The organism is Vibrio tubiashii ATCC 19109, from assembly GCF_000772105.1.
GTDB lineage: Bacteria > Pseudomonadota > Gammaproteobacteria > Enterobacterales > Vibrionaceae > Vibrio > Vibrio tubiashii.
In genome coordinates this window covers 1-115,343 of sequence record NZ_CP009356.1, presented here as the reverse complement: position 1 = coordinate 115,343, position 115,343 = coordinate 1, and the positions used below count along the sequence as shown (strand labels likewise).

Here is a 115,343-nt window from a genome sequence, read left to right as displayed (position 1 = left end):
CGGCGAGCTTTTAGCATACGAAGCCAATCAGTATGGTCCAGGAGATGTGTTTGTCCTCAATATGCAAACCCATACCTCTCAGCGTCTCACTTTTCACGGTAGCAAAGAAACACCTTATTCTTTCAGCGCCGATGGAAGCCAAGTGCTGTTTCAATCACAACGGATTGGTAACGGAGACAGCGAAGTAAACAATGGGTATTTCGGCCGCTCAAACCGACTCTATGCCATTCCCGCGAGCGGGGGCAGAGAACAGGTCTTGTTAGCCAATTCAGTCAGCAGTTACTCAGTGTCTCATGATGGTCGACAAGCGTTGTACACTGATTTGCCGTCCTATACAGAACAACCGTGGCGCAAAGGATCGCTATCGGATGCCGCAAGAAACATTTGGAAGTATGACGTCGACACCCAAACCCACACTCAAGTCACCACGTTTCGCGGTGAAGACAGAAATGCGGTGTGGGCCGATGATGACCAATCCATGTACTTCCTATCTGAGCGTTCGGGAAGCTTTAATGTCTGGAAGCAATCGCTCAATGGGCATGAAGATGATGCCGTAGCGGTGACTCACCATACCAAACTGCCCGTGAGGTTCTTGTCGATAAGTCAACGCGGTGATCTAGCCTACGGGTTTGATGGCGGCATTTGGCTCAAAAAGAACAATGAAGCCACACCACATCAAGTCGACATCCGAATTCCCACTGCGCGGAGCCAAACCAGCACCACGAACGTCAACCTAGGTTATGAAATCACTGAAATGGCGGCCTCGCCAACCGCACCTGAGATCGCGGTTGTCGCAAGAGGCGAGATCTTTGTGATATCGACCCTCACCGGTGAGACGCGCCGAATAACGAACACCCCACAAGCAGAAAGAAACGTTTCGTTTTCAAGTGATGGTAGAACCCTCATTTACGGCTCTGAACGTAAGGGAAGTTGGGACCTATTTTCCTGTCACATCAGCGAACAAGACAAGAGTTTTTTTACCGCCGCTCAGATCACAGAGCAACAACTCACCGATACGCCAATCGATGAAACGCAGCCAGTCTTGTCGCCCGACGACCAACGCGTCGCATATCGAACATCCAGAAACACGCTCAAAGTCATGACGCTTGAAGACGGCTCGACCACAACCCTTATTCGCAGCCAGTCAATGTATTCTTATGAAGATGCTGATTGGCATTACCAGTGGTCACCAGATGGCGAGTACATTGTGTCTCGTGATGGCAGTACGTTGAGTGCCAACAACATTTTATTGCTTGATAGCTTTGGTCAACGCGCACCCATTACGCTCAGTTATAGCGGATTTAGCCAAACTCAGCCAAAATTTTCTGATGATGGACAAATGGTGTACTGGACTTCAGAAAAGGGTGGCCTCACCGAATTAGATGGCAGTGCGGTTAATGGTAACGTGTATGCCGTCACCCTTAACAAACGCATCGAGGCGCGCTTAGGTTTATCTCAAGATCAAGCGTGGTTGGCGGAACAGCAAGATCAAAGCGCTGAGCAAGATAACGGGACAAGTGTGGACGTCCACGATCTGCAAGACAGAATTCATCGAATAACGCCTTATTCGATGTCCGTTATTGCAAGCTATCTCTCCCCAGATAATACTGAAATGGTGGTGGCAAATCATCGTGATGACCACATCGAGTTTGTTCACATAAATCTAGTCACGGGCGATCATGAAGTGATGTTGACTCGTTCAGTGGATGACATCAAATCCATGACGGTGACCCAGGACCGATCGACGTTGTTGCTGATTGGCAATGGTCAGTTAGAAAAAATCGATCTCGCCAGTGGCCAGAGTGAGGGCGTGCATTTTAGCTTGGACGCTGAATACGATTTTACCAAAGAGAAGCAGTATATCTTTGACCACGTGTGGCGCCTGACTAAAACCAAATTCTACGACAAGGATTTGCATGGTGTAAACTGGGAGTGGTATCGAGGGGCCTATGAAAAACACTTGCCAAGTATTCACAACTACATCGACTTTGCTGAGTTACTTAGTGAGCTGGCAGGAGAGCTGAATGCCTCTCATACGGGAGCAACCTACTTTGGCCACCCAAATCAATGGGAGTCTGCTGCTTCGCTCGGACTAATTTATGATGACAAGTACCAAGGTAAAGGGATCAGGGTTCGCAGTATTTTACGTGGTGGCCCGGCAGATCTGCCTGGCAAGCCAATAAAAGCGGGCAGCATTATTTATTCAGTTAATGGTATCGATGTCCTACCTGGACACGACATCTATCCGCTGCTCAATAACCTGGAAGGTAAGCTGACGCGCTTATCGGTGCTCACTCCAGGCAATCAGGACACCATATCGGTGGTGACCAAACCGATCTCTTTGTCTGATGAAGCCCATCTTGCTTATAAACGCTGGGTTACGAAGCGCGAAGAGCTCACTGAGCGGTTGTCGAAGGGCCGAATTGGCTATATTCATTTACCTGAAATGGATAATGCCGCTTATCGCCAATTGGTCAATAAGTTGTTTGGCCGCTACCGCGATAAAGAGGCCGTCGTAATTGACGTTCGTTACAACACAGGGGGCAACTTACACGACCAAATCATGCAGGTTTTGTCAGGCGTAAGACACAGTTCCGCCCTGTCGAGAGACGGCTACTCTGTGGGCACCTTTCCTCTACGCCGCTGGGCAACACCCAGTATTATGCTGGCGAATGCTTCGAGTTACTCCGACGGCTCAATCGTCCCTTACTTCTATCAAAAAGAGGGAATAGGGAAAGTGGTGGGTGAACCCGTCCCTGGCACCGGCACTTTCGTGTTGTGGGAAATCCAACAAGAACCCTTCCTAGACTACGGTGTCCCTCAACTTGGATTTAAAAATGATGAGGGGAAGTGGTTGGAGAACAACGAAGTGAAGCCTGATATTGTTGCCTACAATTCCCCCGCGGATGTGGCGGCGAATAGAGATCACCAATTGAACGTCGCGATCAACGCCTTATTGGCGACGCTAGAATGACACAATAATCTTCACTCGATGGCCCTTGGACGTCCCAACCAGGGGCCATTTCACCCTGGTTAAATAGCCGTTAAAGCCTTTATTTCGGGGATTTTCTTTGTCTTCGTTGCGCCATCGCAGATTCAGAAGCCAGTACACTACCTCCATAGCGCAAAACCATTCTCTCCGAACTCCAGCCCCCGGCTTGCTGCACTTGCAGAGATGAAAACCCTTCGGCCAGCAGATCTTGCGTCGCGCCGACCCGAGCACTGTGGCCTGTAAAAGGGCGATCAGTGCTTAAACCAAGCGTTTTAGCCGCTTTGGCACAAACTCGCCCAATCAACTTAGCCGAGACTGGTGATATCGCCGCTTGAGTACGCGCCGATCCTTTGAGTTGTTGACTCGACAGTTTCACTCTCTGGATGAGAAAAGCCTCCGGGTTATCGACAATATCGGCATGGCCGAGATAGCGAGCCAGCAGATCCATAGTCGAGGGCGACACATAGCTGTACTTCACATCCCCACTTTTGTCAGTCTTAGTGACAAACACCTTGATCAACCCACTGCCATCGGCCTGCCAGTCGACGTCCCCCACACGTAAGGTCTCTAGGTTGCTTTTGCGCAGCAAGGTTTCGTACAGCATGCTCACGATCAGCAAATCACGGCACTCGGTCAAGCTCGCTTCCGGTCGGTCCCACAGATCCGCTAACGCATTCAGGTGGCTTTCGCGTAGCGCCACCGCTTGCCTGATCACTTCACGTTGGCGCACTTTACGATGATGGATCTGCTGCAGCTGCGCTTTGACATAATCGTTGTGGCAGGGATCGGGACATCCGGAAATTTGATGGGTCTTACCGATCGCCCAAAGCTGCACTTTTAAAGTGTTACGGTGTAACCTATCTTGTTCCGCAATCAAGTACGCCTCTACCGTTTGCGGTGAAGCGGGTAGGGCACATCGATCTTGCTCACAACACCAGGCGACAAAGGTCGCCCACGCACTTTTTAAGCGCACCAGACTGGCCGGCTGCAAGCGCTCTGCTCGGCGAAAGAACTCACCCTGATAATGAGTGATCGCGGCCTCCACCAGCGGATGGCCTTCGAGCGCTTCACCCGCGCGCTGCGCCGCCGCGAGCCCCTCTGCAAATTCATGCGGCAGTAAGCGCTCAAACGGCACCTCACTCAACACCGATAACGTCGTCAAACGATCTTTCTCCCTTAAAAACGATCATACGTCCTAGAATGGCAGTTCTAGGACGTATTTTAGCATGAGTACTGACTATTTATACAGTTTTCTCTGCACTGATGTATTCGTTCACCCGAGTATATTTTTTTAAGAGTTTATGTCTATGCAGTAATCTGGCTTAATACCATTTGGTTTTGAACCTTCTTTGCCTGCATCTGTCTAGCTTTGTTCATACAGATTCCTGAACTGAGGTAGTTATTAAGTTAGTTTAATGCTGGACAGGCGGGTAAGTTTCTTATTCTGCGTGAATCCACTCACACACTGATGATGCGTGGCGACGTGCTAAGACCGACCGAGATTCAGCGCGGCGATACGATTGATGTGACCAAGTTTGACGAGCTGACACTGGAAAACCATCACGAAGATGCGGCGACGTTTGAATACCAAATCAGTGACGTGCCAATTTTAACTCAAGCGCAGAAAGTCGATGTGTCGAACGCCGTCGTCGTACACGAAGTACAAAGGCCGGTGAGTGTGGTGGAGATACAAAGGGCGGTGAAAGCCCAAATCCAGAACGAATTACTCAAGGTTCACGTCGATAACGAGACGCTGAGCGTGACGCCTAGCGTGACGTTGTACACCTACGCGGCGGTTGATGAGGGCGTGTTCGAGCTCGATGGCACGACCCAAACCATTGACGGCAGCTCCGAGCGTAAAGCGTTGTTTCTGCAGGTACCGGTTGAGAATACCGAGTCGGTCCTGGTACAGGGTTTTATGGTGGTGAACCCCGGTGGCCATCTGCCACTCAACACCAATCAGGCCATCACGGTGAAAGGCAAGGATGGGGAAACCGTCAGAGTCGGGGAGATGCGCTGATGTTGATGCTGTATAACCCACCACCGAAAGCCAAACCTGATATTGAAATCGCTACTGAATCGCAAGGCACGGCGGCAATTTTCCACTTTACCGAACACGTCGAACTGGTCGATTTGTCGTTTAAGCGCACGTCACTGAGCAATCGCCAAACGATTCCCGCGCAGTTGTGCAGTCTGACGCTGTCGTTTCTGAAAGGTGACCAGATTGTTGAGCGTCGCTATTTGTATCTGTCTTTCGCAGCCGGCGTCGATCATCACTATCCGATGACCCTGATTAAGCCCAAAGGGGCCGATGAGCTACAAGTGGTGAGCAGCTTGGCGCTGGTTTCACGGATTGAAACGCGTTTGATCTTCAAACAGGAGGTGCCCGATGCGCTGGGCATTCCCCCTCTTATTAATGGTTAGCCTGGGAGTGTATCTGATGAACAAGAAACAGGTCGATAAAGCCGTCAGTGGCTTTGCCTTGTCGGTGCGCAGCGAAACCAAATTGATTGGTGTGCACCACGACTTAAAAAACGTCGTGCGACGCGCACTTGAGCTCAGCCCGTTTGATTTTGGGATTACCTCAGGAAAACGCACGGCCGTAGAGCAATTCCAGCTCTTTCAGGACAAGGCGAGTCAGCTTGATGGCTATTCGCGCATCAGCCGTCATCAAACTGGTCATGCGATTGACTATGTCGTATATGACGAGGACGGAGAAGTCACTTGGGGCTTCAGTATTGCAGCGCTCAAAACCGATATCAACTGGATAAAGAAAGTGCAGCAAGACCAGGAACAACGAATACGCAAACTGGAGGACTCTCATGGCTAAACGATGTTGCAAGTGCAAAGGCCGCAAACAAAACGGCCAGCTCAAGAAAGGGTACACGCTCAAAGGTGGACGGGTTGTTAAAGCCACCGCGACGAGAAAGCGACGAAAGACCCGACGCAGACGCTAAAGAAAACCGCTCAATAGGGCGGTTTTTTACTTCTCTTACGCTCAAATTTTGATTGAAAGCAAATTATATAGAATTAATATGCATTTCAATGCACCAACTGATTGCTCTAATTTTAAGCCACTGATAAGTTGACGAAAATATGGCTAGCCCTAGTACGAGCCAGTAAGAAAATAGAAAGATTCTATAACTAAGTACAGACCTATTATGTCTAATAACTGTTATATGCAAGTGAAGTAGTATGAAATTGAAGAATTTTGAAGAAAAAGAAAACTATATTTATAAATACGGAAAACTTGAGGATCTTGAGAGAACTTTAAACAATAAAACGCTTGGCTTCTCAAAGCTTGATAGCTTAAATGACCCTTTCGAAGCGTCCTATAATCATGTTCATATATTCGCGACAGAGGAACGCGCAACAGCGTTTTCAGAGTCGGAAATCTTTGATGGTGCTGAGTGGGGTGACCGTAATAGAGTTAAAGACTTCATTGAAAGTAAGCTGCAAGAGGTGGTCGTAACTTGCTTTACTGAAAGACCGACAGAACCATTGATGTGGGCACATTATGCTGATGATCATAAAGGTGTGTGTTACTGCTTCGACAGAGATAACCTTGAGTTCAAAGGAAACTTCAAACGTCAGAGTGTTCAATACAGTAATAAAGTTCCTGACTTACTAGTTTTTGAAAATTCTACAACCGAAGCACAGCTAGAAATGTATATCCCAAACTTAATTTGTACAAAGTCTGAAGCATGGGCATATGAAAAAGAAATCCGTTATTTTGGGCAATCTTCTAAAACAGCGCATAATTTCGATGTCGAAACACTGCAAGCTGTCATTTTAGGTTGCAGGGTAACAACTGAGCAATGTATTAAAGCTCAGAAATTAATCGATAAAGTAAATAAGCAATATGGAACTGAAATAGGCTTATTCCATGCTGTTAAAGATGGAGGTTTCTATCAGATGCAGATTCATCCTATGAAACTACAGCGTTTACAAATAAGTTCTGGTTATTGTTCACCACAAGAACCAATGATCGTTACGTAATTGCATATAACAAACAATTTAAGAGTGATTCAGCACGCTTGGCATTTTTGATTTTAGTTAAGTTCAGTGATTACGGCGGTCAAATTAAGTGTGGTGGTCGCGTGCTTCACACCTTAATTGGGCGTTATATTTAAAGGAAAGTTTTAGATGTTTAAAAATATTAAAATTAATTATTGGCGACAGTTTGAAAATGTCGATATAGATTTTGGGAGTAACGTTACTATATTGACGGGTAGTAATGGCGCAGGAAAAACGACGATTCTTAGTATATTAAGTGAACACTTTGGGTGGTCAGCAAGACTACTGTCAACTCCTGAAAAAGAAGGAGAAACAGGTTTAACACGCTTTGTCACTGGAGCTTGGAGTTATTTATTTGATAATAAAAAAGCTGATGATTACTGGGTTGATATAGGATCAATTGAGTACTCCGAAATGGATGGAGGGAAGGTTCAAGTACCTAAAGAAGCAGGTTCTAGTTATAGCTTCAATATACTAAATAGGGTAGAGATAAAAGGGATGCATATCCCTTCTCATCGACCAGTTTATTCATATAAAGAAGTAGACTCAATACCAACGAGACCAAAGAGCAAAGAAGATTACTTTAACGAATATAATTCAAATATATTGGATAAATTTAACAATACTTCAAACTATCTTGAAAATATAAGTCCAAGCTATCTTTTAAAGCAATCACTTATTGGTTTAGCTACTTTTGGCTACGGGAACTCACATGTTGTACCGAATAGTGAATACGCTGCTCTTTTTGAGGGTTTTCAAGATGTACTAAAGATTTTATTACCAGAAACTATAGGTTTTGAGCGTCTTGAAATTAGAATTCCAGAAGTTGTTCTGGTAACTAAGTCGGGTGACTTTTCCATTGATGCTGCATCTGGGGGAGTTGCTTCTATAATAGGTATAGCTTGGCAAATTTACATGTTTGCTCAGAATAAAGCAAGTTACGTAATTACAATAGATGAACCTGAAAATCATTTACATCCATCAATGCAAAGAGAGCTAATTCCAAATCTAATTAAAGCATTCCCTGAAGCTCAGTTCATTATTGCAACACATAGCCCTTTTGTCATTGGTTCATCGAAAGAGTCTTCAGTTTATGCATTAACCTATAATGATGATAATCGAGTATGTTCAAGAAAACTTGATCTAATAGATAAAAGTGGTAGCGCTACCAAAGTTCTGAGAGAAGTTTTGGGTGTGCCTGTTACTATACCGGTTTGGGTTGAACAAAATCTAAATGAAATTATCCATAAATATTCTAATAAAGGTATTACCGAAGATTTATTTAAGGATATGAGGGTCGAAATGGAGAGTAAAGGCCTAGCAGAGTTTATGCCTAAAGCTGTATCTGTTGTAGTGGAGCAGATTAATGATAAAAATATCTAAAACCCAGAAACCCCAGATACTCCAAGATAATGCAGATACTTGGAAAAAGGAGCTAATGGAGTATGTTTCAAAAGGAGAGAAAGTTCCTAAGTCTCTGTCAAATAAGTATAATGACTGCACAGTTAAAGATGCTTTAAAGACTGAATCATCCGCAAAGTGTATGTATTGTGAAAGTGTAGTAAAGCATGTAGCCCATGAGCATATTGAACATATTAAGCCTAAATCGGTAAAAAAATATCCTTCTCTTACATTTGAATGGAGTAATTTAGGCCTTGCTTGTCCAATCTGCAATATGAATAAAAGTGATATCTATGATGATCAGATACCATTTATTAACCCCTATATAGATAATCCATCGGACTTTTTTGTGGCGGCTGGTCCTTGTGTGTTCTCTAAACCTGGTGAGAGAAGAGCTGAGTTAACAGAAAAAATTATAAAGTTGAATAGAGCTGAGCTTATTGAGCAGCGTTTAGAGAGGATTGATTATCTTAGGGAACTTGTGGATAAATATAACAAAGAAGCCAATAGTACACTTAAATCAATGTTATTAAATGAAATTAATATTGAGTTGGGATCAAATAAGCCATATACATTTGTCTCAAATGCATTGGTGAAAATTGTCGATAGTGCACTTGTAGTTTAAATATAACAAAGCAATCAAGGTGATGCGTTTTACTCGGCGGTTTTGGTAAAGAGTTTGGTGTGCTTTGCTAGTTAAGTGTGGCACACCTTATTGCAGGCGTTAGGTTTATATTTAAGTAAGGAGGCACTTTGTTTAATCTTTTGATTTCATCCAATCCTGAAGCTTGGGAACATGGTATTTATGAGTACGATCGAAGTAGGGTTGCTATAGAGTATACTGCTACTGAAATCAGTGAACGCTATAAATTTCTTGAACAAGGTGTTGTTGAAGAGCTAAAGAGTTTTCCTACTCTTTTTGTAACAGAGAATGAGCAAACTGAATCTAAAATTGGTTACATTAAATCAATTCGCCTACGTTCAAAAACAGTCGTAATTGAGTTTGAAATCGATCCTATTCTTCCATCGTTGCCAATTGGTGCAATAAACCAAATGGCAGTAGATATTGATCTGGGTAGTTGGGAGCTTTCTCGTACACACTGGGCAATAAAAGATGAGCCTTTATTTGATATTTTAGTTCGTCATGGTTACCTAAACCCCCAACAAGTCGATGCTGCCACTAATTTAAAGTTGGCTAGTACTCCAGAACCTCAGATTATTGAAACTAAGCATGGCGAATTTAATAATGAACAGGTGTTTATAGTTCATGGACATGATGAAATCGCAAAAATGGAAGTAGCTGATTTTATAACAAGTCTAGGTTTGCAGCCGATAATACTTCACATGCAGGCGAGTTCGGGGCGCACAATTATTGAAAAAATTGAGCACTATTCAAATGTAGGTTTTGGTATTGTTTTATATACCCCATGTGATTTTGGCTCAAAAGTAGGTGCTCTGAATGGGACATATAGGGCTCGTCAAAATGTTGTTTTTGAGCATGGTTATTTAATCGGGAAATTATCACGTTCAAGAGTTGCAGCTGTTGTCAAAGGTCAAGTTGAAACGCCAAATGATATAAGTGGCGTAGTATATGTGTCGATGAACCAAGATGGATCCTGGAAAACTGAGCTGACACAAGAAATGAGGTCTGTTGGTTACGAAGTATAAACCTAACAAAAACATCAAGTTGACGCCTTTTACGCGGCATTTTTGGTTTTGGGTTCAGTGTGCTTTGCAAGTTCAAAGTGGCGCAACTTATGTTAGGCGTTATGTCCTTTTCGGGTTTTTGAGGTTCTATGAAAATAAGAAAAATGAGTTCAGCTGACTTGCCAGCTTTGTATGATATTTACACCGACAAAGAGGTTGTGAACAACAATCGTTACTTGCCTGACATCAAAAGGGAAGAGTTTGACTCAATGTTCAATGACAGCCAGCTTAATTTTGTCGCGGTTGAAAGTGATGGAGAACTCTTGGGGCATTTGGCTATTAACTCAACGCCTAAGCCGAGGTTAAAGCACTCTGCATCTTTTGGTATTGCGGTCGCCAAAACTTCCCGAGGAAAGGGAGTGGGTCGTTTCTTAATGGAATACTTGCTGTCGTATTGTGATGAGCAGCTAAACTTGACGCGTTTGGAGTTAGAGGTGCATGCAAACAACGTTGCTGCGTTGGCACTTTATAAATCCTTTGGTTTTGAAGTTGAGGGTACAAAACGCAAGGCTGTGCTTGTTGAAGATGATCTAATAGACATCGTCATCATGTCGAGAGTACAGACATAACAAACAATTTAAGAGTGATTCACCACGCTTGGCACTTTTGGTTTGGGTTTAGTTCTGTGTTTACGGCGTTCTAGTTAAGTTGTGTGGTAGCGTGGTTCACACCTTAATTGGGCGTTATATTCTTCGAGGTTTTAATGAAAAATATCGATAAAAAAGACTGGAAACTTTTTGAGGAAACGGTTTCTCAGTTAGAAACTGCACTTCACCCAAAAGGGGCAGAAGTAACAAGCCCCGACTATATTGAAGATTTGATTACGGGTCAAAAGCGCGAAGTTGATGCCGCAATTAGATACCTAGAAAACTCTGTGCCGATTTTGATAACTGTTGAGTGTCGTCATCGTAATAAAGTGCAGGATGATATGTGGCTTGAGCAATTAGTCACGAAGCAAAAAAAGATAGGTGCAACGAAGACTATTGCAGTGTCTTCGAAAGGTTTCACAAAGCCTGCTCAAAAAACAGCTGAAGTGTTTGGAATTGAATTGAGAACCTGTGAACGTATCAATGACGAACGAATTGAAGAAATGTTGAACGGTTTTGCGTTACAAGCTATTCGGATAAATAGCCAAGTTAAAGAGTTTGTTCTTACCGTTGAAAACGACGGGAAGCCTAGTGGTGTGGTTAAACCACATATTGAAAGGCAACTCGCAAAAAAGAAAAATAACGCAGTTATTGCATATTTTTCAGACTCACACGAACCGGTCACTCTATCAGATTTGATTGAAAGTATGCATACTTCAACTGATTCCGTCTTTGATCAAGAAAGAAAGATCAATGGCGATACTTTAGTTCTAAATATTGTTACCGATCATTCGCATTGGTATTACCCCGTAAAAGGGGTTAAATATGGTATTAAACGAATAACGATAAAGTTACAGTTTGGTAGTAAGAAAGAAGACATCCCGATCGTAGAAGTGAATCACTACAGCAAGAGTAAGACACCTTTGGCTCAGCTGATTAATGCGTCATTAAAGCTAGATGAAAATACCGGCTGTGATATATCATTGATACGTAAGTAAAAATACGAATATAACAAAGCATTCAAGAGGGATTCACAACGCTTGGCAGTTTTGGTCCAAAGTTCAGCTAAAGTGTTTATGGCACAATGTTTTAGGTTGGGTGGTCGCGTTGTTCACCCCTTAATGCGGCGTTAGCTTCTCAAGTTAGTTTCCTGAGTATATAATTATCTGATTTTTAAAATTTCACGTTGCGTTCAAGGGGTAGTAGATGGCTAATGAGAAAATTATCGGTAGTGGAACTTACGGCATTGTTAAGGAAGTTCGTACTCCGAATGGACTTGTAGCTAAAAAAGAATTGATCGTTACGCAAGACCCAGATGAAAATGAGAGACGAAGACGACGATTTAAACGCGAAGTAGATTACCAAGCAAAACTGCATCATATGAATGTGGTTTCAATTTTGTCTATGGATCTAGCGTGTGAAGAACCTTGGTTTACTATGCCTTTGGCTGAGTGTAACTTAGGGGAAGAAGCGAAAAACGGTATTACAGTGACTGACAACATGAAAATTTCTGCTTTTCGCATGATTTTAAATGGTGTCGAGCATATCCATGCATCTGGGCAAATCCATAGAGATTTGAAACCAGAAAATATCTTGCGGTTCAAGACTAACTACAATCACTATAGCTATGCAATTTCTGATTTTGGTTTAGTCGCAGGCTTTACCGATGAAGGCTCAACAGCACTTACGGCTACAAATGCTGTCATGGGTACTATCAAATATATGCCTCCTGAGTGTTATGAGGATGCTAAACGTGCTACTGAGCAGTCTGATATCTATTCATTGGGAGTAATTTTGAAGTTTATCATTGACGGTGAAGTTGGGCTCCCTTTTCAAGAGCGGACCTCAAAATCTATTTTCGGTGCTGTGATTTCTCGCTGTACTAAACTTAAAGCAGTGGCAAGGTTTTCGGATATATCTGAACTTAGACAAGAGTTTGAAAAGTGTTGGAAAAACTCGGGATATAAGTTGTAAGGAAAAATTATGATCAATTTAGTCTCATCCTCCGGATTTTCAGTTTCTAAATCTGTTGATTTAGAAAACTCGGATGCGGTACTTATGCCTAAAAAAGTCAGTGATGGATACCTTTTCGCTGTTGCAGATGGAGTTGGACAAACTCTTGGAGCACAAAAAGCATCTCAGATAGCAATTTCACAATTAAACGAAATTAAAAAAATTGAAGATAAACCTGACTTTAAAAAGTATTTCTCGCAAATAAGAAAAGAGTTTATTCGTATATCTAAAAGTAGTAATGAGCTTTATAACATGGCTACGACTTTGACGGTGTGCTTTGTTAGAAACAATCAAGTGTGGTACGCACATACTGGCGATAGTAGGCTATATGCGTTATACAATGACGATTTAATACAGAAAACTATCGACCAAACGGAACATGAATATTTGGTTTCAAATGGGATTTTCTCTAAGCGTCAAGTCAGTAAAATGAGAAGGAGTAATGTCTTAATGTCTTCTCTTTCTCCAAGAGTCGAGCTAGATATAAATGAAGGTAACTTCAAGTTGAGTTCGACTAGTAATTCATTAATATTGATGACAGATGGTGCATATAAGTTTTGGGAGAAAAATCCTAAGTTTAGTAATTCAACAATGAGTGATATAAACTTATTCGCTTCTAGCTTAAAGAAAAGAATATTAAATACAGGACCAGTAGATGACTTTTCTGTTGTAGCGGCTGAGTTCCAAGAAGCTAACAAAGCATTTAAGAGTGATTCCCAACGCTTGGCATTTTGAGCTTTTAGTTGAGTTCTGTGTTTAGGGCGCCGTAATTTGGTGTAGTGGCAGCGTTGCTCACACCTTAACAGGGCGTTATGCTCTAGGAGCGAAATTTGCTCGATTTATTCAAGAAAGTGGTTCTAATTAACCTCTCAGCGGCTCTTGTTGTTATAGCTCTAGCCCAGTTTGTTCCATTCTTTGCTACTACTCAGCTGGTCGACTTTCTTTTCTTTGTTGTCATCATCATATGGGTTTTGGCGAAGCTAATGTGGGAAGGTGGTGTCCATAGTAAGACGACTCGGTTAGATGATCCTCGAACAGATAAAGTCTACAAAATGGTAGAAGGCCATGATTTCGAAAAAGACGAACGAGAACATTATCGAATGAACTACCAGACAGGCTTAGTTTTCTTCATAGCCGGTCTTCCAGCGTTTATTGCTTGCTTAGTTCTTCAATTCCTTTGAGTACGAGCATAACAATAAATTTAGGAGTGATTCACAACGTTCGGCGCTTTCACTTCAAGCCAGTTTAGTGTATACGGCACAATGCTATAGGTAGGGGGCTAGCGTTGTTCACACCTTAATTTGGCGTTATGTAGCTAGTTAAGAAATGGAGTATAAATGCTTGGTTTAGTTCAATTTGTATTGATTGCGAATGTAATAGCAGCCGCAATAGTTGTTGCTCTTGAGATGTCTACAGGCTTCTTTGGACTTAAGTATGTGTCGGACTACGCATTTTTCATTGTAATGCTTTTATGGGGAACGACCGCCTTATTTTTCATGTACCCGCCTCTAGGTGGAATTGGGCAGTCTGACGACAAAGTGGATACGGTTACAGATTCCATGGTTGACCGTACTGTAACGGATGAGTTGGATGAAGAACGGTTCTCAGAAAACACTGTTTTTTGTATCAAACTACTCATCGCTGGGGTGCCTGCATTCTTGGTTTGCGTCCTAGCGAGCATCGCTACATAACAATAAATTCAAGCAGATTCGCAACGCTTGGCACTTTTATGCCATCGTTGGGTTCTGTATTTACGGTGCTATGGCGGTGTTTCGTGGTAGCGTTGATCACGGATGAGTGCTGCGTAGTGTAAGGCCTCATTAGCGGCCTTTGTTATTTTTTAGGGAAATAGGGATAATGAACAAGATAATAAAGAGGGCGTACAGGATCGGCAGCAATGAAACTGCGACACCTGCAAAGATGGCTTGACTGTCGAACACATTGGAAAAGGTCGCGATAATGCCAGCCACAGTGCCTAAAAGCCCGCAAACACCACCGAAACAACGACTAAATAATCACATTGCTTGATTACGTTTCGTATCTGGTTGTTATCGCATCATTTGTCCCTTAGCCGTGCATTATTTCAGTTAATTAATCCTGGTTTACGCTCGCGCCAGCCTCGAAAACGCCCTTAACTTATTCGCGACCTTGTTCGTCACCACCCACTTATAAAAGGCGCGACCCCAATGAACAACACTACGCCCATCCAACGTCAGTCGATTGATGTGCAGTTTCTGCAAGATGTCATCAATCAAACGAACCTCGAGTTGAAAGTCTCGTCACTCAGTGAGCAGAGTTACCGCGCGCTGGCTTGCGAAGAGAGTCCGGTCTTGGACTGGCTCAATCACTACCATTTATCGTGCTTCTCCGGCCGGGCCTTTCATATCGGCGTGCAGCGCTTCAAGCAACCTCGACCCGGGCTGTTAGTCGGTGTGTACGACAGTCGGGTAGGGAGACAGCATACGCTGCTCCTTGAACCCTTGGATGGGCGTGCTGCTCAGGCCATGACCGAGCGCTTGATGTCGGTGATCACCTATATTGCGCTGTATTTTCTGTCGACGTATCCCAACAGTGTCGGCGTGTACCTTGTCGATCCACCGAAAGCGTTTCTGTCGCATTATGGCTTGTACGGATACAAAGTCTTAGACAGCTGGCATGAGGTGCCGGTGATGTTTGCCACCTTTGACAGTTTGTTTGAACGTCAGCAAGACGTGCTGTTTGAAATGTTGCTCGATGAAGAGTTGGATTTGTTAGCGGATTAACCGAGGAGAACGTTATGTTAAATCGAAGACGCGTACGGCTGCGACCATCGCAAGGCCAAGTCAAACAAGTGCTGCTCAAGACCGCCGCGGTGTTGCTGCAGGACGAACGCTACAAAATTCCCATCGATGACGAACTGCCACCACCCAGCACAATCGAACCCACGCAACCACGCCGGACCTAATGTCCGGCGTGTGCGTCTAGAGTGTCAGGTGCCGAGGTCATTTGAATTTACTCGGTACCCAGGGGATCGGTTCGACACGGCGGCCACCACGAAAAGGCGGCAGATTGGGCACCGCTGGCGTCGGACAAGGATCGTGCAGTCGGCCATACAATTTGACCAACTGACGATGTTCATCGCGCCAGTAGGCAAAGTTTTCGAGCTCTTTGGGGTTAAACTCGCGCCGATCGGGCGTAATCAGCGTGGCACGCTCTTCATGGACGCGAAAGCCGTCCCAGCGGATATCGAGCGGCAGATAACCACGGGCTTTAATGTTCAGCAATTTCTCAGCGAGTGGATTAACCGGCGTATGGCCTAAAATCCAACATTTGACAGCGACGGGTTGCACGTGAAAAAACGCGGCGGCTTGGTGAAGATCCATAAATTGTTGGTGAACCAGCTGACGGAAGTTGGTTGTGAGCATAGAGGACATTTTAAACTGGGATTACACTATTAGTGCGTATTACGTGCATTATGTTAAATAATATATGTGTAGAATGAACCTGAATTGTTTATGTCTGACTCATTGAACATAATGAATTTACCATAAAATATTTAATCATCAGTATTGATAATCTATCGATTAAAATACTGATGATTAACCAAACAAGGCTCAAGCTAATGACGCAGATACTTTCTTCTTGAGTTATACGGACAGCCAGTTCACATTTCTATCGCCTTCTTGAAAACGCGCAAGCATACAGTCTTTGTTAACAGACAAAATCCCATCCTTGATTTCGTTTCCGATGAAAAAGTCCTTCTCTATATCCACCGCCCCATCGAGGTCACAATAATCAACAGTTCCCGCAAGTTGAGCCGCAGCGGCTATGCCGAGATAACTCTCTGTTTTACAGCCCATCATTGTTTCCATTCCCAACTCACGTGCTTGCGTGACAATCTCCAAAGCAGAATCCAATCCGCCACACTTCATGAGCTTAATATTTACCCCATCAACGTGTCCATTTAGTTTGTGTAAATCCCCCAACGAACTGCAATCTTCGTCTGCAAAAATTTTGATACTAGTTGCATGACGAAGCTCACCTAAAAACTCGATGTTACCCGCTTGCAGTGGCTGCTCTAGTATTTCTACATCGAACGCTTCCAATTCAGGTAGCGCAAGTGAAGTTGAGCGATAATCCCAAGCACCATTACCATCAACCCAGATTCTACCCTCATAGTGCGCTCGTATCTCAGCCAAGACATCCAAATCAGCATGATCCAATTTCAACTTTATAATCGGCCACGCCAAATAACGACTCAGATCTCGACGGAGCTCTGCACGTGAAGAGACACCAATAGATATACCAGAAACAATCCGCTTCGGTGCTGGCAAACCAAGCACATGAGAAACAGGCATACCTAAGCGCTGTGCCTCAAGAGAAATTATTGCCATATTCAATCCCGACCTTATTGCAGGACTGATGTTTAATGTTCGCAACGATGCTCTTAAAGTTGTACAGCACTCTGCTTTTAAATTGGCCACACTCGACTGAAACTGTTCAAGTACCTGATTGTTGCTCATGGGCGCGTCTTTAGACACCACAACTGAACCAAAACCGATGCTGTTATCGACTGATGAATGACAGCGGACAAAAATGGGGCTGACACTTGATTGACACCCCTTACTAGTTACAAATGGCTGTGACAAACCGAGTTGTACGAAAGCGATGCTCCAGTTCATGATTCCATCGCCTCGGCGACTGCCTTCTCAACACTTTCCAACCAGTGACTCATCGTTTGATCTAAATACTCATAATTGTCACCCGCGGCTATGACAAATCCGGCTCTAGCACTGGAATCGGATAAAGGCGGAATAATCTGTCCAACTTCAAACACCAATCGACTATCCAGCAACTGGACGCTTTTACGCTCCGAAATAGCAACCTTGGGATTGGAGGATAACTTCCCAGCTGGAACAATGGCATACCTAATTGCGGCGTAACCTTGAGGGTTGTAAAAAGGTGACGTTTCTTGCATTCCACAAGCATAACTAATCGCAACCTCCTTAGGATCAACTTTATAGACTTGATTTAGTAACTCATTAATATGATCACCACCGACACGATTATGTGACTCAATAATTTGAGGACCTGTAGAAGTAAGTTTGAGCTCAGTGTGTGAAGGGCCGTCTTTTAGCCCCACAGTATTTAAAAACTCCATCACGAACGCTTCAATGTCATCGAGACCGTCTGGCTGATAAGGCAAAACATGCCCTCGTTCAATGCATCCAGCCGTAATTGTTTTTTTCGTTGTCGCGAGAATTTGATGCTTGCCATTAAAACTGAAGGCTTCAACACTGATTTCTTCACCCTCTAGAAACTCCTCGACAAGGAACTCTTTCCACCCTTTACTCAGGATGTCTGCGACCACAGTAGGTACTGAGTCTCCTTTGCATATGACGCGCACACCTTCGCTTCCGGCACCACATACAGGCTTAAGAATTACCTTACTAAGTCTGTTTTCTTTGATAAACTCAATAACGTGATCCGAATTAGTACAAAATTTCCAAAGAATGGATGGGAAATTACTCTTCGCCAAGTGAGCTCGCATGAGAGCTTTGTCCTTTAGAAGCATTGCGACCTCGACACTAACTCCCGGTAAGCACAACGCTTCTCGGACTTTAGCAGAGATCACTAACATGTCTTCAGACAACGAAATAGCTTGCTTGAAATGAAAAACTTGATTTAACGCACAGGCTATATTGATTACCATTTTCTCATCGTTGAAGTCGGCAGTGACTACGTGCTCTGCTAAATCGATCTCTTTTACATCTGTAGGGCTGCGATCAATTAATCTTACCACCTGTAAACCGAGTCGATGGGCTTTATATACGAGCTCAGATTTACCACCAATGATCAATACCCAACCATTAATCTTAGTCATCATTTCTCCCGTAGTATTCATGAAAGGTGCCAACAACAATACATAATTGCTCAATGGTTAGGGCTTGCCAGGATTTAGACAATAAATGATCACTCACATCTAAATCTGCTGAATCAACATCTAGCAATCCCGGCCAACCATTAAATCGACGCGTAAAATAGCTCGATAGATCCTGACCATTTCGCTGCAACCATTCGTGCACTAACGCATTCAGTTTTTTACCTAACGATTCTGAACACTCTAAGGGATCAAAGTTGGTAAAAATATGACTAAATAAGCCTTCTAAGACCTGTGCATCATTTGACTTCAAATTGGTCGGGCAAAGCATAAACACAGGAGCCGGCATAACAACATATACTAGGCTTATTGGCTCGGCAGACACATCATCGATGATTGCCATAATGTGGCGGAGCGATTTAGCCGTCGATTTTTCAGCAAAATAACCTTTTCTGGCAGGAGGGAACCCCCCCATGGCCCTGGCCCCCCAATGAAAGTGAATGGTAGGGCCAAAATCACCTCTATTTGTATTACACACAAAGTGGCTTCGACACAACGCCGAAAAAACAGCAACAAGTAAATGAGATATAATTGGCAGCTTCACTGGCCATTTTTCCATATTGCTGAAAAAATGCTGAGGCTCATTTACAGCAATGATAGGCGCCCAAATTAGATCCGCAAAGTCTTCTGGGCTGTATTCTATCCCATTCATGACGATACTATTGCCCTCTAACGAAAACTTAGCACGCTCTATATCTCCTGACAGCGTTGCCGCATGTCCGACCAAATCTTGTAGCAACCTAGCGGGATTGTTACTGGTTAAAGCGGCACGAATAAGAGCCTCAATCCACGCGGATAGCCTTTCCCGGTGCTTTGCTAACAAGTCTACTTCAAGTTCGAATGTTCCCAATTGCTCGCGTAATTGGTGCGTCAGAAGACTTGTTAACGGTTTGAGACCTTGTTCGCTTTTTGCTTTCAGAAAAGGAACAAATCGAGGTGAAGTTCTATCGCACAAAGCGAACTGCTGACCATCCCACGCATACAGTTCTAGCATTGATTGTTTCCCTTGCTTCACCAGAGAGCCGGGAACATATACAGTATCACCTCCGTCAAGTGCTTTAGTCTCAGTTTGATTAAAGCAGAAGATGGAGGGGTGACCATAGCCTCCGAGGCAAATGAAATAATTGAAATCCATCGCCCCCGAACGACCCACCACAATATCACCCCAGTTTCCCATGTGACCGCTACGCGGTGGAGAAATTGAAGAGGATGAAATAGATTCAAGTACCTTCGACATAGGTGTTTTCGCGTAGCCAAGGTGAAGAAACGCATAATGCTTCTCTCCAGACATCAAACTCTCTAACTGCTCTGGATCAAGTTGCCAAGACTCATGACCGATTAAACCGAGTGCTTTAAGCAGAGCACTTTCTTCATTCAGACAACTCTGCATATTGCTTGTTCTCCTTAGTTTTCTTAGCGGAAGCAAATTCTGGGCGCTCTAGCCCTAGATGGTCACGTAACGTGCTTCCGTGATATTCTGTTCGGAACAAACCACGACGCTGTAGCTCTGGCACCACCAGTTTTACAATGTCATCCAGCCCTTCTGGGTTCACTGGAGGCATGATATTGAATCCATCAGCTGCTCCTGCCTCAAACCATTCTTGCAGAGTATCGACGATCGTTTTAGGGGAACCTATGAGTAGATGATGGCCCCGGGAGCCCGCTATTGAACGAGCTAACTCTCTGATCGTAAGGTTTTCTCGCTGCGCTTTTTCCCAAATCAATCGTTGTCGACTTGTGCTACCTTCTGTCTGGGGCAGCGGCGGTAGATACCCGTCAATATCGTATCTAGACAAGTCTATATCACCTAGCTGACTCTCTAGCAAACTTAAGCTCACAACGGGATCAATTAAATCTTGGAGAGCTTGAAACTTCTGGTTTGCCTCTTCGTCTGTTTCCCCCACCACAATCGTTACACCAGGCATGATATGAAGCTGATGTTCCTTACGCCCATAAGCTTTAGCTTGAGCCTTTATATCCTTGTAAAAAGCGGTCGCATCATCCATTTGAGTCTGCGCAGTAAAAATTACTTCTGCCCACTGCGCAGCAAAATCTCGACCAGTTTTTGATGATCCGGCTTGAACAATGACCGGATACCCTTGCTTAGGACGAGCTACATTTAGTGGCCCTCTAACAGAGAAATAGTCCCCTTTGTGGTTGAGAATATGTAACTTATTGGGGTCGAACATGTGACCGCTGGCTTTATCGCAAATGAATGCGTCATCTTCCCAACTATCCCAAAGGCCAGTTACGACATCCATAAACTCTCTCGAACGTTGATAGCGCTCTTCGTGGTCAGCTTGCTTTTCAAGATTGAAGTTCTGAGCCTCCACATCAGTTACTGAGGTCACAACATTCCATCCAGCACGCCCATGACTAATGTAGTCTAATGACGCGTACTTTCGTGCAATGTGAAAAGGTTCGTTGTAACTGGTCGAGGCAGTAGCAACCAACCCGATTCGTTGAGTGACCATTGCTATCGCAGACAGTAGCGTTAAAGGTTCGAAATGGACTGTTCGTCCTTGTCTACTGAGCTCGTCATTATTTCGGTAATGCGTTCGAACACCAACTCCATCAGATAAGAAGATCATATCAAAAAGACCTTCCTCCGCTTTTTGAGCTAGAGAGCAATAGTACTCAATATCTAGTCCACCATCAGGCTGGCAGCTTGGATGACGCCACGCCGCGATATGATGCCCTGGTGCCGGCATAAAACAGCCCAATTTCATAGTCCTTTTGTTTTGTGTATTCATTATTTATTCCTTTTATGAAATTACGTTTCCCCAAACATAAAGGGGCACTTTTTAGTGAGATCTAAGTCATTTCCGTTTCACATTCGGAAACACCTGCTAATGTCTCTAATGCATAAGGCAACAATCCACCGCTACGAAACTGTTCGCGCTCAGAGCGTGAATAGAGCGCGACTTTACATGAGAGTACCAATCGCTCACGTGATCCTGATAGGTTCTCGATCTCAACAGACACTGTATCTGAAGTTATTTCTTGATTAGGCATGCGAACAGTGATTTTTTCTCTCCCATTCAACAGCTTCTTGTACTGTGCATCTTCGTTTGCGAGGATAAGTGGCAAAATACCAACCGCAACTAAGTTGGCTCTATGGATGCGTTCGAAACTTGCTGCAATGACGACTTTCACGCCTAAACAACGTTGCACCTTTGCGGCCCAGTCTCGTGATGAACCAACACCATAGCGTTCTCCGGCAAAAATAACTGAGCATTGTCCTTGGGATAGATAATCCAACGCTACTTGGTGAACTGGCGCTATTTCGTTGGTTTGGCTATGTAGGGTATGACCAGAAGGCAGATCGATTCCTAGTAAATTGATCTTGCGTGGTCCCGAGAAGCCTCCTCTGATCATGACATGATGATTGGAGCGACGAGCTCCATAGGAGTTGAGGCTCAATGGTGACTCACCTTTCTCCAACAGATACTGTCCCGCATAAGATTCAGTAGTAATTTTGGCTACAGGTGAAATATCGTCCGTTGATATGTCATCGCCCAGATTAAGCAGGACATTCATATTCTGATAGGGAGAACTGCCCATTTTCGAGACTTCCGTTAGAAAACTGGGATTCTGCAAGTACGTCGAATGAATATCCCAATGATGCAATGCTTCATTTCCTTTGGGGTTACTCAACCATTCTTTATCATTGTCATTTAAAAGTGTCTCAAACGACTCTTTTGTGACCAACGAGCTATACAGTGCTTCGACCTGATGTCTTGTTGGCATGATGTCCTTCAAGTAGACGTCATTATTATTTAAGTCTTTTCCCAAGCTTTCAGTTAAAACATCTACTCCAATATTCCCGGCGAGTGCATATGCCACAGTCATCGCCGGTGAGCAAAGGTACGCTTTCTCTATTTTTCCGTGAATTCGCCCAGTATAATTGCGATTGCTACTAACCACTGCTACGCAATCTGTTCCCTGCTCAATGGCCTCAATCACATTGTCCGTTAATGTGCCGCTCCCCCCATTGCAAGTAGTACACCCATAGCCAACATGATAAAACCCGAGAGCCTCTAGCCCCTCCATCAACTGACCTTTGGTCAGATAATGCAAAACTGAACGTGACCCAGGTGCAAACGTGGTCTTAATATCAGGCTGTACCTTCAGACCTTTAGCAGCAGCATTCTTTGCAAGCAATGCAGCGGTTAGCATTAGCTCAGGATTTGATGTTGTGGTACAAGAAGTTATTGAAGCGATGGCGATATGGCCATCTAGAATTGTCTTTTTACCTTGAGAGTGGTGTGAGATAGGGTTCTCATGCGCAATTTGTTCAACACTCGTCAGATTGTTAGGTAAATACGGTCCTGCAATACTGACTGACACGTGACTTAAATCGATCTTCACAACATGTGAAAACGCACTGTCGTCTAAACACTCCGCTCCCATCATCTTCTGATGTGAATAATAGCGAGTTGCAAGTTCTTGACTATGTTTAGTTTTCCCGGTCAGAGAAAGGTGCTGAATCGTTTGTTGATCGACGGGAAATAAACAACACATAATGCCCATTTCGGGAGCCATGTTTGCGATAGTACATCGGTCGAATGCACTTAATTGTTTAACACCACTTCCATAAATTTCGACTAAGCTACCCGACAGGTTTTCGCGACGAAAAAGATTTGTCATGTACAAGGCTAAGTCATAAGCGGAGACTCCTGTGCCAAGTTCCCCTTCAATCTGAACACCTATTAGTGCTGGCATTTTTCGAGAGGTGGGAATTCCTAACATCAAAGACTCTACCTCTAGGCCTCCAGCTCCCCAACCTAATACGCCAATACCATTGATCATTGTTGTGTGACTATCAGAACCAATCACTGAATCCGGGTAGATGATTGTCTTCCCATCATCTTTCACGTCTTCAGTCAAAAGTACCGACTTATTTTCTACATTGATCTGATGCACAATTCCGCGGTTTGGTGGAACTACTTCGATGTTGTCAAACGCATCTTGAGCCCAACGTATAAATTGATAACGTTCAGTATTCTTCGCGATCTCTTCTGAGTAATTGCGCTGACTAGCGTCATGGCATCCGAAATGCTCTGCTTGAATTGAATGATCAATTACAAGCGTGGTAGGAAGTTGCGGGGTAATAACTCTCGGATCCTGTCCCTTCTCAGATAATAATGTACGCAATGATGCCAAATCGACCAAAACAGGAACTCCCGTATAGTCCTGCATAATCAAACGACTCGGTGAAAACGTAAACTCGATATCCGATTGCGCCTCTGAGCGGTATTGTTCTAACAAGCGTAACGCAGCCTCAGATTGCTCAGTACGAATGAGGTACTCCACGAAGAGCTTAATAGTAAAGGGAATAGTGTCTATTTCCACGTCATGGTAGGCAGAAAATTTAGGAACAGAAACGAAAGTGTACCGCTTTTTTCCCACATCAAAGGTATCTAAATAGTTTGAACTAAACATACGTCGATTCTCTTTCTTCTCTGGTGAATCGTTTGATCTCAGGTCCGTTGTAATGAAGCCTTGGACGAATCAAAATATTATTGCTCTGTTGCTCGAGAATATGGGCAGCCCACCCCGCAGAGCGAGAAGCAATAAAAATCGGGACGGAGTACTCTTTGGGGATATTCAACTGCTGATACAATAACCCTGCGTAGAGGTCGACATTCCCACTGATACCATGCTTATGGTAAGGCAACATCTCCTTTTCAAGTGCTTGGATGATCTCATAGCCAAGCATATCCTTGTTTGAGATTGCTGCTAGATAAGTCATTTGTTCTAATTTGCGCTTTCTAGGATCGTGTGTACGATAAACGCGATGACCAAAACCCATGATAGGTAGGTTACTCGCTCGCCTTTGTTCAAGGTAGCTGGCGACATTATCTGGATGACCAATTTCAGTGATCATCTCTATCACACGTTCGATGGCCCCGCCATGTAGGTCGCCGTTAAACACTGAGATGGCACTCGTAAAAATACTGTGGAGGTCGGATTGCGCCCCACAAGCAACACGTGTAGCAAATGTCGAAGCATTAGAGCCATGTTCTGAGTGAACGACTAAGTCAGCATTAAGTAAACTGACCGCCAACTCCTGCTGCTCTCCTTGATAAAAATGGCTGAGCAACAGCTCACAAAAATTCCCTTTCAAATAGCTAGGCTGAATAGTGATGTTATTTACACATAGCCAGTGACAAACAATTATCGATTGGATTTGTGCGATGATGCGAATGAGTTCGTTTTTAACAATCTCTTGATCTTGGGTTTTAGGCTTTTCGTAAAACGCCCCTATCGCTGACAACACCGTCCGTAGAACATAAGTCGGATGACACAATTTCAACGACTCGATTAATGTCAGAATTTCTTCGGGCAGCACACGAAAATTTTGAATTTTTAAGCAAAAAATCTTCAGTTCTTCTGCCGTAGGTAGCCGCTCATATATCAATAAATAAGCAACTTGTTCATAAGAACAGTACTCAGCTAGATCCTCAAGGGAATAGCCACGATAACCTAAAAGACCATGTTGACCATCTATTCGACATATTCCAGACTCATCAAAGTAAACCCCATTGAGTCCTCGACTAATATCAATATAATCCACATCTTTTTTTGATTTAGGGCTGTCAGCTTTCATTTGACCATCGGGTACCCCGTGTATCCAGTCTTTGACTGCTTGATATGTTGTTAATCTAGATGCCTCTTCTGTGGTGATCTTACGCCCGAACTCTCGCTCTAGACGTAGAAGCAACTCTACATGAGCCATTGAATCCCAAGCTTCATTTTGCTGATACTGCAATTTATTGCTTACTGACGCTTCCGAAATTTTAAACGTTTCAGCAAACAACTGAACAATGAGCTTATCTTTTATCATTGGTAGAAACCTCCTAGCTAAGGGCACAACGTCACTGCATCGCAACCTTAATGCAACCCTATAAATATCCTTATAACTAATGTGAGTTAGCTTTGGTAACTCAATTCAACATTCCATTTCTTGACCGCTAAGACGGCAATAACAGCAAAAATACAACTAACCAATGCAGCAAATAGTAGCGCCCAAGACAGCGAAGACTGAGAAAGATAAGTGAGCAAAGGGATCGTCACCCCTGCCACACAAACGGCAAACAAATTACGAAAAAGACTCACCCTACCTCGAATGGATTTATCCGTGTTTTGTTGTAAATGCGTGATCAGCGAAGTGTAAGATATGGTGTTAAACGCGCCGATGGCAAACATCATTCCGACTATGTTGGAAGGAATGGCCATAAACGCAATACTTGCAAAACCGAGCCCCTGACCAAACAAGCCCATTCCAGCGGATCTACTACGCCCCAGGCGATCAACAACATGTCCCGCCAGCAACCCCGCTGACAGCGCGCCTAGGGCGAATGCTCCATCCAACAACGAGAGAGCAGCTGCTTCCCCGTTAAAGTATTGAGCAACAAACACTACTAACAACGCATTGATCATACTGGGTAAAACATAGTCCCCAACTGAGGCGAAGATGGTGAGTGTCAAACCAGGAACAGAATTCAATGTCTTGACCGCATCTCGCCAATCGGCAATTAAACGATTATCCCAATGTTGACTCTGAGCAACCTCACAATTGGTTTCGCCAACTTGGCTTATTGAACAGAAAATCAAAGCAGAAAATGCAAACGAGACACCGTTGAGCACGAGACAAAGTAGTGGGTCAAAATATGTTAGTAGGACGCCAGCCAAAACGATCCCAATAAATTGTCCGGTCTGAAACGCACTCGAAGCAAAGCCATGATATTTCCCCAGTTGCTCACTTGGTACAACCAAAGGCTCAATTGAGAAAAAAGCAGCTCGGTAAAATGGTTTTCCAATAAAGATGACGAAACTAATTAACGTCACAAGAACCAAGGGTAACTCGTCCTGAACCAGTAAACACAAAGCCAAAATAAACGCGGCTCGACAGCCATCGACCAGGGTTAGCATACGACTATTGGCGTAGCGGTCCACAATAGGACCAGCCAAAAAGTTTGAAAGGAAAATCATCAAATACTCGAACGCTATCACGATGCCGAATGACAACGCAGACCCCGTTTGATCATAAAGCAACTTTCCGACTGCGAGTGTATATATTCCATTGCCTACATTCGAAATGATAGAGGCTAACAACAGCAGCTTCGCATCCCGTGTCAAGGTCATGACTCGAATTCCCACACCAGGGAATCAAGACTCTTCTGCGCTTTGTCAACAGCATCACGGCAAGTTTTACCCACAGCTACAACCGATGCTCCACGGTCAAAAGAATCCTGGATACCGCCAAACTTAAACCCCGGTGTCTGCAGTACCTCTACGTGCTTCACATGCTCATCCTGTTCGATAGTTTCAACCCCTTTAACTTGGTTGAATATTGCCTCAATTACAGGCGTATAATACCGAATCGAAGCGCATGTCTGGTGTAAACTAGACCTAAGCTCGGGAACACGACTTAAGACTTCCTTACCACACGTCTGTTCAACCCACAAAGCTTCCAAATCAACGTCAGTTAGATATTTCACAAGATCGGGTATGCGATCACCGGCCAATCTTGCATGAGTTTCAACAATCCTTGGGCCTTCAGGTGTAGTAAACAGTTCCGTATGGCTGGGGCCATTCTTTAGCCCAATTGCATCTAAACATTGGAAGACAAACGCTTTGATCTCCGCTTCTTTCTCGCTGGATAATTCGGCAGGCAGGCAATGGCCCGTTTCAATATTGTTTAGATCTTTAAATTTTTCGGTGATGGCAATCAGCTTGTGCTGGCCATGTTCACTGAAACATTCGACACTCCATTCATTTCCCTCTAAAAAACGCTCCATTAGCACGGTATCACTACCAGATTGATTAACTTTCTCGATTGCACTCGCAAGCTCATTAGCCCCGAGGACTTTCGAAACGGCCATGCTGCCCCTTCCATTCAACGGCTTCACAATGACGGGATAGCCGGTTTGTCTACAGAACTCCTCTGCGCCGCTCATATCACTAACCGGGATAAGGCGCGAAGGCGTGTCATCCAAGCCCTTCTCGGCTAAATACGCACGCATTTTCTTCTTGTCATGGGTCAGTTCTATAACTTGACGAGTGTGACCAGGCAAGGCCAGCTTTTCGGCGATAAACGCCGCTAACGGCTCCATCGGTTCATTAAAAAACGCGATACTTTCTATAGGGTTGAGCTGATGAAGTGAAGAAACTATCGTTAACCAATGGTCATAATCCGTTTCCTTCGGTAGCGCAATGACCTTATCGTATACGTCAACTTCTAATGCTCTTTTCAGTTTATTTGTCGGGATCAGTAAAGTGATTTGACAACCCAGCTTTTTTAGCACTGGCGCTAAGTGGCGCGAACCACCAACAAGTAGTACGTGTTTCATAATTTGATCAAGTCTTTCCGTTTTTTGATATTTGCTAACAGTTCATTTCGATCAACTTTGCCATTTGAGTTCAAAGGAAAATTGTCAAACGTTTCATAGTAGTGAGGAGTCATGTATTTTGGTAATAACAGACTTAAGTGCTTTTTTAACAAAGCGACATCATCGTCGTCCTTCTGCCCGAGGATAGCGACAGCTATTTGTTGAGGGCTCTCATAAGAAGGGTAAGGGAGTGCTACCACATCAATACAACCTAGCTTTCTCAACTGCTGTTCAACTTCCATCAGTTCGATTCGATACCCCTGAATTTTCACTTGATGGTCTACTCTTCCAACAAACACAAGATTTTGTCCCGACGTTTTTTTCACTAAATCGCCTGTCCGATAAAAAGTTTGGCGTGAACTCTGATCAACAAACAACTTTGCATTACTAATTTCAGGCAAACCTAAATAGCCGCTGAAACATTGAGGACCTGAAATACAAAGCTCTCCCTCGTCAACTTCTTTTCCTTGCTCATCCAATAGAAGATATGTGTGGTTTGAGTAAACCCGCCCAATCGGCACCAAGCCCTTGTAAGATAGATCCAAAACAGCCTCGGTAACCTCATAATCTGCACAAGCTATTGTCAATTCTGTAGGACCGTATAAGTTAAACACACGTGTATTAGGACTCGCATGCAACCAGTGCTCGACAATTTCCTTTGACAAAGCTTCTCCACAAAATAGACTCGTACGAAGTGAAGGCATAGCATTTGGCTCAAGCAAACCCAGTTTACAACTGTTTAGCACTACCGAAGGAACAGAGAACCACACCGTCAATTGATGCTTGTTAACAAACGCGACAGGAGACAACAACTCGCAAGGTTGGAGTGGATACACACACGCGCCAACACTCCAAGCAATAAATAAGTCGAATATCGAAAGATCGAAAGTCAGATCAAACGTTTGGCTGAACCGGTCTGACGGTTTAAATTGAAACTGCTTTAGATTATGCGCTAAGAAAGCAGTTACATTTCTGTGGTGTATCGGAACGCCTTTTGGGTTTCCTGTACTTCCCGAAGTAAAGAGGATATATGCATGCTCATGCTCCCCAACAACAGGTTTATACTGACATATCTCAGCAACGCTTCTCGCACCTGACGTACAGATCCGATCGACATACACGCATTCCAAAGATGGCAACCTCGCCTTCATTTCTCCGATATAGTCACCTAGGGCCGATGTCGTCAGCAAAATATCGGCTTGTGAAGCCTCAAAAATATATCGATTCCTTTGCGTGGGGAAACTTGGGTTAAGAGGAACAAATGTACCGCCACCCAATAAAACAGCAATTACGGAGGAATAAGTTTCTATGTTTTTGCCACCGAGTATCGCGACACGTTTCCCTTTCAAATCAATTGCTACTCGAGAGAGGTGCTGGTAAATGTTATCCGCAGCTTGCAGCAGCTCTTGATAACTGTAACCTTTTTCATCTAGAACAATTGCCTTAGCGAGTGGATACTTTTCGACACTGGTTAAGAAGCCACTGAGCATACCATTAACCCAATCTATCCCTTTCATTGAACGTCCTTTATGATATTCAAGCGTTAATCACGTGACTTCTATCACCCGACATATAACGCTTAATATTTTGAAATGCGATATCGAAATATAAGTCGTAACTACTTTGGGCAACGTAACCCAAGTGGGGGCTGCAAAGAACATTAGCTCGTTTGAGCATTGGATGTTCAGTAGTCCAGATAGGCTCCTGCTCATATACGTCCAGCGCGGCAAAACCAGGACGACCATCATCCAAAGCCTGCTCTAAGGCCCCCGACTCAACCAGTTCAGCGCGGGCTGTATTAACGAAGACAGCGGAAGGCTTCATAGCAAATAAATCATCGTAGGTAATATTGCCTTGGGTATCTGGAACCAAACGCTGGTGCAGAGAAATTACATCGCAAGACGAAAAGAATTCCTCTCTTGATACTGGCACATCGATTCCATCTTCTTTTGCTTCATTGAGAGCACGCTCAGAACCCCAAACACAAACATTCATCCCGAACGCCTTAGCATACTCAATTACACGTTTCCCTATCTTCCCATAGCCGACTACCCCCAACGTTTTACCTGAAACCGTGTCACCCATTGCAACTTGCCACTTGCCAGCCATCATAGCGTTTACAGAAGGGACAAATTGCCTAACGGAATTCTGAATAAGTAACCAAGTTAACTCTGCTGGGGCTATTGGCGAACCTTTTCCTTCGACTACATCAATACCGTGCGCTCGACACAGATCCAAATCGATGTTTCTGGCTACTTTTCCAGTCTGACTAATGACTTTGACCTTTGGGGTTCTTTTTAAGAATTCAGAGTCAATGACTGTACGTTCTCTGATTAGAATCAAAGCCTCTGCCTGACTCAGTATCTCATCTGCAGTAACATCCTTGTGAACGTCACCAATTGAAATAACTCGACACGACGAGTCCTCATGTAAGCTAGACACATTCCCTGCGCCATTTTGATAATCATCAGGGATTACCACTGTTTTAACATTGCTCATCAATACCACCCTACAATTACGCTACATCTTGATAACCTTGGGTGTGCAAACTATCAGAAAAAATAACTAACCGTTATGTTTGTAACAGACGTATTTCTTAAAAAATGACACTATTCTCATAAATACCAGTTTCATATTGATAGATGCAATTTTAGGAAAGATAGAAGATAAAGATTGAAGAAGGTAAAGCGTAGCTAACTGAAAAATAATATGTTTATAGCATATTATTGGTTTGAGGCGTCTCCATAGTAAACAGGCGAACCTTGGAACTTTATTGACGCTAAAAGGCGGAAGTACCGCTCTTTTGATTCGATCATAAATTTGTAAAACAGTAGCACCTGACTTCAGCTTGCTGATCCCAGAGCTGTGCAACACCACATATCCATTTGTGAAGAACGATCACTCGCGGGGTTTCCGCAAATATTGACCAGCACTGCATTGACACGGTTTGGAGCTCACCAGAAAAATGACTCACTACCCACATCTAACTATTCCTTCGTTGAGCGATGGCAATTCAGGTTCGTCGTTAGTCTCTTGGTGGTAATCACATTGATACCATCGCGAACATGGTTGCCTTGTTTCCCCCTGATTCACCGACAACTAAGCATAAATTGAGACCGGACAATCTGATTTGGAGAGCGCCATCCCTATAGATAGGGACATTGGCCTGCTATAACTACCAAGATAAACCATGCACCTGAATGTAATTATATTCGTGTGCAATGTCTGACAACGTCATATGTGAAGTGGCCTTAATCGCGTTAGCGACGGGGCAGTTACGTTGCATGTTAATGTTTTCTAACGTGAGCATGTTCATACTCAGAGTGCGATTATGCTATCCCCGCGCGTTTAAAATAGTAGCGGTAATAGCCAAAGAGGTTGCTCGAAATGAACAAGACTTCCATTAGTACCGCAGTGGGTGAACCAACCAAATAGTTATGTAGAAGCCAAAACGCTGTTCCTATTATCATCAGTTCCCTTAGTCGACGATCATTCTCCTGAAATGCTGCGAGGGTCTGAAGCACGGAGCCCATACAACCGATGATGCTAGTAAGCCCTGTGAAGGTAGCACCAGTGACGAGAACCGACGCCGAACAAAACACATATTTCAAAATAGAGGAAGTCGAAAAAATACTGACTAAATAACGCAAAGTCGCCACCCCCATTAGGGACGCGGCTGTCCATTCCGAGAGCAATGCAAAATGCGTAGAAATCAACACGCCCGCACAAAACAAACACGCGACGATCTTTTTTCTATCCTTAAACTGAAACGACATCAGATCAAAACAAATCGCTATAGCCACAAGGACCTGGGATAAAAAGAACACATCCATAAATCAACTACCTATTGATACGCGCTCCTGCGCGAGTTTTCTCCCTGACAATCCGTCCCATCCGAAGACATGATGAGGGGTCTTGACCGCCCTGTTTTGTCTGTATCTCGCTCACTTCGGATGCCCGCGATGATACCTCCCTCAGCGCTCTTGAGCCAGTGTCGCCACACAGATATGTGTGTGTTAATTATCAATAAACGTTTGAAAGTCTTTCAGCCTTGCGCTCGTTTTTCTCTGACATTGAGCTCCGTATAGTTGGCATAACACCAGACGACGGCAACGTTGCCGAGCCTCGAAAACAATAAGGAAAGTAGATAATGTCAACCACCATGAAGGCCATTGGATTCAGTCAATCACAACCTATCGAAGCCTCATCGAGTCTTTTTGAATTTGAAACCGCCCTCCCATCACTGGGAAAATTTGATCTGTTAGTTAAGATCGCTTCTGTCTCCGTTAATCCTGCCGACACGAAAATACGCATCAGAGCGGCAAACGACACCACACTAGAACAACCTCGCGTTCTAGGTTATGACGCTGTTGGTGAAATTGTGGAAGTTGGTGCAAACGTCACGAACTTTAAACTAGGTGACCGTGTTTACTATGCTGGAGATGTCACCCGCCCAGGCACCAACGCACAATACCATGCCGTCGATTCTCGGTTGGTCGCTCTGGCGCCAAGAGGGCTGACAGACGCAGAAGCGGCCTCACTGCCTCTGACCTCATTAACCGGTTGGGAAACACTGTTTGACCGCTTGCGCGTCGACCCTACAGAACGAAAGACGCTCCTGATCATCGGGGGTGCCGGTGGCGTCGGATCAATCACGACGCAGATAGCCAAGCAACTGACGAACCTCACCGTGATTGCGACCGCTTCTCGACCAGAGACTGAAAATTGGGTCAAACAAATGGGGGCCGACTATGTTGCGAATCATAAGAATCTCTGTGAATCCGTCCAAGCTCTGGGGTTTGAGACCGTAGACTACATCTTTAACACAGCAGATACGTTGGGCCACTGGGATGCGATGGCTGAGCTCATTGTCCCTCAGGGCACAATCGCTTCGATTGTCGAATTTGAGGGCGGTGTTGATTTAAGCAAGCTACAAGGTAAATCCGTCGGATTTGTTTGGGAACTGATGTTTACACGTTCTCTCTACAAGACGGCTGATCTATACAAACAAGGGGACATCCTTACACAGATTGCGAATTTGGTCGACGCGGGTCGGATTCGATCGACCTTAACAAAAGAGCTCCATGGCTTCTCAGCAGAGACCCTCAAACAAGGGCACATTCTGCTCGAAAGTGGGGCCACAATCGGTAAAGTCGTCATCAATTACGATTGACTTGACGCCAAGTGACGGGATGTCTTGGGCAGTAGAGGCCAAATAAAACATCGTGCAACTTCGCCGTTCATCAAGGCTGATGATAACGGACTCCTAAGCAGCTCGACGCTGCTTAGGAGAGACCGTTTCCCAAACATGACCTGTTCGATTCTGCACAATCACACTCATCGGGTCAGCTTATACGAAGACAGCGGATAAACTAGTGCCCGACAAACCATGCCGCCTTTTTAGGACCACTGATGACACTCCGATCTTTTGTTTCTCTCGTTTCTCTCGCACTGCTGGCTCTTGTATTCACGTTACTGATCCGAACATGGTTACACCAGAAAGCGCTTCCTAACCAACCCCACATTGAGCAAAAACCTGCCAATGCCGCTCAGTTGACTCGTCTTAGTCAGGCCATACAGTTTCCTACTGTTTCACGCTTAGATGGGCGAGATCCCAATGCCACGCGTGTCGACCCTGCCGTGTTCTTAGATTTTCACCGATGGCTTGCAGGCGCCTATCCTCTGGTGCATCGTGACTTAGAACTCGAGCGCATCAATCAGTTTAGTCTTTTGTACCGCTGGCCCGGCAGTGATCCAAAGGCGCGGCCCATTGTCCTAACCGCACATCAAGATATCGTGCCCTACGCAATATCGACACGAAAGACCTGGATCCACCCTCCTTACTCAGGCGCGATCAAAGATGGCTATGTTTGGGGGAGAGGAACAATGGATGATAAAGCCTCAATGCTCGCCATTTTGGAAAGCATAGAAGCCCTCTTGTTATCCGGTGCCAAGCCCCAGCGCGATATATACCTTGCCTTCGGTCATGATGAGGAAGTGGGTGGTGAGCACGGTGCCAAAGCGATGGCCGAACGATTAGCGCGCCTCGGCGTTAGCCCTGCCCTGATTCTTGATGAGGGGGGCTTTGTTCTTGATGAGGTGGTGCCCGGCGTCCCTGTCCCGGTCGCTTTGATAGGCGTAGCAGAAAAAGGCTACCTCAATGTATCCCTGACAGCAAAAGGGATCCCGGGTCACTCATCCATGCCCCCAGCCCAAACCACACCTGGGCGATTGGCTCGAGCGATTTCACGTTTAGAAGACCATCCCATGCCGGCAGAGTACAGTGGCGCTACTCAACAGTTATTCGATGCCACGTCAGGTTACATGGCATTCAATTATCGCCTTCTCTTTGCGAACCTTTGGCTATTTAAACCTCTTTTGCTTGACCAGCTGACGGCCAGTGCTGCGACCAATGCGGTGGTCCGCACGACTATGGCTGTCACTTTGTTGAATGCCGGAGTGAAAGACAACGTGCTTGCCCCTGAAGCAACGGCCAATATCAATGTTCGCTTGCTTCCTAATACGGAGCCCAAACAAGTGCTCGAGTACATAGAAGCCATCATTGACGACCCTGCCATACAAGTGGACATTCGCCCGCCTTACAATCGTGCAACCCCTATCTCCGAACAAAACAACCGCGCGTTCAAGATACTCAAGCACACTACTGAAAAAGTATTTGGCGCGTCACGCACCGTTGTCGCCCCTTATTTGACGATCAATGCAACCGACGCTCGGCATTACATTGAACTAACAAGCCGAGTCTATCGATTTTTGCCGCTCGCACTTGATGACAGTGATCTCCCACGGATACATGGGCCCAACGAGCGGATAAGTATTGAGGCTTATGGACAGATGCTGACATTTTATCGCTCACTTGTTCAACAATTGGCTATGCCAAACTTGAATTAGTTAAAATCATTAATGTTTTATTTCAAAGACTTAAAATTAAGTAATTACTTTAATTTTGAGGTATTCATACAAGTTCATTACCGATGATTCTGCCTTCTAAGTAGAGTGGTGTCTGAGGGGGCAATTACACCTCCCATATTCAACTCTTGAAATCATAGGAATAGACATGTCATTAAAACTTGCGCTAAACGACCTTGAAGAATACCAGACGTTGACAGGCCAAGAAGGCCCCCATATTGACGATCTGAGCCTGTCATTAAAATGCTTCTTCGTTAAAAGTAAATGGTTAGATGAGCAAGATAAATTGCGTTTAAAACAACGAGCGCTGGCTCAGTTAGAGCAAGAAACACGCTTTTGCCAAACGACTTACAACTATGAGGCCGAAGACGTCATTTCGTCCCTGGCAGGCAGATTGACCTAGAGGGATTTACTCAGTAACGAATTAAAGCGGCATTCAGCCGCTTTTTTTGTCACTGTAATACAATCCGTGTATTTTTTCCTTGAAGAAAAAGGCATGACGCCCGACTAAACCGATTCGGTCAGTGAGGAAGAATCACCCTCGCGGCCAGTGACTGGAGTGGCAGACATTGCGGCTAGGAAAACGTTGAGAGGATTCAAAGCGCCTGAGCTCTTGGCACAATTGCTCAGGAGAAAAACGCACAGGCAGTAGAGAGTAAAATAGCCAAAACGCCAGCGTTATCAACGTGACCGCTATTAGTGGCTTCAAAAGGTTCATTATTCTGTCACTCATACATAAAAAGCGGCATCAAGCACGGGAGAGAAGGCGCTCGATGCCGAAAATAGCCACCGTTAGATATGGCGTTTCGCAATCGCTACAGCGGTGTTCAAATCCGGCAATTGCGTCAGCTCTGGAACGCGTTGGATATGCAGAATACGGTCGTCTTTACCTACGACGATAATGGCACGCGATAACAAGCCCAATTCTTCGATATGGGCGCCTGTTTGTTGGCCAAATTCGTGCTTGTATGAATCAGAAAGAAACGCGACCTTCTGGCTTAACTTTTGCTCAGAGATAAAACGCGCTTGAGCAAACGGAGTGTCAGCACTCACATTAATGAATTCAAGCTGATCCGCGTATTCAGCATGTTTTTCAGCCAGTGTATTAAACACGACGGCCTGTTCCACACACACAGGCGTATCAACCGACACCAATAGGTTGTAGATTCGAACTTTACCACTGCCTTGAGTCTCGACAGGTTTCAACGCTGAATTGGCCAGTGTCATGGCCGGAATAAGGTCACCGACTTTGACGGCATGGCCGCCTAGCGTGAAGGTCGTAGAATGTTCCAACGTGACATTCTGATCCTCTCCTAACTCCGCGGTTTGTTGTGTCACATCGTAACCTGCGTAAGCGGCACCGGACATGATCATGGCAAGTAACACTAATGCGCGCTTCATGATCATTCTCCCTTTACCGCGGCAATGGCTTGCTGATAATTTGGCTCGTCAGCAATTTCACTCACTAACTGTGAATGCAACACCTGACGCTGCTCATCGAGTACAACCACTGCACGCGAAGTCAGACCGCGCAACGCACCGTCTGCAATCGCTACACCGTAACTTTGAGCAAACTCTGGCGAGCGGAAACACGAAGCAATAGACACTTGATGTAACTTGTGTCGCTCGACAAAACGAGCAAGTGCAAATGGGAGATCAGCAGAGACACACAAGACGACAGTGTTGTCCAAGGTTTTTGCCGCTTCATTGAATGATCGAATACTATCAGCGCACGTCGGCGTATCCGCACTTGGGAAAATGTTGAGCACCAATTTTTTCCCATTAAAACGCTCAATGCTGATATCAGCCAATGTTTGGTCACACAGAGTAAACTCTGGGGCTTGCTCCCCTTTTTGCGGTAGTTGACCGTTTACAGAAACCGGGTTCCCTAAGAATGTTACTGACATAATTACCTCTTTTATGTACACATAGTGCATTCACTTTGATGAGTTCACTCGTTAATATCAGGATGTTGAGCAATCCAAACGAGCGACCCTTAGAACGAGGCACATGGTGTCAAAATACTCATTAGTTCCATAGTGAACTAATCAAAACCTTTATGATTCACACCTATGTGATTGTTTTTATTGATGAATAAGCACTATCCTTGATGATCTCATGCAAGAGGAAATCGTGCGTGTCTTACTTGAGCCAGAAGTCACTGATGAGGCGCTGAAGTGATCCTGGGTGGAATCAAACAACAGGTCGAATTTAAGGTAAAAAAAAGCACCGCAAAAAGCGGTGCTGATTTGAAATACGGCGTGGTTTTATTTTCGACGCGTGATGCATTTCACCCCACCCTCAAGTAACTTCGTATAACAAAGGACTTTGCGGTTGTGATGAATGATCTGCAACATTTCGTTATTGAGACGCCTCATAGCATGAGCCTCAACCTGAATCACGTTGTTCGCAGGCATAGGCGCATCTATCGGTAGTGAAAACTCCGTAAACTGTACCAAATTATCACTATAAAAATCCGTAAAGTAACTAAAGTACAGTCCGCGTTGTCCATCTTCTATCACACGACTCGTGTGGGACTTTTGATTGAAAAACAAACGATGGTTAATCGTGTGGTAATCCTCGATTAAAAACACATCGCCGCTTAACGTCACATTAAGCGTGCCACTGTAGAAAAGTTGACTTGTTTTTCCATTCATGAAGTCAGGTACATCGGCAATTTTGAGCGCTACGTTCGTCAGCGTAGCGAGACCTGCTAGGGAAAAAAATACCAGCAATACTCTATTGACAGACATCGCGTACCATTCCTCCCATTAGGTAAAAGTTCTCCTGCAAATCAAAGGTAAAGTTTCTGACTTCTTGATCTCCCGTCGATTTACAGCGGTAGACACAGGAAAGATAATAATTACTGACACCTGTGGAAATCAGCAGATCGGTTACAGGCGTCCCTTCGAGGTGGGCGCTTTCATCACGGAAATAATGATAGAGTGTTTTACTCGCAGGGTTGTCGAGGAACCTAAACGTCCTCTCATCTTGTGTCTCAGTGATCCAACGATCCAACGGCACATTCCAACCGAATGTCCAACGATTCACAGCCTGAGCAGTCTGAAACAAAAATACGACAGCGAAAAACAGCGCCAGCAATGCTTTCAGTTGTTGGTGATAATGATGCTCTTCTGCGTCACGGGACGTTGCCGCAACCGTTGCCTCTTCCGGCGCACAAACGGCAACTTCAGGCAATTGCTGATGCTCAGGCTCTGCCAACTGCACGACATTTTCAAACAGCATGTAGCCACGCGAAGGGATGGTTTTGATGTACTTTTGCTCTTTGCCATTATCACCCAGTGCTAGTCGCAACTGAGCAATACATTGGGTCAAACTGTTATCGGAGACAATACGATCACCCCAAACTTGAGTAAACAGCTCTTTTTTCGGTACAACCTGACCTTGATTCGCGATCAAAACTTCTAACACTCGGCACTCTGTGCCTTTCAGTTTTTTGCCATTCAAGGATTTCACATTAACCAGTTGTTCCCGGGCAAGAGGATACAACTGCCACAAAGATTCGCAGTTCATACACGTACAATTAGTCAATCTACAACTTCTTAGGTGCGACACCTAAGGCTAAGATCGTCCTTGATAGGCCATCGATAGCCGATTTGCTCCCTTGGGAGCACGTGACTCCATCCTAGAGTACGTCATTAAGCCTAGCCATAGGTAACGGTTGCTCTTCGCTGCAGACAGGTCGGCTTGCAGGTAAAAAATCCCCGCACCATGTACTTCAGCTTTATGGAAAGAAGCCCGTTTTTGGGCGTACGATACCCGCTCAATTTATAAAAAACAATAATAAAATATTACCATTTGATATAAAAAGTAAATGACTGTATACCATCTAGTTCTAAGGCTCTAAATAGCAAAACACCCTTAACATTAGCCATACAATCCAACAACACGTTTTAATTAATTGATTATTATTCAAAGACTTGAGATAAAATCACTTGATGGTAATTTAATATTACTCTCACATTTTATCGCCTAACTGAAGTCGGGGGATCGATCCCATCACAGGCCACAGAGCACAAAATAACGGCCTATCACAACTGTAACGAAATCTGAATTTCCGTAAATCAACGGCAATTCGCAGTGAGGATAACCACATCGACTATGCCGAGGTAGTTCTCAAAATGATATTCAGAGTTTCCATATGGAAACAATGAAGTTCGACTCGCGACTGCCAGTGACACCACTCATATGGTTGAGTTCCCCGTCATCTCTCGTGAGCAATAAAAAAGCCACATCATCCGATGTGGCTTTCTTGAAGCCGCTGACCAAGCGTCCTTGGAAAGCGCACTGACCCACAGTCTAGACACCTCCAACCAAAAGTGAAGAAAAACAACATTCTTCAGCGAAATTTCTGAAGCAAGATTCATTTATATCAGAAATACCTAGCGCAATTCACTCGAACAGATGCCCCCTTCACCAGATTGCCAGCGTCAGATCACTATCGAGGCCAACATAATGGCGGACCCATTTATCAGTGACGCGACCTACATGCCAATTCGATATATTATCTAATTGGGCAACTCGAATATTTCCCTGTTGTCTCTAAATTGATACTGATTAGACCAGACAACAAATTTTTTATGATACTTTGTTGCGCTTTATTATTACAGCTCGACTGATATCAATTAATTCGCACCATCTTTCATTGTGCTTAATTGCTATCATGACTTTTAATTTGAAAAATAAGAGTATCATATGAAGCATAGAACCTCTTTATTCTTGCTTGCAATCACCATTGTTTATATTGTTTATTCATTCATTCGGGGTTATACCGATATAAATATCTCGAGTATATTTACCCCACTAATATTGCTCCCGTTTGCAATCATTCACGGTAGTATGTACTGTGGAGTAAAGAAAATGTCTTATTTCTTTCTTCTAGTCTTTATTGTCAGTGTTTTCTACGAAAGCGTCAGCGTTTCAAGTGGATTTCCTTTCGGTCACTACTATTATTCTGATAGGCTAGGTACCAAAATATTTGACGTGCCATTGGCAATCATGCCGACCTATTTCAGTTTGGGCTATGTTTCTTGGTTTATATCAATGATCCTGCTCAATCAGTTTGATAAACCGATCCCAACGGTAAGCAAAGCCATCATCATCTCCCTGGTTGCCTCATTTGTCATGGTTTCATGGGATGTCGTGATGGACCCAGTGAATTCGCTCATCAAATCTTTGTGGGTCTGGACCGATCGTGGTGTGTATTTTGGCGTGCCTTTAAGTAATTTCTTTGGTTGGTTTTTGTGCGTCTTTACCTTTTATTTGCCTTTCACATTATGGTGCTACAACGATAAAGTGCATTTGAAACAGATCCCAACCCATGGCTACCTATACCTGCCCTCAATCGTTTACATTACCATCATGTCGAAATACATCCTTTGCTTCTTGTTCAAAGACAGCGTTGATGTCACCACGTTGCATGGCGAAGTTTTTAGTTCCAAAGACGTTTATGGGAGTGTCATGCTTATTGGTCTCTTTACCATGCTACCGATCGGCATCCAATCTATCTATAAGATCTACCGACACCGCAATCATTCGCTCCATGCGACAACAGCGCTTTAATTCACACAATACGGTACCCTGTTACCTGGCGCTCGCGTTGCCTGACAACATAAGTACCGTATTCGCCTCACGACGCAGCCACCTTACAAAAACAACCTGCTAGAGCGCAAAAAAATCGGCTGCGACGTTAGAGTTGAATATGAAGAATCCTCTTCATTTCACTGGTGATGATCGCGGATATTTCTAGCAAATTCTTTGGTAAAGGCGATTGAAAAGGGTAGGTAATGTATATGTTGTGGCAATCTTGATACTTCTCTAGAATCGTCACATCACACATTGAATTCGCCTTGAAGTAGTAATCTGGCACAATGCCTACACCAATACCATTCTCCAAGAAGGTGATCAGCAATGGCACATTATCCACTTCGATAGTTCCATTGTAGTTGTTCGCGACTGTCTCTTTATGACGGAACTTCTCATAGACAATCAGAGTATCTCCGCGACTCTTTTTTGAACTGACTAAAATGTTGCTAAATGTCCCAATATTGTGAGCAATGAGGCTTTCATCGCGGATGCTGCCGATCCTAATCGCCATATCTATATTGCCCTCAATCAAGTTTTCCACCTTATTCGTTGCAATAATTCTAAAAGAGACGTTGGGGAAACTGCACTTCAGTTTTTTCAAGATATCGATAAACAATGAGGCCGCAATGGAGCTCGGCATTGTAATCGTGAACTTACCACTCATCTCATCGTTCATGGTCGACGTCTTGTAACTCAATTCATTTAGATTGGCGAGTAACTCAAGGGCCGTTTCCTTAAGGCTCTCTCCTTTTGGGGTGAGAGAAATGTTACGAGTGGTTCGATAGAGCAATTTCACGCCAATCGATGCCTCCAGATCGGCGATATGACGACTAATATGAGCTTTTGATTTACCAAGTTCATTAGCGGCTTTGGTAATCGAGAGGTGCTTGCATACAGCGGCGAAGCTTATCAGTTCATTATTCATCATAGTTAGATCATTGTTCCCTATATGTAACACTATGTCACGTTGTTTTCATTACTGGCTATTGATATAAATCATTCCAAGGAGGGGGAATAATGTTAAGACTACATGAAGAAATCCTTATTAGGAAACAAACCAATGAATTTCTTATCGCATTATCCAAAAATGAACTCAGCCAGTTTAATATTGTTAGCTGTTCGATTAAAGGAATCAATGTCAATGAAATTCACCATATTAACATTCAGAAAAATGAACAATTAGTTGAAGTAAAAGACAACCAGATTACAAACTATGTCGCCATTATAGGAAGTCTGCCTAGATTAGCTCAACCGACAAAGTTCGTCATTACGTTAGAGTTCATCAATGACGATTTAATTCCACAACTCAACACCATAAGGATTAATGATTATGACGATAACGCGCTCTTATTCGAAACAATATTACTTAAATCTAAGGGGTTTATTGATTAATAAACTCGTCAAGTTCATCAAAGGTTATATTGAATTAGTCAGCCAACTGAAACCATACAATATCGAGGTGTACTATGCTTATCGTAAAAATGATTAAACGCACTTTGTTAAAGTTAAAACCTACCCCAAAACGCTATCAACACTTGGAACCAGAATCTAAATCAGCCCATGTTCTTCGCGATTTGGGGTTAGACTAATCAATCCTAACGTCTAAACCACTCGATTCAGGATTCAGGTTGATTTCAAGCGCGCTTTCAACCTTGGCCAAAGTAGACAATCTCTACCCTAAGACTATTCAGTTTTGACGAAAACTGTTTTTACATTTCCCCCCCTTCTCTTGGCCGTCACCCGTCGCGTATTGTTGCACACAAGTTTTCTTATCAGTCACAAGGTAGTCACATGCGCATAAAGGCCATCGATCATTTTACAATCAGAACCTCCGACTTAGAAATGACCGCTCAGTTTTTTGAACAATGCATAGGGCTTCACCGTGGTCCACGCCCGCAATTTGCATTTCCAGGGGCATGGATGTACAACGACGACGGACACCCTATACTGCACTTAGTGTCGCTGCCAGAGGGGCATATTCCCGAAGCGCTCGTCGCTTATTTAGGGAATAAAGGCGCTCAATCTGGCTCAGGAGCCATCGACCATGTCTCTTTCAAAGGACACGACCTAGCCTCGACTCAGCAGCACTTTGTACACCAGAAAGTTCCGTTTCGAGAACGTGTGATCCCACAAATCAATGAACATCAGATCTTTCTCGACGATCCCAACGGTATAACAATTGAAATCATTTTTCCTTTTTCCCCTAGCAACAAGATAGTCGGTACTCCCCTACCAGTCGTCGATGTCATTTAGTGCGAACGTTGGCTCAAAGCACTCTCTACTCTACTTTGCGAGTGAGAAAAGTGATAGACACTCGCCCTCTTCAAGGGGATTGAACTCCGCCTCCACATACTCTAATGTCAGAAACAACGTGAATGCCAATCGAGCGATGCAGAAGGAGAGCGCATGATTACACTGTATGAATTAGCGGGAGAACAAGGGGTAAACTTCAGTCCATATTGCTGGAGAACCCGGATGGCGCTTCAACACAAAGGGCTGCCATTCACAACGGTCGATGTCGGGTTTACCGAAATAGACGAGGCTTCACAAGGCCTATTTCACACCCTTCCTTTCATTCACGATGATCACAATCGCCGTATTGGAGGCTCATTTGAGATCGCCGAGTATCTCGAAAACGCCTACCCTGATACACCCTCACTATTCTCCTCGCAACAAGGTAAAACGCTGGCGTTATTCTTTGAGAAGTGGGCAAGAACCTTACACACCGATATCGCGCGTATCGCGATTTTCGATATCTTCAATAAACTCAAGGATCGAGACAAAGCTTACTTCAGGGCCTCACGTGAAAAAGCGCTCGGAGACTCGCTAGAAAACGTGCAATCAAACTGTCAATCCGCGTCCACAGCGCAGCTCACAGACAAACTGCAATTGCTGGAGCAACATCTTAAAGATCTCCCCTTTGTCGGTGGTGAAGCGCCACTTTATGCCGATTACATTGTTTATGGCACATTAAGGTGGTTATTCACCGTCAGCGAAAACGTCAAGCTCACCCACCTAGGCCCCCACATTCAAACATGGTATCTTCAACTAGACAGTAAGCACTCCCCCAATGAAACCTAGATGCCCAACAAGCTCGTGACTCGATTACCGATTTTTTAGCGCCAGCGCGCCAGCCGCCCCTAATAGAAGGACACCGCTTCCTCTTGTGACAGACAGCAATGATAGTCGTGTTGTCGAGGCCAGGTGGCGGGCTAAACAGGCATAGAGCATCACCAGAGTAAAATCCAACACCGCCATGGATGGACACATGATCAGCAGTTGTGGCAGAACTGGCGTATGTATGTCGATGAATTGAGGGAAGAACGCCGTAAAGAAAACGATGGCTTTAGGGTTGCCCGCGGCGACCATAAAACCTGACCAAAACAGTTTATAATTAGAGACAACGTCGCCAACGGACTCTGGCTCTTCAATGGCCGTTGGTCTTGCAAGCAACATTTTAAGCCCCATAAAACATAAAGTGATGACCCCGAACACTTTAATAACTGCAAACGCAAACTCGGAATTGGCGATCACTACCCCTAAACCTAAGGCCACCAAAAGCATTTGTATCCCATTGGCAGTGATATCCCCCAATGCGGTATAAAAGACACGTCGATGCCCAAAACGAAGCGCATGAGCGATCCCTAGAAATATGCTCGGTCCTGGAGTCACCGTTAAGATCAGCGATGCGGCCATAAAACCAAGCCATACTTGAAAGTCCATTTTGCGTACCCCTTTAATTAACGCCTATATAAGCCGCTGCGAACAACATTCAATGTCAAGTGTGTTGAGCTGAGCACGACCGTCAGCCTCGCCGCGTTCTAACCCTCTCCCTGCGGGAAAAAGGGTCAATTGCTCAGTGAAAGCTTAGAGCCAAGACTGATGCTCGAGTGACACCGTTCTGTCACACTCCGTTTCACCTGTATGTGCAGTTGACTCAGGTTCAATCATCATGAAATGAGTGTCTGGCAACGCTTTAGGGCAATGTTCGACGCCCTTCGGTACCACGAACATCTCTCCTTCGTTCAACACCACATCCCCATCTCTTAATTGAAGCGTCAGTTGCCCTTTCAGCACTAAGAACAATTCATCTTCATTCTCGTGGGCATGCCAAACCAGTTCGCCACTCCCTTTCGCGATCTTCACCAACTGACCATTTGATTGGCCAACAATTTTGGGTGTCCATTCTTCATCAAACAAACGAAACTTCTCTGACAAATTGATTTTTTCCATTTTCACCTCGTAATCCATACGTTTCACTGTCGACTGAGTAACAAAACCCAGGTCACTCTAACCACATATTGGCTAAAGACATCAATCCCATGTTTCCAGTTTCTGTCCCGTACACGTTATCTGCTCTTTGATACACAACATGGTCGCGCCATAAGGGGCAAAAATGGTAGTTTTGGATCAACCAATCTTCAGCGCGATATAGCTTTTGCAAAAAATCCTGACTGTGTTCACTTTCCTGCATTAACGTATCCACAAAACTCAACAGACTTTGCTGAGCCGGGTGGGACAAACAGCGCGCAAACACGTCTCCACACAACAACCACTCGTAATATTGAAAAGTCAGATCATCGCCAAACGCATAGCAATCATAGACGATATCGACCTCGCTACCCGCCACATCTTCGTCAGGGTCGTGGATCCGCACTTCAATCCCTTTTTCTTGTAAAGCGCTCAATAGAGGCTTCACTTCAGCTCGATGGACGCATCTCACTTCAACTACCACAGGTCTAGAAGGCTTCAACCTAGTTTGGTCAAACAAGTGAAACCCTTTATCCTGATGACAATCCATGACACTGTTCGCCGCTTGGCGTGAGGTTCGCTCCAGAAAGCCGCGGCTATGGTACACAACCCAGCTCCGCTCAGCGGTCGATAGGGCATGCTCATGGTGTCGAAACTGGAGGACAGTACACCCACTCTGCTCAATGACCTCCTGATCTTGCTCCAGTTCCTCATCCGTCAGGTAAGATTCCGTAACATGCATCGACCCAGCGGGTAAGGCTTCATTTGTCCAAAATTCCGCACGCTCAATTTCACCTCCCAATCCAAAGTAATGCTGATTTCGCACTAAACTCCAATGTTGACTCTCTAGGCGTTCAACAGCATACGCCCCCGTCCCTTGCGGAACCTCAGAACGAAAGTCAAAAATGGCGCTATGGGCGTCTGCCAATAGATGAAGAAAAACCGGATCGTTTTGACGCAAAACAAACACCACCCATTGGCCATCCACGTCGATACGCACCAAATGGCGAAATAGAATCTGGTATGGATGTACCGTATCACGTCGCATCTCAAAGTTCGCTTGAACCCATTCTGGTGTTAGGCGCTCACCGTTATGAAACGTAATATTGTTGCGAATTCGAACGCGAATTTGGCACTCACTCAATCGTAACTGATGGCCGAGATGTGGGTAAATTTGTTGGTGTTTACTGTCATACCGCAAGAGTGTGTCAAATACACTCTCGATCAACAAAATTGAACGCGTTGACAGGGCACAATGGGGCCGCCATTCAGGCAAATCGTATGGCACAAGATACATCAATGTATTTTGCTCACGTAAGGTTTGTCGAGCACTATCAAGCCAATAGGGCATGCGTTCTTGAAACAGCCCAACTCGACCGAACTGCTCTGCCAATCTATAGGCCTGATTCAGATTTCCATTCTGAGCCAGTTGCTCCAGTTGCTCAGTCAAAGCCTCTTCAAAACTTTTTAACAAGGTGAACTGCGAATGATGCCCCCTGCCCCGGCCTGGTACCCAACTTATCACCCCCAACTTTTGTAATGAGGTCATTAGCTTACTAACATTGCGCTCTGAACAAACTAATAGCTCAGCAAGTTGGGAAATATTGACACCACTCGCTATTTGCACCGAAAACTGACTTTCGAGCTGCTTAACACGCTTCAATTGACTGGATGAAAGGAAACAGGATTGCACGATACCTACTCTATTATTGTTACTTACCCTAACCGCCACTCCTCACTCAGTGTCGCTCTCTTGAGCTCCTAGATAGCGACTACAGCGGCAACCACAGACCAACGACGAAACCGAAGAAAAAGACGTAAGGCCACCGATATGATTTGCGCGACACACCTACAACGTGTGCAACGTTTGGTTCAATCAAATAACGTTTTGCATTCAGCGTATAAAACGTATAGTCGAGTGGGTTCATTGTCGTACTCCTGGCAACTTGCTGTAAACGTGCTAAGCAGTATGCGGAGTGAATAACGAACTAAGAACGATCACTTGAATGAATATGGTTCACCTTTTACGCCATGGCACCTTCACGGTCTATGTAAGAGGGCGTTCGCGCACCAAACGACTGCCAATACTCATTCTCTCATCCCCTCCTCATTAAGAGATGACCGTCAGGTTCGCCTCGTTAATAGCTTAGAACTAACTCACAACGGACCACATCCGAATCACGCAGTATTGTGTGAGCCTCTCGAATCGCCACGCAAAAACCATCAATATCCAAATCACACAACGCCACTAGGTGTCGCGCCGCATCCCTCGCTCGCGGATAGTGCAGCAGAGCGTTATATCGACAATGGGTAAATCGTTTGCTGTCATAGCAACCATTCACAAAAATAACGAGCGCTAACGCCTCTGTAGACCTGCGCTCTATCGCCTTAATGGACTTTGAGAATTCGTCCAATGCTAAATTGACGTTTTGATCGATAGATTTTTTGGATAACCACATGTTTACCCACCAAGCGATGCATATGAGTTTAAGATGGCTCAGTCATTGATGACACAAACACATTGCCCCAATCAATCCAAGTATGGTCCTAACCCTGTCGAGAAAAGGAGAGATGCATCCCAGAACGAGCCCCCCGACCGCAAAACGTCCTAAAGCCCCCACAATTAGTGTCCCAAACCCCTCACCTTCCACACTTAACACTCTGTCCCTGCACACTCACCAAGTTCGATCAAGATCATTTGCGTACAAAGCAATCGCGCGTTGATACTCTTTGATCTCTGCCTTGTCGGTTGTCGACAGTAACAGCTTCAACAGCAACGACACCGCTTCCTTGTGACGTCCCAAATTATACAAGCACATCGCATAGAAAGGCTGAACTTCCAACGCGTCCGGATAAGCGACCAGCGTTTGCTCAAAAAAATCGAGCGCCTCGTGATATTGCCCCAAACTTCGGTAAGTACTGGCCAAACCAAACAGAGTATCAAAACGCTCATCTGAGGACAGTGAACCGGAAAGGGCTTGTAGGTAGTGCTCAATCGCCCTTCGCTCTTTTCCTTCGTTGTCATACGACCAGGCTATATGCAGGTGTGCGCGTGCCGCAAACACTTCATTTGAGAGCAGACTTGCTAACGTATCTCGTGATGCTTGGTACTGCTTTTGTTCACGCAATGCAATTGCTTTCATCAATATCGATTCCATACATCGTTTTCCTTTCAGGGATACCACCGTGCTAACGCACTTAAGCGCCAAACCACGCCAACTTGTCATAATTTTCGCGGCTCTAACCATCAACTTGCGCGAGCGTGTAGTTGCGTAGCGTTACGTCATCAATACTACTTATTTTAATAGTTTGGTGGGGCAAACGCTCTCCTTTGTTCCTCGCCGCCAAGTAGTCAAGACAAAATGGGATCAAGGCGACGCCTTTCACTCTGGCGATAGACCGATCTTTCACCCGAACGTGATGCTCATACTCAGCCATAATTCGCGGCTTGTGGCGCAAGCTAAAATAATCCACTTTGAATATGTCAAAGGACACATCCACAACGATATCGAGCTCGAACTCCAAGCCAATATCCCCAGCTCCAAAATAGATTGGTTGGCTAAATTCCGCTTTGACCGCCCCACACTCTCCCATTCCAATGATATGGGCCATGTTATCATCATTGGGGATCAGTAAATCGCAGATCTGTAAACCAATCACATGCTCTTTTAGCGCATGTGACAGCCGCTTTCCTGCAGACACCGCGAGCGCTTGAAAACGTGATATCGCCAGAAAATGCTGACCGGTTGCGATCCCCCGGTCCAATCGTCTTAACAAGCTCTGAACATCGTTACGCTTAATAAAATCGATCAACTGACCACAGCACGTAATGTGAGCGTGCGGCTTACACGCTTGACTCAGTGCCTCGTCTTTCGAAATGATGACAGTAGGCACTCCATCACCTGCGTGCTCGAGTACTTGAGAAACATAACCTTTCAGACGTTCTGACTCACTGCGGAGAAATTGACTCACAGGTAACTGAGCATGATAAGCGGCCATGAAATATTTCGTCTCTGACTCATCTAAGGGCAACGTGTCCTGGTTAATCGCCCGAAACCATGTCAGAAACTGACGTTCAGAAGCTTGTAAGATCTCCCGATAGCTCGCTTCGATGGTACGTTTTACTGTCCCAAGTTCTTTACTCTTCGGGCCTGATTGGTTGCGTTGTATCAAGGCCTCTATCCTCGACAAATACTCCGTGGTCTTGTTCTCAAACCAGCGCAATCGTTGAAGCCGCATAGAATCCGAGAACACTGGTGGCGAATAGAGCTTGACTTCATTTGCCTCTATAAGCCTCGATAGAGCCTGGCGATCTTTATGGAGCAAGAGATCCTCGTTCGCCTCGAGATCCGTATTTAGGACCAAACAAATCACCGTTGACCTCACTTAAAGTATTCGAAGTTATGCGTATCAAGATGCTAATTTATTGCATCTTGTCATGCAGATGAAACCTCCCGGTAAAGAAAGTCCCAATCCCCAACCAAACGCGTCTGATATCACTGAAACGGCATTGATAGAATTAACATCAAGACCCTCCCTCCGACCGTAGGCCGACGCAGTGTCCATGGTCGAGTGATTTCCCTTCTCCCGTAGCGTGAAAGGGAGCAGATCCACGGATTTTCGTTACACCAATTCACTGTAGATAGAGAGGAATGATGATGAAGAAAATAATACTTTTGGCCGCGATCCTACCGGCATCGGTTTCTGCACAGACGTTTGACGGCTTTTACGTCGGTGCTGGCTTCGGCACAACCGACTACAGTGAAGATCGCTACTTGGATGACAACATTGCGGGGGCATACTCGTTCGACGAGTCCTCGACGACCAAGCTGATTGCAGGCTATGCCTTTAACAGAATCATCAGTATTGAGGCGCAGTACACAAACTATGGCGACATAGACGTCAAACCCCAATTGAACACTCTCTCCGATTTTACAATGGAGCATAGCTCCTTTACATTAGCGGCAAATGTTGGCTATACCTTTGACAATGGCGTGCGTCCTTTTGCCACCGCGGGACTGGGTTCCATCTCACTCGACAATAAATCGAGTAGACTGAGTGAATCTGACACCGGCACTGCTTATCGACTTGGTCTCGGCGTCGACTACACGCCGCCTCAATTCGGGGGGATCACCGTCAGAGCAGCGTACGAAGCAGATGTTTATGAAGTGGAAGTACAAAAAAACTACGGTTTCTTCCGCCAAACCAAAACCTACACACCGACCATTGGTACTTTTTACTTAGCGGCGAGCTATACATTCTGATCCCTTGGCGGTGGCTTAGCACCGCCTTGGCAATTTATTGGAAGTATTAACTCTCCAACAATGATCACCGTCAAGTCGCTTCAAGGTGAGCGTCTTTCACACAAGAAGAGGAAAAATAGGAGTGTACATACGATTCATCGCCAGTATGGAAGAAGAAAAAAAACTTCAACATACCCACGGAATCATTACTCAAGCAAAACTGATGCTAGACGAAGGATTGATTCTTTACTCTTACCACCGAGAGCAATTAGACGCGATTTTCGAACAACTGAATGATACCCTGCCGTGCCCTCCTTTTGAGCATTCAAATTGGCCTAACAATGCGATCTCTTGGTTTCTCGATTCGAGTACGAGCTTTGTGGCACTGATGTACGAGCTCAAGCATATTCTTGAGGAATACGACACCATCGTGACTGTACTTCAATACCAGGACGTCGGTACCGTCCTATATCGAGACGCATATCAAGTCGTCGCGAAATCAAGCCAATTGTAAAGAAAACTCAACCCGACCGAGTCATTTCGCTCGTTAAGTGAAGGCGTTCCAGCGAAACATGGCTGCCTGTTTGACCTTTGAACCACGTTCTTCCCCCCTCACTCTAGTGTTGCGGCCTCTCGACACGGTCTAAATAACGTTCGACGTCCACACCATCAATTTGGTCTGCGCGCATGAATTGATTAGCAAATCTCAGATATACCCCAGACGAGAGAAACAACGCAAACAGATCGGCATCCAAATGCTGGTTGTTGACCATGTGGCTCATAATTTCAATCGACTCCGACAATGATTTAGCCTTCTTATATGGACGGTCTGTACTGGTTAAAGCTTCAAAAACATCTGCGATTGCCATTATCCGTGCGGTGATTGGCATCTGCTCTTTGACTAACCCCATCGGATAGCCTTTGCCATCCACTCTCTCATGGTGACCACCCGCGATCGCGGCAACACCTCGCATGTGTTTCGGAAAAGGCAGAGACTCAAGGATTTTAATCGTCTGAATAATGTGATCATTGATGATAAAACGCTCCTCATCGGCTAACGTGCCCCGTCGAATAGACAGATTGTACATTTCCCCCTGATTCGCTTGGTATTCCGTCGGCTTCATGGTAAATCGCGCTTCGTTTGTAGGGGGAAAATCCCAAGGGATCAAGTGTTCGGGTTTATCACTTAGCAGTCCCTCTTTCACAGGCAAAGTGTCAGTTTTAGGATAGCGCTGTTTCTCTACCCAAGACAATCCCGCCGTTTTACTCAGAGTTCGTGTCCAAGTTCTACTCGCGATACGCTCTAGTCGCTCAAGATCTGAGTCGCTGACAAATTCTGCCCCTAAATTCATTTCCGCGATAAACGCAAAGTCAGCATCGATATCTCGATGCACCTGATCTAATTTCTCACGCTGTTCTTCGGACAGTTTCGAAGTGTTTTGACGGAGTATGTCTATTTCATGGTCTCGTTTAAGCACCTCAAAGCGCATCCGAATTTCGTGTATTCGATTGTAGATCGTCTCGAGTTTAGTGGCTTTATCCACCACATGCTCGGGTGTGGTGATTTTGCCGCAGTCATGCAACCAGCTAGCCATCTTCAGTTCTTCCCATTGCTCAGAAGTTAAACTAAAGTGTTGAAAGGCTTCGATCTTCGAGTCCTCCGCAGCTTGAGTCAACCATTCGGTAATCACCGGAACACGTTGACAATGATGACCAGTGTAAGGTGACTTCTTATCGAGCGACCCCGCAAACACCTGAATGAATGAATCCAGTAACGCTTTTTGCGTGTCAAGCATGTCATGAGTTTCAATCGCCACCGAGGTAAAGCCCAACAAAGTCTGCAAATAGTCGGCGTATTGAGCATAATGTCTCGAAGCATTCGCGTACGGATAGAGTAAACCGAGTGAACCGACCACCTCCCCTGAACGCCCTTTAATCGGTATACAAACAACCTCACAGCGGTCGTAAAAAAGGGGCAGTTTCAGGTGAGGCACTTCATCTACCGTAAATGTCGCGGTCTGCTTTGCTACAAAGATCTCTCTAACAAAGCGCGTCGCTTCAGAGACCGGGATAGGCGAAGCACTAATGTCTGACGAATTGCCTTGGTCACACCAAAGCATGCTTGGCACCAAGCACTTAACTTCCGTATCAAGCAGGTACAATAACACCCCCTGCGCTTCTACCGCTTGCGCGACCTCACGACACACCATACTAAGCATGTCGTCCAAATTGTCTTCACGCGCTATCTTGTGCGTCAAACTGACAAATTGCCGTATGGTCGTTTGCGTCGACATCTGCGCGTCGTTAAGTTGCTGTATCTCGCGAATCACGCTCCGCTCCAAAGCGCCACTGTCAAGCTTAAACCCTTCTATGTCTTTCGCTTTTTCTGTCGCTCGCTGGATAGGTTTAGAAATAAATTTTGAAATGACGTAAATCATGGGAACCATGAGGACGAGTACCAGTAATGACCCATACAAAGTCTGTTGCTTGATAAGAGCGCCTTTGTTGAACAACGCGTTGGCTTTAGATGCCATCAATAAATGAACATGCTCGCTGTTTAAAGGCCGTATTGTCACTATTTGACCAATCCACTGTTCGTTATTGTATTCGAATTCCCCCAGTTGACCACGTTCCGCATTTTCTTCGATAGCATGGGGCACCACTTGATTGGTCACCATCTCAATATGAGTGATCACTCCCTGGGAAGACGTTGGTGGCTGAGCACTATCACTCAAGGCGAGAATTTGTCCCGAGTCGTTGTAAAGCACTCGGAGTGAGGAATCATTTGTGAGTGTATCCGCCAAAGATCGGCGTAAATCGTCAAGTAAGACATCGGCAGAAATGATCACTCCTGACGAACTTTGCCGATAGATTTTCAGCCCTAAGGATTCAGGACCTGGCAACAATAGAGGCTTGGAAATGAGGTTGGTGCTTTGATTTGCTTGCTCAAACCACGAACTCGTTTTGTACAAAATCCGCTTGTCATTGGGCCGCGTTTCTAACACCTTCAGTTCTTGACTCATGATCTGTATCTGACTCGAAAGATCATTAGAGACAGTCAGTACATAACGCGCCGACGCTGAAGCAGCAATTCTCTGCCTCATGACAGGATCTCTGATCCGCATTACCGAAAAAAAATCACCCGAAGGGTAATAGAAAGAGTACGCATTCACGTGCTCGAATTCCTCAAGGAGATGCGCGATTTCCGGGAGCAGTTGTTGGCTTGCGAGCTCAGCAACTTCATGGAGTGCGTGACTTTTCGAATACGTTCCCAGTGCAGAAAAAGCCGTTTTGTAGTGATGATTTAACTGATGGCGTGTTTCAGCAGCGACACGAGTAAAAATCTTATTGTTGGCTTCAACAATCAGCGTCGATAAGCCCCGACTCGCTAACCCGATCTGAATAACGGAGGTTAAAATCACAACCAGGATAATCACCGTCGCTAAGTGAACATGGATCGGCAAAGTGAGGCGTTTCGCTGTCATTGACGGCACTCCAATAGAGATTATTCTCCATTAAAGCGTAGACTTTTTATGTTTGTTTATTTTTAAACAGACTGGATATTCATTTTATATTTCAATAACGTGAACACGATCAGTATGAGTCGTTACCCTAGATGGTGAACGGCTACGACGCGCTAGAACGAGAACTGAAGACCCAGTTCGTAACCGACCTCTGCAGCATCACGCTTGGCATACTCGAACCCTGCAACCAGACCAAACACAGAACCAAACTGAAAAACGTTATCTACCTTAAATTCGTCTCTGTCGAGAGCCAAAAAATCTCGTTGATAGGAGATCCCAAGTAACCAATGACGCGCGATCTGCTTTCTAAGCATGGCTTTGCAGTAAGTTCCGCGCTCAGAAAAAGAGGGGCTATAATCACTGTCCGCACGGTAATTAACGGCCCCACACGACACAGAGCCGGCAACAGCGCCCCCAAAACGACCAATGACGCCACCGCCAGCTTGCCACGCATCCACCTCGGAACTGAATCGAGTGAGAAAATCCGCATTTCCTTCCACAAAGACGCTGTCAAACAGTTGAGCACTTACATCCAAATAAAGCCCCCCTAACGTTTTTGTCTCTTGGTTGTCATACTGGTTGTTCAGGTAAGGTTTCAGCGCCCCTGAATGAAAATTAGCGCCCTTATAGCCAAATCCGATATGTGAGAAATTATCCACGATTTCACTGGACGCCTGACTCGTCAGGGGAAACATGAACATAAACGGAATGAGTTTTTTAAACATAGATGTTGACCTTGTCTTTCAGGCAGAGAGGACTGGGGGTCAGACGGCACGACAACGCAACCCTAAGAACTGCTTTGTTAACATACCGTCTCACCAATCCCATAATGGCGACACCGTTGCAAAAAGACAGCGGTGTGTAGGACGTTGTTCCACATCATTTAAGTCGACATCAATAGATTGTGACATCAAGCTCAGCTTTGAATTTATGCAAATCGCTGCATTTGGTTCTTGAGCGGGCCGCGTTCGCTGTTTGAATTCAAGCCTGTTTTATTCTGTGGGGTTGCAGACTAAAAACGAAGCGCCACTCCGGCATACAGAGCATTGGTGTCCTCTTCAAGGACACGATATCCCCCTTTAATCGCCAGTTGCTGAGTAACATCAAAGCCCAGCTCACCGCCAAATGTTAAGCCAGAGTCATCCACTTTGTTTGAAAAATCTTGCTGAAAAGTTTGTCCATTGATGGTGTATGAGGCACTGCCTTTTGCGTCCAACCTCGTATAACCTACTTGGGCGGATAGATAGAAGCGATCAATGTAATACTTCGGCTTATAATTCAAACTCACACCCGTAATTTCAATGTTCCCGGAGCCAATGATGTTCAATGCAGGGAACGTATATTTTACACTTCCCGCATCAAAATACTCGAGTTCAACACCATGCTTGAAGGCACTCGAGGAAGGAAACACGTAACCCACTTGAATCGCATATCCCGCGTCTTCTTCTTTCTGCGCCGAAGGCAGATCGAGAAAGCTAGCTTGAAGATAGTCCACTCCGAGGTAAATACCATTCAGCCGCTCATTGGCGTGTACTGGCGTGATATTTCCTACGCCTACTAATAGGGAAATTAATAGTGTTGTTGCACGTGTTTTCATTATCATCTCTCGTATTTAATTATTATGACGAGCATAACCCAGACCGACCAATGACATCGGACAATATAGCCAGCCGTTTAGGACACCAGATTAAAATATGAAAACACTGCTTCCAAAAACAAACAAAAATAACGAAAAAATACGGCTTACCTTGTCAGTACAAATGAGACATATATCAATATCAATTCAGACTTTAATAAATTAAAATTCATTTATGTCATTGTTTTACATAAACTTAAAATCCACACAAAGCATGTATAAAACAGGTTTAATATTTTATTACCTAACAAATACTGGATAATTTTCTACGGAATTTAAATCCGATAAATTTGAGGGTAAGCATAATGTTATACGCAAAACCAAATACAGATGGTGCTATTATTCATTTTAAGAAAAAGTACCTCAACTATATAGGTGGGGAATGGGTATCCCCTGTCAAAGAGCAATATTTTTCAAACACTTCACCAGTGGATAATCGAGAGTTTTGTCAAATCCCTGCGTCGACGAAAGAAGACGTCGACCTCGCTGTAGACGTTGCGCACAAAGCACTGGCAACGTGGTCTAAAACTTCCGTTACAGAACGCTCAAATCTTCTACTAAAAATTGCCGATCGCATTGAGGCCAACAGCGAAATGCTGGCCGTGGCGGAAACTTGGGACAATGGTAAACCTGTTCGCGAGACCTTAGCCGCTGATTTGCCGTTAGTGGTGGATCATTTTCGCTACTTTGCAGGTTGTATTCGAGCTCAAGAAGGCACAGCCGCTGAACTAGACAATCAAACGACCACTTACCATTTTCCTGAACCTATTGGGGTAGTGGGTCAAATCATCCCGTGGAATTTCCCGTTGTTAATGGCAGCGTGGAAATTGGCTCCGGCGTTGGCTTCAGGTTGCTGTGTGGTGTTAAAACCCGCAGAACAAACACCGGCCTCCATCCTGGTAATGATGGAACTGCTAGACGATTTGCTTCCTGCCGGCGTTATCAATGTTGTCAACGGCTTTGGTGCTGATGCCGGTCAAGCGCTGGCAACACACAAACGTATTGCTAAGATTGCATTTACAGGTTCAACCGAAGTCGGCCAACAGGTGCTCAAATGTGCGGCAGACAACTTGATCCCATCAACAGTTGAACTAGGCGGCAAGTCACCAAACATCTTCATGGCTGATATTTTTGATCACGAAGACAGCTATGTCGATAAATGTGTTGAAGGTGTCCTCCTTGCGTTTTTCAACCAAGGTGAAGTATGCACCTGCCCTTCTCGTTTATTAATTCAAGAGTCGATTTATGATCGCTTTATGGCGAAACTTATTGAACGAATGAAGACCATTGTTCAAGGCAACCCATTAGATACCGACACTCAAGTTGGTTCCCAAGTGTCACAAGAGCAGTTCAACAAGATTCGCCGTTACATTCAGCTTGGGTTAGATGAAGGGGCAGAGCTACTGGTCGGTGGTAACAGTCACGAGGAAAATGGTTACTTCATCGAACCGACACTGCTAAAAGGCAGCAACGAGATGCGAATTTTCCAAGAAGAAATTTTTGGCCCGGTCGTTGCGGTTACCACATTCAAAACGGTAGACGAGGCACTTGAGATCGCTAACGCCACCGAATACGGTTTAGGGGCAGGGATCTGGACTAGAGACAACAACACTGCATACCATATGGCTCGTCAAATCGAAGCGGGTCGTGTCTGGGTCAACTGCTACCATGCTTACCCAGCCCACGCTGCGTTTGGCGGGTACAAAAAATCAGGTATTGGTCGCGAGACACACAAAATGATGCTGGGTCATTACCAAAATACCAAGAACATGATTGTCAGTTATAGCGTCAATCCGCTGGGTTTCTTCTAACGAGATCGCACCCCCACTTGCCCGGCGCATTGCCGGGCATTTTATCCGAACAAAACATGGGGTAACGCCTCTGTCTTGATTGACCTCGAACCGCGCACGATCATGGGTCTACGGCACAGCAGCAGAACCAACGACTAAGTTAACTTATCGACAAATCAACGAGCCAACACAGTAGGGAAATAAAGGGGAAGGCTCTCTCCAGTCAGGTCATCTGAAGAGAGCAGGTTGACCAGTCAGTCGCTACGCAGTGAGTTAGCTAACCGGTCAAAACTTAAGTGACTTATCCCTGAATAGCGCGTACGGCGGCAGAATAATCCGGCTCTTCGCTGATTTCCTTAACCAATTCAGCGTGCAAGATGTGACCTTCTTCATCCAAAACCACAACAGCACGTGACGTCAGGCCTCTCAGAGCCCCCTCACTTAGCGCAACACCGTAGTCAGCGGCAAATGTCGGCGAGCGAAAACACGATGCAATCACCACATTGCTGAGCTTCTCTTCATCAACGAAACGAGCAAGCGCAAACGGTAAATCCGCAGAAACGCAAACCACTTCTGCCCCTTGCAGTGAATCGGCTACGGTATTAAACGCTCGTACACTGTTTGCACACGTTGGCGTATCCACACTTGGGAAGATATTGAGAATGATGCGTTTCCCTTTAAATCTTTCTAACCCAAAATCGTTCAACTCCTTATCGCAAAGAGTGAAATTCGGTGCCATTTGTCCAGCAGTAACAAACTCACCAGCCAGTTGAACTGGATTACCTAAGAAAGTGACTAACATGATTACCTCTCGTTTTTAGTTTTTTAGTTTTGTCTTCGCCGTCAAAAAATAACGAACGAAGCCCGCACTGTTCCAAAAACGCCGTTCATCGACAAATGAACTAATCTAAACATTTGTGAATCAGACAGAGTTAGTCAATAAGGTATTGATTAAAAGGCAATTATGCTTTTCTTCGGAGCATACACTTTACGCCACCTTCTAGCAGTTTGGTGTAACATAGGACGCGCGCATTACTGTAGATAACTTGAATAACTTCATTACTCAAACGCCGAAGCGCATGCGCTTCGACCTCTATATAATTGTTCTCCGCGACTAGGCCTTCAGGCATCGAGAAGTCAGAAAACAGCATCAGGTTGTTGCTGTAAAAATCCGCATAATAGCTGAAGTACAAATCGCGATCCTCGCCATAGATAGATCGACTAGAAAACGAGCGTTTGTTGAAAAATAGGCGATAAAACAACGTATGATAGTCTTCGTAAAAAGTCACATCACCGTTCATTTTGACGTTAACATTATTACTGTAGTAAAGGTGGGTGTTCGCCCCTTTCATAAAGGAAGGAACGTCTCGATATTTTAATCCTGCATTAACCAGCGCAGTCACAGTGACCATAAGTGCGAGGCGCTTTAGCCACTTATCGACAGAGGTCATTGATCATCCCTCCGATAAAGTAAAAGCTTTCCTGCAATGAAAAAGTAAAATTCTTTACGTCATCGGCGCCCGTGTGGTCATTAAGATAGAGACAGGATACGTAGTAATTACTTACTCCGGTAGAAATCACCAAATCAAGGGGTTGTTGGTAGCCCGTTAATCGCTTTTCCGAACTTAAATAATGATATAGTTTTTCGCTCGCAGGCTCTCGCTGGTACAGAAAATTTACCGACGCCCTTTTAACATTCACCCAATCATCAACTTGGAGGTTCCAATCGAAGCTTAATCGATTGACGATCCCACTCAGTTGCGCCACAAACAACATCATCAACAAAAGTAACAATAGCCACTTTACTTTCCTGTTAAAGGTGGGGGTTCTTACAGAGAGTTGGGGCAGATTGTGCACACTCGGCCGGAGAACATGTTCGCCTTCACCATCCGATGCACCGGGCTCAATCTCCCACTCAGAGTCCGCCATTTCCACGACATTGTCGTACAGTAAGTAGCCCTGAGAGGGCAACGTTTTGATGTATTTTTGCTCCTTCCCGTTGTCCCCCAACGCTAACCTTATCTGCGCAATGCTCTGCGTCAAACTGGCATCAGAAACCACTCGCTCGCCCCAGGCTGATTTGAGGATCTCTCGTTTGGACACCACTTGTCCTTTATTTTCAATCAAAACTTCCAAGACTCTGCAGTCCGGTCCCTTCAGCTTGGTAGCTTGTCGCGTTTTTACGTTGACCAATTGTTCTCTGGCAAACGGGTACAACTGCCAAAGCGCATTGCACTGCGATCGTATCTGTACATTCAAATTAATTACCTATCTACAATAGCCGACGACGCCCTCCCTCCCTGAAGACGTCAGCTTGCTCAGCGTGAATGACGCATCACTGCGACTCTCTACGCCAAAACGGGCAAATCTTGTTAAGCGCTATTCTTCCTTAACCATTTAGCGTCAAGTCACCTTTCATCCTCTTAGGACGCGAGAACAAATACCCTTGTAGGTAAACGTGAGACTTCTTCGGTAAGAACTTCATCTGTGACGCTTCTTCGACCCCTTCAATGATCAATCCAACACCAATGCGCTCGCACAACTTAACCATAAATTTCAGTGTTTCACTGGCCGTCACATTGGTTTCACTGTCTTTAACCAGAGACTTATCAAGCTTAATGAAGTCGAAATATTTTTTGGACAACAAGGCAAAATTTGAATAACCACTACCAAAATCATCAATTGCAAATCGGAAGCCGGCTTGTTTCAGCGCTAAGAGATTGTCGCGGGTGTGCTTTCTTTCAAAGAAATCGCAGTATTCCACAATCTCAAAAATAATCTTACTGCGCAGCTCAGGGAAGTTTTCAGTGGCCGACATCACGTCAGCATAGAAATCCATCATGCTCAGATCCGAGTTACTGATGTTGATACTGATATCGGGAAAATTGTGCTCTGGGTTACTGATGAAACTGACGACTTTCTTAATGATCATTAAAGTCAATGAGTAGTGCAGAGGAGGCTCTTGCGCGACCAATGGCATAAACACCCCTGGACCGCCATACTCACTCCGCTTCCAACGCAATAGCACCTCAGCAGCGTAGACTTGCGAAGTGTTTAAGCTATAGCATATCGGTTGATGATAGAGCTCAAATTGATCCCCACCCTGACGAACGTCTTGATGCAAGGCGTGTATCGTGGCACGTTTCATCAAATTTAGGCTGTAGTCCTTATCACGATAGATGTACAACCCATCCGCCTGTTTTAGTGATTGAGAGACACCAAAGGCTATGCGTCGGAAAATTCGGTCTTTGGACTGATGCAAATCTCTGCTAGAGATGTCCATACTGGCAATGGCATATTCAAACGGAAGCACTTTACCTTTGATGGTTTTTTCTGAAGGCAAAGTACGCTTCAGCAATTGCTGCTGCTCAAGGATTTGCTCATGTTGCCAAACGGAATTCTTCGTAAAAATGAGCACAATGTACTTGTCTTCAAACAAGCCAATAATGCTCGGTGAAAGTGTTTTGCTCAACGTGTTATGCAGTTCCGATTTAATGGCATTAGCAGTTCTCTGATCAAAAAAGCGGTAGTAATCAGGAGTACGACCTACGCAGATAATATGTATCACACTTTGTATGTTTTCTTTTCTCTCGTAGATTTTGCAAAACTTGTCTTGAATGTAATTGATGTTTGGGAGTTTATTCTCCTCACAGAAAAAATGTTTCGCTTTCTGTTTTTGCTGCTCTCGTTTGAGTCGTTGCATAAAAAACGACGTGGTTTCTTTTTCGCGGATAACGCGATGAGCGAGAACGATACATAATGTTGCAAGTAGACCAAAAATAATAAACGGTCCTGATATAGACAAAAATTCCAAGTGTCCCCCAAAATGGCAATGGTCAGCAAAACCTGCTGCCCTCATAACTTGACGTGAGTATTTCTATTATTCTTCTTCACGTCATTTCGAATTTAGCGACCTTCAACGAACGTTCTTATCAATAGCAACGCGCACGAGCGCCTCTCCTCACTCAATTGGTAGGAAAAACGGCGTAAATAACATTATTGTCAGCATTGATCAGTGAAATCTAAGATATAGATGACTCTTTTCAGTGATTACTCGAGTTATTATTTGCTAGGTTATCCGCAAAATAGTACTTGCGGGATTACAAACTCCTCATATACTGCTGTTATAATGTAATAGTATATAGGCAGTAGGCGGGCAATTATGTCGGTCGCCACCCTCAAAAGCGACCACCAAATAGGACATATTACCGAGTCAAATCAGCCACATATTGTTGGTGATGATGAACGAGATTGAGCAACACTGATGTGGGAATTTAGGCCTCAAAACGAAATTCAGCTTCGTGATAGGGAAACGGGACAAGAAAAACGATTAACGCACTCTGAATGTCAGATGCTGACATTGCTCATTGCCAATGCCGATCGCGTCGTGAGTAAAGAAGAAATACACCGCTTTGTGTGGAAAGAGAAATTCGTCTCCGACACCAGTATCACCAATACCATCGCTTCACTGAGAAAAGCTCTAGACGATAACGTTGAGGAGCAACGTATTATCCGTACCGCACCAAAGTTAGGCTATTTTATGGTCGGGAACATGATCACATTGGTCGATGAATTGCCAAATGTTGCCGACCCTAAATCCGAACAAATCCTCAGCGCTGATTCGTTTCGAAATTGGCAGGTAGGTGTGTGTGTGTTTCTCCTTGTCGTTAATCTCGCCTTGTTTTGGTTTCTCTTTGTGCCTCCCAAGCAAGCACAAGCCATTGATGTGCTCAAACTGACCACAGAAAACAACGCCTTTTTTGTTGAGTACAATGATCCTCATACACAACAGTTAATGGATGCCTTAGCAGGGCAAGCGTTGCCCAAGAACGTGGACTTCTATATCTCCTCTAATGGAACCCGTATTTACGTCAGTTGTGTCCGTCGTGAAGCAAAAACAACTGAGCGGAAAAGTGTCAACTTCTCCATCGATATTGAACGCCCAATCGAGATCATCCGTGATGAAGTATTACAAGAATGCCAATAAGTTTTTTCTCATCAGTGTTTGCGTTCTGCTGCTTATGCTACCGCTTCAATTAGTCGTTAATACCCATCTAGCGATACCCACATTTGCGCTCAACCCACACACGACCATCAAAAAGACCATTTTAACTTATGGTGTCGAGCCGGCCGACAAGATCGCGAGAAATCTCGATTATCAGCTCATTCCCTATGTCTTCAACCGATTTATTTTGCTGACCACGATTCACTTTGACAGTGGTGAAAAACTAAAAACTCAGTTTTTGATCACCTTTTGGCCTCAAGCTTTGTATTCGATTAAGTACATCAATCAGCTCGTTGAAGCCGACGAAACAAAGTACTTCGATCCCCCGAACAACACGTACTGTTTGATGGTGGGGATGAGGCATTCCAAGTGTTAGAACAAAGTGACTCCCTCTATTGCTATATCCAGTTGTCAAACCAATCCGTCCAGTGTGTAGACATTGGTTTAAAAGACGAACGATTGGCAATGTAGTGTTTCGCCAAGAACAAATAATACTGAATGAAGGAAAAATGTGGACCTTTAACCCAACCGAAAGAAGACAACTGGTTAACAACCAAACTCAAGAGAGTCGCAAGCTAAAATCGACAGACTGCCAGATCCTCAAACTTTTGGTGGAAAACTCTGGTCAAGTGGTGTCGAAAGACAAACTAAATCATAGCGCCTGGCCAGAGAGAGTGGTCGCCCCCGCTAACCTGCCGCAAGCCATCGCTCAACTCCGCTTAGCTCTTGGGGATACAGGCCGCGAGCAACAGTTTATCAAAACCGTTCCAAAACAAGGCTACCTGCTGGTTGAGGGCGTCGTTACCTTTGCGGAAACTTTCTCTGACAACACTCAGGAGCTTCTCCCTCACACACCAGGTTCGGTCTCACCAACAGTCAGTGCAACGAACGTCCCCCCTGCGCGAACCAAGCTCGCGACGAAGCTGACAATAACCAGTTTATCGATACTCCTCGTGTTTGCCTTATCGTGGTTAATTCGTATTCTCTACATTGATGCCTTCACTGCCCGACAAATTTGGCAGCAAAGAACTTATCTCGGCATCACGTATTTTTTCCCAAACACTGACATCGGTACACAAGAGTATGAGGCCATCAAAGACACCTACCCCGAAAATGTCTTGATGATTTATCTTTCTGAGAACCCTGAGCAACACTACGTCTCTTGTGTCTACACTTCCTCAACACTTCGTGAACGCAGCACACAAAACTTGAGCTTCAGTCGAGATTACTCGACTTCCCAACGTAAGGAGGCCATTCGTGAATTATGCCAGTAAATGGATTGTTGCTCTCATTGTGACCAACCTCAGTGTGTTTGCCATAATTGGCGTTCTCAACGCAAAACATCACCCCGCGTTCCTGACGGGGCGTTACAATACGCTCATGTTTGCACACGGTTCGACCTACAGCTCGTCAGGAATTGAAGCATTCAAGCAATTTTATACTGTCGATCAAAACTGGTACGGACGGCACGATCTCCATTCCAGCTTTCTCTCACAGGGTGACAAAAAAACACTCAAGCTCTACTCATCAGTCTATTTTTGGGGAGACAACTTGTTTTCTACCAGCAGCCCTTCTTACTCCAAAGATTACACTCCCAGTGTCGAGCCTGACGTCACTGAAGCTCATTTAATTGACCAGCCAGTTCAGCAGTTCTTCCAAACCCTCTACCAAGACAGGTATAACTTTTGTTATGTCAGTTTACTTACTAGCAGCGTTCAGTGCATAACGGCAGACCAATAAATTAGAGTAATTAACCTAATTCTTTCAACATAAATCGTTATAACCACTTTTGTTTAAATTAATATCATTATTTATCAGACACTTAAAATTGTTATTTAAAATCACTATGAAATGACATGAACCGATAATTTCGCATTTGTTCATTAGGATTCTGACCGAATTGGCGACATAGTATGGCCATATCAGACACCGCAACTTGGTCAGAAATGTCATGCTTACTCCATTACAGCCTTTGAGAATTACAGCGTTATTACTAGAAGGAATGCCAACTACGGCGATCTCTGGACCGCTCGAAATGCTCACTATTGCCGCTCAATTGGCCGGACACCCAGCGCCTGAGATCAGCTACGTTTCTCCTCACCAAGGTCCAATAGCGTCGTTCGCTGGTTTTACACTGTCAAACATCACGCATTGGCCAACGGTCAACGATGCAGACATCGTTTTGATTGGCTCTTGTGGAGAGCCCGATTCTAGAAGTTACCAGTTACCGGATGACATGAAACAATGGCTAAAAAAGCAAATCGCTCAATGTAAATATGTCATCTGTATGTGTACCGGAGCGTTTCTTTTGGCAGAACTGGGGGTTTTAAACCGACGCAGTGCCACCACGCATTGGGTCCAAGTCGAGCGTTTCCGCCATCTCTATCCGGACGTCAAGCTCATGCCGCATCGCAATGTCACCCATGACGGGCCTTTTATTTGCACCTCGGGCATTCGCGAATATTATGAAGCAACAATCTTATTGATTGATGCCTTATTCGGTGCTGCCCATCGCGAAAAATGCGAACAATTCATGGGAGGCAATTTTTCGAACCAGCCCCTATGTTTAACCAGTTTTGCCCAATACCGTCAACACAGTGATGAACTGATCCATGGGTTGCAGGATTGGATGCATGATGCAGAGCCCAGCGCCCTATCTGTTGCCCTGTGTGCAGAAAAGAGTTTTCTCAGCGAACGACAAATGAAACGTCGTTTTAAAGCAGCAACTGGAGAATCTCCCATGAATTACATTCAGCGAATTCGTATCGCGATTGCAAGAGAAAAACTGGAGACCACCAAGTTAAATATCGATCAAATTTGCCAGCAAGTCGGGTACAGCGATACGAATCATTTCCGGCTGTTATTTCGCAAGTTCCATGAAATGACGCCAACGCAGTATCGTAAAGTCACCCAGCTATGCGCGAGCGCATAGTGACAAAGACTTAGTTAAGATGCCCATGGCTGCTTAGCCCCCCACTAAGACCGTGGGCATCCCCATCACTATGGTTCCACCATGTGCAGTCAGGTCGCCCATTCTTGCTGCGGGCTTATTGTTCACTAAAACCGTTGCGCTGCCTTTTACCACGCTGTCAGGTGGACCCACGCAAACACACATTTGACCAAGTGTCGCTACCGGGAGGTTACCCACCAATACCGTACTCGGCATCGGTAGTAGTGGCCCTCCCACATGTGGGATCGGTACAACAGCGGGGGTTTGCATTGGACACACATGCATGTCCGTCGCTCTAGCGGCTGGTAACATGACTCTCTCCTAGCGTTTTCCATTCCCACCTGAAGCAATGTTCAGGCCCATGTCGATAAATTCATGGTATCGTGATTGTGCGTGCTCACCATCAGGGAGAACCGCGCAAAGATTGACGCTTCCTGCTACCGCTTGAGCATACAGATACGGAGGCGGGGGCACTACAGGATCCTCTGGTTTAATCATACTACCACCACTCCAGAATGCCGCTTGAGCTACCCATCCAGCGCCGGTATCTAAGCCCGCTTTGTCGATCATTTGCTCAGCAAATCGGCGACTGGTTTCATCCGGCGTATGCACCCAAGCACGCGCAGCGCGTACGGCATTGGTTTCATCTTCATTCCAATCCATACGTGTGTCAGCGCAACACACCGCCCACCACACTGATTCGCGTATTGGTAAGGCATGAGCAATGAACATGACAGCATCAGAAAACAGTGCCCTGTGCGTCGCCTCAGCAATCAACTTTGCGGGCGCAATAGGGGCCGTCGCCAGTTCTAATATTTCCGGACTCGGCTCATAGGCACGAAAGATCTCTTGAACATCATCATGAGGAATTTTAATTAATGTCATCAGTTTACCTTAGCAATCGCCCCTTGTATTTGTACCATTGCTCCCGCTTTTACCTGAGTACTCAGACTACCGTTAATCGAAACAAGGCTGCCTTTAAGATCGGCTTTGCCCTGTGCTTCTAAAGCCAACATCGTGGCCTTAACTTCCGCCTTCGATTTCCCCGCAATCGAGACTTGCGGAGCATCAATCTTTATCCCGCTCGCACTGATTTCTATTTTGCTTCCACCGACACTGAGTTCAATTTTACTCTTACCCGTAATAGAGACCTGTTGACCGTCAACAGAAACGTTCGACTTTGCCTCAAGAGCAATATTGGACGCCGCTTTTAGTGCCAAGTCTTGACCACTATCGCCCGTCCAGTTTTGTTTGGTTTTAGCCACCAGCGTTTGCTCTGTTTCTATCGTGATCCCTTCTTTGGCTGCCATAGCGACCGTCTTTTCCACCTGAGTCGTTTTTGAGCCTTTAATCGAGGTTAGGCCATCGTTTGTCACCTCAATCTCAAAATCTTTTTCGGCATGCAAATACACGTGCTCTTTGTCTTTTTGGTCATCAAAACGCAGTTCATTGCCCTGTTTACTGCTGCCGTTTGGCGTAGTTCGAGTTTTGATGCCACTTTGAGTCGCAGAGCTGTATGGAGGGGCACTATTCTGGTGATAAAGCGAGCCCGTGATCACAGGACGATCCGGATCGCCATCAATATATTGAACGAGGACTTCGTCGCCCACGCGAGGCGTGAATTGCGCTCCGAACCCCTTACTGGCCAAGCTTTGAGACACTGGCAACCAGCACGAACTATTCTCGTCCTCCTTGCCATTGCGGTCCCAATGAAACTGGACTTTCACACCACCCAATTTGTTGCGATAGATCTCCTCGCCACTAGGACCGGTCACCGTGGCGGTATGCAAACTGTGTACACGCGGTTTTGTCGGTATTTCTGGTCGATAAGTCACCGAAGCCGGAATGCAGGTAAACTGATTGCGATACGTTAGGTCGCTGCGGGACTCTTCACTTGCAATTTGATACGTAATCTTAGTCACCAGATATTCTTGGTTCATAGATTTCAATGGATGCTCGCTGAGAGTAAATTTAGACCCACACACCAACGCAGTAATGGTCGACGACGCTTGCGATGCCAATTTGTCGCAATCTAACGCCTCCATCTGACGTTTGGCGGCGTCACGCGCTTCTGCTTTTGAATCATGACCATAAGCATAGCCTTGTCGTGATAATGTTTTTAGTGACGCTTCGCTGGCGGTCTGACGTTCGCCGCTATCAAAAACATCCCCTTTCGCCTGATGATGGTCAGCAAAAGACACGGTCGACGTACCCACACGGCGCAAATCACTCCAATGGCTGATCATACGATTCGATTCACGCGCTCCCACTTGATAACTCAGTGTTGGCGCCGCGATCTTTTTAAAACGCTGGTTGGTATCCCCGACGCAGACCAAGGGCTTACCCGATGAGTGCTGAATGTGAAAATGCCACCCCTCACTGGCGAACAAACGCTGAATAAAGGCTTGATCCGACTCATCCAGTTGGACACAATATTCGTGTTTTTTTCCGCTGCCAGACACATTAAAACGAAAAAAACCTTTTAAGTCGGCTTGCCTAAGTATGTCTTCAACAATCTGCTTTGTCGTCATGTTTTGAAAGATTTGACGACTGCCGCGATGCGCGAGAATAGAAAGCGGATCAACCATTTCTAATTGATAAAAGTATTGCTGTTTTTCTTTGCTGAACCCTGTGAACTGGATTGAGTTACATAACCCCGTGTAGTGAAACTTCTCTTCTGCTTGTGAATAGATCACCCGCACTGCTTTACCGAGGTTTTTCACATTCACTTCTGCACTGGCGACCAGCGAGAGAACAAACCTAGATCCAAGCGACACAGTCTCATCTCCGGTGAGATGAGTGACGATGTAATCCTCATTGTCCGATAACGTCGCAATAAGTGGGCGAGATTGATGTTGTATTGTGTTACTGCTCATATGTACTTTAAACCACTGATTCAATCATAGTTAGGCGGACATCCATTTCCGCCATCACAGGTCTGCGATTAAGCCGTATGAGGCTGAACCGCGAGCAACCCTGCAGGAGACGACCCCGCCTTACGGCGTATCGCGTTAGCCCTTTTGAGTCGCTTACCCTTCTTCGAGAAAGCTTTCTCAGCCTCTTTCTCCCGCTTCGCGTTAGCCTGAACTTCTCGAGCATCATTATCGATATCAATAGCAGCTTGCAGAACGTCGTCGTCATCCATGTGCAAGTGATCTGTCACGCCCAATGTCTTTAAGTATTGATCAAGCACGTGTTGATTGGGACGAGAGATCTCGTCATGTATCGTAGTAACCTCATTTTGAGTCGATACATTGGTGAAGGTCGGGATCCGCCACAGTTCTTCAGCCAATGTTCGATATTCCAGATCAAGATTGGTCATTGCCGTCCTAATGTTGTCTTGACATCGACTAACAGCAATTTGATTGACCTGTCGGTTGTATTGAATGTTGGTGATTCGCTTGGTTTGTTGTGAATGAAGACGATGACCTAATTTGTCCCAGAGAAGGATTTTCACCAGCATAGGGTTCACCATGGTACCAAAATCCACACTGCTACCGACACCAACCGTCGCCCCAGCTCCCGCTTTAAAGCTAATATCGCCTGAGCTCTTTACAATGGTTTCAACCGCAGCCGACACGCCGATGCCTGCCGAAACGGAGCCCGTCACACTCGCCCCCGCCATTTTAATGCCGCGCGCTTTAAACGAAATGGAGCTGCTGCCTGTGGCTTTCACCCCCGCAAATGCGCTCGCTCCCGCCTTAAATTTGATTATCTCATCAGACGCAAAATAGTTTGCCGTGTTCGCCGTCGCGACAAACTCGGCCTTGACGTTTGCTCCTGCAAACAAGTCCGCCTCGTTTTTCATCTCCATGAAGTCACCAATAGTGAGTTCATGTTCAAACTTTAACTTCAACCCAGCCTGTGCCGCTAAGGAAACATTGACTTCGAGGTCAATGCCTGGAATCAACTGCATCGTTTCAAATGAGTCGTCGCTCGCGTCTTCCTTTTTGTTAACTTCCACCCCTTGGCCTGGCGTGTAATCTTGTGTGTATTTGGTCGACGCTAGTTTACGCCCAGCCTCTTCACCAACCTTTTTGTCACGAAAACCGGCCGACCCACCTTGCCCAAACTTAGCATGTATATTTTCCTTAAAGCCGGCACGCGCACCGACCTCCATCGCAAGATTGATTTTGTTGCGCATTTTGCCAAAATCCCAGACCTTTTCGTACGCAAATTTATACTCCGCAAACACGTCGGCCGCGATATCGATTTCAGGTCCGCCCTCCTTCACTGAGCCTTCTGCTTTACTTGAGGTCCCCACATGCTTTTGAAACAGCTCGTTTAAAGCGGGCCACAGCTCATCATTTTGCTTTAGATGACCGTTGTAGGCATCCACTAAGGCCCCCACTTGGGCATCCAGCAGTTCAACTTTAAGCACGCCAAGCTCGCCCGAAGCCAGAATACTGTTGCTAGAACGCTCAAGAACGCGATTCTTGTTGTAAAGCATTTGAGAGAAAGTACGGTTGATCAATTTGGAACGTACTGATTCCGTTGGCGAACGGTGCGGCTTCACGACCCGCACCAAACTGCCGTACCTTTTGGTAACGCGCTGTACAAAAAAATCCCACACCGGGTGCTTCGCTACTTCGGCTGCGCTATAGGCGCTAGCCTTACCACCGGATGTTCGATACAGTTCGGCTTCCACCTCCGAGTACACCAGATCAATGGCTTTTTCTAAAAACGGCAAAGCGCGCTGCGATTTCTTACACACCGAATACAGATTTGTTAACCAATTTTCAATGGCAATCGCACACCCCAAATTGTCGTTTAGTTCCCCACTGCTGCTCTTAATTGTTGAGACATCAAAGTCAAGATTCTCGGTCGCAAGCTTTTTCTTTTTCATACACTTTCCTATCGCTGATTCGCGTACATAAACGCTGTGCTAAGCGCTCCAATTCTGTACGTCTTGTATAGTCACGCGCCAACGGCATGACTTGCTCGATGATTTTGTTAAGCGAATACCAGTCGTCTCTCGCCTCGACCCGCCCCTCTCCATTGAGCTGTGCCGACGAAGCAAACATGGGGGTTCCTTGCCAGTGACGAAATGTTTCACGGCGGGTGCCCATGCGATGACTGGCACCAAAATCAATCAAGCGCACTTGATGATTCTTAGGCGCATAGAGCAGGTTCGATGGTTTAATATCGCCGTGCACCCACCCTCGGTGGTGACAGTGCTCAATGGCCGAAATAATACGTGGCAATATGGCAATAAACGTCGGAAGATCCGCTGAGGTAAACTGGCTTAGCGTGACGGCGCACGGGTCATACGACAGTCGTAAAATTCCATGAGACCAGTCGACGCCTAACACCTCTTGAACGCACGCTCCCTGACAATCAATCAAGGCCGAGTATTCCCGCGCCAGCTCGGCTGGCGCGGTAAACTGCTTGATATACTCGTGGGGTGTCTCATGACAGTACCGAGTTTGGTGCCCGGCGGGCACTCGGAGAGCATTACGATTAACGAACGCGCTTCCTTGATTTATCGCCCTTTCCATTGGCATGTTTACAACTGCTTAGGCAAAGCGAATTGTGAAAACACCGCCTTGTCCAAGCTCTGATTGGAGTCTCTCAATGAGAACTCCAGACCAATCTGGTTACCATCAAGGTCATAATTCAGAGTCCGCACCAATCGACTGGTGGTTGCACGACTGCTTCGACTAAACATGGCTCGAAACAGAGCCCACTGACCCGTAAAGGATTGCCCGGCCAGACGATTGTCTCCGTTGAAAAACTCAGCGCTAAGATGATCGTCACCGCCGAGCGAAGGCCACGTCACATCACGCCATACCCGTGGACCATGTCGGTAGCTAAAGAGCGTTTGGGCATCTCGTAAACGAAACTCCGTGACATCTGTACTCATTGATTGAGCTTTTAAGCCAATCGTTAATGCCATTTCTCCCCCAGATGATCCGAAGAAGATACGCGTAATTTGTCGCGTTCTTTCGAGCTGCACTCGTGTCGAATCACTGATCGGTAAGGTCAATCCATCCACTTCATTGATTTTCAGGCGCCCATTATCCCAATACACGAACGGCTTAAGAAATTGGTCAATGTACTGGTCAACCCGGCCACTGGGTTTAAAAAAGGCACTGAAATCATCTAAGTTCACCTCACCCCGGCCATGCTGAGCGAATGGGAAACGCCCTTCAATCGCCGCCGCGTAAAATTGATAGACTTGTTCGTCCCACTGAGTGTTCAAATAGTCAGCACTTCCTTGCACTACTTGTCCCCAGACCTGTTCGCTGATGCTTTGCACCCAACTTGCAACCTGGCTTGGTGCTTGGCTGCCCGCTAAACGAAACTTCACGATCGGATCACGACTTCCCTGAGCATGAGCCAGTGCATATTCATGAAATGCTTTGCCCGGATTAGCATTCGTCAACGCCGTATCATAGAAACTGGTCAACTCCGTCACCGCAACAATCAGCTCATCATGAGGGGTCGCCCCTTTTCCGCTGCCGTTGACAAACTGAGAGAACGGTAAAAAGGCTTCATTCACCACAAACGATGGCTGGAGTCTAAGTAGCTTGTCGCCTACCGCGCGATTGATTTTGTTGGCTTTGTTGAGCACTTTCTTGGCTTTTTTCAGCCCCAACTGACTGGCTACCCGTTTTTGTCCTTTGGTATCTGGTTGCTCTTCAACCGCAAGTGTTGTGTTGACGACCACCGCTTCCATGACATCCAGCAATGGGCTGCTGGCCGGTGTCCTCACATTGCGCAGGACGTAATTTAGCTCCGCGGCATCGGCAAAAGGCTTCACCTCAATGTTATTGACCATTTCTTTCCAGTAATAGACATAGTCGGCAAAGTACAACCTTTGGATCTGCTTACTCAGTTCCGTGAGTTCCACGACAGAGGCCCCGGACATGTCGCCCTGGATCGCTTTGAACTCTCCCATCAGCTCTCTCAACAGAGGAGATTTAGCCGTCAAGTCAAGCTTGCCGTACCCTTGCTTGGTAAAAACCTCTGGTACTAAGTAGCCATGGAAACCGGTAGAGAACGTAAACAGGCTATCGAACTTTTCACCCAGTTGTCGGCGCAGATCCACCTGTGTGCGGTATTGGGGCATGCTTTTAATCCGCGCATAGATCAAACGTTCGGGCGACAACCCTTCCAAATTATTGGTCGCAACGGCGATCAGCTCTTGATTTGGCACTAACTGTTGGTCGTAATCGCCACTGAACAAATCTTCGATGAGCAGAGAGAGTTGAGCCAACTCATCTGAAGATAATTCCCCCTGATCTTTCAGAATATCCACTAGATACGCTTGCAGCTCTTCTATGTTGAGCTGGTCGCGGTCAAACAACATTTGGTAGTAACGCAAAATTTCAAAGATTCGGCTTGGATTACCCAAATTGACGTATACATACAACTCGCTACTGATCAATTCTTCTAACTTCGGTAACAAGATTTGATGAAGCTGTTTTTCGTACGTTTTGTAGATGGTCTCTGCCGTTTCACCTTGCTTGATACTGACGAGCTTATGCCAAGGTTTAGGTTGGATACCAGCAATCACAACGTCGCCCAACTCAACCAAGACCGCCACCAAATCAGACATTGAATAGTCTTGGCTTAATGCTTGGATATCCGACTGGTAGAAACGAATCTGAGAGATAGCCGCACTGCGCCAGTTTTCATCCGCCGTCCAGTTATCCCTTAACTTCAGGCCTCCAATCACCATTAACGCCATGATTGAGACCAAGATCGCTGAACGAAAAGCCAAATATCCCGCATGTCGCCACTCGTTGACGCCCACCAGATTTTTCTCTGGAAGTATGACTTTACTGAAGATTCGCTGCGTAAAGTAGCCACGACGACTCGGTTGCTGCTCTTTGGTCTCGAGGCGATTGAACTCTCCGCGCTCCGCGACAGAGTGAGTTAACAAGTCATGCTTGATGCCTTTTTGCCCCGATGACATTAAATAAGCGCCACGGAGCCAAACCGCTTCACGCACACGGTTCTCTCGACCGATCTCGCTCAGAAGCTCATTGATCCGCTCAAACACAATTCTCAACTGATAAGGCCAAGCGAGTATCGCTTCCGCCTTGTCCACATTGGCATTATTGAGTTGTTCAAACTGTTGCAAGGCCAGCGCCTCAATCAGCTTGTGACTCTGTTGCTCAAAGTCATGTTTGTCATAGCGGCGTGACACATCATAGTCACAAGTAATGCCGAAAGGGTTTTCAGAATCACAAGCGGTAAAGCCTTCAAAGAAATCGATGAAATCCGCAATGCCATCGGCTTTAGAAAAAGCCATATAGACGGGCAGAACCAGATCCAGTGCCCCTCCCATTGATAAAATGGCTTCCTGGTAGATCGCCGCTAACTTTGAACGTTCTTTATTGTCCGTTACGACCAAACGCTCACAACCAATCACCGTTAGGATCCCATTAAGACCTTGGCGAGGACGATACTTTAAAAGCTGTTTGGCAAGAACGCCCCACAACGCTTCGTCGATGCCTTCACTGTCGAATATGCGATGACCAACTTCGACGACAACCGCGTGATCATTGCTCCAAAAGCGCAGGTACTGCTCGGTATCACTGTCGTGCTCGGTGCGTTCATTGATCGGTTCAAACCCATTTTGAAGCAAGACCGAACTTTTGGCGTCTTGCTCACCTCCGAGCACCAAGTACCAAGGGAGACGGTATAAACTGTCAAGCTTGTTGCGCCCTTGCCCCAGTATTTTTTTGACCGCCAGACGAAACAGCTGTTCGATCACTCTGGTGTCTTGCTTCAATAAGACCGACTGATCGTGCTCTTCTGACGTCGTTTTAGACTTTGCCCGCTGGCGCCACCAGTAGATCACCGTCACACTCATAATTACCGCGGTAAGGCTCAGCGCGACCCACTTGATCCAAGCCGGCTGTTCATCAGGTAACCACAACCAAAGTGCAAGCGTCCCCATCAGCGCACTCATCACCACAAATATTGACAATATCTTTTTACCCATCTTACTTCTGCGCTCTTTTGATTGTGGCGTTTAATCCAAAACGAACATTTAGCTCATTCTTCAACTTACGTATGGTTTTGAGGTCTTCACCTGCATCCAGATACAGCTCGATACCATGCTCGCTTTCCCGCGTGAATGACTCATACCCCGCTTGGTTAAGCTCAGACGACAACCGAAGGGCATCACTTGGTCGAGAGAACACCGCTAAGATGATCTCCCATTCCAATGCTGCGACTTGCTCTTCCTTTTTCTCGCCTTGGAGATCAGGGGTGTCGCTCACTCGACCTAAATCATCATCCGTACTCAAATACACCAAATCACTGTTGGATTTCTTGAAACTGACGCCCGACATGTCGATGGCTGAAAACTGTGTCAGCAGCGGTTGACTGCGGCTGTGGTACCAATATTCTGTAAAGCCATACGCACACCCAAGAAGCAAAAACGTGACCGCCATCGTTTTCGCCATACTGATCATTAGCCACGGCTGTTTCCCTTCCTTTAGCACTGGCGTTTGAGGCACAGGCATTGGCGTTTCAGAGCGATAGTGGCGAATTAATCCGTAAGCTCGGGCAGTGATGTCATAAAGTTGACTATCATCGCCATGGCGATAGCGTCCTTTGAAACCCAATGACAGTAAGACATACTGCAACTCAATGAAGTCCACCAGTTTGCCTGGTTGCTGACTCGCTTTTTCCAGCAACACAAAGAAAGCTTCGCCACCGTTGCGCTGTGAAAAAACTTTGCTCAACAAAGAGTGGTTTTCCCATCGAGCCCGGTCCCCCCACGTGGTATACAGCACGGCTTCATCAAAAGCGGCGCAGAGTACAAAACAGCTTTTCTCAATCACACTTGGGTGATAATCCAAGTGCAAACCCCGTAAACGAAACGCCTCGATCGCCCCTAACAGCTGTTGGCGAAAGCGGTTGATATCTCTCGGAGCGCCTTGACGACGTATGGTGACGAGTATACCGAGCAGCTCGGTCGCCGCATTCATTAAAGGACTCCCGTAGACCGTCAGTCCTTCGATTAATCGTTCGGTCCCTGAAGTATCGACATTTGGGGCTTCTCTTCGCTCCCGTATTTGAGGTTGTTCGCTCGCCGTACGTTGAAGGCGAACCGTTGGCTCTTCGTTGAATAATCCCGCCATCTCACACCTACCTAATCACATGGAAGTCGACACGAATGTCATCGATTCGTTCGTCGATATGTAACGCGATTGCCTCGTCTCGCTTGACAAGGGTTTGCCACAAGTCCGACTTAGTGTCGACTTCGAAATAGGCAGCATCGTTCAACGATTTAAGCTCCGACGGAGCATACGGCAAATGACGTAATGGAATGCCAGACAGCGCATTACGCACCAACCCTGCGATATCACTGTTGCCGGCTAACTTAGCAGCGCGAGGGAACTCTTCACCCAAGCGAGTCGCCCCAATAGACGACGACACCACCATGATAAATCGACCTTCATGATACAGGCTGCGATCGTCCACTATGGTGCGCAGCAAACGACGACTAACAAACAGTTGCTTGTCCCAAGCTAAGGTGGAAACATTGTCAATTTGCACTTCGCGTAACAAGACTAAGAGCTCGGAGAACACCGTCGAAAACACCGCGTAGAGATCGTCTGGGTTCCAAGCAGGAAAAGATTTTGGCATCTTACCTTCAAGCCCTTGCATCTGACCGGCCATCGACACACATTCTAGGTACAGGTGTCGCGTCAATAACGTAGGATCGAGATGCCACTGTTCAAGTTTCGGCATCCAACTCCCCAACACCTGTAGCCATAGATAGTCACGCATCAAAGATTGGTAACTTTTGCTGTTTGCCTCTGCCTGAAGGCGGGCATGAATGGCGCGCGAACGGTACTGAACCTGTGCAAACACATCCGCGATACAATCAGACAAATAAGTCGAGACCCCAAAATGCAAACACTGGGGAACAAAGGCTTGATTGAGCACAACCGCACCCTCAGACTTATGCTCACTGATTTCCGCGATGGCCAACAAGACAAAGTCCTCAAGCTCATCCCCTTCAAGCTTGAGTTGTATATTCAAAATGGCCAATTCCAACGCGGCGGGATCACTTTGCTCTCGGCTTGTGTCATACACAGGATGTTCCAGAGCACGGTGCCTTAATCTGGCGTCCTCGCCCACATCTACGGCGCCTGGTCGGGTAACCGGAAGCGCCAAATACACTTTTTTGTGATGGGTGTTTTTAGGCACATCAACGACCAGCGCTTGATCAACCACAAAAGGGGTACCATCTGGGAATATCCCTTTAGCACGGCGCACAGAGACTTTGCCAATATTGAGCATTGAACGATCTAACTCGAGGTGCGTAACACCGAAGCACTTCGGGCTGACTTGACCTGCAAACTCACGCGTGAAGTTCTCAACATAGCGCTCTTGCTGCTGGAAGTGCTGGGGCGATAAAAACATCCCCTCACTCCATACAACTTTATTGTTGTCCATTATTCTTCTTCCCCAGACACCGTAAGATTGATGCCATCTACTTCTATGTTGATTGCCGCCGAATGGACAATAACAGGTTGATAAATCACCTTATTTTTTGCTTCGCGATAATCAGCGAACCCCGCAATGACACCGATGAATTGAACGCCGGCCCCCAATGGAATAACCTCCTGACGCGATTCACCTGGCAACAAGCTTGGTAATTGACGCACAACCGCTAGCTCAGACTTTAAGATCCCCTGATCGTCGTCATAGATTTGAATAAAATCCGCTTGCTCAAACGCATTGCGTTTGGTGAGTTGGTACACTCGCAGCTCCACTGGAGAAGGTTTACCTTCTGCATTCGGGTTAATGTTTGTTGCCGCCGACAGATTAACGACCAACCTTGGTTGCCCTAAGTCCTCACTCCATAAACTGCAGCCAGACAACCACAGCGCCAGCAGCGGTACCCAAAATCGAATATTCATCACTTTTCCCCTTCTAAATTTCTCTGAAGACGCAGCGCCTCTCGAAAGTACGCTTGAAACTTCACTTGCCAGTCACGATTGTCGACCTGACGATGAAAGTAATGTTTGTACATCTCCCAATACTTAGGCTTGCGAGACCAAAACCCGTTACCAGACAGCTCATCAAACATGCTCTCCATGGCAGTTGGTGAAATGTCTGACAACAAACGGGTCAACGCCATTTCTAAGGCTTTGTCAGTTCGGTCTTGGGAGCGTTGGTCATGATGTTGCAATTCCGCTAACGCATAGGCTGTAGGGCGAACAGACGTGCCGAGATCCGGATGACGAGCAGCAGACACCTCCGACGGTGGGAAGATCGCCCTGACCTCAGCCTCGGCAAGCGGGTCCTCATCCGCAGATTGAAACTCAAGATCTAACGACGCCGCCGCCTGTTGAGGAGGAGGGACATGGGCGACAAACGGATCGTCATCAACCACATCCAACGTGGAGATCACGACCTCCGGTTCATCCACTTCTTCAGTTGGGATCTCACCAACGATAGGAGTCTCTTGACTAAACGGGTCGTCTCCAAAAGGGGAATGACGCTCCGCTCCCAATCCAGATTTCACAACAGCAAGATCAGGAACAAAACACGACACCAGTAGGCGGTAACGACCGATATCCAGCACGTCTCCATCGCTAAGAGTCGATTGGTTTCCATTCCCTAATGGCTTGTCAGATCCATTGATAAACAACCCGTTGGTACTGTTGTCGGCAATTTGGTACCCACGCGAATTCTTGCGAATGATCGCATGCGTTCCCGAAATTTCCCGACTGGCATCACTGAGCTGCAATGTGTTCCCGAAAGCACGACCGATATCACCACCGTCTTCAGGAAAGGCTTGATTCCACTCGGCAATGCTTTCACCGTCCGGAGAACTGATTATTCTGATTGATAGAGGCATATAATTGACCTGTCATTAAATCCATATTGAACGCTAACGGCACTGTTCGGCCGCGTCATTAAACTCCGCCAGAAAACGGGGATATCGCTTGATAAAGGCTTTGGAAAAGTACACCCCCAAAGACTGGGACTGAACACGAGTACGGGATATGGCTCGGTAGCTAACGCCCATTTTTTTGATGGTTTCGTCGATCACGGCGTCATTTCCTAAGATGGCACCGACTTCGCCGTTGAGCAGTAACTCAATCAACGCTTTAGGGGTTCTTGGTTTTTTACTGACGCGATAGCCGTTTTTCTGTAACCAAAACCATTTGTTCGAGCCAAACAACGCCGCCACCTTGATTTGAGACTTGAACATCGCACTGTCGACCTCCGTCGAATCCGACAGAGAAAACCAACTCCAATTCTGCTCTTCCAAAGGTGCGGAATACTCAGCATACTCATCGCGTTTGCTGTTGTGTGAAGCCAAGAAAAAACCATGTTGAGACCCAACTTCAGTCATCAGTTGCGCGCGGTCCCATTTGGTCATGGTCAGTTGATAGGGCTGATCCAGATGGCGCATTACGCATTTTACTTTATCGATCCCTGGGCCTTTCATTACCCCGTTCTCTTGATACTGGTAGGGAAACCACTCTTGCGTTGCGAGCAGTAAACGGTCTGGTCGACTGAACGCCCACGCCGATTGACTGCTACTTCCAATGATTAGCAGCAGAAATAGAACGATTCTCATGGTGTATGCTCCTCCATGCTCATGCCCGCAGAGCGCACAACACTGCCATCACTGGCGTAGATGTCACTCGCCATTTCGAGCAAAACGAATGGTACAGGGGTGTTGACTCGCTCAGCTTGTTTAAAACTGATCGCAATATCAGGGGGGGACAGGAGTCCAACAGGTAAAGAATGAGGCTTTACCCCTTCGTTCAGAATGCGAAGACCATAGAGCGCCGCTTGATGTGCGTTGTTTTCAAACCCGACACCAACCGACATTAACGCACTTTGCGCACTGGCATTGACCGCATCCGGTACTGCCGTCAGCAAAGGTAAACGCTGCGAATACTGGTTTATCTCATCAATCCGACTGAGCAAACTCGAACTGCCAGTTAACCAAAGCAGTGAACGCTCAAACGTATCATCACCAACTCGCATGGCTTGCGTTTGCGCTGCCATGCTTTCTTCTAGCGTTTGTCCGGGTTGGGTTTCATCCACTTCAATAGGAAAAACTCGCACACCTTGCTTTTCTGCTTCCATTTTCAGTGGTAGGTACTGAGTCAAGTAAGCACTGGTGTTGGTTTTGGCATACAGCACACCAATTTGCGTCAAGCTTGGTCGGAAACGACGTAAGAAGTTAAGCGTGATATCCGCTGGCAAGTTTAAAGATGTATACGCAAAGTTGTTTCCACTGCTTTGGTAGTTGTCTGTCAGCCCCATCAAGACAGGATCTTTGGCATTAACTGAGATCACCGGCAGTTTTCCGCCCGAATAAACCTCATGAAGCGACACCGTCGCCCGCGATCCCACGCTGTAAATCAGAGCCGCCTCGCGTTCCGCCGCATGCGTCCACGTTCGCAACTGCTGCTGAGTCGCTGGCAATAAGAACACTCGAAATGAGACATTAGGCATCTCGCGACGAAAGACTTTGAGCATGGTGGAGAGGGCCACATCGTAAGAGTCCGCTTTGCGTGAAATAAGCACCCAGACACGCGGACGTTCTGCGCGCGGCGCGAACACAACGTCCCCCTCTTGAGCCTTTATTTCCCACTCCACCGAATGATTGTCTCTGAGCGGTTCTCCCAACCACTGAGGCCATTTCGCCTGAACGAACGATGACATCGTCACCCACAGCAAAACTCCCATCAACCTCTTCATGACTGCCCCTCCATGCTTGGCGTTCGATCAAGAAGCCACATCGTCGCCCCGGCGAAACCAAAGAAGATCGATAGGGTGAAAAACGCCCAAGTGTGTCCCAAATGAGTCAGCAGTGCTCCAACAACAATGGATCCCAAAACATGTCCGAGTCGCTCAAGGAAGCGATACGTTGACGCGACTGAGTTCGCGTTCGCGCCCTGAGTCGACGTCACTACGTGCGTCACAACTGGGGCGTTGATCAATCCGTGGGAAATCCCCATGACTAACATCGCAAACGTGGCAAGTAAAACCAGATACGTTATGTCTTCAAAACGGAAAGAAAAAGACAACAAAATAAGTGAGACAGCACCGACGCCACTGCCAAGACACAGCGCCCATTTCGCCGAGCCTACTCGGTCTATCATCGGTGACACCTTGCCGCTAACAAATAACACGGAAAAAGCGTACGCCATCAATACTTGACCGATGCTCTCTCGCTCTACGCCGGCATTCGATAACAAGATAGGTACGGCAAAAAACACGACACCTGTGAGCATCATTTTGGTCGGGATCCCTACCAGCAACATTGTGCGCATAAACGAAGGGACTCGCATCAGTGCTGACGCATCTTTGACCATGGCGGTGAAGTTTTCTTTTAACGTCCCCTGCTTTGTGGCTTGCATCGCCATCGAAGGGAGAGTCAACGCGAACAGATACATTAACCCCCCAACAAACACCGCCAACATGAAGATGCCCTGAACCCCCACAGTGTCCGCCAAGAGCGCACCAATTGCGGCGCCTGAAATAAAGCCCGCATTAAAGCAAAACACGATAATACCGGCGGCTTGCGTTTTGTTGCTTTGATCGCTGCAGCGCAAGATATACCCTTGCACAGCAATGAAGATCGTGGCTTGACCCACCCCTGAAATCAAACGAGCCACGAGCACCGTCATCAATTGAGAGTCATACGCCAAAAGTAAGCAACCCAGCGACGACAGTATGATCCCTGACCCCAACACTTTGCGGATATCCCACACTTCGAGTAATCGCGCCACCGGCAGTAATGTCGCAGCAAATCCAACGAAGTACAGGGTGAAAAAGTACGAGGACCAACTTTCACTCGCGCCACTCTCCACCGCTATCTGCGTCAAATATTGCGGCAATACGGGCGCCATCAATGACTCCATCAATACCGTCACAAGCAACAAAGGTTTCACTTTTGCTAACACGGCCTCATTGTCAGATTGTGCCTTGGAGTGACAAAGCAAACGCACAAATGCAAAGCAGATGAACGCACACCCAGCGAACAAGATCGCAAAGTTTTTCAGCGTTTTCAGGAGTTGAGCCAGCAATGCCTTGGGATCAAAGGCCACCGTAACTTGGCTGCCTTTGGTATCCTCCACAAGAAACGCAGCCATACTCTCCACAGCCATGGAATCGGCGCGAGCCTGACTTTTGGCGATCATCGTATTCCCTTGCGACACGGAGATGGATGAAACTTCAGGATTGGACTGACGAAAACTGTCCAACATTCGATCAATACCGCTGACTTGCTCGTACCCAATTCCAGCACTCAATACAGGCGCTAATCGCTGCGTTACGATGTTGGCCATGGAGTCGGCTTTGTTCTCCAAACCCGACTTATACAGAGCCCCCACCATTAAAAATACACTCGTGGACATTGCCAAAAACACCCCGCCAAATGCGGTAAAGTAGATCTTAGGATTGGCACTTCGAAGCACAAAAAACACAAACGCGGCGGTCAAAAAGAGCACCAACCCCAGCATGGGTTTGAAGTGCCCATCAATTGTCTTGGCAATCTCATGATCACTGAGCATCACTTCCAATGCTCCCACCTGGGTAAACTTGTTGTTCAAAGGGATGCTGACCAAGCTTCCGAGCATGCTTTCATCGGTATAGCGATACAATTCTTGTTGTCCCGAGATCACGCGGATATCGACCACTGACGAATCGGCATCTGCGATGGGAGCCAACACTTTTTCTAACCCCGCAATGTCAGGCAGCGGGACCCCAGAGTTCAGCACTTGCTCTATACCGATTCTGGCCGCTTCCGTTTGGGCTAGAATGGCGTCTCGGCTTTGTTGTTGATAGCTTTTCAATGCCTGGGCATAGCCCACGACGAAGATCAACATCAGTGACAACAGGACCAATAACGCCCCAAGCATCAAGCGACTGTATTGCTTAAACGTGTTCAACCATTACTCCTGCAAAGCATCAAATTGCGCCGTTAGGCAGTGGGCCAACGCCATCGGTCTTTTCTGTTTTAAGAAAGACAGACGATTGAAGACCAGTGACTGGACGAGATCTGTGTAGTCCATGCCTTCACGGGCTAAGTCATGGCAAACCAAACTGACGTTGTCCCCTTGAGGGCGTTTAAGGTCCGGCTTTGGATTCGTTTCCAAAACGTACACTTTGCCAGTGCTATCCATACGTAAATCAACGCGAACCAGCGTTTGAAGACCCAATTGGCGGTAAATTTTCTGCCCAATCGCTGCCAGTTCACTACGCAGAGGTTCGTCGGTGACCGCAATCAGACGATCTTGGGTGATGGGTTTTACGTCCATAGACGTAAAAATCGGCTCGTCCTCGCCAAGCACACGCTCAGTGATAGAAAAAGCCAGCGGTGTATCCGACTGTGTAAGCTGACCAGACTTGAAAATGAACTCGCCTGCCACCGCCACCACAAATTCACGACCGCCGAGAAAGGGTTCGATCATCACCGTGTTCCCCGTCGCTGCACGCACTTTCTCGACCACCCCTGCCAAGGCCTCTCTCGAAAAGACCGGGTAAACATGGATCGACGCTCTCCCAGACACAGGCTTTACGATAAACCCATCCGAAAACTGCGCCTCAATTTGGTCAATCGCGCTTTGCTTGACGTCATCCTCGAAGCGTTCGTCAATGCCTATAGTAATAAAAGGTGTCGTCGGTAATCCCGCGGCGTGGATCTCATGCTTAAAGAGGTGTTTGTTATCCAATATGCCTGCCGTCATTGGCGAATGTCCGACGTAAGGGACGCCCAACATCTCCAATGTGGATGGCAGATGACACATCGAATCAAATCCCTGAAGTCCCCCGCTATTGGTGATCACTAAGTCAATGGCTTTGTCTTTCAACTGCTGAGCAAGATCAATGTCCTCAGCCAATACCTCCACATGTTGAAAACCCGATTCTCGCAGAGCATTCGCGATATCGTGCGCCACAGGTTCGTACGTCTTAGTTGAACGCGGGCTTAAGTTCTCGAAAATAAAGCTCTCCGCGCGCGCTTTGTCCCCACCGTGGATCACGGCGACAGTGAGGTTGTGTCGAATCCATTCCAGTTGTGACTTAGAAAAAACAGGTTGCGTCATCTATATCTTACTCATGATGTAACGTTGCTAACGTGGGAGCGCTGACATCGCCCCTAGCAACAAAAAAATCAAAAACTCACGTCGTTGTTGGTCAAGGCAGCGGTGATCACTCACCGCTGCTTAATGTGAGGTCTAACGCCTCTTTATCACTTGTTATTGAATGCGAATGTCGAACAAGCCATTGCTGTCGACACCAACATGTACCGCTTCCACCGGCTGGTTCTCGCTCATGCGTTGAATGCATTGATTCGCCAAGTTAGGCATCAATTGACGATTGATGATTTGTTCAATGGCTCGCGCCCCTGTTTCCGGGGACTCATTCAGATGAACTAACTGCTCAATCACTTGTGGGTCGTAATCAAAGCTCGCCCCGTAGTGTTCATCAACACGCTGGCGAATTCGCTGAAGAGATAACGCCGCGATCTTTGCCATTTCGTCGTCATTGAGTGGGAAATAAGGCACAATCGTTGCTCGACCTAAAAACGCTGGCTTAAAGTGTTTTTGCAGTTCAGGAAAGATCGTGTGAGTCAGAGAAGGAACGTCAGGTCGCTCTTCTGAGCAAGCATCCACGACGGCACTGTCCGCGGCGTTTGAGGTCATGATGATAATGGTGTTGCGAAAATCGACATGGCGACCTTCGCTGTCTGAAATCGCCCCTTTATCAAAGATTTGATAGAAGATGTCATGCACACTTGGGTGCGCTTTTTCCATTTCATCCAGCAGGAGTACTGAGTAAGGGTTTTTGCGTACCGCTTCCGTCAAGACGCCTCCTTTTCCGTATCCAACATAGCCTGCTGGCGAGCCCAGCAGCATCGAGACCTTATGCGCTTCCTTAAACTCCGTCATGTTAATGGTGGTGATATTACGCTCGCCCCCATACAGCAAATCAGTTAAAGCCAACGCCGTTTCGGTTTTGCCGACCCCACTCGGTCCACACATTAAGAACACACCGACAGGCTTGCGCGGATCCGTTAATCCCGCTCGCGAAAGACGTATCGCCTGTGACAACTCAGCAATTGGGGTGATCTGGCCAATAACACGTTCACCAATGTGTGACTCAAGCGCCATCAGTCGCTCGACCTCTTGGCTTAACATGTTGCCGACAGGGATCCCAGTCCACAGTGCAACCACCTCCGCGATCGTCTGTGCCGTCACCTGAGGCAGAACCAATGGCTGCTCGCCTTGCAGTTCGGCCAATGCCGCCATTTTCTCAGATAGCGTGTCTCTTAGTTCATTGGACGTGATCTCGCCCTGATCTTGCAGCTCCTCATCCAGACGAGTTTGCAATTCGAGGATTGACGTCACTAAATCACGCTCCTCATTCCAGCGTGATTCAATGGCCTGATGTTCAGCCTCTAAGGTAGTCAACCGCTGCTTTGCCGCCGCTAATCGAGGGTCATCCATCGACCATAAGGCCGCTTCATGCGATAGCGTGTCAATTTCATTGCGGGTATAGCGAATTTGCTCTGCCACCGCCTCCATTTGACGTGGAGTGGCACTTTGGCTTAACCCAATTCGTGAACACGCAGTGTCCAACAAACTGATCGCCTTGTCCGGCAACTTGCGTTCGGGTAAATAACGGATAGACAACGACACAGCCGCATCAATGGCTTGCTGCATCACTTTGACACTGTGGTGCTTTTCCAAGCTTCGTTTAACGCCGCGTAGCATATGCACCGCATCCTCAGCACTCGGCTCGTCAACAGACACGACTTGAAAGCGTCGCGTCAGTGCCGCATCCGATTCAAAGTATTGTTTGTACTCCGCCCACGTCGTCGCCGCTAAAGAGCGAAATTCCCCCCGAGCCAGGGCTGGTTTAAGAATGTTCGCCGCATCGTTTTGACCTGCAGCGCCTCCGGCGCCAATCAGCGTGTGTGCCTCATCAATAAACATGATGATCGGTGTCGGCGATTGCTTAATTTCATTGATGACATCTTTTAAGCGATTCTCGAATTCCCCCTTAATGCTCGCACCCGCTTGGAGTAGGGATAGATCAAGGCTTCGCAGCTCAACATTCTCGAGCGCAGGCGGGACATTGCCATTGACAATTTCTTGTGCCAATCCTTCAACGATAGCGGTTTTTCCCACACCGGGATCACCGACTAAGATGGGGCTGTTTTGACGTCGACGGCACAAGATGTCAATCGCCTTACGAATTTCATCACCACGCCCCGTGATCGGGTCTAACGTTCTGCTTCGTGCGGCCTCCGTTAAATTTTGCGAGTACTTGTCCAAAGCCGGCGTGGTGGAATCACCACGGGCTGAGACCATGCTTTCGGACGTCTCCGAGATTGGACTGGGCGTATTGGCCACCAAAGCCTGCTGGCGCAACCACTCTGACGATAACGTTGTCACCCAGCCACTCAAGACACCATTGTAAGTGCTCTGTTCCATTCGCTGTTTAAGCACCATGAGAACGTGATACTCGTTGACAACCGATTGTTGATTGTTCAGCGAGGCTAACATCCAGGCATCTTTCAGTAACTCAACCAACTCTGGTGACAGCGCGGGGGACGAGTCATTCCCACGAGGTAACCCTGTTAAATGAGCATGACAACGCTCGAGGATTTGAGCTTTCGATAAGGATGCTTGTTGCAACGCCGCATCCCATCCTTTACTTTGCTGCAGCAATAGTAAGAACCAATGTTCTGGCTCTATCGAGAAATGAGTATGGCTGACACATTCACCAGCGGCTGACTCTAAAGCGTTTTTTAACGCTGGTGTCAGCCTTTTAACCAAGCTCTGCAGTTCAATGTTGATCATTCTTTTTTCCTAACTTTTCGCCAGTGGCATTTCCACAAACTGTGGTTGGGTTGATTGATTGTCCATCCACGCAGACTGCCCTATTCGCAGTGCTTTCTGATGGTCGGAAGAGAGCGTGACTCGCGGCAGGTACTGGCTTCGCACTTTCATGTACAAAGCAAACTTGGTATTGACCCCCATGTAACTGCGCACCATATGATCAATCGCATGTATCATTTTCTCGTCATGCCGAATGGCAAGGTAATGGGCGTAGTTTCTGGGACAAATTTTGATCGCGAGTTTGTGCCCGAGCATCGGTGTACTCTTCCCTGCCAACGCACCTATCCCAAGCTGTTGATTCTGACCACTCTGCCCAATTTGGGTTAACGAACATTCCGTAAGAGGGAGGTACTCTAGTCCACTTCGGGCGATATCAAACTCCGCATCAAAATAGTCCTCCAGCAACGCTTTCAAAGCGAGCGGACACGTCAGCTTCAGCCCAAGCAATCCGGTGTATTGCACCAAGTGATCTTCGGGTATAGCGCGCATCTCTCCCGTCTGACCAGCCAGTGAAGACAGCATGCCAGTCATCGACTGACGGTGTTGGTTCCAATGGAAGTGCTCTTCTTCAACTTGATAGGCCAGATCGTGTTTTTGTTCGGTCTCACAATGCAGGCGGTAATAGCGGTTGTTAAACGTGTCAAAGAAATCACAGGCGGCTTCGTCCCCCCGTTTAAATCGCGCTGAGAGCGCGCCGCTGTACATCGCTCGGGGCATCGCTCCTCCATTGCCAGACAACGCAGCAACCGAAGTTGACACGATGAATGTCCCAGCTCGGTCAGACGTGACTTGAGACACCTGAGTCTGGTAATAGGCAGGAAGAACTTCGGCTTTGAACCTGACTTCAGGTCGTTGCCCCGCCAGATGCGCTTGATGCTTGAACATCTGCCACGCCTTTTCCAACTGACCCGCGAAGCCACCCGAGGTCAATCGACTTACAATAGACTCTTGCACCCGGTTCTCCTTGGGAAGGACAGATAAACACCATCTTGTCCTTCGAGATAAACATCCAACTGCGTGAAGCTGTTAAAGCCCGCAAAGTAGGCAAAGAATCGATCCAGTAAGTGGGCAAACAAAGCAATGCCCCCATTCACGTTACTGGCTTCTAACGTCACAGCGATCTTTGTTCCGTAGGCAAAACACGTTTTGCCAGAGACACGGAGCGGTGCCACAACCTGCTCTTGGGTAATCTCCAGTAGGGCATCAATATATACTTGGTTCTGCACGGCTTGATTGTGGTTGTACAACTCCAGTACATTTCTCAAGGTAGCCGTTGGATTGTCGGTACCCAAAATGGCATGGTAGTTAAAATGCAAGTGGCACAGCAGCGCCCACACATTCTTATTGGCGTCTCGACTTCGTACTGGCAACGTCGGCCTGCGTGACAAACTCATTGTGGCAGGTATTGTCAGCGCATCACGACAAGCAATTTGACTTGTTACTGGGAGTGAACCTGCGCTCACACCATCGCTAGCCGTGGTGGTGACAGTCCAGACGCGCTCCCCTACCTTCGCACTGACGTGTCCCAAGTCTGCCACTTTCAAACTGCTGCTCAGCACCCCTCTTTCATGGATACTTTGCACAAGTTGCCATCGCAATGAATTGTTTGTGCTGGTGTATTTTTCCCCGTACAGAGGCGGCACCACACACGGTTCACCCTCTGTAACGTCCACCACTTCGTCGACAGAAAATACTTCCAAATCACTGCGTTGATTGCTGTCGAGATATACCGGATATTGCTTCTGGCTGAAGTCAATATGGATAGGCTCAGAGATCTTGCTGTGCAAGTTCACTAAAGGGACGCTAAACAATGAAAAGTGCTGGGTCTGGATGCTTCGCGCCTGCTCCACACTGATTTCATCAAGGAAGATTTGAAGCCGACATTCCGCCCCTAGACGTCGTTGACCAAGGCGCGTCAAATCGAGACTAAACCCCTGAAAACGGTCGGGAAACATAAAGAACTCAGTCAGCAGTTTGAACCCACCAAAACTGGCTGCCTGGTAGGGCAATACCGTGTTCTCAGCGTCAAAACCAATGGGTTGCAATGCCGATGGTCCCAGTAGCACCGCACCGCCTTCGCATTGAAGTGCCACCTGAGCAACACCTTGAGCCAAGACATCATAAAGACGCAAAGCAAAGTGGCTTTCTCCTTTGAGGTGCAGAGTGAGGCTTTCCATACCCAACTCACTGAGTTCAATGCCTTCATCGGTCGCCGTGATGGTCAGCTCCAACATTGCCTTCGCACTCTCTGCCCCTGATGGCTTAGCCAGCTCAAAAGGTGCAAATAACACGTCGGCTGACGAGACGGAGATCGGAAAAATCTCGATGTCCTCCGTCGTTCGAAACACTAACGGCTCTTCCCCTTCCCCCATTAAGTCGAATTCCGTCTCTTTGGGAATCATATGCTTAGCATTGGCGTCCTTCTCCACCTCAAAATCCAGCATGGTATAGGACGGGATCGGTCTTAAGTAATGCGGAAACAGCAAGGTAACCAAGCTTTCGGTCAGTTCCGGATAAGAGTCATCAAGACGCTGCTGTAACTTACCGTTCATCAGTGCAACACTTTCGATCAGACGAGCGATCTGTGGGTCATCAATACTGTCTTTGCGTATACTGAGCGCGCGCGCTGCCCCTGGGTGGCGCTCGGCAAATTGTGTGGCTTCATTGCGAATAAAACGCAGCTCTTGTTCAAAATAGGAAAGCAATGAATTAGACAAAATTAGACTTCCTTACATCAAGTTTGTTGCTGCTGAGATCCAGAAAGGAGTCCAACACGATGGCTTCATCGCCAAGATCGGAGTGGACCACAGCAGACAGACGAAAACTCAGTTGGTTCGTCGCGTTTGTCCCTTCCTGCACCTCAATTTCAACCTGCGTTAAACGTGGCTCATAGAAACGGATTAGCGCTTCAATTTCGTCAATAATGTCGGCAGTGTTTGTTTTACTTTGTGCGCGAGCAATATTTCGCATCCCCAAGCCAGCAATGGTCGCTTCTGGGATAGATGGCTCGTTCGACCATAGAGGTGCCCGACTCGAGATCAAATCACAAACGTTATCCACAATGACGTCGCGGACGGCATCAATGTCATTGCGCCACCCCTGATTGAGTTTTGCCATTAGACTCATTGACTCTCTCCCACTTCTTGTCCAGATACCGACGCGGTCAACACGACTTTGGCGTCCATCATTTCAAACTGATACTGAGGCTGGAGCATGATTTCACACAGATAACGCGTCTTATCGTGTTCTGACTCTTCAATTCGCACATAGCAGGAACGGAGGGGATACCGCGCTAAGATCGAGTCTTCTCCATAGCTCACGTTGCTGATGTATTGATCCAGCCACCGCTCAAGGCTACGTCGACAACTTTCCACACTGTCGTACCGTCCAACCTGATCACGGATTTGTGCTTTGATGTAGTGACCAAATCGGCAGGCCATCAAATTGGTCTGTAGCATTCCTAGTTGACGTTGATCTGGGCTCGGGGCTTGCCAGACGGACTGATTGCTAAAAAATCCTTTTTGATCACTCAAATAAAGGCTCGTTAAGGGCATGAATCCCTGCGCGGCCCAAAAGCCATCGTCCTCTGCAAACAAGTCTACTTTCGTGCGCAGTGATCCAGAGTTCGGCACTACCGCTCCATAGTTTCCAGTGTCATCGTATGAACGCAAAAACCCAAACCAACTGATGCGGTCAAACTCGCGCATCACATTACTCAAGACCAGGTAGCCACTGTTCCCCCATAAGGCACAATGCTCACGTTGTTCTTGGTTAAACAGAAAGCCAGCAGGACAATGCTGATAAGGTTGGCGCATTAAAAACTCTGGCATCACTAAGTGGAGAAAACGTGACGAGCTGCGCCCTCGTAGCAGTTGCCACGACACGAGATCACGGCTGCTTAGAATACGGTCTATACGAGCTCGATCATGCAGTTGTCGACGAGGGTCATCCCCAAAAAAGAGTTCATCAACACCTAACACCATTGGACAAAATGCCATTTCACCCAACTCAGATAACAGTTGAAGAGTGAATAAGTCATCCCACTCTTGATCTGGGTTGTAGTCGGCACTGATCTTATGGTCAACCATGACAAGCCCGAAAGGCACTCCTCCCGCCGTATCAAACTCGTTGGCATATAATTTCTGATACAGCCCCGAATGCTTTAAATCGAATGAATGGTTAAGATCGGAAGCCACCACTTGCCAACTGGCATCGAGCAGCTTAATTTTCACACGACGCTGCGAAACTTGAACCTCTGTTAAAGATTCGATTCCAGTCCAAGACGCTTCCAGTTGCTGAAACTGCGGATGCTGAATGACTTCAGATAGCTGGTCACTGAGCAGTGCATCAAGCTGAGCAATCAAACGAGTAAGCCATGCTTTGAATTGCACTTTTGATTGACGTGGCGCCTTAGCTAATAAGGCCTGCCAGGCGGAAGAGCTTATTGGGCTGAGTGGTATTTCGGAGTCAACTTTCATCAAAAACTCAATGCAAAACATTCGGGGGCTATGAGCCCCCGAATCAGATTAACCAGGGATGTTTGCGACCATACGTAATGAGGTCGTCAATTCTTCCATCTGTAGCCAAGGACGAAGGTAGGCCACCGCTGAATAAGCACCAGGTCGGCCAGCTTGTTCTTCGACGGTGACTTTTGCCTCAACCAACGGGTGCGTGGCTTTCGCATCGTTACCAATCGCATTTGGGTTCACGTACTGATTGATCCAACTGTTCAGCTCACGCTCAACATCGCTTGGATTTAAGTTAGAACCAATGCGGTCACGGCCCATGACTTTGAGGTACTGAGCAATGCGGCTGCTAGCCATCGTATAAGGTAAACGAGCTGAAATTGCGGCGTTTGCGGTTGCATCAGGATCTGTGTAAGTCTTTGGCTTGTGCGTCGTCTGCGCGCCCATAAATACCGCGTAGTTCGTGTTTTTGTAATGCACGAGCGGCAAGAAACCCAGATCACTCAGTTCTTTCTCGCGTTCATCGGTAAAGTTGACCTCAGTCGGGCATTGCTGCAGTAGATCACCGGCATCTGACACGTGCGTAAAGTTCGGTAAGTTTTCAACTTTGCCGCCATTTTCCGTACCACGAATCGCCGTACACCAACCGTATTTTGTGTAGGCTTGAGTCATGAGTAAGCCAAATTCATACGCTGCGTTGCTCCAAACAAACTCGTTGTCTGATGACACAATGGCTTGACCGTTGTCACGTGTTTTCAGCTCTTCAAACGCAAAAGACTTCACTGGCACTGTATCCGCGCCGTAGGGTAAGCGTGCCATTGTCTTAGGTAAGGTCAGCGCTACGTAACGCGAGTCATCGCTTTCACGGAATGCATTCCAACTTGCATACGCTGGCGAGTCAAAGCCTGTAGCGACTGGCTTACCTTCAGCAAAGGTACTGAATGAATTGAAATCGAACATGCCAGCGTTTGCCGCCGCAACAAATGGAGAGTGAGATGCCGACGCGACTTCGCCCATGTAACGAAGCAAGGACACATCTTCATCACCGTAACCAAACTCGTAATCCCCAAGGAGAGCACCGTATGGCTGACCCCCGGCCGTACCAAATTCTTCCTGGTACACCATGTTGAAAAAGCGACTACGATCAATTGCTGGGGCATCTTCGAATTGTTCAAGCAGTTCTTCTTTGGTGTAATCCGCCAGTTTGATCTTTAAATCTGGTCCTAACTCGCTATTTTTAACGAGTTTTTGCAGACCCAGCCAAGACCCTTCCATTTTCTGGAACTCAGCGTTTTGCATCACTGTAGACAACTGCTCAGAGATCTTGCGATCAAGCTGGCCGATGGCTTTCTCAATCGTCAGTGTGAGGTTTTTATCCCACGTAACGGTCCCTTCTAGCGCTTGGGCCGTCATAATGCTCAACAACTCTTTCGTCGTATCGACCGGCGTCTGGGCGGTCGCACTGATCGCACGATCAAGAAAACTCAGTGAAGCCTCTGCTTCTGCCACATTTTGCGTTGCTTGTTGTTCTACCGACATTATTCGCCGCCCTCCTGATTTAAACCAAGTTCCTCAGCTAAGCCATTGATGGCGTCTGTACTTTGTAGAACTTCTTTTAACAAACTCTCGAGATCTCTTGAGCGGTCCGCTTTACTCAACAACACTTTGAGTTGATTACGTGTCTCAACTAACTGCTTAAGTGGGTCGATCTGCTCAACCAGATTCTCCGGATGAAAATCTTTCATCGAGCGAAAGCTCAAATTCACATCAAATTGGGTGTCGTCTTTTGCTAGCTTGTTGTCCACTTTGTACGACAAACGTGGGTGGATTTGCCCCATCACAGAGTCGAAGTTGTCTTTATCAACGCCAGTAAATTCACGCTCTTCAAGCGCGACTTTTTCCGATTCCGGTTTATGGCCCGAGAAATCACCAATTACACCGACGACAAACGGCAGTTCTTTGGTTTCAACAGCACCATTGGTTTCCACGTCGTACGTGATGCTGACTCGGTTCTTACTGACGCGCTTGTGTTGCGAGTTCAATGACATAACAGTGTCCTAGTTTAGAGATTGGCTAAAAACAGGCGCACTATGAGCGATAATGCGCCTTGAAGGATTACTTACCAGACGTCATTTTTCCGGTCGGTAAGTCGTAGGTCACAACGCCGCCGCTTTGCAGCTCGCCGCCCACTTTTTCATAGTGGTGCTTCTGAGAAATCGACGTGTAAGACAGCGACAGGCTCTCAAAAGGTTGTGAGCCGTCTGTACCGCTCACGTTGTAAGAAACCAAACGTGCTTTTTCGAGTTTGATTTGGAAGTACACTTCCACACCTTGGCCTTCGTTCGCTGGTTTCGTGAACGCGATCTCAACCGTACGACCGTCTTTGCCTGGGTTAAATAGGTAAGACAGAAGGTCTTCCGACGCACCATCCACTTCTTTAGTGACACTGACTTCGCTCACGCCAACCATACCGGAGTCAGCATTGGTGCTGTTACCAATGTCCATCGCAACGTTACGTGCACCGCCCCACGCATAGGAGTTGATAGCAAACCAACCATCATTTTTGCCCTCAGCCGTTTCAAGCTGACCAATTGTTGCCGCCCCTTCAACTTGAAGATCGCTAACGCGCATATAAATACTTGCCATGTTTTTTCCTTATTTTTAAAAAGACGATTACCAGCTCAAGCCAGATTTCGCTGAGGATTTAGGTTCGTCATCTTGTTGAGGTTGGGTATCGACAGGGGAAGTCTGTGATACTAACTCTTGGGCACTTGGTGCTTCCGAAACTTGCGGAGCCACCGAAGGCACCGGGGTGATCGCTGGGCGTGTCACTTCAGGCAGAGTCACCTGCTCAAGGTGATTGAGCCCAACGGCATTAAACATTGCACTGACCGAGTCAGCGCTTTTCTCTGCCATCATCTCTTGCAACAACTCTGGCAGAGGGAGATAGCCCCAACGAATCACCTTCTCTAACATGAAAGCGCTAGGACTATGCGGCTCGCTTTGGCGAAAATAGTCCGCGATCTCTCTCAATAGATGGAACGCCAGATCACGGTTCATATTGTTGAGCGCGCCCAACGCGGACAAGTTCCCAGCATGGAGGTGCTGTGACGTTGTCTCAGGCTGCAAAGGCTCCGATGTACAAGTCGATGGCTCAATAATCGTGGACTCGGAAGCCACAGAAGGCTCATCAGCAGGCGCTGCGGCTTTCGGCTCCGTCGTCGCCGTCACTTTGATCCCAGTGAGATGAAATAGCGCTTGGTCCACGCGACGCAGTAATCCCGTCACGAAGCCAAAATTGGCCGCTTTGACGCCTAATGCTTGGCTTCGCTGAGCGACGTTTACGCGTAATCTATCCAACTGCGCGAGTGCTTGGCTCAAATTGTCCAATTTAGCGGTGATGGCAGCGCGCTCTTGAGCGACTACTGCGGAGAGAGACGACTTTAATTGACTGGTTTCACCTCGGCGCTCAGCGCTTTGGTAGTCATAAAACGTTACCGTTCCGACCAAGGGAAGTTGAAGCAGTGGCCCATACAGCAAACAGCTCTCTTCACTCTCCCCAACCAGTTGCATCAATGCCTTAATTTTCGCTTCAGCTTGTTGCTTGGCGATGGCTGCACTCTCGTCGGATATGAGTTTTTCTTCAGTCAAGACGGGGTTGAGATGATCCCAGTGCTGCTCTGCCAAGTCCGCTAACCATTCGATGCTATTGGCCGCACTCTCAAGACTAGGGTCGAGCAAACATTGAGCCGCGATAAACCAAGAAATTAACTCGATGTCTCGCGTGGTGTGGGCGAAAGTTTCAAGCAAACGCTCGGACAAGGACTGCCAACTTGCGTGACACGCGGCTATCAACTCGTCTTTTTCGCTTTCTGCCGGATTCTGACTGAGTTTACGCAATGCGGTTTGCGCAACATTGAACTCATTCCGTAATGGACGAAACGCACTTTTGTCCATTTTCAAGTAAACACCACACACCAACTCATCACTGATTGGTTGAGAAAGCTGTTCAGCCTGAGATTTTAAAAATGGCATAGACTCTCATAATTTGCTAATTAAGGTATCGTGAATATATTTCGCCATGTCTTTGTTTTCCCAAAGGCGAAATTTATTGATAGACGACGACAGTTTATATTTTCATTGGTTTGAGAAAACCACCATATATGCCATTTTAGCGGTCCATTCACGCCATGAATCATCACAATTAAATAAAGTATCTATTGAGTTGCATAATAAAAAATAACAACCCAAAGTTCGTTGGAATAAAAACTGTTAATTCTTATTGCGACTTGAAAAAGAGTGGACAGTCATTTAACTTTGTCAATCAATAATAAAAACCCTATTTATTTGAACAAAGTTATAATTTTCGTAAGGATATTATTTTTATTTTCCTCACCCATTTATATATTGTTGACATAAACCCTATTGTGATAAAGAGAGGGAACGCATGAAAGCCCCATGGAGCCCAGACGACGCCACTATTTGCTATGAAGCAAACGGGTGTGCAGCCGATAGAAAACTTGGTATCGCCGTTCGAGGAATTATCGATCTCGCCTCCCCCAACAGCCTCCTTAAAGGCCCTTACGACGTCTCGGTTAAAGATGTCTGCCTATCCGGGACGCTTGAGGCGATCGTGGTAGGACTCGACAAAATGGAGACACGCAATCCACGGTATTTTTACGTCACAAACCGTTATGAGAGCATTAAAATTTGGATCAACAAACCAAGCGATACTTTGAACGCAGCGGTGGAAAACCCATTTGCCGACGCCGTCATCCATAACCTGTCCGGTATTGCTATGGCTTGGGCAGGCCCGAAATTTGGGGAGACCGTCTCGCCAGTTCTGAAAGGCCTCATTCCAAGCCAGGCTGGAGAGGGCGTCAAAACCGCTACGGGTATGCTTGCCGAGCAAATCGTTGCCCAAGGGGGCAATGTGGTTTCCCCAAAATCGAAAGCGACAAGCCCCAACAGTTCCATCGGGAATTCAGCGGTTAATCTGTCAAACATTAAAGATGTCGTGTTGGATGGCTATACCATCGGAAAACAGATTGCCAATGCCGTTTCAAGCACCAACAGTTATGATATTACGTTCAAAGGTACCCCTCCCCAAACTCCAGTATTTAGGGACAAATCAAAGCGTAAAAATAAAGTCAGATCCATGCTTATCAAAGCAAAAAATATATTTTCACCCGATAAGGTTTTGATTCGTGTTGGTTCTGAATTTAATAAGCATCATGCAGGTACAGTCATTGACTTGGGAGTAAGATCAATTTCATGTCACGATTTAATCGATTTTCTTACTTACTATTCGGAAAAAGGAAAATTGATGAACTGCTTCCACGACAGATCCAATGACAACGCCCTAGTTGCAAAAATAAATGTCATTTAATTGTTCGCTATTAGAGCAATCTAATTATCATGATAATTAGGTGATTGAATCCTAAATAGGCTCGTCACATTTAAAGTAATGTTTCTGACTAGAGAAAGGGATTTTGGCAGGCACATTCTAATACTGTTAAGCCAATAACAAAGCTACGGGCATCCATGACACCGTAGCGGCTTAACAAAGCGTTAAAATGCACAGGTCGCTATTTTCGATACGGTAGGACTGGCTCCCCGTTGTTCTCGATCAACGGCTGGATGAGTCCAATCAGCTCACTTTTCTCAAAGGCTCCGACCAACAGTTGCGTTGGGTTCGAAATAGACAAGCTTAATACCTCGCCAATATTGTTGATGTGGATGTCAGTATCGGCGATACAGGCAATCAAACATACCTTTGTATGGCGCTCAGCGGTATTGAGTTCAAGCAGGCGTGCGCAGCGCAGCGCCTCTTTCGCGCGTTCACGCAGTACTTCTTTATACAACACGTCGAGCACCCTCACCATTTAGTAACATGACAATGTGAAAATCCTCGCTTTTGCGGATCGCCGCAGCAAACAAACGTTCACGCATCGTAGTCTGTTTAGATACGTCACTTGTCACGTAATCGGTAAGAATTTCGATGGCTTCTTGTTCATCAATCTCTTCTTGGCTAATGATAGAGGACAGAACACTTTTTGCGATGTTGGTTGACATATCAAACTCTAACTCTCTGGCCTTAGCCAGCATGGCTTTGATAACCTTATTTTTATGAGCTCGAAGAGTACAGATTTTTAGCTCATGCTTGTCAAAAGCGTAACCGATCTCATCGAGCAATTCGCTAAGTTCTTGGTACACGTTACTTTCCTCATACGTCGTTGTTGATGCGCTATATGTTAACGGAACATGTTTAAAAACAAACCATGAACTCAATTGCACTAATTTCAAAAAAATCCATTACATCAGACAGTTGGAGAAAATCACCTCGATATTAAGTCCGAAACACCACCTCTATTAGTCCTAATCATCTGCTAAAGTTATCAATAATTCCCCATTCATCGCCCATCACCATGGAAGCGTCAATACAATCGAAACGTTAGGTTGGAAAGAAGACTGAATCATCATTCTCAGACGAGGCGGATGACATACAGCGCTGAGACTTCACATTATTACCGTTAATAAAAAGTAATAACCTGCTCCGGATCTCTGGCTCGCATAAAGTAGCCGCCAGTGGCGTCAAAGAGCCAAGATTGCCAACATCATTGAAATCGCTAGCCGAACGTCACGTCCCCCTGTAACAAAGCCGTCTCTTCTTAGCGACTTGCGAGACGACACAATAAGAGCGAACCTGACAATGGAAACAACATCTCAATCAAAACACCCGTCTTTGATCGGCGGAGTATGCATCATCGCAAGCATCTGTATTGGGGCTGGAATGCTTGGTCTACCGACCGTCGGGGCGGGGGCTTGGACACTGTGGTCACTCTTTACGATGTTTGTCACCATGTTAGTGATGACCCTCAGTGGCTGCTTGATCCTAGAGGTTCTCCAAACCTACCCTTACACTTCTTCTTTTTCAACGCTGACTCAAGACTTACTGGGTACCCCAATGACCTGGTTGAACAACATCATGGTGTACTTCGTGGGGGGCATTTTATTGTATGCATACATTTCTTCAGCCGGGCAACTCCTCCATCAGTATCTTGACATCTCGGTGCCCTATGCTTCGATTGCGTTTACTGCCCTCTTTTCTTACGTGGTCTGGCATTCCACTTTTTGGGTGGATCGCCTTTCTGTTTTACTGATGATCATCGTGATTTTCACTTTTGCCTTCAGTGCGACTCAACTGGCCTTTCATATCGATGTCGACCACGTAGTGGGCATTGTTAGCTGGCAGCAGAGCCAATACATCTGGGCACTGTTTCCGATCGCCGTCGCCTCATTTGGTTATCATCATGCCGTCTCGTCAATGCGCGATTATTATCGCAATGAGCGCATGGCGCAATATTCTCTGATCGGGGGGACGTCTATTGCCTTTCTATGCTACGCAATATGGCTGGTGTGCGTTTATGGTAACTTACCTCAGGCTGCTTTCCATGCCGTGATCGAACAAGGTGGTAACATTGACGCCTTACTTGAAGCGGTAAACCAGTTCATTCCCCATCGCTACACAACCTTATTCATCAACAGCTTTTCGACCGCCGCTTTGTTGTCAAGCTTCGTCGGTGTGGGTTTGGGGGTATTTGACTTTTTGGCCGACATGTTGCATTTCGATAACAGTCGCCGAGGACGCACCAAAACCTGGGCCGCAACGTTTTTGCCGCCTCTCTTGTGTTCATTACTGCTGCCTTTTGGTTTTGTGAGTGCTATTGCGCTGGCCGCCGCAGCCGCAGCAATTTGGATGTGCCTCATTCCAGCATTGTTAGTGTATAAAACCCGCCAAAAGCGTCACAACCCTTCCCCTACCTATCGCGTGTATGGTGGAAACATTGCCTTACTCATCGTCTTTGTTTTTGGGCTGGGGATCATTGTCATTAATCTATTGAGTGTCTTCAATGCCTTACCTGTCTTTTGGAGCACACCCTTTTCATAGCAGGAGTTCATGAATGATGATGCCCGTCCTTTTAAGATCGCAATCTTGACCTAATATTGAAGCGGTGAGGCCCGCGATGGCCTCAATGTCATCAGCCACAAAGTGGGACGGCAAGAACGCCTCTAAACTCAACACAACCGTACAAGCGGAGCGCCATGGAGGTCGATGAAGCCCCGTTTCCGCTCGTATGCCCGCATAAGATAACCGCCAACACACACGGGACAAGGTCGACGGATCTGGCCAGTCAATCACGACCTCTTCGCCAGTGTGGCTATCACCAGAGTCGGTCAATACAAACCCTCGATTCCTAAGAACCAAAGCAAACAACGCAGTTCGATCCAAGGTGACGGCCCTAATCACGAATCGACACGCCTATCTTGTCTATGCTCAGGCTGAGCATCAGCATGTTCGCCACCTTGATTTATCCCATTCGCTGCTGATCGTTTATCACTTGGCCAGTCAAATTAAGCGCCATTTTGACTTGTTGAGCCGGAGGTGGTCATTTGCCCAAGTCGAGCAAGTAATAACGAAACGTCGATCCCTTCTCTATCAATCCGTTGGGCGATTTTTGCTAGTTTGTTGTTCAACGTCGTTTGGCGACGCTCTTGTATCACGGTGGTGAGATTGTCGATAGCTAACATCAAATCGTCACTAGAACAGTGTTTCAGTTGTGCCCGTAAACGACCTTTGTTCAATAAAATTTTGTGTTGTTCCTGAATCTCCATATTCCTACCCTTCTCCCGCAAATTCATACTCATCATATAGCCTCGTCGACAAGCAAAATCAATCCCTATTAGTCCGTCACCTCGCCCAACGTGAACCTACACACCGGCGGTGGGCCTAAATGATAACTGTATGTTTTTAAATTTATTTTTTAGAATCAACCCCATACGTATAGCGGTATTCACACCAATAAATTTAGTTATAGTGCATTAAATAATGACACTTAATACGCGTTAATAAATAGTTGTTGACGAGTGTTGGGTTTACATTAAGTCGTGTTGATTCACAGATCGTTGGCGACTATGAGTCAACAAACAACCATAAGTTAATTGCGCTTTCCGATGATTAATGGAAACCACGAGGCGACTCCACAGTTCCTCCCCGTTTTGCAGTGAGCCCTCTCACTGCTTTTTTTTTTGCTACCGGACCCAGCCTTATGAATAACGCTCAAACTCGCCTCTTTCTCCTAATTCTACTCTCACTGTTTTCTTTATCAGCGAGCGCTGACCATCTGACTATCGGTAATGGCGTCGAAGTCGCCACCTTAGATCCGCATAAAGCGCAAGGTGTGGCCGAAAGCAATGTGCTGCGTGATTTGTTTGAAGGCCTGGTGATCACCAACCGCCGCGGTGATCTCGTGCCCGGCAATGCCCACCACTGGCAAACCAGCGATCATCAACACTACCGCTTTACCCTTCGCGACGACATTTTTTGGTCAAACGGCGAGCCCGTCACGGCCCAGGACTATGTTTACAGTTGGCGCCGAGCGGTCGACCCTAATACCGCTTCTCCGTATGCATGGTTTCTCAGCGCGGCGCACATTCGAGGCGCTCAAGCGATCATTGATGGTGCCTCTCCAGTCTCAGCACTGGGGGTCAAATCAGAGAGCCCTCATTCTCTCCTTGTCGAACTCGATCGCCCTGTACCCTACTTTGTCCATATGCTGGCGCACACAAGCTTTCTTCCTGTCCATCAAAAAACGATACAACGTTTTGGCGATCACTGGACTCAACCTCAACATATCGTGACCAATGGCGCCTTCCTGTTGATGGAGTGGGTGATTAACGAACGTCTAGAGCTTGGCCGAAACCCCAGTTACTGGGATCATGCCAATACCGAGCTTGAACGAGTGACCTACCTCGCGCTTAACAACCCGATCTCTGAGATGTACCGCTTTATGACGGGGGAGATAGACCTCACTTCTACAGTCCCTCTAGAGCACTACACCCGACTGCGTCGAGAACAGCCAGAGAGCCTTTTGCGTAAACCCAATCTATGCACAGAGTTTTACCAATTTAATACGTTACGTCCCCCGCTTAACGACGTTCGAATACGTCAGGCACTGGCTTACGCCATCGACCGAAATGTGCTTACCGATCGTCTGCTTGCACAAGGCCAAATCCCTGCCTACCATTTGATCCCCCCGACAACGCAAGCTGCCCCGAACTGGCAACCTGCCTTAGCCAATCTCACGCAGAGTCGCCGAGATTCATTTGCTCGGCAGTTGTTCGCACAAGCTGGGTATACAAAAGACCACCCTCTGCACCTAACGCTCCTATACAACACCAGCGATTCGATCAAAAAAATCGCCTTAGCCATCAGTGCAATGTGGCAATCAACCTTGCCTGTCAAAGTCGAACTACTCAACCAAGAGTGGAAAAGTTACCTCTCTAGCACTCGACTGGGAGAATATCAAATCGCTCGCATGGGGTGGTGCGCGGACTACAATGAGGCCAGTGCGTTTCTTTCTTACTTGGCCAGTGATGCACTCGGCGGAAAGTACTATCACAACCGCTTCTATGACTCACTCCTTGAGAAAGCCAGCCTCGCAGACACCACCGCAGAACGCGTCCATTTCTACCAGCAAGCCGAGGAGCACCTTTGGGGTACCATGCCACTGATCCCTTTATACTTTGGCGTCACAAATCGGCTCGCGACACCAAGACTACAAGGGTACGACCCTGGTTACCCAGCGGCTCTTTACAGTAAGGATCTTTCACTACAACCACCACCAAAAACGCCGTAAGTGAACGCGCCTCAAACGACGAGCAAGCCCCGCCTAACGACAACTAGCGCGTATAAGTCGCTGTTAATGTGACTTTGTCCAGCGCCAGACTATTTAAAGTGAACCCAACCACCGCGGCGGGCGTTTGCTCATCTAATTCCAGTTTCGCCGTCGGTAAAGCCCAAACGGTAAACTGATAGCGATGCATGCCATCTGCCACGGGTGGGCATGCCCCACCAAAGCCAGCAGTGCCAAAATCAATGCGTGATTCCGTTCCACCTAACTTTTTAATGTCTGCGCCGCGCGGCAGGGTATGGACAGACGCCGGAATATTAAACGCCAACCAATGCCAAAAGCCACTGCCTGTTGGGGCATCTGGATCGTACACCGAGATCGCGAAGCTCTTGGTTCCTGGTGGGGCCCCCTTCCACGTCAATTGCGGCGACAGGTTACCACCCTCACACCCCCACCCCTGAAACTCAAAGGTCTTGTCCATCGGATGACCTTCGCGAATGTCATCGCTCGTCAGCTCAAACGCCTGCGCCGAGCTCACCGTCATGATACCTACTGCCAGTATTGTTTTGGCTATCCCTTTCATTGCTGTCCTTTCCTACGTTGTTTAAAAAGCCACCGTGTTGACGCCTAAGCGCGTCAACACCCAATCCATTGCCCCCAACGCGGGGACGTTATACCTTGCGCCGTTAGCCATACGAGGGATAGTCAGTATAGCCGCGTTCATCCCCACCAAAGAGCGTCGCGCCGTCTAACTCCGCCAAAGCGTGTTGATGTTTGAGTCGGGTGACCAAGTCGGGATTTGAAACAAACGGTCGACCAAATGCCACCAAATCTGCATACCCTTTCTCAAGGATTTCATCGGCTCGAGCCTGCGTGTAGCGACCGGCCACAATAATTGGGTGAGTAAAACATTCACGCAGAGCAATACGAAAACTGTCAGGGATAACGGGCGCGTCATCCCAGTCGGCTTCCGATAAATGCAGATACGCAATCTCGCGCGCTTGTAACTGCTTTGACGCTGCTAAAATCGTTGGCACAATATCGGGACAATTCATGTCTTTGAACGTAATGAACGGGGCAAGTCGTACGCCAACGTTATTCGCGCCTATCGCTGCGCTCACTGCATCCACAACATCCAGCAAAAAGCGAATTCGATTTTCTCGCGTCCCACCGTATTGATCCGTTCGATGGTTAGAGTTGGTCCGTAAAAACTGATCGATGAGGTAGCCATTGCCACCATGAATCTCGACACCATCAAAGCCCGCTTGCATGGCTCGTTTGGCCGCCGAAGCAAAGTCACTAACCACCCGATCAATGTCAGCTTGGTTCATCGCCCTAGGTTCGATACAGTCAACCATGTGGCCCTCACCTTGTTCATCCGCAATCCACACTTGAGTGTCAACGGGCTTCAATGCCGAAGGCGCGAGCGGGGCGCGACCTTGTTGGAAAGTGGGATGAGATACGCGTCCAACATGCCACAGTTGGCAGTACATCGCAGCGCCTTGCTCTTTGACCGCTTGAGTCACTGCTCTCCAGCCTGCCACTTGCTCATCCGTGTATACACCAGGGGTAAACGAATACCCTTGCGAATCATCTGAAATCTGGGTCGCCTCTGAGATGATCAACCCCGCACCGGCGCGCTGCGCATAGTACGTTGCCATCAATCGGTTTGGGACATTACCCGGCTGGCTAGTACGAGCACGCGTCATGGGCGCCATGACCACTCGATTTTTTAACGCCAGCTCTGGTAACTGCACCGCTTCAAAAAGTTTACTCATTTGGGAATCCTTACTTAAGTAGGGGTATGTTGGTGTTATGACTTGCCGACAGCAGCCAATTTTTCACAGCGGCGTCCCACTGGATAGCGGTGGCGCTGCAAAAACCGCGTAACAACGAGAACACAAGCGCCTCATCGACGAGCCTCGCTTGCAGTTCGCCACCGAGATGTAAGATCTCTTTCACCTCGATGATCAGCCCCTCAACGTCCTTGGCGATATCGTCAGTATCTCGCAGCAAGGCATCGAAATTTAGCGCCTCAGTTTCTTTCTTGATCCGCCAAGCCCAACGCGCTGATTCGGTTGAAAACTCGGGCAATCCCATCTCCGCCCAGCGCGGATACCCCAGTTTTTGTAGAGGCAAAAACGCGGCTTGTTGCCATTTTAAGGCGGCTAAAGAAGGCTTGCGGTGGTCACTCGACCCCGCCAGTTCAATCAAGTAATCGATGATATCCAAGCTTTCCGCCACGCATTCACCATCCTCTTTACGCAATACAGGCACTTGTTTTGCCCCAATCAAGTCCACCGTGGTCGTATCGTCGTCATACGCAACGATCACCACGTTGAGCGGGATGTTAAGCACGGCGGCGACATAACGCACTCGGGCGCAAAATGGGCAATGTTCATAGATGTACAGTGTCACATTAGACTCCTCATCAAAGGGGGAAAGACGTTAGCCAAGCAGCGCTCCTCCATCCACATCAATAACGGCGCCGGTCATGTACGCATTTTGAATAGCAAGTTGGTACGCCTGCGTCACATCCGTGGTTTCACCGACTTTGCCAACAGGCAAATGAAGGCGCGTACGTTCATACATCGCCGATCTGTCTGCCTCACTCATGTTTTTGTACGCGTCTGTTTGAATTAAGCCGGGGCTCACAACATTGACACGGATCGGCGCCAACTCTTTTGCTAGCACTTTAGCGGTCGCTTCCATGGCGGCATTGATGGCCGTTTTTACGTATGTACTTGCTACGGTTTTTCGGGCCAACATCCCTGAAGTCAGCGTGATCGTTCCTCCTTCGCGGATGTATTGTGCGCCGTGTTTCACGGCGTGAATCGCCCCCCAAAACTTGGTATCGAAGGCCCCTTTTGCTTGGGCAATGTCAACATCGACAACCTTACCGGAGGGGGCAGAAGAGCCCGCAGTGACAATAAGATGATCGAACGCACCAACAGTGTCGAAATAGCGACGTATCGCTTGTTCATCCCCAATATCCACGCCGGTTCGACGACTCACGACATGCACCACGGTCTCTTCGCTTTCCAGTTGTTTCGCCAGGTGCGCTCCGATACCGGATGTCCCACCGACCACCACGTAAATCGTCTGTTTGGTTTGCATCACTTCTCTCCCATCCCATGACAATGAAGTCAGTATAAGCATTGGAAAAAAATTGATAATTAAGTATTATTCGAATTGATTATTTTATTGAACTGAATAATCGATGGGGAAAGTTCATGGATAAGTTTTCAGACATGACGCTGTTTGTCAGCATCGTGAAAAATGCCGGCCTTGCTGCCGCTGGCCGAGAATTGGGGTTATCGCCCGCGACGGTCACAGCGCGCTTGCAATCATTGGAGGCTCGCTACGGTGTCAAATTACTCAATCGCAGTACCCGACATATCTCGTTAACCGACTCGGGCGCAACGTATCATCAGGCCTGTCTTGCGATCATCGATAGCGTCAATGAAACGGAAAACTTACTCCAAACTGGCACCAATGACGTTCGGGGGACACTGAAAATCTCTGCGCCACGAGATATTGGTAAACAGTACATTTCGCCGCTTTTATCCGAGTTCAGTGACCTGTACCCTGAAGTCATCCCCTACTTGTACCTCAACGACAATTTGTCGAACTTAGCCGAGTCTGGGTTGGATATCGTGATACGCTACGGAGAGCTGGCAGACAGCAATCTGATTTCGCGAAAACTTGCATCAAGTCGACGTGTCTTATGCGCTTCACCGAGTTATTTGGCGCAGAAAGGTACGCCGATCACACCACAGGACTTGGCTAACCATGACTGTTTAGCCATGGTTAGAAGCAACGAAGAATTGAAAACATGGCACTTTCAAGATGAAGAGCAGCATAATGCCATCACCGTCATGCCAAAGCGATTTTCCGACGATGGTGAAGTCATACGCCAGTGGGCGCTGGATGGGGCCGGTATTGCCTTGAAATCCATACTCGACGTCCAGGCCGACATTAAACAACAACGCCTTGTCACCCTTCTCAATGGCTATATGAAAAACTTCAACGCTTCGACATCTTCCTACGGTGCGGATCTCAATGCCATATATCTCAGCCGGCAGTATCAACCTAAACGCTTGCGGCTGTTTCTCGATTTCTTGATTGAGCGTTTCAAATCACTCGAGGAGGCTTGAACCATCCAAACGACCACTACAGAAAGGCATTGAAGCGGATCAATTCTGCTTGCAGGTAGTCGGTCTGATAAGCACAGTGTCACTCCCTACAACACTTTGTCGTTCACCCTGGACGTGTGGGACCACCATAGGGAATACCTATCAAGAACTCAACGCAGAATTGATCCTAGCACCATTATATCGTATTTGTGTCGATATAGAATTAATAGAATTTAACATGGATTATTATCGACGCTCATCAGGTGTTGACCGCTTGCTGGTGGATGACGCGACTCTGCTCTAATAAACGTTTTTGCTTGGCATCATGGAAAACAAAACCTTTATTGCGGATCGTGACAATTTCAAAGCGACTATGTCTGATCAAACGCCGCACCTCATGCATCAAGACCGGTAAACTGCTCATCCCCACTACCCCGCCTTGCCAAACATAAGCTTCGATATCCGACTTGGAAACCAAATAATCTTTTTTCTGGCACAAGTAGCACAGCGCTCGGACTGCATTTTGACTGCACCCCATTCGCTTTTCCCCCAACACAATAAACAGTTTGCCTTCACACGACCTAACACTGATCCCTAACACGTGCTCTATCGCTTGTACCTCTCGACAAAATGCACATGAAATTTTTCTACACTCAATGTCATACATGTTTTACCTCCTCAGCCGTCACTCCTAACTCTATTTGTAATAATTTACTTTATTATTTCAACTACTTAATTAGAGCGAATACTTTGCAGAGTTCGTTTAAGGATTCAAACTTAATAATAATTTATCGTTATTTATTATTAGATTTCATTTATTTAAGGCAAAGCTAATATAATAAGGCGCTGCAACATTTTGACAATTATTAAATTATATTATTGCCCTTAGCCCTGAATGCGTGCGCCGATTGCCCGTAATGCCCCCTCCCCTAACCTCGTCAAGGTCGAGGCAAATAAATCGGAACGACCACCAGACTTTCGTTTCATTGGCTTCCAAAGTCGACAATGCGTGACAGTGTGACATTTTAAAAGTTTCGTTGTTTGTCGGTCAAACTAGTGGTTTCACCAACTTAAAAAACACTAATAAATTGCGAAATTAATTGCTTATTGACATAAATAATCCAAGTTTACGTAATGGCAGAAAACCGATGACTATTCAAATCTTATTGATCGCTGATGAGACCCTTCAGCGTACTGCGCAAGTCTTACAACTCATGTCTCAATCAAATATTCGCGTCAGTATCGTGGGCGAACCTCGGGACTACGCCAACTATGATCAATTGCATCCTTTTGACTGTATTGTCTACGCCAAAAGTTTCGCGTCATTGACGCATTGGTTGACCGCAACTCATCCGCAACTGCCCTATTTCACTGCACCAATTTTATGGGTAACACAGATCGCACACCCTGCTCCTCGACGGAAGACTCGCTGCCAAAGTCTCATCCAGTGGCAGTCTCTGCCTTGTTCCAAGTTAACAATGTACGCAAGGCTGCACAAAATCATCAGTGACTGGAAACACAAGTTTGAGTACACCCATCTAGCTTACGACAGAATGACGCTGCATTTTCATTCACGCAGCTTAAGCTACCGTCGTCAACATGCCTTATTAACAACCAGCGAGTTCGACTTGCTAGCCTACTTGTTCGTCCATTGTAATGCCCCCGTTTCAATGAGCGACATTACCATTGCAATTCGTGAAGATTCTCTCAATCAGCAAGCCTCTATTCGCGTCTTAATATGCCGGTTACGCAAAAAGCTGTCTCGCACGTTTGGCGAGAAATTGATCAAGACGAGTCGAGGTCGAGGCTATTGCCTCCACCTGACGTCGTCTCACGATAATGGGCATCTCTTATCCCAGCCATAGAAATTTCAGAACTCTTATGATTCAAGCCATGTGTAGAATGATGTGATGAAGGAGGTTGCTGTACAGACAGACGAGCATCGTCAATCATTTTCGATCCTCCTCCAGACATCCATCAATGGATACTTGATTGCGTCTATTAATCAATGCTGTTCAATTTTCCTGCTGGCTTTAAGCGCGCAAGAAAATGACGAAGTACTGGTGGTTCATAAGTAAACTCATAGCCAACAATATTTTTCGCATGGGCTTTGATTTTCTTCAACACGTCAACAACATAGATAAGCTGTTCATTAGAATATACCCGCCTAGGGATTGCCAATCTCGTCAATTCAACTTCACTGGTTTTTTGCATCCCAGTCTCTGGATCACGGCCTAGCAGAAAAGAGCCAATCTCCGCAGTACGAATCCCACCTTCGAGATACAGCGCGTTGGCAAGTGCATGACCAGGAAACTGCCCTGGCGGTATATGTGGCAACAACAGCCCCGCATTGATAAAGATTGCGTGTCCCCCCACCGGAGTTTGTATTGGGATACCCGCGTCTTTAAGCAATTGACCAAAGTACTCTACTTGCGCAATTCGCGCTCTCAGGTAATTTTCGTCTACGGCTTCTAGCAAACCGACGGCGAGGCATTGAATATCACGCCCTGCAAGCCCACCGTAACTAACAAACCCTTCATTAACGATACACAGCATTTGGACTTGGCGGAACAGATCTTCGTTCTGCTTAACAGCAAGCAATCCACCGATGTTGACCATTGGGTCTTTTTTCGCTGACAGCGTTAACATGTCACTGTATTCATACATTTCACGAACAATATCGATGATGGCGCTGTCGGCATAGCCCTCTTCACGTTGCTTAATGAAGTACGCGTTTTCGGCAAATCTGGCAGAGTCAATCACCACAGGTATACGGTACCCATGCGCCAACTCATACACTTGACGCAAATTCTCCATCGATACTGGCTGACCTCCCATACTGTTGCAGGTCACAGTCATCACTATACCGGCGATGGCTTGCGCGCCATATTGGTCAATTTGTTTCTGCAATTTAACCAAACACATATTTCCTTTGAAAGGAAACTCGGCCTCTGTGTCATAGGCTTCATCCACAACGCTGTTTAACGCTTTAGCACCAGCAAGCTCTACATGCGCAGCAGTCGTATCAAAGTGGAAGTTCGAGATAAAGATCGGTTTGCTGTTGCTAACCGCGTGACCACGCATTTCTCTCCATCGCTTCACTAAAAGAGGGAACAGAATTTTTTCAGCTCCACGCCCTTGGTGAGTAGGCACGAAGTGTTGATAGCCGAACACCTTAGCAACCGACTCTTCTAACGCTTCGAAGCTACGACTACCAGAATAGGCTTCATCTCCTATCATCAACGCCGCCCATTGCTCTTGACTCAAAGCACTCGTTCCAGAATCCGTGTGTAGGTCGATATAGACTTCTCGGCTTTGTAGACCAAAGGGGTTATAACCGCATTTCTCTAGCGCCAATTCTCGCTCTTTTCTCGTCAAGAGAGTAATTGGCTCTACCATTTTGGTTTTATACGCGAACGTTGCGGCTGGTTCAGATTGTACTTTCATCCAAAGCTCCTTACTCAAGGTTGAAGTTACAGTCCGATGTTAGCTCTCACGCGCCTTACGCTATATTCATTATGCTTTATTAGACATTAATGACTTACGTCGGTGATGCGCATCGCGTCATAAGCAGGTTGCCCAGTTCTATGAAAAAGCCAACAGCGACGGCTCATTGACATCGTTCCAAGGCAGGTAAGGGAGATTTTTCTTCACGCAATACTGACAAGCCCTCGGCAAACGGCAGTTCAGCCGCCACCGCTATTCTTGCGCTAGGCATAATGCCCAGCCTGGGCATTGACAACATTCTAAGGCAGGTGAGAGCGGCCTGCCTTCACGCACCACTGGCAGAAACTCGACGAATACCAACTCAACCACCACGCTATTCTTGCGCTAGGCATGATGCCCAGCCTGAGCATTGACAACATTCTAGGGGAGGTGGGGGCGGGCGGCCTTCACGCATTACTGGCAAACACTCGACAAACGGGAGCTCAACCACCACGCCATTCTTGCGCTAGACATAATGCCCAGCCTGAGCATTGACAACATTCTATGGCAGGTGAGGGCGGGCGGTCTTCACACATTACTGGCAAACACTCGACAAACGGCAGCTCAACCACCACGCCATTCTTGCGCTCGGCATGATGCCCAGCCTGAGCATTGACAGTATTCTATGGGAAGTGAGGGCGGCCTGCCTTCACGCATCACCGGCAGAGGCTCGACAAACGGCAGCTCAACCACCACGCCATTCTTGCGCTAGGCATGATGCCCAGCCTGAGCATTGACAGTATTCTATGGGAAGTGAGGGCGGCCTGCCTTCACGCATCACCGGCAGAGGCTCGACAAACGGCAGCTCAACCACCACGTCATTCTTGCGCTAAGCATGATGCCCAGCCTGAGCATTGACAACATTCTAGGGGAGGTGAGGGCGGCCTGTCTTCACGCATCACCGGCAGAGGCTCGACAAACGGCAGCTCAACCACAACGCCATTCTTGCGCTAAGCAATGATGCCCAGCCTGAGCATTGACAACACTCTATGGGAAGTGAGGGTGGCCTGCCTTCACACGCCACTTGCAGTCATTCGACGAATGCCAACTCAACCACCGCTATTCTTGCGCTAGGCATGATGCCCAGCCTGAGCATTGACAACATTCTATGGGAAGTGAGGGCGGCTTGCCTTCACACTCCACTGGAAGTCATTCGACAAACGGCAGCTCAACCGCCACGCCATTCTTGCGCTAGGCACGATGCCCAGCCTGAGCATTGACAACATTCTAGGGGAGGGGAGGTCGGCCGGCCTTCACGCATCACCGGCAGAGACTCGACGAACGCCAACTCAACCACCGTGCCATTCTTGCGCTCGGCATGATGCCCAGCCTGAGCATTGACAACATTCTATGGGAGGTGAGGGCGGTCGGCCTTCACACGATACGGGCACGAACGTCATCTCAACAGCCACTACCACGCTTAAAGCCTTGGACCGAGCTAGAGCGCAGGGGCAATTGGGGATCAGCAAGAAAACTCAACACTGTTCTACAGACCAATACACCCGTTACACGGACGATTTCGCACAAGCGTTGAGACGCTTTTTTGCCGTCATCTCCCGGCCTCTCTGCAGCGGTATGCGTGGGTGTCGCCACCGATGAGCGTTGTTATGCAGAAAACAAACCAAATTCCATGTGTAGTAACGTGTCTTTATCGACTAGAGAGGAGGAGATTAATGCCGTGTGGTGTCCCTTATTTCTAGCCTAGTTTGTCGCCTATGCCCTGCGTTCGATTGACCATCACGCTCATCTTAAGGAATGAGTGAGGCTGAGTCGTCAAAGAAAGTGGCACCACGACCGTTACCTCAACACAAGTCAAGCGACCGTAAGCAATAATAAATATGAATAACTGGATCTGCCGCCTGACGTCATCGCAAAATTGAGTCATCTACCACTCGATACAAAACAACCCCGTAGGCTGACGAAGCCTATCGGATTGATTCCACCCAACACAGGAGGAACCATGACCCTCATCCCTTCAAATAGGTTAGCGATTAGAGCCGTGCTCATTGCAACGATTGTCGGCTTTATGGGGATCGGATTGGTCGACCCCATTTTGGTGTCGATATCTCAAGGACTGCACGCCACTCCCAGTCAAGTTTCGCTGCTCTTTTCGAGCTACTTTTTTATCACCGCCATTATGATGCTGGCCACCGACTATACCGCGAACCACCTAGGACTCAAAAGAACCATGGTGCTTGGATCCATCGCGATTTCTCTGTTTGCCTTAGCCTGCGGAACAGCAACATCGGTCTATCAATTGATTGGCTATCGAAGTGGGTGGGGGCTGGGCAATGCCTTGTTTGTGGCCACTGCACTCACCTTGCTGGTGACATTGTCACACGATAATCGTGCTCGCCCTATTAAGTATTATGAAGCCGCATTGGGCGCTGGCATTGCCTGTGGGCCGCTATTGGGAGCCGCACTTGGTCAAATGTCTTGGCGCTACCCATTTGTTGGAACGGCAGTCTTAATGCTGGTTGCTGGAGGCGCTGTCACTAAGTGGGTGCCACGTACCCCCTCACAGCGGCACCCCGGGAGAGGGTTGGTCGCCCTCAAAGCACTGCGAACCCCCAATTTACTCAACATCAGCGTGGCGGCATTTTTTTACAACTTTGTGTTCTTTACCATTCTTGCCTACGCTCCCTTCGTTCTTCACCTCGGTGTAGTCAGCGTCGGACTGGTGTTTTTCGGCTGGGGATTGGCGCTCGCCATCACATCCACCATCGTGACCTCAAAATGGAAAACGCACCAAACGCCGAAAACCATTTTAACCGTGTGCATGGTGGTGCTGTTTATTCTTATGCTGCTAATGGCGTGGTTGGTCCAATCAACCGTCCCGCAGCGCGGCTGGCTCTGCGCCGGAGTCATCTTGTGTGGCGCTTGTTTTGGGATCGTGAATACGCTGTTTACTGAGCTGGCGTTGGAAACCCCCAATTGTGACACGTCGGTTTCTTCTGCCGCCTATAATTTCATCCGATGGCTCGGCGGGGCGATCGCGCCCTTCATCATCACCACACTGGGTGAACACTACGGCGCAGAGTGGAGCTTCGCCTTGGCGGCCGTGTTTGCAATCATTGCGCTTCTTGTCGTCAAACGCATTCCGCAGCCGAAGTAACGCGACTTTAAGAGCATCACACTGTCTCCCTCCAAAAAACGGGCACAAAAAAACCTGATCACCACGACAGGAGATCAGGCTTTCAGGGGACAGAGTCGCGTCAGCGCTATTTGTCTTGCTGATAGTCACTCAGTACAGAGGCAATCGCCTCATCGAGTGACTCTTGCACTGACTTAGGCAAACGCGCAAACTCGTAACTAAAGGCACGGCCCTTAATGCGTTTTCTGGCGTACATGCTTTTCGAAGAAAACGTTGTCAGTGGCGTGATCACGACATCGCTCTCGGTTTTCGTCTTCGCCGTTTCGAACTTGAGCGCCGCTTTGATCTGTTCGACGCGCTGCTCTTTGCGATTGTCCACCTCAGACGCTTGAGGGGACTCCGAACTCAGGCTCTCGATGAAGTGAGACAGCTTATCTGGCAACGACTCAAAATGCTTCATGACTTTGTGCAAAAGTTCATAGTCGGTGTGAGAAAGCTCATTCACAACTGGGAAGAGGGCGATGAGCCGTTCATCGATACTGGCCGCCTTTACCGCACGACCCACGCTTTGTCGACTGATGTTGAGCATTTTCGCAACGTCTTCCTGAGTGCGCCCATCCTGCTGCATAAGGGTCAGACACTGTAGACCAATCTCTCTTGGGTTATGCTCTTTGGCCGTTTGCAATTGCTTGGCAAGCGCTTTAGCGTCATTGACCGTTATGGTGGCTTTGGTCACCAATAAACGAAATGTGGCCACTTTCCCTTGCTGGAGCAAAAACCAAGCACGACGTCGAGAGCCATCAAGGATATCAATTTTCCCTTCGACTTCACGACCAACCGCAGGGTAAAACTGCTGATATTCCAGTGAATCCAGATCAGCTAACGACTCCGGGGTTAGCAGCGACTGATCGCGACCATTAATGTCAAAGGTGACAAAAGTGTCTTGCTTAACCTGTTCATAAGAGAGGGTCACTTCGTGAAATTGAACACACTGTCCCGAAGCAAGCCGCCATTCCACCGCCTGACCCACCGATTCCAGGCCAAATTGGCGCGCTAAGAACGCGTGCGTGCTTTCTCCGGCTTTTTCCAACTCAGAGCTCAATTGACGGCTCAGTGACTCTAGATTGGCTTCACGGGCGTTTTTCTGCGCTTCTTCAGATCCAACGGTGTTGCCTAACGGACTGATCGCGCCACGTTTTTTTGCCATTAGTCTTGCTCCTCTTCACGCCATACATTCACGATGTCGCGCAGTATCTGACTGGTGACTTCATACGCATTCTGCTGCGCCCCTTGAAAGGTCGCCTTGCTCTTAGGGTATTCGCTCTTAGACATGTCGAATACCGTCGACAGCAGCGAAGAAGACTGACGAACGGCTTCACTGTGCTTGAATTCCTTCGAATACAAATAGGTGGAGAAATGATCGTACAAACTGTTCATCAGCTCTGTGGTTGTCGAACTGTCTCTGTGATTGGTCAGCAAGATTTTCATAAAATCGTAGCCTTGGTGCTCGGCGTTGGCTAACAGTGCCCAGACTTGAGGAATGTAGCTGAAATAAGAGCACGTTGCGTCGATATCATTTTCAGTGATCGACAACGGGAAGACCACACTGCTTGCCGCATAATACGCATTGTACGTCGCGTACCCCAACGAAGGCGGGGTATCGATGATCAAGATATCGAATTCATCTTGAACCGAAGCGATAATGTCACTCAACAAAGAGTACGGCGTGGCGAGCTTCTGACTGAACACCTGCTCATGAAACCAGCCTTCAATCGCCCGGTCTGTTTGCGACGCCGGTAAGATGCGTAAATTTGGGATTGTCGTTTCAAGAAACGACTCAGACACCGCTTGCTCAAAGGTTTCGCCTTCATCCAACTCAAAATTGCGCATCATCAGATCGCCAATGGATAGGCAGCCTTCAAGCTCGGATTCAGGTGCGTAGTACATAGACAACGTTGCCTGGCCGTCCATATCAATCAACCCAACACGGTATTCTTGGTGAAATTCCGTTGCCAAGCCGGAGGCGATGGTAGCCGCAGAGACCGTTTTACCCACACCGCCTTTTTGATTCTGGATCACCAAAACCTGCATCTTCTGATTCGACTGGCGGACAAATTTTGGATCTTTGCGTAAAGCTTCAGGTAGCAGATCACGGACTTGATACATCTCACCAATGTCTATCGACCATTGAGAGTCTTCATGGCGACGAGGATCGATGCCCGCCGTTGCCACGTACTTGTCTAAGGTTTTTGCATCGATGCCCAAATACACCGATGCTTCGGCACGAGTAAAGTTGCGTAACTCTTTGCGATGATTTGCCAACAAACGAAGATTGCGGCGCTTAATGTAGCGATCCGCCCCTTCTTTTAAATTCTGAAAGGTTGCAGTAGTTTGCAGAGTATCCATTTCTATCTCCACCAAGTTTCTGGATTTAGTATATCCTCTATTTTTCATTTCACACAACAAAAAATGATGGAATGCCTAAATATATTGTCGTTTTCGCGGAGTAGGGGAGAGATAGTCGACAGAAAAGTTTGCTTGAACCCTCAAAGCAAACTTTCTTGTGTGATATTGGATCAATAACCTTTAGCGCCGTTAATACGCTCCAGCTCCGCCAATTTATCGAGGAAAGACTTGTCGTCGTCGTCACCGTCGACCAGTTCAGGCGTTACGTCGCCATTGCCACTGCTTTGACGACTCATTAGCGCTTGGTCAACAAATGCCGCTTTATCGTCTTCATCGATTGAACGATACGAGTAAGACAGCAGCTCCAGCTCTTCTGTTGTCAACGGCTCATCCGTGGTTAAACGCTTGGTCTCCAACCGGGTAATATTGCGTTTGGCGTCCTCAAAATGCAGCTTTTGCGCGGGGTTAGCGTTGTTTATCCAACGATACAAGAACTCGACCGCGTGAATGTTACGGCCATGCTTGTGCAGACGGATCCCCAAACCGTCTTCTGATTCCAAGAACAAAATCTCTTTACTGGTCTTGGGATCTTCACTTAACTCTTCAATACTCTCCTTGATGCACCGTGACAGAAATACGCTGGTGTTCTTAAAGGAGCTTTTATTGGCCTTGAGAGAGCCGTCTTCATTGAGCAAACCCATAAAGGCCCTTAGATCATCGATCTCGATCGGCTTCAAGTTGGTTCCATCCGTTTTAAAACGTGACAAGATCTCATACAGACGCTTGGTGTACTCACGCTTGAGCCCCAAAAAACTTTTGGTGTTGATCAACGAGAAACCTTGGTTGTACTCGATGTACTCTTTTGATAGCGCATCATTGGGGATCAATGTCAGGACACGATCTTTGTACGTCGCCTTTTTGAATAAAGGCGTGAATTCAAATTCCGTGTCGCCTTGCTTCTCAATAATGATCCCAATCTTTCGTGATGCCAAACGGCTGACAACCTGCTTTAACTGAGAGCCAATCGCACGATTGTTTAATCCCAACCACTCGGACAATTGAGACGCCGTAAATCGGTATTCAGGTGTCTTGCCTTGATTGTCCCAATCTTCAGGTTTCATGTTCGCCACCATCAGACCAAACAAGTTTGCCTCACGAGCAGTCAGATCCTGCTGAGAGAAAACCAATTCATGGCCTTTCTTGATGTGCTTCGGTAAGTTCTTAGGGTTCGTACTCAT

General features: G+C 46.7%; 104 protein-coding genes and 1 pseudogene (1 of these 105 running past the window's edge). 36 read left to right on the top strand and 69 right to left on the bottom strand.

The features are described from left to right. Window positions 1–2,974 carry the 3' portion of a S41 family peptidase gene (locus tag IX91_RS23660; RefSeq protein WP_004744184.1) on the top strand. Its footprint begins 242 nt before the window's first position, so the window shows 2,974 of its 3,216 coding nt (coding positions 243–3,216); its start codon lies beyond the left edge, outside the window; its stop codon occupies window positions 2,972–2,974. A gap of 79 nt (window positions 2,975–3,053) precedes the next feature. Here IX91_RS23660 and IX91_RS23655 read toward each other — a convergent pair whose 3' ends face one another. Further along, window positions 3,054–4,154, bottom strand: coding sequence for a tyrosine-type recombinase/integrase (locus tag IX91_RS23655; RefSeq protein WP_004744185.1), 1,101 nt, complete (start codon window positions 4,152–4,154; stop codon window positions 3,054–3,056). A 306-nt stretch (window positions 4,155–4,460) separates the two neighbouring features. Between IX91_RS23655 and IX91_RS23650 the strand changes: the two genes are divergently transcribed. From IX91_RS23650 to IX91_RS23590, 13 genes are all read left to right on the top strand, one after another. After that, window positions 4,461–5,012, top strand: a complete 552-nt coding sequence (locus tag IX91_RS23650) for a hypothetical protein (RefSeq protein ID WP_004744186.1) — start codon at window positions 4,461–4,463, stop codon at window positions 5,010–5,012. Beyond that, the gene (locus IX91_RS23645; protein ID WP_004744187.1) at window positions 5,012–5,416 is read left to right on the top strand and encodes a hypothetical protein; all 405 of its coding nucleotides are present in this window, start codon (window positions 5,012–5,014) and stop codon (window positions 5,414–5,416) included. Before IX91_RS23650 ends, IX91_RS23645 begins: the two co-directional genes overlap by 1 nt. A gap of 16 nt (window positions 5,417–5,432) precedes the next feature. Further along, a complete protein-coding gene (locus IX91_RS23640) occupies window positions 5,433–5,822 on the top strand; it encodes a M15 family metallopeptidase domain-containing protein (RefSeq protein WP_004744188.1) in 390 nt (129 codons plus the stop codon). Window positions 5,823–6,187: 365 nt separating this feature from the next. After that, window positions 6,188–6,991: a DUF2971 domain-containing protein gene (locus tag IX91_RS23635; protein ID WP_004744189.1), complete on the top strand. Its 804-nt coding sequence runs from the start codon at window positions 6,188–6,190 to the stop codon at window positions 6,989–6,991. Between the two features lie 147 nt (window positions 6,992–7,138). Then, window positions 7,139–8,392: an AAA family ATPase gene (locus IX91_RS23630; protein ID WP_004744190.1), complete on the top strand. Its 1,254-nt coding sequence runs from the start codon at window positions 7,139–7,141 to the stop codon at window positions 8,390–8,392. Next, entirely contained in the window at window positions 8,376–9,035 is a 660-nt protein-coding gene (locus IX91_RS23625; protein ID WP_004744191.1) for an HNH endonuclease, read from the top strand. Before IX91_RS23630 ends, IX91_RS23625 begins: the two co-directional genes overlap by 17 nt. Window positions 9,036–9,163: 128 nt before the next feature. After that, window positions 9,164–10,078, top strand: a complete 915-nt coding sequence (locus IX91_RS23620; protein ID WP_004744192.1) for a TIR domain-containing protein — start codon at window positions 9,164–9,166, stop codon at window positions 10,076–10,078. 143 nt (window positions 10,079–10,221) lie between these two features. After that, window positions 10,222–10,686 carry a GNAT family N-acetyltransferase gene (locus IX91_RS23615; protein ID WP_004744193.1) on the top strand — a complete coding sequence of 155 codons (465 nt, stop codon included), beginning with the start codon at window positions 10,222–10,224 and terminating at the stop codon, window positions 10,684–10,686. Between the two features lie 134 nt (window positions 10,687–10,820). Beyond that, window positions 10,821–11,702, top strand: a complete 882-nt coding sequence (locus IX91_RS23610; protein WP_004744194.1) for a restriction endonuclease — start codon at window positions 10,821–10,823, stop codon at window positions 11,700–11,702. 208 nt (window positions 11,703–11,910) lie between these two features. Next, window positions 11,911–12,678 (top strand): protein kinase domain-containing protein, encoded by a 768-nt coding sequence (locus tag IX91_RS23605; RefSeq protein WP_004744195.1) that lies wholly within the window; start codon window positions 11,911–11,913, stop codon window positions 12,676–12,678. A 9-nt stretch (window positions 12,679–12,687) separates the two neighbouring features. Next, window positions 12,688–13,452, top strand: a complete 765-nt coding sequence (locus tag IX91_RS23600; protein ID WP_004744196.1) for a PP2C family protein-serine/threonine phosphatase — start codon at window positions 12,688–12,690, stop codon at window positions 13,450–13,452. A gap of 95 nt (window positions 13,453–13,547) precedes the next feature. Further along, window positions 13,548–13,898 carry a hypothetical protein gene (locus IX91_RS23595; protein ID WP_004744197.1) on the top strand — a complete coding sequence of 117 codons (351 nt, stop codon included), beginning with the start codon at window positions 13,548–13,550 and terminating at the stop codon, window positions 13,896–13,898. A gap of 156 nt (window positions 13,899–14,054) precedes the next feature. Then, a complete protein-coding gene (locus tag IX91_RS23590) occupies window positions 14,055–14,408 on the top strand; it encodes a hypothetical protein (RefSeq protein ID WP_004744198.1) in 354 nt (117 codons plus the stop codon). 129 nt (window positions 14,409–14,537) lie between these two features. Here IX91_RS23590 and IX91_RS26875 read toward each other — a convergent pair whose 3' ends face one another. Beyond that, a complete protein-coding gene (locus IX91_RS26875) occupies window positions 14,538–14,657 on the bottom strand; it encodes a hypothetical protein (RefSeq protein ID WP_236643028.1) in 120 nt (39 codons plus the stop codon). Window positions 14,658–14,903: 246 nt separating this feature from the next. On the opposite strand from IX91_RS26875, the gene IX91_RS23585 reads away from it, so the two are divergent. Next, complete coding sequence (locus IX91_RS23585) at window positions 14,904–15,479, top strand: hypothetical protein (RefSeq protein ID WP_004744200.1); 576 nt, start codon at window positions 14,904–14,906, stop codon at window positions 15,477–15,479. Between the two features lie 219 nt (window positions 15,480–15,698). Here the strand turns inward: IX91_RS23585 and IX91_RS23580 are convergent, their stop codons facing one another. From IX91_RS23580 to IX91_RS23525, 12 genes are all read right to left on the bottom strand, one after another. Beyond that, window positions 15,699–16,121, bottom strand: a complete 423-nt coding sequence (locus IX91_RS23580) for a phage protein (RefSeq protein WP_004744201.1) — start codon at window positions 16,119–16,121, stop codon at window positions 15,699–15,701. A gap of 222 nt (window positions 16,122–16,343) precedes the next feature. Beyond that, a complete protein-coding gene (locus IX91_RS23575; RefSeq protein WP_004744202.1) occupies window positions 16,344–17,378 on the bottom strand; it encodes an enolase C-terminal domain-like protein in 1,035 nt (344 codons plus the stop codon). Further along, a complete protein-coding gene (locus IX91_RS23570) occupies window positions 17,375–18,601 on the bottom strand; it encodes an ATP-grasp domain-containing protein (protein WP_004749454.1) in 1,227 nt (408 codons plus the stop codon). The genes IX91_RS23575 and IX91_RS23570 overlap by 4 nt, the downstream gene beginning before the upstream one ends. Next, window positions 18,573–20,027: a DUF6025 family protein gene (locus IX91_RS23565; RefSeq protein ID WP_004744204.1), complete on the bottom strand. Its 1,455-nt coding sequence runs from the start codon at window positions 20,025–20,027 to the stop codon at window positions 18,573–18,575. The genes IX91_RS23570 and IX91_RS23565 overlap by 29 nt, the downstream gene beginning before the upstream one ends. Continuing rightward, complete coding sequence (locus tag IX91_RS23560; RefSeq protein ID WP_004744205.1) at window positions 20,008–21,390, bottom strand: LLM class flavin-dependent oxidoreductase; 1,383 nt, start codon at window positions 21,388–21,390, stop codon at window positions 20,008–20,010. Before IX91_RS23560 ends, IX91_RS23565 begins: the two co-directional genes overlap by 20 nt. A 61-nt stretch (window positions 21,391–21,451) precedes the next feature. Then, window positions 21,452–24,082, bottom strand: coding sequence for an aconitate hydratase (gene acnA / locus IX91_RS23555; RefSeq protein ID WP_004744206.1), 2,631 nt, complete (start codon window positions 24,080–24,082; stop codon window positions 21,452–21,454). After that, the gene (locus tag IX91_RS23550) at window positions 24,075–25,487 is read right to left on the bottom strand and encodes a citrate/2-methylcitrate synthase (protein WP_004744207.1); all 1,413 of its coding nucleotides are present in this window, start codon (window positions 25,485–25,487) and stop codon (window positions 24,075–24,077) included. The genes acnA and IX91_RS23550 overlap by 8 nt, the downstream gene beginning before the upstream one ends. Window positions 25,488–25,573: 86 nt before the next feature. Continuing rightward, window positions 25,574–26,788 carry an MFS transporter gene (locus IX91_RS23545; protein ID WP_004744208.1) on the bottom strand — a complete coding sequence of 405 codons (1,215 nt, stop codon included), beginning with the start codon at window positions 26,786–26,788 and terminating at the stop codon, window positions 25,574–25,576. After that, a complete protein-coding gene (locus IX91_RS23540; RefSeq protein ID WP_004744209.1) occupies window positions 26,785–27,996 on the bottom strand; it encodes an ATP-grasp domain-containing protein in 1,212 nt (403 codons plus the stop codon). The genes IX91_RS23545 and IX91_RS23540 overlap by 4 nt, the downstream gene beginning before the upstream one ends. Further along, window positions 27,993–29,552 (bottom strand): amino acid adenylation domain-containing protein, encoded by a 1,560-nt coding sequence (locus IX91_RS23535; protein WP_004744210.1) that lies wholly within the window; start codon window positions 29,550–29,552, stop codon window positions 27,993–27,995. Before IX91_RS23535 ends, IX91_RS23540 begins: the two co-directional genes overlap by 4 nt. 19 nt (window positions 29,553–29,571) lie before the next feature. Next, window positions 29,572–30,534 (bottom strand): D-2-hydroxyacid dehydrogenase family protein, encoded by a 963-nt coding sequence (locus tag IX91_RS23530; RefSeq protein ID WP_004744211.1) that lies wholly within the window; start codon window positions 30,532–30,534, stop codon window positions 29,572–29,574. An 830-nt stretch (window positions 30,535–31,364) separates the two neighbouring features. Further along, the gene (locus IX91_RS23525; protein WP_004744214.1) at window positions 31,365–31,868 is read right to left on the bottom strand and encodes a YgjV family protein; all 504 of its coding nucleotides are present in this window, start codon (window positions 31,866–31,868) and stop codon (window positions 31,365–31,367) included. Between the two features lie 317 nt (window positions 31,869–32,185). Between IX91_RS23525 and IX91_RS23520 the strand changes: the two genes are divergently transcribed. From IX91_RS23520 to IX91_RS23510, 3 genes are all read left to right on the top strand, one after another. Then, window positions 32,186–33,208 carry a zinc-binding alcohol dehydrogenase family protein gene (locus tag IX91_RS23520; RefSeq protein WP_004744215.1) on the top strand — a complete coding sequence of 341 codons (1,023 nt, stop codon included), beginning with the start codon at window positions 32,186–32,188 and terminating at the stop codon, window positions 33,206–33,208. Window positions 33,209–33,447: 239 nt separating this feature from the next. Further along, the gene (locus tag IX91_RS23515) at window positions 33,448–34,944 is read left to right on the top strand and encodes a M20/M25/M40 family metallo-hydrolase (protein ID WP_004744217.1); all 1,497 of its coding nucleotides are present in this window, start codon (window positions 33,448–33,450) and stop codon (window positions 34,942–34,944) included. A gap of 166 nt (window positions 34,945–35,110) precedes the next feature. After that, window positions 35,111–35,365, top strand: coding sequence for a hypothetical protein (locus tag IX91_RS23510; protein WP_004744218.1), 255 nt, complete (start codon window positions 35,111–35,113; stop codon window positions 35,363–35,365). A gap of 389 nt (window positions 35,366–35,754) precedes the next feature. Here IX91_RS23510 and IX91_RS23505 read toward each other — a convergent pair whose 3' ends face one another. The 4 genes from IX91_RS23505 to IX91_RS23490 all read right to left on the bottom strand — a co-directional run bounded on the left by IX91_RS23505 (window position 35,755) and on the right by IX91_RS23490 (window position 38,496). Next, window positions 35,755–36,363, bottom strand: a complete 609-nt coding sequence (locus IX91_RS23505; RefSeq protein ID WP_004749455.1) for a redoxin family protein — start codon at window positions 36,361–36,363, stop codon at window positions 35,755–35,757. 2 nt (window positions 36,364–36,365) lie between these two features. After that, window positions 36,366–36,872 (bottom strand): thiol peroxidase, encoded by a 507-nt coding sequence (tpx, locus tag IX91_RS23500; RefSeq protein ID WP_206536185.1) that lies wholly within the window; start codon window positions 36,870–36,872, stop codon window positions 36,366–36,368. Window positions 36,873–37,229: 357 nt separating this feature from the next. Beyond that, complete coding sequence (locus IX91_RS23495) at window positions 37,230–37,715, bottom strand: hypothetical protein (RefSeq protein ID WP_004744221.1); 486 nt, start codon at window positions 37,713–37,715, stop codon at window positions 37,230–37,232. Beyond that, a complete protein-coding gene (locus IX91_RS23490) occupies window positions 37,702–38,496 on the bottom strand; it encodes a winged helix-turn-helix domain-containing protein (RefSeq protein ID WP_038197562.1) in 795 nt (264 codons plus the stop codon). The genes IX91_RS23495 and IX91_RS23490 overlap by 14 nt, the downstream gene beginning before the upstream one ends. A gap of 1,347 nt (window positions 38,497–39,843) precedes the next feature. Here IX91_RS23490 and IX91_RS23485 point away from each other — a divergent pair. Continuing rightward, window positions 39,844–40,545: a carotenoid biosynthesis protein gene (locus tag IX91_RS23485; protein ID WP_004744223.1), complete on the top strand. Its 702-nt coding sequence runs from the start codon at window positions 39,844–39,846 to the stop codon at window positions 40,543–40,545. A 127-nt stretch (window positions 40,546–40,672) separates the two neighbouring features. Here IX91_RS23485 and IX91_RS23480 read toward each other — a convergent pair whose 3' ends face one another. Then, window positions 40,673–41,497: a LysR family transcriptional regulator gene (locus tag IX91_RS23480; RefSeq protein ID WP_004744224.1), complete on the bottom strand. Its 825-nt coding sequence runs from the start codon at window positions 41,495–41,497 to the stop codon at window positions 40,673–40,675. Between the two features lie 89 nt (window positions 41,498–41,586). Here IX91_RS23480 and IX91_RS23475 point away from each other — a divergent pair, with 89 nt between their 5' ends. The 3 genes from IX91_RS23475 to IX91_RS23465 all read left to right on the top strand — a co-directional run bounded on the left by IX91_RS23475 (window position 41,587) and on the right by IX91_RS23465 (window position 43,650). Continuing rightward, window positions 41,587–41,961, top strand: a complete 375-nt coding sequence (locus IX91_RS23475; RefSeq protein ID WP_004744225.1) for a hypothetical protein — start codon at window positions 41,587–41,589, stop codon at window positions 41,959–41,961. Between the two features lie 399 nt (window positions 41,962–42,360). Further along, window positions 42,361–42,822, top strand: a complete 462-nt coding sequence (locus IX91_RS23470) for a VOC family protein (protein WP_004744227.1) — start codon at window positions 42,361–42,363, stop codon at window positions 42,820–42,822. Between the two features lie 153 nt (window positions 42,823–42,975). Next, entirely contained in the window at window positions 42,976–43,650 is a 675-nt protein-coding gene (locus IX91_RS23465; protein WP_038197563.1) for a glutathione S-transferase N-terminal domain-containing protein, read from the top strand. Between the two features lie 24 nt (window positions 43,651–43,674). On the opposite strand, the gene IX91_RS23460 is transcribed toward IX91_RS23465, so the two are convergent. The 6 genes from IX91_RS23460 to IX91_RS23435 all read right to left on the bottom strand — a co-directional run bounded on the left by IX91_RS23460 (window position 43,675) and on the right by IX91_RS23435 (window position 48,993). Continuing rightward, window positions 43,675–44,292 (bottom strand): LysE family translocator, encoded by a 618-nt coding sequence (locus IX91_RS23460; RefSeq protein ID WP_004744229.1) that lies wholly within the window; start codon window positions 44,290–44,292, stop codon window positions 43,675–43,677. 144 nt (window positions 44,293–44,436) lie between these two features. Continuing rightward, window positions 44,437–44,802 carry a cupin domain-containing protein gene (locus tag IX91_RS23455; protein ID WP_004744230.1) on the bottom strand — a complete coding sequence of 122 codons (366 nt, stop codon included), beginning with the start codon at window positions 44,800–44,802 and terminating at the stop codon, window positions 44,437–44,439. A gap of 52 nt (window positions 44,803–44,854) precedes the next feature. Further along, complete coding sequence (locus tag IX91_RS23450) at window positions 44,855–46,513, bottom strand: SgrR family transcriptional regulator (protein ID WP_004744231.1); 1,659 nt, start codon at window positions 46,511–46,513, stop codon at window positions 44,855–44,857. A 445-nt stretch (window positions 46,514–46,958) separates the two neighbouring features. Further along, window positions 46,959–47,279 (bottom strand): hypothetical protein, encoded by a 321-nt coding sequence (locus IX91_RS23445; RefSeq protein WP_004749458.1) that lies wholly within the window; start codon window positions 47,277–47,279, stop codon window positions 46,959–46,961. 216 nt (window positions 47,280–47,495) lie between these two features. Then, window positions 47,496–47,978 (bottom strand): tetratricopeptide repeat protein, encoded by a 483-nt coding sequence (locus IX91_RS23440; RefSeq protein ID WP_004744233.1) that lies wholly within the window; start codon window positions 47,976–47,978, stop codon window positions 47,496–47,498. A gap of 82 nt (window positions 47,979–48,060) precedes the next feature. Continuing rightward, window positions 48,061–48,993: a hypothetical protein gene (locus IX91_RS23435; RefSeq protein WP_236643026.1), complete on the bottom strand. Its 933-nt coding sequence runs from the start codon at window positions 48,991–48,993 to the stop codon at window positions 48,061–48,063. A 479-nt stretch (window positions 48,994–49,472) separates the two neighbouring features. Between IX91_RS23435 and IX91_RS23430 the strand changes: the two genes are divergently transcribed. Next, a complete protein-coding gene (locus IX91_RS23430; protein WP_236643024.1) occupies window positions 49,473–50,084 on the top strand; it encodes a porin family protein in 612 nt (203 codons plus the stop codon). Between the two features lie 121 nt (window positions 50,085–50,205). Continuing rightward, window positions 50,206–50,577 (top strand): hypothetical protein, encoded by a 372-nt coding sequence (locus IX91_RS23425; RefSeq protein WP_004744236.1) that lies wholly within the window; start codon window positions 50,206–50,208, stop codon window positions 50,575–50,577. Between the two features lie 103 nt (window positions 50,578–50,680). Here the strand turns inward: IX91_RS23425 and IX91_RS23420 are convergent, their stop codons facing one another. From IX91_RS23420 to IX91_RS23410, 3 genes are all read right to left on the bottom strand, one after another. Further along, the gene (locus IX91_RS23420) at window positions 50,681–53,548 is read right to left on the bottom strand and encodes an HD domain-containing phosphohydrolase (protein ID WP_004744237.1); all 2,868 of its coding nucleotides are present in this window, start codon (window positions 53,546–53,548) and stop codon (window positions 50,681–50,683) included. Window positions 53,549–53,700: 152 nt separating this feature from the next. Next, window positions 53,701–54,312, bottom strand: a complete 612-nt coding sequence (locus tag IX91_RS23415; protein WP_004744238.1) for a hypothetical protein — start codon at window positions 54,310–54,312, stop codon at window positions 53,701–53,703. Between the two features lie 287 nt (window positions 54,313–54,599). Continuing rightward, window positions 54,600–55,184, bottom strand: a complete 585-nt coding sequence (locus IX91_RS23410; protein ID WP_004744239.1) for an outer membrane beta-barrel protein — start codon at window positions 55,182–55,184, stop codon at window positions 54,600–54,602. Between the two features lie 344 nt (window positions 55,185–55,528). Here IX91_RS23410 and IX91_RS23405 point away from each other — a divergent pair, with 344 nt between their 5' ends. Continuing rightward, window positions 55,529–57,034: an aldehyde dehydrogenase family protein gene (locus tag IX91_RS23405; protein WP_004744240.1), complete on the top strand. Its 1,506-nt coding sequence runs from the start codon at window positions 55,529–55,531 to the stop codon at window positions 57,032–57,034. Between the two features lie 280 nt (window positions 57,035–57,314). On the opposite strand, the gene tpx (IX91_RS23400) is transcribed toward IX91_RS23405, so the two are convergent. The 4 genes from tpx (IX91_RS23400) to IX91_RS23385 form a co-directional block, all read right to left on the bottom strand. Next, window positions 57,315–57,815 (bottom strand): thiol peroxidase, encoded by a 501-nt coding sequence (tpx, locus tag IX91_RS23400; protein ID WP_004744241.1) that lies wholly within the window; start codon window positions 57,813–57,815, stop codon window positions 57,315–57,317. A 160-nt stretch (window positions 57,816–57,975) separates the two neighbouring features. Next, window positions 57,976–58,464, bottom strand: a complete 489-nt coding sequence (locus tag IX91_RS23395) for a hypothetical protein (protein ID WP_004744242.1) — start codon at window positions 58,462–58,464, stop codon at window positions 57,976–57,978. Beyond that, complete coding sequence (locus IX91_RS23390; RefSeq protein ID WP_004744243.1) at window positions 58,448–59,272, bottom strand: winged helix-turn-helix domain-containing protein; 825 nt, start codon at window positions 59,270–59,272, stop codon at window positions 58,448–58,450. Before IX91_RS23390 ends, IX91_RS23395 begins: the two co-directional genes overlap by 17 nt. A gap of 130 nt (window positions 59,273–59,402) precedes the next feature. Next, window positions 59,403–60,818: an EAL domain-containing protein gene (locus IX91_RS23385; RefSeq protein WP_230300142.1), complete on the bottom strand. Its 1,416-nt coding sequence runs from the start codon at window positions 60,816–60,818 to the stop codon at window positions 59,403–59,405. 459 nt (window positions 60,819–61,277) lie between these two features. On the opposite strand from IX91_RS23385, the gene IX91_RS23380 reads away from it, so the two are divergent. From IX91_RS23380 to IX91_RS23360, 5 genes and pseudogenes are all read left to right on the top strand, one after another. Beyond that, window positions 61,278–62,000: a winged helix-turn-helix domain-containing protein gene (locus tag IX91_RS23380; RefSeq protein WP_004744245.1), complete on the top strand. Its 723-nt coding sequence runs from the start codon at window positions 61,278–61,280 to the stop codon at window positions 61,998–62,000. Then, window positions 61,975–62,489: pseudogene (locus tag IX91_RS23375) on the top strand (hypothetical protein). The gene IX91_RS23380 and the pseudogene IX91_RS23375 overlap by 26 nt, the downstream one beginning before the upstream one ends. Before the next feature lie 38 nt (window positions 62,490–62,527). After that, window positions 62,528–63,292, top strand: coding sequence for a winged helix-turn-helix domain-containing protein (locus IX91_RS23370; RefSeq protein WP_004744247.1), 765 nt, complete (start codon window positions 62,528–62,530; stop codon window positions 63,290–63,292). Continuing rightward, complete coding sequence (locus tag IX91_RS23365) at window positions 63,276–63,758, top strand: hypothetical protein (RefSeq protein ID WP_004744248.1); 483 nt, start codon at window positions 63,276–63,278, stop codon at window positions 63,756–63,758. The genes IX91_RS23370 and IX91_RS23365 overlap by 17 nt, the downstream gene beginning before the upstream one ends. A 211-nt stretch (window positions 63,759–63,969) precedes the next feature. Further along, a complete protein-coding gene (locus IX91_RS23360; protein WP_004744249.1) occupies window positions 63,970–64,950 on the top strand; it encodes a GlxA family transcriptional regulator in 981 nt (326 codons plus the stop codon). A 33-nt stretch (window positions 64,951–64,983) separates the two neighbouring features. On the opposite strand, the gene IX91_RS23355 is transcribed toward IX91_RS23360, so the two are convergent. From IX91_RS23355 to IX91_RS23245, 23 genes are all read right to left on the bottom strand, one after another. After that, on the bottom strand, window positions 64,984–65,280 hold the full coding sequence (locus tag IX91_RS23355) for a PAAR domain-containing protein (protein ID WP_004744250.1): 297 nt from the start codon (window positions 65,278–65,280) through the stop codon (window positions 64,984–64,986). Between the two features lie 9 nt (window positions 65,281–65,289). Continuing rightward, window positions 65,290–65,853 (bottom strand): DUF6931 family protein, encoded by a 564-nt coding sequence (locus IX91_RS23350; protein ID WP_004744251.1) that lies wholly within the window; start codon window positions 65,851–65,853, stop codon window positions 65,290–65,292. After that, complete coding sequence (locus IX91_RS23345; RefSeq protein ID WP_004749510.1) at window positions 65,853–67,844, bottom strand: type VI secretion system Vgr family protein; 1,992 nt, start codon at window positions 67,842–67,844, stop codon at window positions 65,853–65,855. Before IX91_RS23345 ends, IX91_RS23350 begins: the two co-directional genes overlap by 1 nt. Before the next feature lie 68 nt (window positions 67,845–67,912). Further along, window positions 67,913–69,814, bottom strand: coding sequence for a hypothetical protein (locus tag IX91_RS23340; protein ID WP_004749511.1), 1,902 nt, complete (start codon window positions 69,812–69,814; stop codon window positions 67,913–67,915). Next, window positions 69,780–70,472: a protein kinase domain-containing protein gene (locus IX91_RS23335; RefSeq protein WP_004744255.1), complete on the bottom strand. Its 693-nt coding sequence runs from the start codon at window positions 70,470–70,472 to the stop codon at window positions 69,780–69,782. The genes IX91_RS23340 and IX91_RS23335 overlap by 35 nt, the downstream gene beginning before the upstream one ends. 2 nt (window positions 70,473–70,474) lie before the next feature. Next, a complete protein-coding gene (gene tssM / locus IX91_RS23330; RefSeq protein WP_004744256.1) occupies window positions 70,475–73,924 on the bottom strand; it encodes a type VI secretion system membrane subunit TssM in 3,450 nt (1,149 codons plus the stop codon). A gap of 1 nt (window position 73,925) precedes the next feature. Further along, the gene (gene icmH, locus IX91_RS23325) at window positions 73,926–75,071 is read right to left on the bottom strand and encodes a type IVB secretion system protein IcmH/DotU (RefSeq protein WP_004744257.1); all 1,146 of its coding nucleotides are present in this window, start codon (window positions 75,069–75,071) and stop codon (window positions 73,926–73,928) included. A 7-nt stretch (window positions 75,072–75,078) separates the two neighbouring features. Beyond that, window positions 75,079–76,395: a type VI secretion system baseplate subunit TssK gene (gene tssK / locus IX91_RS23320; protein ID WP_004744258.1), complete on the bottom strand. Its 1,317-nt coding sequence runs from the start codon at window positions 76,393–76,395 to the stop codon at window positions 75,079–75,081. Beyond that, entirely contained in the window at window positions 76,395–76,862 is a 468-nt protein-coding gene (tssJ, locus tag IX91_RS23315) for a type VI secretion system lipoprotein TssJ (protein ID WP_004744259.1), read from the bottom strand. The genes tssK and tssJ overlap by 1 nt, the downstream gene beginning before the upstream one ends. Next, the gene (locus IX91_RS23310; protein WP_004744260.1) at window positions 76,862–77,806 is read right to left on the bottom strand and encodes a type VI secretion system-associated FHA domain protein; all 945 of its coding nucleotides are present in this window, start codon (window positions 77,804–77,806) and stop codon (window positions 76,862–76,864) included. Before IX91_RS23310 ends, tssJ begins: the two co-directional genes overlap by 1 nt. 33 nt (window positions 77,807–77,839) lie before the next feature. Continuing rightward, complete coding sequence (locus tag IX91_RS23305; RefSeq protein ID WP_004744261.1) at window positions 77,840–78,535, bottom strand: substrate-binding periplasmic protein; 696 nt, start codon at window positions 78,533–78,535, stop codon at window positions 77,840–77,842. Beyond that, window positions 78,532–79,671 carry an ABC transporter substrate binding protein gene (locus IX91_RS23300; RefSeq protein WP_004744262.1) on the bottom strand — a complete coding sequence of 380 codons (1,140 nt, stop codon included), beginning with the start codon at window positions 79,669–79,671 and terminating at the stop codon, window positions 78,532–78,534. The genes IX91_RS23305 and IX91_RS23300 overlap by 4 nt, the downstream gene beginning before the upstream one ends. Further along, complete coding sequence (locus IX91_RS23295) at window positions 79,668–81,866, bottom strand: MFS transporter (RefSeq protein ID WP_004744263.1); 2,199 nt, start codon at window positions 81,864–81,866, stop codon at window positions 79,668–79,670. The genes IX91_RS23300 and IX91_RS23295 overlap by 4 nt, the downstream gene beginning before the upstream one ends. Before the next feature lie 3 nt (window positions 81,867–81,869). Then, window positions 81,870–83,021 carry a D-alanine--D-alanine ligase family protein gene (locus IX91_RS23290; RefSeq protein ID WP_004744264.1) on the bottom strand — a complete coding sequence of 384 codons (1,152 nt, stop codon included), beginning with the start codon at window positions 83,019–83,021 and terminating at the stop codon, window positions 81,870–81,872. A 153-nt stretch (window positions 83,022–83,174) separates the two neighbouring features. Beyond that, the gene (gene tssH / locus IX91_RS23285; protein ID WP_004744265.1) at window positions 83,175–85,784 is read right to left on the bottom strand and encodes a type VI secretion system ATPase TssH; all 2,610 of its coding nucleotides are present in this window, start codon (window positions 85,782–85,784) and stop codon (window positions 83,175–83,177) included. 9 nt (window positions 85,785–85,793) lie between these two features. Beyond that, the gene (locus IX91_RS23280) at window positions 85,794–86,777 is read right to left on the bottom strand and encodes a type VI secretion system baseplate subunit TssG (RefSeq protein ID WP_004744266.1); all 984 of its coding nucleotides are present in this window, start codon (window positions 86,775–86,777) and stop codon (window positions 85,794–85,796) included. Continuing rightward, window positions 86,759–88,540: a type VI secretion system baseplate subunit TssF gene (tssF, locus tag IX91_RS23275; protein WP_004744267.1), complete on the bottom strand. Its 1,782-nt coding sequence runs from the start codon at window positions 88,538–88,540 to the stop codon at window positions 86,759–86,761. Before tssF ends, IX91_RS23280 begins: the two co-directional genes overlap by 19 nt. Continuing rightward, the gene (tssE, locus tag IX91_RS23270; protein WP_004744268.1) at window positions 88,533–88,949 is read right to left on the bottom strand and encodes a type VI secretion system baseplate subunit TssE; all 417 of its coding nucleotides are present in this window, start codon (window positions 88,947–88,949) and stop codon (window positions 88,533–88,535) included. The genes tssF and tssE overlap by 8 nt, the downstream gene beginning before the upstream one ends. Next, window positions 88,946–90,301: a type VI secretion system contractile sheath domain-containing protein gene (locus IX91_RS23265; protein ID WP_004744269.1), complete on the bottom strand. Its 1,356-nt coding sequence runs from the start codon at window positions 90,299–90,301 to the stop codon at window positions 88,946–88,948. The genes tssE and IX91_RS23265 overlap by 4 nt, the downstream gene beginning before the upstream one ends. A 48-nt stretch (window positions 90,302–90,349) precedes the next feature. Next, window positions 90,350–91,828: a type VI secretion system contractile sheath large subunit gene (gene tssC / locus IX91_RS23260; RefSeq protein ID WP_004744270.1), complete on the bottom strand. Its 1,479-nt coding sequence runs from the start codon at window positions 91,826–91,828 to the stop codon at window positions 90,350–90,352. Next, window positions 91,828–92,337, bottom strand: a complete 510-nt coding sequence (gene tssB, locus IX91_RS23255; protein ID WP_004744271.1) for a type VI secretion system contractile sheath small subunit — start codon at window positions 92,335–92,337, stop codon at window positions 91,828–91,830. Before tssB ends, tssC begins: the two co-directional genes overlap by 1 nt. Window positions 92,338–92,404: 67 nt before the next feature. Beyond that, window positions 92,405–92,935, bottom strand: a complete 531-nt coding sequence (locus tag IX91_RS23250) for an Hcp family type VI secretion system effector (protein ID WP_004744272.1) — start codon at window positions 92,933–92,935, stop codon at window positions 92,405–92,407. 27 nt (window positions 92,936–92,962) lie between these two features. Next, window positions 92,963–94,324, bottom strand: a complete 1,362-nt coding sequence (locus IX91_RS23245; RefSeq protein WP_004744273.1) for a type VI secretion system protein TssA — start codon at window positions 94,322–94,324, stop codon at window positions 92,963–92,965. Between the two features lie 412 nt (window positions 94,325–94,736). On the opposite strand from IX91_RS23245, the gene IX91_RS23240 reads away from it, so the two are divergent. Next, on the top strand, window positions 94,737–95,678 hold the full coding sequence (locus tag IX91_RS23240) for a hypothetical protein (RefSeq protein WP_004744274.1): 942 nt from the start codon (window positions 94,737–94,739) through the stop codon (window positions 95,676–95,678). Window positions 95,679–95,877: 199 nt separating this feature from the next. Here IX91_RS23240 and IX91_RS23235 read toward each other — a convergent pair whose 3' ends face one another. Further along, window positions 95,878–96,156 (bottom strand): hypothetical protein, encoded by a 279-nt coding sequence (locus IX91_RS23235; protein ID WP_004744275.1) that lies wholly within the window; start codon window positions 96,154–96,156, stop codon window positions 95,878–95,880. Beyond that, a complete protein-coding gene (locus IX91_RS23230) occupies window positions 96,146–96,505 on the bottom strand; it encodes a hypothetical protein (RefSeq protein WP_004744276.1) in 360 nt (119 codons plus the stop codon). The genes IX91_RS23235 and IX91_RS23230 overlap by 11 nt, the downstream gene beginning before the upstream one ends. Window positions 96,506–97,001: 496 nt before the next feature. On the opposite strand from IX91_RS23230, the gene IX91_RS23225 reads away from it, so the two are divergent. Continuing rightward, window positions 97,002–98,240, top strand: a complete 1,239-nt coding sequence (locus IX91_RS23225) for an aromatic amino acid transporter (protein ID WP_004744277.1) — start codon at window positions 97,002–97,004, stop codon at window positions 98,238–98,240. On the opposite strand, the gene IX91_RS23220 is transcribed toward IX91_RS23225, so the two are convergent. Together IX91_RS23220 and IX91_RS23215 are read right to left on the bottom strand one after the other, a co-directional pair. Continuing rightward, entirely contained in the window at window positions 98,235–98,582 is a 348-nt protein-coding gene (locus IX91_RS23220) for a hypothetical protein (RefSeq protein ID WP_236643022.1), read from the bottom strand. The two genes, IX91_RS23225 and IX91_RS23220, sit on opposite strands and share 6 nt — an antisense overlap. 122 nt (window positions 98,583–98,704) lie before the next feature. Continuing rightward, window positions 98,705–98,965 carry an H-NS family histone-like protein gene (locus tag IX91_RS23215; RefSeq protein ID WP_004744279.1) on the bottom strand — a complete coding sequence of 87 codons (261 nt, stop codon included), beginning with the start codon at window positions 98,963–98,965 and terminating at the stop codon, window positions 98,705–98,707. Between the two features lie 434 nt (window positions 98,966–99,399). Between IX91_RS23215 and IX91_RS23210 the strand changes: the two genes are divergently transcribed. Then, on the top strand, window positions 99,400–100,989 hold the full coding sequence (locus tag IX91_RS23210) for a peptide ABC transporter substrate-binding protein (protein ID WP_004744280.1): 1,590 nt from the start codon (window positions 99,400–99,402) through the stop codon (window positions 100,987–100,989). Between the two features lie 43 nt (window positions 100,990–101,032). On the opposite strand, the gene IX91_RS23205 is transcribed toward IX91_RS23210, so the two are convergent. From IX91_RS23205 to IX91_RS23190, 4 genes are all read right to left on the bottom strand, one after another. Further along, window positions 101,033–101,566, bottom strand: a complete 534-nt coding sequence (locus IX91_RS23205; RefSeq protein ID WP_004744281.1) for a YbhB/YbcL family Raf kinase inhibitor-like protein — start codon at window positions 101,564–101,566, stop codon at window positions 101,033–101,035. 103 nt (window positions 101,567–101,669) lie between these two features. Next, complete coding sequence (locus tag IX91_RS23200; protein ID WP_004744282.1) at window positions 101,670–102,761, bottom strand: alkene reductase; 1,092 nt, start codon at window positions 102,759–102,761, stop codon at window positions 101,670–101,672. A 10-nt stretch (window positions 102,762–102,771) separates the two neighbouring features. Next, window positions 102,772–103,401 (bottom strand): GrxB family glutaredoxin, encoded by a 630-nt coding sequence (locus IX91_RS23195; protein WP_004744283.1) that lies wholly within the window; start codon window positions 103,399–103,401, stop codon window positions 102,772–102,774. Window positions 103,402–103,431: 30 nt separating this feature from the next. Then, entirely contained in the window at window positions 103,432–104,100 is a 669-nt protein-coding gene (locus tag IX91_RS23190; RefSeq protein WP_004744284.1) for an SDR family oxidoreductase, read from the bottom strand. 116 nt (window positions 104,101–104,216) lie between these two features. On the opposite strand from IX91_RS23190, the gene IX91_RS23185 reads away from it, so the two are divergent. Beyond that, complete coding sequence (locus tag IX91_RS23185; protein WP_004744285.1) at window positions 104,217–105,140, top strand: LysR family transcriptional regulator; 924 nt, start codon at window positions 104,217–104,219, stop codon at window positions 105,138–105,140. Between the two features lie 238 nt (window positions 105,141–105,378). Here IX91_RS23185 and IX91_RS23180 read toward each other — a convergent pair whose 3' ends face one another. Continuing rightward, on the bottom strand, window positions 105,379–105,786 hold the full coding sequence (locus IX91_RS23180; protein ID WP_004744286.1) for a winged helix-turn-helix domain-containing protein: 408 nt from the start codon (window positions 105,784–105,786) through the stop codon (window positions 105,379–105,381). 481 nt (window positions 105,787–106,267) lie between these two features. Between IX91_RS23180 and IX91_RS23175 the strand changes: the two genes are divergently transcribed. Beyond that, window positions 106,268–106,984 (top strand): helix-turn-helix domain-containing protein, encoded by a 717-nt coding sequence (locus IX91_RS23175; protein ID WP_004744287.1) that lies wholly within the window; start codon window positions 106,268–106,270, stop codon window positions 106,982–106,984. A 136-nt stretch (window positions 106,985–107,120) separates the two neighbouring features. Here IX91_RS23175 and IX91_RS23170 read toward each other — a convergent pair whose 3' ends face one another. After that, complete coding sequence (locus IX91_RS23170; RefSeq protein WP_004744288.1) at window positions 107,121–108,566, bottom strand: tryptophanase; 1,446 nt, start codon at window positions 108,564–108,566, stop codon at window positions 107,121–107,123. 1,735 nt (window positions 108,567–110,301) lie between these two features. Further along, window positions 110,302–110,490: a hypothetical protein gene (locus tag IX91_RS26450; protein WP_138922211.1), complete on the bottom strand. Its 189-nt coding sequence runs from the start codon at window positions 110,488–110,490 to the stop codon at window positions 110,302–110,304. A gap of 75 nt (window positions 110,491–110,565) precedes the next feature. Here IX91_RS26450 and IX91_RS23165 point away from each other — a divergent pair, with 75 nt between their 5' ends. Next, a complete protein-coding gene (locus IX91_RS23165; RefSeq protein ID WP_004748005.1) occupies window positions 110,566–111,720 on the top strand; it encodes an MFS transporter in 1,155 nt (384 codons plus the stop codon). 106 nt (window positions 111,721–111,826) lie between these two features. Here IX91_RS23165 and IX91_RS23160 read toward each other — a convergent pair whose 3' ends face one another. The 3 genes from IX91_RS23160 to IX91_RS23150 form a co-directional block, all read right to left on the bottom strand. Then, on the bottom strand, window positions 111,827–112,906 hold the full coding sequence (locus tag IX91_RS23160) for a ParB family protein (protein ID WP_004748003.1): 1,080 nt from the start codon (window positions 112,904–112,906) through the stop codon (window positions 111,827–111,829). Then, window positions 112,906–114,105 (bottom strand): ParA family protein, encoded by a 1,200-nt coding sequence (locus IX91_RS23155; protein WP_004748001.1) that lies wholly within the window; start codon window positions 114,103–114,105, stop codon window positions 112,906–112,908. Before IX91_RS23155 ends, IX91_RS23160 begins: the two co-directional genes overlap by 1 nt. A 170-nt stretch (window positions 114,106–114,275) precedes the next feature. Beyond that, window positions 114,276–115,343 (bottom strand): replication initiation protein, encoded by a 1,068-nt coding sequence (locus IX91_RS23150; RefSeq protein WP_004749117.1) that lies wholly within the window; start codon window positions 115,341–115,343, stop codon window positions 114,276–114,278.

What these genes read in the sequence shown, in the direction of transcription:
- IX91_RS23560 (WP_004744205.1), bottom strand. Translation starts at nt 21,390, where the DNA reads ATGAATACACAAAACAAAAGGACTATGAAATTGGGCTGTTTTATGCCG.
- IX91_RS23305 (WP_004744261.1), bottom strand. Translation starts at nt 78,535, where the DNA reads ATGAGAATCGTTCTATTTCTGCTGCTAATCATTGGAAGTAGCAGTCAA.
- tssM (WP_004744256.1), bottom strand. Translation starts at nt 73,924, where the DNA reads ATGGGTAAAAAGATATTGTCAATATTTGTGGTGATGAGTGCGCTGATG.
- IX91_RS23550 (WP_004744207.1), bottom strand. Translation starts at nt 25,487, where the DNA reads ATGATAAAAGATAAGCTCATTGTTCAGTTGTTTGCTGAAACGTTTAAA.
- IX91_RS23600 (WP_004744196.1), top strand. Translation starts at nt 12,688, where the DNA reads ATGATCAATTTAGTCTCATCCTCCGGATTTTCAGTTTCTAAATCTGTT.
- IX91_RS23250 (WP_004744272.1), bottom strand. Translation starts at nt 92,935, where the DNA reads ATGGCAAGTATTTATATGCGCGTTAGCGATCTTCAAGTTGAAGGGGCG.
- IX91_RS23575 (WP_004744202.1), bottom strand. Translation starts at nt 17,378, where the DNA reads ATGAACTGGAGCATCGCTTTCGTACAACTCGGTTTGTCACAGCCATTT.
- IX91_RS23345 (WP_004749510.1), bottom strand. Translation starts at nt 67,844, where the DNA reads ATGAGCAGTAACACAATACAACATCAATCTCGCCCACTTATTGCGACG.
- IX91_RS23490 (WP_038197562.1), bottom strand. Translation starts at nt 38,496, where the DNA reads ATGAACTGCGAATCTTTGTGGCAGTTGTATCCTCTTGCCCGGGAACAA.
- IX91_RS23520 (WP_004744215.1), top strand. Translation starts at nt 32,186, where the DNA reads ATGTCAACCACCATGAAGGCCATTGGATTCAGTCAATCACAACCTATC.
- IX91_RS23640 (WP_004744188.1), top strand. Translation starts at nt 5,433, where the DNA reads ATGAACAAGAAACAGGTCGATAAAGCCGTCAGTGGCTTTGCCTTGTCG.
- acnA (WP_004744206.1), bottom strand. Translation starts at nt 24,082, where the DNA reads ATGTTTAGTTCAAACTATTTAGATACCTTTGATGTGGGAAAAAAGCGG.
- IX91_RS23545 (WP_004744208.1), bottom strand. Translation starts at nt 26,788, where the DNA reads ATGACCTTGACACGGGATGCGAAGCTGCTGTTGTTAGCCTCTATCATT.
- IX91_RS23495 (WP_004744221.1), bottom strand. Translation starts at nt 37,715, where the DNA reads ATGTCTGTCAATAGAGTATTGCTGGTATTTTTTTCCCTAGCAGGTCTC.
- IX91_RS23525 (WP_004744214.1), bottom strand. Translation starts at nt 31,868, where the DNA reads ATGGATGTGTTCTTTTTATCCCAGGTCCTTGTGGCTATAGCGATTTGT.
- IX91_RS23515 (WP_004744217.1), top strand. Translation starts at nt 33,448, where the DNA reads ATGACACTCCGATCTTTTGTTTCTCTCGTTTCTCTCGCACTGCTGGCT.
- IX91_RS23540 (WP_004744209.1), bottom strand. Translation starts at nt 27,996, where the DNA reads ATGAAACACGTACTACTTGTTGGTGGTTCGCGCCACTTAGCGCCAGTG.
- IX91_RS23355 (WP_004744250.1), bottom strand. Translation starts at nt 65,280, where the DNA reads ATGTTACCAGCCGCTAGAGCGACGGACATGCATGTGTGTCCAATGCAA.
- icmH (WP_004744257.1), bottom strand. Translation starts at nt 75,071, where the DNA reads ATGGCGGGATTATTCAACGAAGAGCCAACGGTTCGCCTTCAACGTACG.
- IX91_RS23570 (WP_004749454.1), bottom strand. Translation starts at nt 18,601, where the DNA reads ATGAATACTACGGGAGAAATGATGACTAAGATTAATGGTTGGGTATTG.
- IX91_RS23370 (WP_004744247.1), top strand. Translation starts at nt 62,528, where the DNA reads ATGTGGACCTTTAACCCAACCGAAAGAAGACAACTGGTTAACAACCAA.
- IX91_RS23410 (WP_004744239.1), bottom strand. Translation starts at nt 55,184, where the DNA reads ATGAAAACACGTGCAACAACACTATTAATTTCCCTATTAGTAGGCGTA.
- IX91_RS23200 (WP_004744282.1), bottom strand. Translation starts at nt 102,761, where the DNA reads ATGAGTAAACTTTTTGAAGCGGTGCAGTTACCAGAGCTGGCGTTAAAA.
- IX91_RS23265 (WP_004744269.1), bottom strand. Translation starts at nt 90,301, where the DNA reads ATGAAAGTTGACTCCGAAATACCACTCAGCCCAATAAGCTCTTCCGCC.
- IX91_RS23470 (WP_004744227.1), top strand. Translation starts at nt 42,361, where the DNA reads ATGCGCATAAAGGCCATCGATCATTTTACAATCAGAACCTCCGACTTA.
- IX91_RS23165 (WP_004748005.1), top strand. Translation starts at nt 110,566, where the DNA reads ATGACCCTCATCCCTTCAAATAGGTTAGCGATTAGAGCCGTGCTCATT.
- IX91_RS23630 (WP_004744190.1), top strand. Translation starts at nt 7,139, where the DNA reads ATGTTTAAAAATATTAAAATTAATTATTGGCGACAGTTTGAAAATGTC.
- IX91_RS23210 (WP_004744280.1), top strand. Translation starts at nt 99,400, where the DNA reads ATGAATAACGCTCAAACTCGCCTCTTTCTCCTAATTCTACTCTCACTG.
- IX91_RS23175 (WP_004744287.1), top strand. Translation starts at nt 106,268, where the DNA reads ATGACTATTCAAATCTTATTGATCGCTGATGAGACCCTTCAGCGTACT.
- IX91_RS23445 (WP_004749458.1), bottom strand. Translation starts at nt 47,279, where the DNA reads ATGTGGTTATCCAAAAAATCTATCGATCAAAACGTCAATTTAGCATTG.
- IX91_RS23360 (WP_004744249.1), top strand. Translation starts at nt 63,970, where the DNA reads ATGCTTACTCCATTACAGCCTTTGAGAATTACAGCGTTATTACTAGAA.
- IX91_RS23460 (WP_004744229.1), bottom strand. Translation starts at nt 44,292, where the DNA reads ATGGACTTTCAAGTATGGCTTGGTTTTATGGCCGCATCGCTGATCTTA.
- IX91_RS23415 (WP_004744238.1), bottom strand. Translation starts at nt 54,312, where the DNA reads ATGTTTAAAAAACTCATTCCGTTTATGTTCATGTTTCCCCTGACGAGT.
- tssK (WP_004744258.1), bottom strand. Translation starts at nt 76,395, where the DNA reads ATGGACAACAATAAAGTTGTATGGAGTGAGGGGATGTTTTTATCGCCC.
- IX91_RS23180 (WP_004744286.1), bottom strand. Translation starts at nt 105,786, where the DNA reads ATGTATGACATTGAGTGTAGAAAAATTTCATGTGCATTTTGTCGAGAG.
- tssJ (WP_004744259.1), bottom strand. Translation starts at nt 76,862, where the DNA reads ATGAATATTCGATTTTGGGTACCGCTGCTGGCGCTGTGGTTGTCTGGC.
- IX91_RS23535 (WP_004744210.1), bottom strand. Translation starts at nt 29,552, where the DNA reads ATGAAAGGGATAGATTGGGTTAATGGTATGCTCAGTGGCTTCTTAACC.
- IX91_RS23340 (WP_004749511.1), bottom strand. Translation starts at nt 69,814, where the DNA reads ATGAAAAAGAAAAAGCTTGCGACCGAGAATCTTGACTTTGATGTCTCA.
- IX91_RS23290 (WP_004744264.1), bottom strand. Translation starts at nt 83,021, where the DNA reads ATGACGCAACCTGTTTTTTCTAAGTCACAACTGGAATGGATTCGACAC.
- IX91_RS23625 (WP_004744191.1), top strand. Translation starts at nt 8,376, where the DNA reads ATGATAAAAATATCTAAAACCCAGAAACCCCAGATACTCCAAGATAAT.
- tssC (WP_004744270.1), bottom strand. Translation starts at nt 91,828, where the DNA reads ATGTCGGTAGAACAACAAGCAACGCAAAATGTGGCAGAAGCAGAGGCT.
- IX91_RS23580 (WP_004744201.1), bottom strand. Translation starts at nt 16,121, where the DNA reads ATGCTCACAACCAACTTCCGTCAGCTGGTTCACCAACAATTTATGGAT.
- tssH (WP_004744265.1), bottom strand. Translation starts at nt 85,784, where the DNA reads ATGATCAACATTGAACTGCAGAGCTTGGTTAAAAGGCTGACACCAGCG.
- IX91_RS23170 (WP_004744288.1), bottom strand. Translation starts at nt 108,566, where the DNA reads ATGAAAGTACAATCTGAACCAGCCGCAACGTTCGCGTATAAAACCAAA.
- IX91_RS23335 (WP_004744255.1), bottom strand. Translation starts at nt 70,472, where the DNA reads ATGCCAATGGAAAGGGCGATAAATCAAGGAAGCGCGTTCGTTAATCGT.
- IX91_RS23610 (WP_004744194.1), top strand. Translation starts at nt 10,821, where the DNA reads ATGAAAAATATCGATAAAAAAGACTGGAAACTTTTTGAGGAAACGGTT.
- tpx (WP_004744241.1), bottom strand. Translation starts at nt 57,815, where the DNA reads ATGTTAGTCACTTTCTTAGGTAATCCAGTTCAACTGGCTGGTGAGTTT.
- IX91_RS26450 (WP_138922211.1), bottom strand. Translation starts at nt 110,490, where the DNA reads ATGACTCAATTTTGCGATGACGTCAGGCGGCAGATCCAGTTATTCATA.
- IX91_RS23430 (WP_236643024.1), top strand. Translation starts at nt 49,473, where the DNA reads ATGATGATGAAGAAAATAATACTTTTGGCCGCGATCCTACCGGCATCG.
- IX91_RS23205 (WP_004744281.1), bottom strand. Translation starts at nt 101,566, where the DNA reads ATGAAAGGGATAGCCAAAACAATACTGGCAGTAGGTATCATGACGGTG.
- IX91_RS23405 (WP_004744240.1), top strand. Translation starts at nt 55,529, where the DNA reads ATGTTATACGCAAAACCAAATACAGATGGTGCTATTATTCATTTTAAG.
- IX91_RS23565 (WP_004744204.1), bottom strand. Translation starts at nt 20,027, where the DNA reads ATGCAGAGTTGTCTGAATGAAGAAAGTGCTCTGCTTAAAGCACTCGGT.
- IX91_RS23245 (WP_004744273.1), bottom strand. Translation starts at nt 94,324, where the DNA reads ATGCCATTTTTAAAATCTCAGGCTGAACAGCTTTCTCAACCAATCAGT.
- IX91_RS23505 (WP_004749455.1), bottom strand. Translation starts at nt 36,363, where the DNA reads ATGAAGCGCGCATTAGTGTTACTTGCCATGATCATGTCCGGTGCCGCT.
- IX91_RS23300 (WP_004744262.1), bottom strand. Translation starts at nt 79,671, where the DNA reads ATGAAGAGGTTGATGGGAGTTTTGCTGTGGGTGACGATGTCATCGTTC.
- IX91_RS23240 (WP_004744274.1), top strand. Translation starts at nt 94,737, where the DNA reads ATGAAAGCCCCATGGAGCCCAGACGACGCCACTATTTGCTATGAAGCA.
- IX91_RS23185 (WP_004744285.1), top strand. Translation starts at nt 104,217, where the DNA reads ATGGATAAGTTTTCAGACATGACGCTGTTTGTCAGCATCGTGAAAAAT.
- IX91_RS23215 (WP_004744279.1), bottom strand. Translation starts at nt 98,965, where the DNA reads ATGGAGATTCAGGAACAACACAAAATTTTATTGAACAAAGGTCGTTTA.
- tssB (WP_004744271.1), bottom strand. Translation starts at nt 92,337, where the DNA reads ATGTCATTGAACTCGCAACACAAGCGCGTCAGTAAGAACCGAGTCAGC.
- IX91_RS23585 (WP_004744200.1), top strand. Translation starts at nt 14,904, where the DNA reads ATGAACAACACTACGCCCATCCAACGTCAGTCGATTGATGTGCAGTTT.
- tssE (WP_004744268.1), bottom strand. Translation starts at nt 88,949, where the DNA reads ATGAGTCTAATGGCAAAACTCAATCAGGGGTGGCGCAATGACATTGAT.
- IX91_RS23420 (WP_004744237.1), bottom strand. Translation starts at nt 53,548, where the DNA reads ATGACAGCGAAACGCCTCACTTTGCCGATCCATGTTCACTTAGCGACG.
- IX91_RS23395 (WP_004744242.1), bottom strand. Translation starts at nt 58,464, where the DNA reads ATGACCTCTGTCGATAAGTGGCTAAAGCGCCTCGCACTTATGGTCACT.
- IX91_RS23225 (WP_004744277.1), top strand. Translation starts at nt 97,002, where the DNA reads ATGGAAACAACATCTCAATCAAAACACCCGTCTTTGATCGGCGGAGTA.
- IX91_RS23190 (WP_004744284.1), bottom strand. Translation starts at nt 104,100, where the DNA reads ATGCAAACCAAACAGACGATTTACGTGGTGGTCGGTGGGACATCCGGT.
- IX91_RS23310 (WP_004744260.1), bottom strand. Translation starts at nt 77,806, where the DNA reads ATGCCTCTATCAATCAGAATAATCAGTTCTCCGGACGGTGAAAGCATT.
- IX91_RS23380 (WP_004744245.1), top strand. Translation starts at nt 61,278, where the DNA reads ATGTGGGAATTTAGGCCTCAAAACGAAATTCAGCTTCGTGATAGGGAA.
- IX91_RS23645 (WP_004744187.1), top strand. Translation starts at nt 5,012, where the DNA reads ATGTTGATGCTGTATAACCCACCACCGAAAGCCAAACCTGATATTGAA.
- IX91_RS23475 (WP_004744225.1), top strand. Translation starts at nt 41,587, where the DNA reads ATGTTAAGACTACATGAAGAAATCCTTATTAGGAAACAAACCAATGAA.
- IX91_RS23465 (WP_038197563.1), top strand. Translation starts at nt 42,976, where the DNA reads ATGATTACACTGTATGAATTAGCGGGAGAACAAGGGGTAAACTTCAGT.
- IX91_RS23160 (WP_004748003.1), bottom strand. Translation starts at nt 112,906, where the DNA reads ATGGCAAAAAAACGTGGCGCGATCAGTCCGTTAGGCAACACCGTTGGA.
- IX91_RS23615 (WP_004744193.1), top strand. Translation starts at nt 10,222, where the DNA reads ATGAGTTCAGCTGACTTGCCAGCTTTGTATGATATTTACACCGACAAA.
- IX91_RS23480 (WP_004744224.1), bottom strand. Translation starts at nt 41,497, where the DNA reads ATGATGAATAATGAACTGATAAGCTTCGCCGCTGTATGCAAGCACCTC.
- IX91_RS23650 (WP_004744186.1), top strand. Translation starts at nt 4,461, where the DNA reads ATGATGCGTGGCGACGTGCTAAGACCGACCGAGATTCAGCGCGGCGAT.
- IX91_RS23155 (WP_004748001.1), bottom strand. Translation starts at nt 114,105, where the DNA reads ATGGATACTCTGCAAACTACTGCAACCTTTCAGAATTTAAAAGAAGGG.
- IX91_RS23590 (WP_004744198.1), top strand. Translation starts at nt 14,055, where the DNA reads ATGCTTGGTTTAGTTCAATTTGTATTGATTGCGAATGTAATAGCAGCC.
- IX91_RS23635 (WP_004744189.1), top strand. Translation starts at nt 6,188, where the DNA reads ATGAAATTGAAGAATTTTGAAGAAAAAGAAAACTATATTTATAAATAC.
- IX91_RS23605 (WP_004744195.1), top strand. Translation starts at nt 11,911, where the DNA reads ATGGCTAATGAGAAAATTATCGGTAGTGGAACTTACGGCATTGTTAAG.
- IX91_RS23530 (WP_004744211.1), bottom strand. Translation starts at nt 30,534, where the DNA reads ATGAGCAATGTTAAAACAGTGGTAATCCCTGATGATTATCAAAATGGC.
- IX91_RS23350 (WP_004744251.1), bottom strand. Translation starts at nt 65,853, where the DNA reads ATGACATTAATTAAAATTCCTCATGATGATGTTCAAGAGATCTTTCGT.
- IX91_RS23440 (WP_004744233.1), bottom strand. Translation starts at nt 47,978, where the DNA reads ATGGAATCGATATTGATGAAAGCAATTGCATTGCGTGAACAAAAGCAG.
- IX91_RS23510 (WP_004744218.1), top strand. Translation starts at nt 35,111, where the DNA reads ATGTCATTAAAACTTGCGCTAAACGACCTTGAAGAATACCAGACGTTG.
- IX91_RS23150 (WP_004749117.1), bottom strand. Translation starts at nt 115,343, where the DNA reads ATGAGTACGAACCCTAAGAACTTACCGAAGCACATCAAGAAAGGCCAT.
- IX91_RS23455 (WP_004744230.1), bottom strand. Translation starts at nt 44,802, where the DNA reads ATGGAAAAAATCAATTTGTCAGAGAAGTTTCGTTTGTTTGATGAAGAA.
- IX91_RS23485 (WP_004744223.1), top strand. Translation starts at nt 39,844, where the DNA reads ATGTCTTATTTCTTTCTTCTAGTCTTTATTGTCAGTGTTTTCTACGAA.